Source organism: Orbaceae bacterium BiB (genome assembly GCA_036251205.1).
Taxonomy (GTDB): Bacteria; Pseudomonadota; Gammaproteobacteria; order Enterobacterales; family Orbaceae; genus Orbus; species Orbus mooreae.
In genome coordinates this window covers 57,672-173,014 of sequence record CP133958.1, presented here as the reverse complement: position 1 = coordinate 173,014, position 115,343 = coordinate 57,672, and the positions used below count along the sequence as shown (strand labels likewise).

Sequence of the window (115,343 nt, the reverse complement as noted above, 5' to 3'; positions counted from 1 at the left end):
CATAAGTGCTACATGGGGCACAGCAACTATGAATTAAAACTTTAGGTTTAGTGGGTTCTAATAGCCATGATTCAATCATTTTTTGCAAAATAGAGTCATAATTAATTTTATTATTAGGATTAAGATTTTCTAAAAATTTACTCGCATTAATTAACATTGGGGACCACAACTTTAGACGTTATTACAAAAACAATAGTTATTTATTGACTGTTCTTTTTACAGCGAATGACAACACTTAGCTGTAAGTGAGCTAGCATATCACATTCATCTTATCGATTATATAAAATCACACAGCTATTATGAGGAAATGGAACAATAAAAAACCGCCCAGTATGAAGAGACCCCCAATAGTTGGACAACCAATTACAGGGGGTCTTTTTATGTCAAAATACAGTCGAGATTTAAAAATTATCATTGCTAATGAATTCTTAGCAGGAGAATCGTCCGAAACACTTTCAAAAAGGTATGCTATTTCTTCTCGCCAAATAAGGTATTGGTCGCAGGTAGTGGCGATTCATGGTGATAAATCCTTTCAATCAACAGCCCATTTACGTCACGCACAAGCCAGATTACAGGCCCTAAAATTAATGTGGACAAATGATTGGTCTCTCGGGCACACCAGTGCTATGCTTAATTTAGCCTCTCCTGGGCTTTTATTCGTTTGGCTTGATAGATATCGTGAAAAAGGATTCAGCGGGCTTGAGTATCAATCTAGAGGAAAACCATCCATGAAACCATCACGTATTGTATCGACTCATTGTAATGATGAAAAAACAGTTGAAGAATTAAAAGAAGAGATAGCTTATTTACAAGCGGAAAACGCTGTTCTAAAAAAGTGGGAGGAGCTAAGACAAACGAAACGACAACAAACAAAGAAAAAACGTTAGTTGTTTTAGCGCTTAAATCTCAATATCCCTTAAAACATTTGCTGTCAGTAATACAGCTAGCAAAAAGTGTATTTTATTATCATGTTAATAGGCTGAAAAAGCCATCGCCTTATGAGAAGGAATTAAAGCGTATTGAAGCGATTTACCATGAACATAAAGGGCGTTATGGTTATCGCCGAATTCATTTATCTTTAATCAATGAGGGGAGCAGGCTCAATCATAAAACGGTACAGCGATTAATGAGGGAGCTTAATCTTAAATCAACAGTAAGACCCAAAAAATATCGCTCTTATCGTGTCGAGATGGGTAAAACGGCACCCAATCGTCTTAAGAGAAAATTTAAAGTGTCAAAACCGAATAAAAAATGGGTAACCGATGTCACTGAATTTAAAGTCAATGAACAGAAAATTTATCTATCGCCCATTATTGATTTATACAACCAAGAGGTGATTGCTTATAGTGTGGCTAAGAATGCACGTTTGACTTTAGTCACCGATATGCTTAAAAAAGGGATATCACGATTAAAAAACAAACAAAACCCCTTGCTACATAGTGACCAGGGCTGGCAATATAGAAATCCTATTTATCAGAAGCAACTTGCTGATAATGGTATAAAGCAAGGTATGTCAAGAAAAGGGAATTGCTTAGATAATGCTGTTGCTGAAAACTTTTTTGGACTATTAAAATCAGAAATGTATCATGGGCAACATTTTAAAGATGCGGATGAATTGATTGAAAAAATAGAAGAATATATAGAATACTACAACACGAAACGGATTAAAGTTAAATTAAAAGGCCTGACTCCGGTAGCATACCGAAACCAAGCCTTACGAGCTACTTAACTAAAGTGTCCAACTTTATGGGGTCACTTCAATTAAGCGGTTATATAATGTTAAGAATAGATAAATTATGGTTTTGGATTTATCACTTTAATGCTTTTAACATCAATCTCAATCGAGTTCCAATCTTTATCAACTTTACCTGCGATCTCAACCAAATCTGTTGGTGATACCACTTGTCCTCTCCAACGTTTGTGATCTATTTCAACTTGAATTTCGCCGGTACTATCTTTAAAAATATAATCTTCTTTACCAACTTGTTTAATAATATTGCCTTTTAATAGTACAAAAGAGTCATCAGTTAGCTGTTTTACTTGTTCAACCGTTGTTGCTGAAATTAAACCACCATTAAATCCGCCCATGGTATGGGTCATACTGTTTTCCATTGGTTGTTCCATGAAGCCACCACGATTATCATGTTTAGCTAAAGCAGCCCCAGAAACACCTAATGTTGCAATTAGAACGAGTGGAATTAATTTTTTCATCTCTATATCCTCTTTTAATTGAATTTAATATCTCACTTTTACGAGATTCATTAAACCAAATAAATATTAAGAAAATATTAATTTTTATCTTAATAAAATTTTTATATTATTTAAAAAAGAAGAGTTAATATAAATTACATAATCAGGTAATTTTAGGTAAAAAAAAAGCCTTTGTTATAAACAAAGGCTCTATGCTAACCTTATTAATCAACCAAATTTTGTAATTCTAATTGAATTTTGCGGTTTTTCTTTTTAGTAAGAAAATAATATTTTTTCATATTACACAACTATAACATTATTAGCGGCAGGTCCTTTCGCACCTTCACCTACAGTAAATTCGACCTTTTGGCTCTCATGTAAAGTTTTAAATCCATCACCAACTAATGATGAGAAATGAACAAATAGATCTTTACTTCCATCATCAGGTGTAATAAATCCAAAACCTTTACTTTCATTAAACCATTTTACTAAACCAGTTTTCTTTGACATTTAAATATATCCTTTAATAATTACAATAATACCAACAATGTTGGTTGATTTACACACTACCATTACGTCACATCATTAATATTAAGAGAATAGATTTAAAACAAGAAAGGAATTATTTTTGACTAAAAACTTGGTATTTTATATGTTGCTCTATGCAGGCTGTCTGCGTGAAGCTATTAGCTCATATTTTAACATTTAAAGCAAGCTTTATTTTAATCGACACGATTGAGAATGTATTTTCTGATAATTCTCTATTTCATGTTTGATTTAATAATCAAGATAAACTTATCTATAGAATCACATTCTATTTACATTTATTAAACACAATAATCAGGTTATTTAATAAGTTATTACAGTTTCTTTTCAGACAAAATTAATAAAAAGATAGATAATAGGACTCAATGATTATTCATTGTTTTCCTATTCCTTATCATCCTTTGCGAACTATTTATTAGTTCGCTTTTTTTATGTGAAAAATTAGCTGGCCGTCGTAGTGTGTGGATTAAATTGAGATAAAATATCGAGCCACTGCGTATCAAGTGGAGCTTGGATAACAAGACGCGCTTGTGAAATAGGATGCTCAAATGCTAATTCACTAGCATGTAACATGAGACGTTTGATATCAAAGTATTGGCTAAAAGCTCGATTTTGATGTAAATCACCATGCTTGCTGTCACCTAAAATAGGGTGAAAAATATGTTTCATATGGCGACGAAGTTGATGCTTACGCCCAGTATGGGGCTTTAGTTCAATAAAACTATAACGAGCTGTGCTATGTTTACCTACTGCGATAGGAAGTTCAATAGTGCTAATTGGAGCATAATCAGTTATAGCACTTTGTGCTGGGCGATTTTTATCGGCAAATTTATCAGCAATCTTATCTAACTCTTCAACTAGCGGATAATCGATATGACCAGATTGAGTAATAAATCCGCGCACTATGGCATGATATGTTTTTTGTGGCTGGCGAGAAGCAAATTGCTGAGCAAGTAAATTAGCAATTTCAGCTGATAACGCAAATAATAGTACTCCGGAAGTTGGTCTATCGAGTCGATGGACAGGAAAAACATGTTGACCTATCTGATCACGCAACGTTTGCATAACGACAACTTTTTCATGACGATCAAGCCAGCTACGATGAACAAGCCAACCTGATGGCTTATTTATCGCAACCAAATACTGATCATGATATAAAATATCAAACATATAATTATAAGAAGAGTCGGGTTAATTCAGTCGCAATACTAGGTGAATTATTATCGCCAATAACATGGTCAGCTTGGGCTTTAATCTCATCATCAGCATTTCCCATAGCAATCCCTAATCCAGCTTTAGTTAACATACTAATATCATTATAACTATCACCAAACGCAACAATATCGCTTAACGCAACGCCTTCACGTTTTGCCCAATTAGCAAGCCCATTACCTTTACTATTACCTTTTAAGGCCACATCAGCACGGTTAGACCATGACCATTCGCATTCAAATTGACCTTGTTCCTCAATCGCTTTAGAGAAAGCTTGCAGTGCAGGAATATCATGAGAGCTAGTTGCAAATTTAAAAATTTCGGCAGAATTATCAATAATATCGATAAAATTATCTACTTTTAAGATTTCGGGTTGTAATGTAACAGGCAAACTATCAACCCATTTAAATAATCCCTGTAAATGATCATCTAAAACTTCATAAGTCATGTGGCTATTGTTATAAAGTAAAGTATGAATATTATATTCATTCACTAAACTTAAAATAGTTTTAGCTTGCTGTTTTGATAACGAATTGTGATCATAATAACACTGCTTAGTAAAATCATATAGATACGTTCCATTACAGCAAATTGTTGCAGTATCTAATTGTAATTGATGATAATACGGATAAATAATACTATGATGACGACCCGTTACTAAAATGACTTTAATCCCTTTTTGTTTTAGTTGTTGAATCACATTTACCGTTTCAGGTAGTATCATGCGATTATTATTTAATAACGTCCCATCCATATCAAAGGCAACAGCTTTATAAGTCATAATATCCTCGTCATATTCATAAAATATTAATAATTTTGTTAAAGATCGATTTTTTGACGGCCTAAAAATGAGTGAGATAGCGTTGTACCATCAACCATTTCCAGTTCACCACCAATAGGTACGCCATGCGCAATACGCGTCGCAACGATACCAATGTCACTACACATTTGAGCAATATAATTAGCTGTCGCCTCCCCTTCAATCGTTGGGTTAGTGGCTAAAATCACTTCAGAAATCGGCTCTTTTTGTAATCGAATATTTAATTTATCCAAACCGATATCATTCGGCCCAATACCATCTAATGGGGAGAGATGACCTAATAAAACAAAATAACGACCACTATATTGCCCGGTTTGTTCGATCGCAACAATATCAGATGGTGTTTCAACAATGCACAATTGTCCACTTTGTTGACGTCTAGCATTCGCACAAATAGAACATACTTCTTGTTCAGTAAAGGTTCGACAATCTTGACAATGACCAATATTGATCATCGCTTCATGTAGTACATGGGCAAGTTCAACGCCACCTTTACGATTGCGTTGTAAAAGATGAAATGCCATACGCTGAGCACTTTTTGGTCCTACACCAGGTAAACATCGTAAGTTATCAATTAAGGATTGTAATAAAGGACTAATTTGCATCTAACTACCAAGATTTAAGTTCGTTTAACATAGAGTGAATACGCATTAATCTGCGTTAAAATTTTGAGCTAACATAATACTGCTTTTTTAAATTGTTGTACAAAATATTATGCCAAATAACGTCTTAATGTGAATTTAGTCAAAAAGTAGAGCAAAACATAGCAGATGATAAACCACACTAAAAGTATCACGATACTATTAAATGCCAAGAAAAGTGGCATAATAAAAAATAGAACAAGCATAACGAGAAAGCTAAATAGAACAACCGTAATTCCACTTGCTGTTAATAAACCAGAAATCGGTAACCAATTGCGAGTTCTAATAAATTTTTGACTGGTATAATATAAAAAAATGTAATTCAATCCTAATGAGACAAAGGAAAAAATAAAAATCGTAACATAATAGTCACTAATCATCACTTTAACTTCATCAATCGATGATAAAAGATTAAAACAAAAGTTCCACACAAGACCATTGATAACACAACAAAAAACAGAGGAGAATATAATCGCATAGAACTTACGACGATCTTGCTCGCTCGTCTGACTACTGAGCTGCTGTGCACCCATTAACTGTTGTTGATAAGTCTGAGTAAGGCTATCAATAAGTGGTGTTGCAAAAAATCGCCGACTAAACTTCATTACACAATATAAAATTAAGCCAATGCAGATAAATAACCAAAGATTAGTAGCAATTTTTATCCATGAATACACCATAGCATAAGAATCTAATACATTGCTGTTATTATATTGATGATAAATATAAGTAAATTGACGTAAAAATAATAAGGTCGATAGCTGGAGTAATAAATACTCAATAACTAAATAAATAATCACAAAAATAACCGCTAATGCCATGACCCTTAGCTTATTTTTACGAATATAAAAATAGATTTTATTTTGATAAAAAAAGATATTACTTAAAATAAAAATAAAGAAAAATGATGTTAGATCATTTAACGCAGTTAGACAAATATGATAAAAATCAAAAAAATCTTCTGTATATGCTAGCCTCAATAATACTATTTGGGCTAGCAATAGTACCACATAAAAACTTATCGAAAATAAGCTGGGTAAGCGATAAAGCATAAATCGCTTAAAATGGCATTTTAAAACCTGGTGGTAATTGCATTCCACCAGTTACCTGTGACATTTTCTCTTTCTGCGCTTCATCTAAACGACGGCTCGCATCATTATAAGCTGCAGCAATTAAATCTTCTAACATCTCTTTATCATCATCGGTTAATAGTGATGGATCAATCTCAACACGTCGACAATTATGTGCACCATTTACAGTAATTTTCACCATGCCTGCACCTGATTCACCAGTTACTTCCATTTGGGCGATCTCTTCTTGCACTTTTTGCATACGCGTTTGCATTTGCTGTGCTTGTTTCATCAAATTACCCAGACCACCTTTACCACCAGAAAACATGATTAATTCCTCTTAAAATAGTTACTACGCTAACTTCTTAAATACTAAAATCAGCATTATACAGGACGAATACTATTTTCATCAATTCTAGCTTCAAAAAATTGGCAAATCATTGCAATTTTACTATCTTCCTGAATTAATTGTTTAGCTTCCGCTAATTTCATTTGATAAATATTTTCTCTAACTTCTAAAGGCGTTAAATGCGTTGTATCATCATCAATCACGGCTGTTAATGTCACTTCATATCCGCGAGACGCAGATAAAATAGTCGCTAATCGTTTAATATTATTATCATTGCGCCCTAAATGTGCTAATGCAGAACGCAAATGTAATACTAATTTTGTTTGATCAACTTGCTCTAAATAAGAGTTTACTGCAATTTGTTTAATTAACGGCGGCATTGTGAGCATTTCGATTTCAGCACTCCAAGGGTCAATTTTAACGGCTTCATCAATCAGCTTTTTATTTAACTCGGCTGTTTTTTCGTGTTCAAATGCCTGTTTAACATCTTTAGCATTAAGCTTAGAATCGGTACTCGGTGTAAAATGTTCACTAAATTGCCACTGATAAGTTTCAGCTGTTTCATCAACTGAAATCGTTTCATCTTTACTCTCTTTTTCAGTAACAGCTCTTTGAACTATTTGCTGCTGTAGTGATGATTCAGGTTGAGAGCGGCGTTCAACCTGTTCAGACTTTTTTACTGATTTTTCGCTCTCAATAACTTGCTGTCTTGCAGCTAAAATACTTTTAGTCACATCAGAAACATGATTATCAACATCTGATGTTATCGATTGTTGAGCTACTTTGTCAGTTACAACGGCAGTATTTGGTGGTAAAACAGGAGCACTAGACTCTCGCTCTGTCGGAATAGGACAACTTTGCTCGGCTTTTTTATTATTAGCCAAAGTCATCGATTTAACATCCGTTTGTTTGCTCGTGGTTTGCAATGATTTAGGGATAAAGGCAAGTGCCCGTAAAAAACTCATCTCAACACCAATTTTTTTATCTGGTGCATACATAAGTTCTTTCCTACCCATTAGTAGAATCTGATAAAAGAGTTGAATATCATTAGGTGAAACATGCTGAGCTAAATAACGCATACGCTCTTCATAATCACTGTAATCACCAATCGCACTAGGTACAATTTGTAATAATGATATTTGATGTAATAACGTTGATGTTTCGGTTAATAAATTATCCCAGTCAACACCTTGTTTAGCCGCCAATTGAATTTGTTGCATTAACCCATTACCATCACCTTGATATAAAGCTTCAATCAACTCAAATGGCAGATTTTTATCGAGAGTACCAAGCATCACACTCACCGAAGCTGTATCAATTTGTCCATTGCCCAATGCAATTGATTGATCGGTTAAACTTAATGCATCACGCATACTACCATTGGCAGCTTTTGCCAGTAATTGCACAGCCTTATCTTCGGCGTTAATGAGCTCGGCACTTAATACTTTAATCAGTTGTTGCTTAATCAAATCCGTATCAAGCACACTCAGATGCAGATGTAAGCAACGTGATAAAATCGTGATTGGTAATTTTTGCGGATCAGTTGTAGCAAGAAGAAACTTCACATGCTCAGGTGGCTCTTCTAACGTCTTCAATAAGGCATTAAAACTGCTACGAGACAACATATGAACTTCATCAATCAAGTAAACTTTAAAGCGACCTTTAGTGGGTAGATATTGCACGTTATCAAGAATTTCACGTGTATCTTCAACTTTAGTACGTGACGCGGCATCAATCTCCAGTAAATCGATAAAACGTCCCTGTTCGATATCTTTACAATTATCACATTCGCCACAAGGATCGGCCGTAATGCCTTTTTCACAATTCAGTCCTTTAGCCAATAACCGAGCAATTGATGTTTTACCAACACCTCGAGTACCAGAAAAAAGATAAGCATGATGAACCCGTCCCAAAGAAAGGGCATTGGCTAATACGGTTAACACATGTTGTTGACCAACAACATCCGTAAACGATTTTGGACGCCATTTTCTAGCTAATACTTGATAACTCATAATATAACGATCACCATACGTTTTAGAACTACATGCTTTTTAGTATAACATAAAATTATGGGGAATTTAGTGCCCCATTTTTCTTAATTATTGAGAAAATAAAAATAGTTGCGACAATTTATTTCTGTAAGAAAATAATCTCACTGCCCGATAATGGCATCTTTAAAATATGTGATTTTATTTTACCCCAAACTTGCATTTCACAGGCCTTACAATTGAATTTAAGTGTTAACTCTTCATTATTGTGAATTAACTTCATCGGAGTTACTTTGGTTCTTACACCTTGTATCCCCTTAGCCTGTTTTGGACACAAATTAAACGCAAAACGTAAGCAGTGCTTAGTTATCATTAATGGGGCATTATCCTTCACTTGATGAGCTTCATAAGCGCTTTCAATTAATTCAACACCATGACGTTGGTAGAATTCTCTTGCCTTATGATTATATACATTAGCCAAGAAAGTAAGCTGAGTTTCAGGATAAACAGGTAACGGTTCAACCATTGCTTTACGAGATCGACGAGGATAAGACGCCAAACGTTGTTTAGTTAATTTATCAATAGTATCGCGTCTTAATTGATTTAACTGGCTACTAGGAATAAAACAGATCGTTGATAAATCTAGATTAACAGATTTTGCGTAATAAATACTTTGCCCAAGTTTAGCCAGATTATCCGTTAAATTTTTAGCGGCTTTATCTGCTTGCTGCGCAGCATCGAAATTACCCGCTAGTGTCACAACGGCATCAATCCCCTCCTCACTTTTCGCAATTAATGTAATGTCATCCGGATGATCAGTTAAAGTCAAATCAACACCAATACGACGTTTACTAGACTCTTTTAATAAACTTTGTTGCCAATGATGATCTAAATTACGATTGACCGTAACAGGTAACTTAATCGTTAATAAGGAAGGCGGTAACTCGTTAGGAAAGATACGATAACTATCAGCAGAGAGTTTTTCAACTTTATCTGCACGGAAACCAACAATTTCGCGTTTAACTAATACATTTAAGCCATCACCATTCACTAATGGCTGTTTAGTTTTGATTTCTAGAGATTGGTTAGCAACTTTCGTGATCTCACCGATTTGCAAACCAATAAATTTAGGTGAATCAAAAGCACCAATATTATCTTTTCGCCCATGAACAAAATAATCTGTTGCACCACGGTGAAAAGTACGATTAGGATCAGGAACAAAAAAACATTCTGTTGTTCCACTAGAAGCGCGTTGTAAATCAGGGCGTTGTGTTAAAATGTCATCGAGTTTTTTACGATAAAATGCAGTAATATTTTTAACATAACTCAAATCTTTGTAACGACCCTCAATTTTAAACGAGCGAACGCCAGCATTGATTAACTCATTCAAATTCGCAGATTGATTATTATCTTTCATGGATAATAAGTGCTTATCATAAGCAACAACACGACCTTGGTCATCTTTTAGTGTATAAGGTAAACGACAAGCTTGTGAACAATCACCACGGTTCGCACTACGTCCTGTTTGCGCATGAGAGATATAACATAATCCAGAAAAAGCAACACATAACGCGCCATGTACAAAATATTCAATATTAGCGTCCGTTTGTTGACTAATCGCGCTAATCTCGGGTAAATCAAGTTCCCTTGCAAGAACAATTTGTGAAAATCCTACATCAGATAAAAATTTGGCTTTTTCTGGGGTACGAATATCCATCTGTGTACTGGCATGTAAGTCAATTGGCGGAATATCAAGCGCTAAAATACCCATATCTTGCACAATCAACGCATCAACACCAACGTTATAATACTGATGTATTAACTCTCTTGCTGGTTCTAATTCATTATCATGCAAAATTGTATTTAACGTTACAAACACTTTCGCATAATATTGATGGGCAAATTCGACTAATTTGGCAATATCATTTAACGCATTACCGGCATGATGTCTAGCACCAAAGCTAGGGCCGCCAATATATACAGCATCAGCGCCATGCAAAATAGCTTGTTGAGCAATTTCAAGATTTTTGGCTGGACTAAGTAATTCAAGTTGATTATGTAATTGGATCATAGAATATTCGCTGAAAAAGAGACTGACGGATTATACCTGTATTTTAAACAGAATTGAATGCTCAAAAATATCGTTTAAACATTGTACCAATGAAACGATTATATAGACTGATAAATATCACTATTATCATTTCAATGTTATATTTCTACACTACTATGTTATAAAGGAGCCTTTATATGTCTACCACTACCATTTATCATAATCCTAAATGTTCTAAAAGTAGAGAAACACTAGCATTATTACAATCACATCATGTTGAACCTAACGTAGTTTTGTATTTAGAACATCCGCCAACCGTGAGCACAATCAAGCAACTACTGAACCAACTCGGATTTACCTCAGCCAGACAACTCATGCGTACAAAAGAGGATCTTTATAAAGAGTTAAACTTAGACGATGAAACACTAACAGAAGAGGCTCTTATTAACGCGATGCATCAACATCCAGAATTGATTGAACGGCCAATCGTTATCGTTAAAAACCGTGCAAAAATAGGACGACCACCAGAAAATGTATTAACTTTAATTGAGTAATCATCAGTTATGATCAGCTAAAATAAGAAAACGGCTTCACATAAAAATACAGCATGAAGCCTTTTTTAAGCAGGATCGTACTTAACACTTCAATTCAAGAACTACTTTTACACTAGATTAATACTACACAGCAATATTTTAACGAAGATTTGCTAATTAATAAGTGAATAGTAACAAAATAGAATAATAAAAAGGGACGTTTCCATCCCTCTATTTTTTAAGATTCTTTGATTAAAAAACAGCAATGAATCTGTTTATTACGTTTAAAATCTAACGAAATAGTTTGTTGCGTTATATCTTTCGCTGACAGTCCTAATTCACGTAATCCATCATAATCGAGCTTAAAGCCACGCCGATTATTAGAAAACATAATTACCCCGTTTGGACGTAATAAGCGCTTTAGATTCTTCATTAACTCAAGATGATCACGTTGTACATCAAATGTATCGCTCATCCTTTTTGAATTAGAAAATGTCGGAGGATCGATAAAAATAACATCAAATTGTTCATCACTCTCACGTAAATAAAATAGGCAATCAGCTTGAATTAATCGATGTTTTTTACCAACTAAACCATTTTGTTTAAAATTACGTTCAGCCCACTCCAAATATGTTCTAGACATATCAACGGTAGTAGTTGTTCTTGCGCCACCAAGGCCTGCGTAAACTGTTGCACTACCAGTGTAAGAAAAGAGGTTTAAAAAGTCTTTATTTTGGCACATTTCACCAATCATTTTACGTGCAATGCGGTGATCTAAAAACAATCCTGTATCCAAATAATCAGTCAAATTAACCCAAAACTGCGCGTTATACTCTTTAACTAAAAAATAGTCCTGCTTTTGTGCCAATGTTTGGTACTGTTTTTTACCTTTTTGTCGCTCACGCATTTTAAAAATTAATTGATTAGCATTAAGCCCTAATACTGACATTGTGGCATTGATAATATCATATAAGCGCTGTTTCGCTTTTTGTAGATCAACTGTTTTGGGTGGAGCATACTCTTGGACAATAACTTTATCTTTATAGCGATCAATGGCTACATTATATTCGGGTAAATCAGCATCATATAAACGATAGCATTCTATCCCCTCCTGTTTTGCCCATTTTACTAATTTCTGCTCATTTTTACGCAAACGATTAGCAAAATCTTCAGCGGGGATCGTATTAGCAATCGTTTGGTTCTGCTCACGCTTAGCTATTGAGTAATTTTTTTGTACACAATCAAGTGGACCATTTTTAGCTTGAAACTGTCGCTCTGCTCGCATTTGCAAACAATCAAGTAACTGAGGAGCCGCACTAAATAATGATAAATGCCAACCACCAAAATAGGTTTTAATTCGTTGACCTAACGCAGTATGTAAAGCAATTAAAGCGGGTTCACTTTCCAGTCTTTCACCATATGGCGGATTACTAACAATTACCCCACAACCGTCGACAATAGGATTTGTTAAATGAGTCACATCTTGTAGCGTAAAATTAATCCAATCACCAACACCTGCACTATTGGCATTATGCTGTGCTTTCTGAATGACACTAGGATCATTATCGTAACCATAAAATAGTGTTGTCGCCGTCTTGATAATTTTTTCATTAGCTTCAGCAACGACACTATTCCATAGAGCTGAATTAAATCCTAACCAAGATATAAAACCCCAATGTTTCCGTTTTAGCCCAGGAGCAATATTGGCCGCCATCATTGCCGCTTCGATTAATAATGTTCCAGAACCACACATTGGATCAATTAACGGTTGGCCAATTTGCCAAGATGAGCGTAATACAATCGCTGCGGCTAAGTTTTCTTTAAGTGGCGCTTCACCCGTTTTATCACGATAACCACGTTGGTGCAGACTTTCGCCAGTCAAATCTAAGGAAATAATGACACGATTTTTATTTAAAAAGACATTAATACGAATATCGGGATTATCTTTGGTCACATTCGGGCGTTCTGACATTTTTCGACTAAAACAGTCAACAATCGCATCTTTAACTTTTAAAGCACCGTATTGGCTGTTACGAATAAACTCATTAGCGCCAGTAAAATTGATCATAAATGTGGCATCAACATTAAAAATCGTTGGCCAATTAATATTAAGTGTACAACTATAAAGATCTAAATCACTATAAATATCAAATTCAGCGAGCGGTAAAAAAATACGAGAAGCAAGTCTGGACCAAAGTAATGAGCGATATAAAGTAGGTTCATCAGCGTCAAAATAGACACCACCTTGTGCAACTTGACAAGACGTCGCACCAATATCAGATAACTCTTTTTTTAATAATTCTTCAAGCCCTCTTGGGCTACTAGCAAATAGTCGGTTCATTAATAATCTACAATTCAATCTATCATTCAATAAAGTTGCTGCTAATTATATACAGAATTATCAATATCGCCTAATGATTAGCTGGGTTATTTAAATAACTATCACAACGCTATTGAGTCATCAATCCACCATGAAATATGAATAGCGTAATTAGTAAAACCAATAACTCCACTCATACTATTAAATTTATTTTATTGATTAGCAATCCAGCAATTTTATAAAAAAATAGATAATACAATGAATTATCTATTATTATGGATAGATTCATTTCGTGCTTATTACATATAATAGTCTTGAAGATAGTATTAAATTTTGCTATCTTAAACGGCAGTTATTTTTCACATTTAACACAAAAAAGAAGGTAATTGTTATGACAATCAAAGTAGGTATTAATGGTTTTGGCCGTATTGGTCGTATTGTTTTCCGTGCTGCTCAAAAACGTTCTGACATCGAAATCGTGGCAATCAATGATTTACTAGACGTTGATTATATGGCTTACATGTTAAAATATGACTCAACTCATGGTCGTTTTGACGGTACTGTAGAAGTTAAAGATGGTAAATTAATCGTTAATGGTAAAACAATCCGCGTTACTGCTGAAAGAGATCCTGCTAACCTTAAATGGAACGAAGTAGGTGTTGATGTTGTTGCTGAAGCAACTGGCTTATTCCTTGATGATGCAACAGCTCGTAAACATATCCAAGCTGGCGCTAAAAAAGTTGTATTAACTGGTCCTTCAAAAGATAGCACACCTATGTTTGTAATGGGTGTTAATGATAAAGAGTATGCAGGCCAAGATATCGTTTCTAACGCATCTTGTACTACTAACTGTTTAGCGCCTTTAGCTAAAGTTATCAACGATAACTTCGGTATTGTTGAAGGTTTAATGACTACAGTTCATGCAACTACTGCAACTCAAAAAACTGTTGATGGTCCATCTCATAAAGATTGGCGTGGTGGTCGTGGTGCTGCTCAAAACATCATCCCTTCATCAACAGGTGCAGCTAAAGCTGTTGGTAAAGTTATCCCAGCATTAAACGGTAAATTAACTGGTATGTCTTTCCGTGTTCCAACTCCAGACGTTTCTGTTGTTGACTTAACTGCTCGTTTAGCAAAACCTGCTAAATACGAAGATATCTGTAAAGCAATCAAAGCAGCTTCTGAAGGCCCAATGAAAGGCGTTCTAGGTTATACTGAAGATGATGTTGTTTCTACTGATTTCTTAGGTGAAGTTTGTACTTCAGTATTTGATGCTAAAGCTGGTATCCAATTAAGTGATACATTTGTTAAATTAGTTGCTTGGTATGATAACGAAGTTGGTTACTCTAACAAAGTACTTGATTTAATTGCTTGTGTATCTAAAAAATAAGTAATTTAATATCATTAAAAAGCGGCTTTTAAGGCCGCTTTTTTTATGGTTTGATTATTCTCTGATAAACTCTATTAATGGCCCACTAGATATTAACTTAGATTAGAAAAAAGCCTAATCCCACTTGCTAAGCTAGCGGCTTGTAGTCGTTTTTGTGCAGTTATAATATTATCCCGCCATTTATCGTCCTGCGCCCACATCTCAATAACAACCGGTGCTTGATAAGCCATTTTCTTTAATACTGCAAAAATAGCTGCAAAATCTACCTCACCTTCACCAATAACTAAATCACGAAATTGCCCTGCATAATTAGGTTTTACCCGATAAGTATCCTTTAAATGAATCTGAACAATGTGATCACGACTTAAGGCTAATTCAGTACACACATCATAATTCCAGCCATTTATATTACCAACATCAGGATAAGCCATAAAATAAGGTGAAGATATTTCACGCTTGAGTATTTCAAATTTACTCAGTGAATTAAGATAGTTTGTATCCATAATTTCAACAGCGAGCATTACGCCAAATTTTTCTGCTTGTTTCGCACACCACTGCATTCCTTGGATAAAACGCAAATGAGTTTGTTCATCAGCGGGTTCGTAATAGACATCATAACCCGCAAGTTGAATCACCCTAACACCTAATTTATAAGCTAATAGAATCGCTTTGGTCATAATGACTTTAGCTTGTTCAATGATTTCGGGATCATGTGAGCCAAAAGGGAATCGACGATGAGCACTTAAACACATCGAGTGTAATGGGATGTTATGCTGCTCACTCATTCGACGAAGTGCATAAATCTCGTCGTTCTTCCAGTCTAAACGATCCCGTTTTTCAGGTGTTTCATCAATTGAAATCTCTAAAAAATCAAAACCAAGTTTTTTTGCCGTTAATAATTTATCTTGCCAGGAAAACTCAATCGGTAATGCTTTTTCATACAGCCCAACACGTAAAGAAACGTTTTCTTGATGCATAATAAGAAACCTAATTATGAGTTAAAAGAATTAAAGCCAGTTAACACTGACTTTAAATTAAGAAATTACCAATATTTTGCAATCTGTTCTCGTAAAGCTTGAGCAGTTGACTGGCCTTTTTCACCGACTAATGCTCGACCAGCAATAAAAGCTTTTGTTTTGATCCCTGCAAATAAATGAATATCTTCAGGAACAATGCCACCTGTAATCGATAATTCTAAGCCAAGATCGGAGAGTTGACGCATTTTAACTAAGTCATCTTCAGCCCATCCCACACCGGCTAACTCAGCATCACGAGAGCGGTGATAGATAGCTTGTTTGATACCTAGTTTTCGCCACGCTTTAGCATCATCAAGGGTCCAGTGTCCATATAGTTCAATCTGTATTTCACCACCAAATTCATCAGCAACCTTTTTACATGCTTCAATAGTTGCAATATGAGCTGCAGCTGATACAGTCAGCCAATTAGCACCCGCTGAAAAAGCCATTTTAGCTAGAATTGCGCCACCATCGGTCGTTTTTAAATCACAAACTAAAGTATGTTTTGGATAAAGATCTCTTAATGTTTTAACTCCAGCTATTCCGGCACCAAAAGCTAGAATAGTTCCAACTTCAATAATATCGACATAACCAGCCACATTTTTTGCGACATCTAATGCGCCTTTTAATTCAGTTTGATCTAATGCAATTTGTAATTTAGGTTTTGACATTGATTATCTCCTTAAAATTATTTTTGACCATAATAAGCATTTTCACCATGTTTACGGAAATAGTGCTTATCAGATAATTCTTGTTGAATTTTAATAGTGGGATTTAACTGCCTTGTCATAATGGCCATAGCAGCAATTTCTTCGAGTACAACAGCATTATGTACCGCATCAAAACCATTTTTCCCCCATACAAAAGGAGCATGACCAGATACGATGATGCCAGGTGTTGCTTGCGGATCAATATGTCGCTTATGAAATGTTTCAATAATCACAAGACCCGTATTTTTTTCATAATCGTGAAGAATTTCCTCATCAGTTAACATACGTGAACAGGGAATATCACCATAAAAATAATCAGCATGCGTTGTTCCTAACGCAGGAATATCCATAGCGGCTTGCGCCCAAATTGTCGCCTGACGAGAATGGGTATGAACGATACCGCCAATGTTAGTAAACGCTTTATAGAGTTCAATATGTGTTGCTGTATCACTTGATGGATTCAAATGACCATCAACAATTTTGCCATCTAAATCAACAATCACAATATCGTCTGCCGTCATCTTACTGTATTCAACACCAGAAGGTTTAATTGCAATTACGCCTGCGGTACGATCAATTTCAGAAACATTTCCCCAAGTGAAAGTAACCAAACCATATTTAGGTAAAGCTAAATTAGCATCTAATACCCGTTGTTTCAGTTTTTGGTACATAGCTCCCTCCGAGATCACTTTATAGCGTTATCAATAACTTGATAAACATCATGTTCAGTACGGCATAATCTTAATGGAGCTAAATTGACACCAGTTTCACAGGCCTCATCTTCTAAGATCTGAATAACTTCCATCAATCCCGCCATATGTTCATCAGAAGTACTACCCGCTAATGTCACTAAAACATCAACAGGCTCTGGTTCATCATCAAAAAAGACGGGAGTTTTTAGAGTGACAAGGGAAAAAGCTGTACGATTAACGCCATCTTCAGGCCTTGCATGAGGCATCGCAAAATTAGGTGCGATGATGATATAAGGGCCCATTGTTTTGATACATTTGATAATGGCATCATAGTAACTAGGCTCAACCGCACCAGATGCTACTAACATATCAGTACCAAGCTTTATTGCTGAACACCAATCTGCCGCTTCTGCTTGTAATTTTATCGATTTATTTTCTATTAAGGATTGTTTAAGTGCCATAGTATTTCCTTACTTAATATATTAAAAATCATTAATGAATTTAATCAGGTACCTTATTGATTAATTCGATAAGTTCGTTACCAAACGTTGTTGGATTAAGCATATTTGTCACACCTAATGCATACTGCCCTTCACCAACAATAATTTCGTGTATTAAATGTTTAGAACAGACAATAATGTCGATATTTGGTAGCTTTGACTTATAATCAGTGACGGCACAAGAGTCCATAATATTCTTGATACCTTTATTATCTAAGTAACTGGCAATTTTCATTTTCATCATCATTGATGAGCCCTGTCCACTACCACAAACAGCTAGAATACGTACTGGACGACGATCTTCTGTTAAGCTTTGTGCCTGTTGTAAATTTTTAGCAACAATAGGATTACTATCTTCATCAGGTAAATTACGTGGATTAGTATCTGACTGCAATTTGGCTGCAGCTTCCTCGGCACGTAATGTTTTTGCGGCAAAGAACATATAAACTATCGCAAGTGCAATTAAGACATAGATAAAAAGATGAGAAATAGATAAGCCTTGTAAGATTGGTGGAAATAGAATTGCCCAGTCAGCCATTCCCATCCATGCATCAATTGGTGTTCCATGTTGTAGGAATATATTCAATGCCCAAGCTGAACCAAGAACCTCAATAATCCCCATCACAAAACAGATTTTCATTACCGCTTTCCAACCACCAAAATGATTGGCAAATACCCCAATAGTTGCATTGGAAAAAAACATCGGTACAAAACCAGGAATAATCATGATTGGAAATTTGAAAATTAATAGCCCTGCAATTGCAACAAATTGCCCTAATGCTCCCCACATAAATCCGAAGACAACAGCATTAGGTGAAAACGCATAAATCGCAGCACAATCAATTGCTAATACGGCATTTGGAATCAGCTTTTCTGAAATACCTTTAAAAGCTTCAGAAAGCTCAGCGACAAACATCCTTACACCAACAATAATAATTTGAATAGCGACAGCAAACTTCAAACCTGTTTCGAAAATATATAAGCTCCAGTGAGTATTCTCACCTGCCATTGTTTGAACATTATCAATACCAAAAGAGAGTAAAATAATCCCAAAGAAAATGGTCATAATAATTGCTGTCGCAGCAATACTATCATTGAAAATATGTAACCATTTCGGCAGTTTCAGTGAATCAACTGAATCCTCTTTATTACCTAATTTAGGTGCTACCTTATAAGCAATCCAAGAAGCAAGCTGTTGTTGGTGCCCAATAGAAAACCCAGCCCCACCAGTCACTGCCTGTGTTGGTTTATACATCATATTACAGAAAATACCCCAATATAATGCAATAATAATGGCTGAGTAGATAATGGTTTCCCACATACTAAAACCAAATAGAAAATAGAACAGGGCTATTAATCCGACTTGTTGGAACATGATATGTCCGGTCAACATAATAGTTCTAATACCCGTAATACGCCGAAAAATAACTAATAAAATATTGAACAGTAATCCAAGCAAGACAGCATATCCAACCCAAGAATAACTATCTTTCATCGCGTTCTCAACAGCAACCATCGAGGCGTAAGTATCAATAATTGATCCGTTAATCCCGTGATACTCTGATAACTTAGCAATAACCGGTTTAAAGGTTGAAACAAGTACACCAGAACCGACTTGTAATAACATAAAACCGACAATCGTTTTAATCGTACCTTTTAAAACAGTCGTTAGATCTTTTCTCAACAAACAATAACCGAGTAAGGTGACAATCCCTAAAAGAAACGGCGGTTTATTTAGCAGTTGTATAAAAAAATTACTTTCCATAATGCCCCTCAATTGCTTTCACATCGTTGATGTTTATTTTTATCTAGCTCGTACTCACGCAATCAGCATACATTAATCATAAAAAATCACTCAATGATTATTTTTGATTTATTTGAAGTGGATCACCTTTCAACTTATTATTATCTATTTTTTTGATACAGATCAATTTTTTCATTTAAAATCAATAAATTATAAAAATATTTCTATTTATCAAACTATTAATAAAAATAGATCAATATCTGATTGACAATAAAAAAAATGAAAATTAAAATCATAAAAAATCAAAAAATGATTACTTATGACTTTATAATAATGGGTGCGGAAATGAACGAAATAACGAGACATAATGAAATTATATCGTTAGTTAATAATAAAGGTATGCTTAAAGTATCTGATTTGGTTGAACTTTTTTCTATATCTCCGGCTACGGCAAGACGTGATATTACGAAACTCGATCAAGATGGTAAAGTAAAAAAAGTTCGCAATGGTATTGTTAGAATTGAAGAGAAAAAAACGATTTGGGCCCCATTAGATATAACAAATACAGATAACTATCATGAGAAAGCTCGAATCGCGCTACGTGCTGCCAAAATATGTAATGATGATGAAAGTGTCGTCATTAACTGTGGTTCAACGGCATTTTTACTTGGACGTGAACTATGTGGTAAAAATTTATCGATAATTACCAACTATTTCCCATTAGCTTGCTATCTCATTGAAAATGATCATGAAAATGTGATTATTATGGGTGGACTCTACAATAAAACACAAAATATTATTCTTAACCCAATATTAGATATGACTAATAGTTATGCGGGTAAATGGATGTTTACCAGTGGAAAAGCATTAACGGAAGCAGGACTTTATAAAAAAGAAATTCTGACTGCCGTATCAGAACAACAAATTTTAGAAAAAATAGAGAAGTTGGTCGTTGTTGTCGATAGCTCAAAAATTGTTAGTAAAGTGAATGCCGGTATGCTGTTTTGCCCTACCACCAAGATCGATATATTGATCACCGGTAAACAGGCAAATAAAGAAGTCATTAACGCAATTAAAAATCAGGGTGTTGAAGTTATTCTAGTTTAATCATCAAATAAAAAGGATGCGATCATGAGTAAAGTAAATGAAATAACCAGAGAATCTTGGATCTTAAGTACATTTCCTGAATGGGGAACCTGGCTAAATGAAGAAATTGAAGCCACAGAAGTAAAGCCAAATACATTTAGTATGTGGTGGCTTGGTTGTACTGGAATTTGGTTAAAATCAGCAGGAAACACCAATATATCTGTCGATTTCTGGTGCGGTACTGGTAAAAAAACGCATGCAAATCCATTGATGAATAAGCAACATCAAATGATGAGAATGGGTGGAGTACGTGAATTACAACCAAATTTAAGAACCAGCCCATTCGTCCTAGATCCGTTCGCGATAAAAGAAGTTGATGCAATTATGGCAACTCATGATCATGCTGATCATATTGATGTTAATGTTGCTGCAGCTGTTATGCAAAACTGTAGTGACAAGGTTAAGTTTATTGGTCCAAAAGCGTGTGTAAATCTTTGGATGAAATGGGGAGTACCAAAAGAGCGCTGCATAATTGCTAAAGTAGGTGATATTATTGAAGTTGGTGACATTACAATCAAAGTACTTGATTCATTTGATCGTACTTCTTTAGTTACACTACCAGCGGGTGTTTCATCAACAGATAAAGCAATCTTAGATGGGATGGATGATCGTGCAGTTAACTATTTATTTGAAACGACTGGCGGATCACTTTATCACTCTGGCGACTCTCATTATTCCAACTATTATGCAAAACATGGTAATGATCATAAAATTGATGTGGCGTTACTCTCTTATGGTGAAAATCCACGTGGTGTAACAGATAAAATGACCTCAGCAGACATTTTGCGTGCAGCTGAATCACTTAATACACAAGTAGTCATTCCTTTCCATCATGATATCTGGGCTAATTTCCAAAGTGATCCAAGAGAGATAGAAGTTCTATGGAATATGAAAAAAGATCGTCTTCAATATCAATTTGCACCATTCTTCTGGCAAGTGGGCGGTAAATATACTTACCCAACTGATAAAGGTCGTATGCACTATCAACACTTTAGAGGATTTAGAGATATCTTTACTGATGAACCCGAGTTACCATATCGCTCATTTTTATAATCAATTTAATTACGATAAAAGCCCTAAAAATGGGCTTTTTATCGTTCAAAATCATTAAATTATTTCTCACATTCAATAAATATAAATGAATCCTAGCCATTATTAATGGATAATCATGAACTGTTTTTGATTGCCCCTTGAAATTCATTTTTTTACTCCTATATATGTAAACATAATTTAATTTATTTAATAAGACATTAAAAAGGGGCTAATCAATGAGTCAACAAGGAACTGAAACTCGTGGATTTCAATCAGAAGTTAAACAATTACTTCACTTAATGATTCACTCTCTTTATTCAAATAAAGAGATCTTTTTAAGAGAACTCATTTCAAACGCATCTGATGCGGCAGATAAATTACGTTTTAAAGCATTAGAAAATCCAGATCTTTATGCTGGTGATGCAGAGCTAGGCGTAAAAATTTGGATTGATAAAGATGCAGGAACATTAACCATTGCCGATAATGGTATTGGTATGACCCGTGAAGAAGCGATTGAAAATCTTGGTACAATTGCAAAATCAGGTACTAAAGCGTTTCTAGAATCAATTGGTAGCGATCAAGCGAAAGATAGTCAATTAATTGGGCAATTTGGTGTCGGTTTTTACTCTTCATTTATTGTTGCTGATAAAGTAACAGTAAAAACCAGATCCGCAACAGCTAAAGCGGATGAAGCTGTCGTCTGGGAATCCGCCGGTGAAGGTGAATACACCATTTCTGATTATACGAAAGAGACTCGTGGTACAGAAATTACTCTTCATTTAAAAGAAGAAGATAAAGAGTTTTTAGATGACTGGCGAGTACGCTCTATTATCAGTAAATATGCCGATCATATTTCATTACCAGTTGAATTACAAACAACGGATGAAGAGACAAAAGAAACAAAATGGGAAAAAATCAATAAAGCTCAAGCATTATGGACACGTAGCCGTAATGAAATTACTGATGAAGAGTATAAAGAGTTTTATAAACATTTATCGCACGACTTTGCCGATCCGTTAAGTTGGAGCCATAACCGCGTAGAAGGTAAACAAGAGTATACTAGCTTGCTATATATTCCATCAAAAGCGCCTTGGGATATGTGGAATCGTGATCATAAACATGGTTTAAAACTGTATGTACAGCGCGTCTTTATTATGGATGATGCTGAGCAATTTATGCCTAATTATCTTCGTTTTGTTAAAGGTTTGATTGATTCTAATGATCTACCATTAAATGTTTCTCGTGAAATTTTACAAGATAGCAAAGTAACACAAAATTTACGTAATGCTTGTACAAAACGTGTATTACAGATGCTAGAAAAACTCGCGAAAGATGATAGTGAACAATACTTACAGTTCTGGAATGAGTTTGGTTTAGTGTTAAAAGAAGGTACCGGTGAAGATTTTACTAATAAAGATACAATTAGTAAATTATTACGTTTTGCTTCAACACATAGCGATAGCGATGCACAAACGGTTTCATTAGATGATTACCTTAGCCGTATGCAAGAAGGCCAAGAGAAGATCTATTACATTACAGCCGATAGCTATAATGCAGCCAAAAATAGCCCTCATTTAGAGCTTTTCCGTAAAAAAGGCATTGAGGTTCTATTATTGTCAGATCGTATTGATGAGTGGATGATGAGTAACTTAACTGAATTTGAAGGTAAATCTTTCCAATCAGTTAGTAAATCGGATGAATCAATTGAAAAATTAGCTGACCAAGAAACTGAAGAGCAAAAACAGGCAGAGAAAGAGCTAGAACCGTTCATTGAACGCGTTAAAACAGTGCTTGGAGATAAAGTTAAAGAGGTTAAATTAACACATCGTCTAACAGATACGCCAGCAATAGTAACAACTGCTGCCGATGAGATGACAACTCAGATGGCAAAATTATTTGCAGCAGCTGGACAAAAAGTACCTGATGTGAAATATACTTTTGAACTTAATCCGGACCATCAGTTAGTAAAACAAGCTGCTGATACACAAGATGAAGCGAATTTTAAAGATTGGATTGAACTATTACTTGATCAGGCATTACTTGCTGAAAAAGGTTCATTAAATGATCCAAGCCAATTTATTTTACGAATGAATAAATTGTTAATTAAGTAATTATAAAAAAATACGGCATACCCTATGCCGTATTTAACTATTTACGACAAAGATCCCCCACCACATATCACAATATTTTGACCTGTTATTGACATGGCATAGTCTGACAATAAAAACTCAACAGTTCCAGCTATCTCAATCGGTTGGATAAAACGTCCCATTGGTGGAACTTTTGGAGGGGTCATTTTACGAGCTGGATTTAAAAGCATAGGTGTTTCTGTTGCACCAGGAGAAATAATATTAACCGTGATATGACGTGGTAGTAATTCTATCGCCCATGAACGAGATAAGCCAATCAATGCTGATTTTGATGCGGCATACTGACTACGATTAGCTGCACCATTTGCAGTACGACTACCAATTAAAATAATTCTCCCTTTATCTTTCATACTTGGCACTAATGTATTGACGATTTGTATCGGGGCAAGAACATGTAATCGCCACATCAATTCGCCATCTTTAGGTTGTAAAGTAGCAATAGGATCAGTTTTCATCATCCCTGCAGCACAAATAATGGCGTCAAACCCTGATAATCCGGTTAACTCATGACGAAAATCGTCTTGAGATAAATCAATAGCAATAAAGGTCAGGTTATCATGTTCTAAATCAGGTCTATTACGGCTTAATGCGGTAACCATCCACCCCAGTTTAAGCAGATGTTTTACAATAGATAACCCTATCCCAGAACTTGCTCCACTGACTAACGCCTTTTTGACCTGCAGCTTATGCTCCATTATAATTTCCCTTATACCTGATTAACCATCACTCACATTAAAATGATAATGCTCTAACATTCTGTTATGTTAAATCATATTCATAGGTACTTTAAAAACAGCTTTACGTACCATCCTCGGTTCATCAACCATACATAATGCTTGATGAGGTTCGCCAGGATAAAATGTTACAAAATCGCCGGCTTTCAGATGAATACTATTGGTTAAAATAGGTGATTCTAAAATGAATAAATCGGGCTTTTTTTCAAAAGCAGGTTCAGTTATAACATCCGTTAAACTATAACGGATAATCTCTTCTCCTTGTAAAATCAATTGAATATCTAAAAACTGTTTATGAAATTCGGTATGACGAGTATCAATAGGCGCAGTTTGTGAGTTTCCAATATTGTAAAACCACTTTTCCTGATCAACCTGATAATAGCCATCTGCTAGATGTTGCAAATTAGTTAACTCCATTTCTGGTCTTGATAAAATGTTATATAGTGATTCAGGTAAAGTAGCTAATTTTAATATATTAATATTGCCTGCAATCATATCTACCTCCAATTTATATTGATTATTTAAATACTACTTCATCACTACTGTAGGTAGCTAAAAAATAGAGATTTGTAGGGCTTCGCCCTACTATCTATAGAGTAATAATCCGAAGATATTTCTCTTAATATCAACATTTATTATGTATTTGATTAGGACTGTTTGACCCAATCTTCATCAACATAGACATATTTAATTGCCATCCTAAAATAGGTGTAAGCAATATGTAACTTACCATCTAACCCCTGTTTAATACTCGGGTAGGAAAACTCTCGGTTAAGCTGATCTTTAGAGTTATTAGACATACAATAGCCATCACCCTCATCTAGATTACGAATAAACGGCCATGTTTTGCCATTATCCGTTGAAATAGCCAGTGACATTGGTGCACGGGGTGCTCCCCAAAAAGCATTTCGTTGCCCCACAAGAATTTCAGCTTCTTTTTTATTAGCACTACTCTCATCTTCTATTTCATCATAAAGCGAGATCCGACGCTCTTTTGCATCTTTAGCACTGGAGTTATTAAATACCAATGCGATATGACCATTATCAAGAACTGTCGCTTGAATTGAGGAGTTATTATTCGGTAACGTTGTTGCGGTAGGTTCACTCCATGTATATCCACCATCAATAGATCGGCTCTCATAAATATAATCAGCCCAACGACTACGAAACACAGCATATAAACTATCATCTTTTAACATAACAATATTCATATGGACGCAACCAACACTATTTGGTACATCTATATTTTGCCACGTTTTACCTTTATCTTTAGAGATCATCACCCCACTGGTATCATAACTACCAACCCATTTTTCACCTGGTTTGGCAATACAATAAAAAACAGGTAACAACCAATCACCATTTGGCATAACTGTTATTGGCTGGCGAATAAAGATACCTTTTGTTGGATCTTCCAATAACGTTTTAATCGGCCCCCATGTTTCACCAAAATCTTTAGACTGCCGATAACGCACAATCGCAGTATCTTGATTACCTGAGATTTGAGCAGTATAAAGAATCCACAACACATTATCAGGATCTAAGAAAAACAGTGGGTTTTGTTCTGAGCGAGTCGAATCATCAGATAATTTAACCGCAGCAGTCCAGGTATTACTGCCTTTTTTCAATCTTGAATAATATGCGGAAATATCAGCAATTCCTTCTTGTGTCCCACCAAACCAGGTACACAGTAAATCACCATCTGGTAGCTGTAATAAATTTGCAGCATGATTTTGTACGCAGCCTGTCGGTAAATAAGCATCAATACGAGCATGGTCATGGATATTATTCGTCAATTTTCCATTACAATCTAATTTAATATCTGTCATTTCACTGTCTCCTGATTAAGCTTCGGCTTTTGGTTTGTTTTTGATAAATGGACTGATAAATACTCGATCTAACACCATAATCAATGCCGGCGAAACGAGTGCAATATACATATTGTTAATACCTAATGGATCACCTAAATAGAACCAGAGTGATGTAATAAATGCCGCACCAACCAGTGCCATATTAGCTGCACGAGTACTATTTAAAAATGGCAGATAAAATGCAATCATCGCGACAATAGTAATTGATAGACGAATAGCACGAGTAAAGAAAGATAATTTCAATACTTCCGGGAAAACTAATACCAATAATAGTGGTGCAAATCCTACAATGACTGAGATCACTTTTGTTGCCTTAAACTCTTTTTCTGGTGTTGGTTTGCAATAAGGAACATAAAAATCTTTCACAATCAGCGAGGCAATAGCCAGAGCTACAGTACTGACACTAATAAAGATTGAAGCAACTAAAGATGTGGTAATAACTCCAGCCATAAAAGGATTCATATCCTGAATAAATACTGGTAAAGCATAAAGGCTAGGAATATCAGGATGGAGAAATTTAGCACATACACCAATAATCGCAATCGCTATGGCTATCGGCATACAGAAGAAGAATGCATACCAACATGCGCGTTTTGCTGATTTGGCATCTTTTGTTGAAGAGATCGCTTGGATAACAAATTGTGTACAAAAAATTGAACCGATTGTTCCAATTAACCAGGCAAAAATAGTACTTGCACCAATTGAACCATCCCACGTCCAATAATGAGGTGGCATACTTTCAATCATTGGTGTAAAACCACCTGTCAAATAAAGCGCTGTTCCTAAAATAAATAATACACCAAAGTATTTTACTGAGCTATGAATAATCGTGACATAGGCTACGCCCTTAAGTCCACCAAATGTAAAATAGAAGGTACTTACAATCGCAGTAATAAATGCAGCAACAGGTAATGAAACTTGTAAAACAGTAGAGATTGCGGCAGCGCCACTAATATAGTTACCCACATTAACCAAAATTAATGCATAGATCATAATTAATGAGATCAGATTTTTAGTCGAATTACCGTATTTTTGTGCGATCGCTGCAGAAATAGTAATTTCACCAGTATTGTAGATCTTTTTAACTAAAATAAATCCAAATAAAGGAAAACCAATTGCTGCTCCAATCACCGACCATGAGGCGGCAATACCATTATCAAATGCGGACTGTGCGGTACCAATTGTTGATTTAGCACCAATATATTCCGTCATTAATAAAATTCCGACAACAATTGCCGGGACGGCTCTTGAGCCCTCCATAAAATCACTATTATTTTTACTTCTTAAAAAATAGGTCATTGCCGATGTTAAAAGGATATATATCACGACAATACTCACAATAATTATCGTATCAATAGTACCAAAATAATGCATATTGTTTTACCTTTTTTATTTTTAATGGAATTAAACTATAGCTTGCTAACAATATCTTTAATTGCTGCAATATCTTTATTGGAAAATTCAATCGGATAGCGACTTACACCAACCTCTTCTCCCATGATGGTTAATGCTTTTTTGACTGCGGCAGGAGAGAATACGGTGGTATACAAATTTTTACGCAAATCGCCAACAGCATCTTGGGCGGCTTTAGATTGTTCAAGATTGCCAGCCTTAAAATTTTTCCAGATAGCATTAATTTTAGCGGGTGCTACATTAGCAAGCCCAGAAATGGATCCGATGCATCCGTCAATAAACCCCTGATAAATCAAAGAATCAGGCCCAGTTAACACATCAAAATCATCCATTTTATTGGCTACATCAAGGAATCCTTTTAGACTTTCATAACTACCTGCACTATCCTTAATACCTAAAATATTGGGATGCTCACCTAATTTAGCGGCAGTTTCAGGCAGGATAGTATTACCGGTTCTTGCGGGAATGTTATACAAAAACACCGGTACCGTTAGCGCATCAGCAATTTTGGTGTAGTGAACAATCAGTTCTTCTTGTTTTAAAGGAATAAAATAAGGAGCAATCACTGAAACGGCATCAACACCTAATTTTTGAATCTCTTTTCCTAATTTTATCGTTTCTCGTGTTGAGATCTCACCAATATGCGCCATCACTGGTGCTTTGCCAGCAACTTCATCAACACAAGTTTCGGTTACAGCAAGCTTCTCTTTAGTATTTAAAACAAAAAACTCCCCATTGGTACCATTACAAAAAATGCTATTGCCATTGCTAAGCTGACGCTGAACCTGTTTCCGCATTCGTTTAGGACAAAAATCACCATTATCATCAAATGTTGTAACAATCGCGGTTAATACCCCCTCAATTTTCTTACTCATTATTAAAACCCCTCTACTATTTTGTTAAAATGGCTAGCTATAAAAGTGATTGATACATTGCTAATACATCGTCTTTACTGACTTTTTTAGGAACATTATTCATTAAACGTTTTACCTCTAAAGCTCCCTCAACAAGGTATGGTAAATCTTTCGGATCGATATTTAGTTCTTGAAGTTTAGATGGCAGCTCTAATCGTTGAACTAATTGTTTAAAATACTCAACTAAAGCGTAGGACTTTTCTTCCGCCGTTAGTGTTAACACGGCATCAGGAAGCAAGTCATAGGCCTGTGCAAATTTATCCACAACAGCATCTCTAATAAAAGCCATACAAGGTACTAATAAAATAGCGTTGGCAATACCGTGCGGAATATGATATTTACCACCTAAAGGATAAGACATTGCATGAACTAAATGAGTACCGGCATGTGCAATCGCGGCACCACCATAATAAGATGCCCAAAGCATAGTAAGTTTGGCTTCAATATCACTCTTATCTCGAGTTGATCTTTCTAGAGAATTAAATAATTTCTGCATACCAATTAATGCGTAATTATCACCAACAGGATTCGAAATGGTTGCCGTAAAGCATTCAATTAAATGACATAACGCATCAATTCCCGTTGATGCTGCAATATGTTTTGGCATTGAAGTCGTTAACTCTGGTACTAAGCAGACATAATCAGGTAACATAACAGGTGAAATAATACCTTGTTTGGTCTCTTTTTCTGGAATGGCTAAGATTGCATTTGGCGTAGCTTCCGATCCGGTTCCGGCAGTTGTCGGAATAAGTAATGATGTACAACGTTTAGTCGGTTTATCACCATTTAATAACTGTTCTAAGGTAATATCAGCCTCTTTAACACATAAAACAGAAACTAATTTAGCTACATCTAAAACACTACCACCACCAATACCAATCACTAAGTCGGCATTAGATATCTTCATTTTTGTTAATAAAGCCGTGACATCATGATGGCTTGGCTCTGGAGGAATATCATCAATCAGGGTAAATACGGGTGCTATATCTTGAATATTTTTAATCAATTTGCTGACGTCAGCTAAATTAATAATATTTTTATCTGTTAAAAATAATACATGATGTCTATTTTTAACTAATGAATTGATTTCGTTTAACATTCCCTTACCACTTAGAATAGTACTATTAATATGCATAATATTCAGCCTTATTACTGTATTAATGATTTTGAACAAATAAAATCAATTTGACTTAAAACACTCACAAATAGTATTTTATTTTTCAAAAAAGTGCTATTATGAATATATAAAAACATGATTAAGATCACAAAAACAATAAAATGAATAATTTTAATCATAAAAAATAGATTTTATGTAGCATTAAGGTATAATTGCTACTATAAATTGATTTTTTTCAATCAAGAGGAGTGTGAGATAGTATGTCTAGGTATAACTATTCTCGTTTATTTATTATTGCTGACGACTTTACTGGCGCGAATGATACAGGCGTACAACTGACCAAAAAAGGAGCCCATGTTGATGTCTATTTTGATTGGAATAGTGATTACACCACCAGTCAGTCCGATGCCATTGTAATCAATACTGATAGTCGCGCATTAACAAAAGAAAAAGCTCAAGCGAGAATTAAAACCCTTGTCGCCAAAAATCCCCGTGATGTCATGATATATAAAAAAATTGATTCAACGCTAAGGGGAAATATTGGTTATGAAATAGCCACACTACTGCAGGAAACTGATTATCAAATTGCACTAATTATCCCGGCATTCCCTGATATGGCAAGAAAGGTGATGAATGGCGTTTGTTATGTTAATGGCGTTGAACTCACTAAAACAGAGTTTGCCTCTGATCCGAAAACACCGATCTATTCATCTAAAATAATCGATTGTCTGGCACAACAAACTGATTTAAAAAGTACTGAAATCGGCACTGACATCATAAAAAATAATAAATTATCTGATGAAATTGACAGTAATATAAAACAAGGTATTAAACTTTTTATTATTGATACCGAAACAAATGAAGATTTATCACGTATTGCGACACAAATAGGCCAACTAAAACATAAAGCATTATTAGTCGGTTCTGCGGGGCTAATGAATTATTTGCCCACAAACTCTATTTCAACATCATCAAGCACCCTTTCTCCAGACAATAAAAAACAGCTGTTAGTTATTGCCGGTTCAATGAGTCAGATCACACAAAAACAGATCGAACATGCATTAACATTTACCAAACTATGGCAGGTGATTGATATTGATATAGATGATTTATTCCCTCAATTTACTGACGAGAAACTTTATCACTATTATCAACAAATTGAACAAGGGCTTTTGCAACAAAAAAACAGTATTGTTAGAACATGTAAAAACGATGAGCAACGTCATCAGGTTGAGTTTTATTGTCAAAAGTATCATCTGACTCGTAAAGAGCTTGGCGAATATATTTGTCAGTGCTTAGGTAAAATAGTTCAACATACCTCAGTTAAAAATCTATTTTTAACGGGTGGTGATGTAGCAATTGCTATCGCCAAATCTCTTGGCGCGACAGGATTTCATATTGTAGGTGAAGTTACACCGGGAGTACCTTATGGCAGACTCATCGGTAAAATACAGAAAAATTATCAAATATTCACTAAAGCTGGCGGTTTTGGTGAACAAAATATTTTCACTAAATCATTAGAATTTATATAAAAGGAGACTGATTGTGTCAAAAATTGTAGCTATTACTATGGGAGATCCTGCCGGAATCGGTCCTGAAATTATTGCTAAATCATTACAATCTGAAATTATCAAAGATATACCCGCGATTGTGATAGGCTCTGCCGATTTACTAAAAAAACAATTAAGTATGAAGCTATTTGATAATGTGCACATTAATGTCATTAATAAAGTAGCAGAAGCTAAATTTACACCTGGGGTTATGAATGTGATTGATGTACCACTCGCAGATATTAATACATTAAAACCAGGTCAAATCCAATCTCAAGCAGGAGATTTAGCTTATCATTGTATACATAAAGCTACCGAGCTTGCGTTAAACAAAGAAGTCGGTAGTATTGCAACAGCCCCACTGAATAAAGAAGCACTGCATGCTGCTGGTCATATGTATCCTGGTCATACAGAATTATTAGCAAAACTGACCAATAGCAAGGATGTGGCAATGGTACTCTATACTGAAAATCTTAAAGTGATACATGTTACAACTCATGTATCATTACGAAATTTCTTAGATAACTTAAATACTCAACGTATTGAAACTGTTATCCAAATTGCTCATGATTTTTTGAAGAAAGTCGGTTACGACAATCCAAGAATTGCCGTTGCTGGTGTAAATCCTCACGCGGGAGAACACGGTTTATTTGGAGATGAAGAGATTAAATTTGTTACACCTGCAATTAAAAATATGCAGGAAAAAGCAATCCAAGTCATCGGTCCCTGCGCACCTGATACGGTATTTTTACAAGCTCATCAAGGTAAATTTGATATGGTTGTCGCAATGTATCATGATCAAGGTCATATTCCACTCAAATTATTAGGCTTTTATGATGGGGTCAATATCGCAGCCGGATTACCGTTTATCCGAACCTCGGCAGATCATGGTACCGCTTTTGATATTGCTTGGAAAGGTATTGCTAAACCCGATAGTATGATAGAATCCATTCGATTAGCGGCAATGCTTACAAAATAAATAAGATTGTTAAGGCGCAAATTGCGCCTTATGCAACAATCACGTATGATTGATAGTAAATAGATACGATAGTGATAAGAAGGTAAACTGTGGCAAAATTAAGTCGATTAGATCAAATTATGGATTATCTAAAAAATCATAATTTAGTTACCGTTGAAGAGTTAGTTTCGGCAATAGAAGCATCCCCAGCAACGGTTAGACGTGATTTAATTAAACTCGATGAACAAGGAGTCATTAGCCGAACTCATGGCGGTGTAACGATTAATCGTTTTATTCCAGCACAACCCACCACCAATGAGAAGATTCATAAAAATGCCACTGAAAAACAGTTGATTGCAGATTATGCCGCACAGATGATTAAAGCTGGTGATTCGATTGCCCTTGATGCTGGTACAACAACTTTTGAAATTGCCAAACGTATCACTCAAATGCCTGTTCGAGTAATTACATCAGATTTACATATCGCGCTATTTTTATGTGAGTTTAAACAAATTGAAGTGACGATTATTGGTGGTAAAATCGATGATAGTAGCCAATCGTGTATTGGAGAACATGGTCGTTCACTATTACGTCAAATTAACCCGGATATTGCTTTTATTAGCTGTAACTCGTGGAGTGTCAACAAAGGCGTAACCACACCAACTGAGGATAAAGCATTAATTAAAGCCAGTTTTGCAGAAAAAGCCGATAAGGTTGTTTTGGTTGCTGACAGTAGTAAATATGACTCTTATTCTCTATATACTGCGGTTTTGCTTAATCAATTTACCGATATAATTACTGACTATCATTTAGATAGTAAAGCCAAAACCTTACTACAAAACCAATCTCTAAAGTTGCACTTAGTTAAATAAATAGTGCTAAATAAATAACCCTCAATCGTAAAAATTAATATGATTAATATAAAAAAACCGAATCAGTTTTGATTCGGTTTTTTAGCTATAAACTAAGTGTTACTCTTAAAAAGATGCTGGTTTTCTTGATCTACGTTTTGGTGCTGCATCTTTATCACCATCTTTAGATGGAGCACGGCTACGACGTTTTGGTGGTTGTTCACCAAAAGAGTCTTCTCTTTTACGTGAAGAACGTCTTGGGCTAGAACTTGTTTTCTCACCATCAACAACTAAACGCATATTCATTGGCACATTCATGACACGAACTTTTTCAAAATGTTTCAATAAATCTTTTGGCATATCTTTTGGTAACTCAACTGTTGAATATTTTTCGTAAAGTTTGATATTACCAATATATCGGCTACTAATATCACCTTCATTAGCAATTGCACCAACAATATTACGAACATCGATACCATTCTCTTTACCTACTTCAATACGATAAAGATCCATATCACCAACATCACGACGTTCTCTACGTTTTGGTGATTCACGATTATCACCTTTTAGACGACGATCACCACGTTCTGCTCTTTCACGATCTTCACGCGCAGGTTTAAATACTGGATCCGGTGGTAAAACTAAAGGACGTTCACCTTGTGCAAGTTTTAATAATGCAGCAGCTAAGGTTTCCATATCAGTATCATCAGTTTTCAATAACTGAGGTAAAAGACTTCGGTAAGTATCTAAATCATTTGATTCGATCTCTTTAGCAACTTTATCAGAGAATTTAGATAAACGACGCGTTTCAAGTAAATCTTTACTTGGTAATTGTACTTCAGGAATTGCTTTTTTAATTGTCTGTTCAATATTTTTTAATAAACGGCGCTCACGGCTATCTACAAATAAAATTGCACGACCAGCACGACCTGCTCGACCTGTACGGCCAATACGGTGTACATAAGACTCTGAATCCATAGTAATGTCGTAATTGACAACTAAACTAATACGTTCAACGTCTAATCCACGTGCAGCAACATCAGTTGCAATTAAAATATCTAAACGACCATTACGTAAACGATCTAATGTTTGCTCACGTAATTGTTGAGTCATATCACCATTTAATGCCGCACTATTATAGCCGTGTTGTTCTAGTACATCAGCCACTTCTAATGTTGCCGTTTTGGTTCTAACAAAGATAATTGCAGCATCAAAATCTTCTGCTTCTAAAAAGCGGACTAATGCTTCATTCTTACGTAATCCTCGTACTAACCAATAGCTTTGGTCAATATCTGGTGCTGTTTGATTAGTCGATTTGATTTGAATCTCTTGTGGATTATGCATAAATCGTTTAGTAATGCGACGAATCGGAGCAGGCATCGTTGCTGAGAATAACGCGGTCTGATGTTCTTCTGGAATCGCAGCCATAATACTTTCAACATCATCAATAAAGCCCATGCGAAGCATTTCGTCAGCTTCATCAAGAACTAAACCTTTAAGATTAGATAGATCAAGAGTTTTACGATTTAAATGATCGAGTAGACGACCCGGCGTACCCACTACAATTTGTGGCCCTTGTTTTAATGCACGTAATTGCACATCATAACGTTGACCACCATAAAGAGCTAAAACTTTAACACCTTTCATATATTTCGCATATTCACTACATGCTTCAGCAACTTGAATTGCTAATTCTCGTGTTGGTGCTAATACTAATACTTGTGGTGCTTTTAAATTAGCATCCAATTTCATTAGAAAAGGAATTGAAAATGCAGCAGTTTTACCACTACCAGTTTGTGCCATACCAAGCACATCATTACCTTCTAATAATAAAGGAATACATTCACTTTGAATTGGAGATGGTTTTGCAAAACCAAGATCATTTAATGCGTTAAGGATTTCCTCAGATAAACCAAGGTCAATAAAAGAGATTTCTTTTGTCATGTAAACTCGCTTATAACTGCTAAAATGCAGTCGTTAAAATCATTTATAAAGCCAGCTTACCTAATGAATATTACAACCCACCCAAAAATAACAAAACATATAATACTACTTTTAAATGATTAATTTAACCATTCAAAACTAACCATTATATGGTTACATAAAGAACGCTGCTATAACTACTTATATTCACATCTAAACTGGCATGACCCAATGCAGCTTATTTTGTATTAAGCTGATTGATTTCGAAAAGTGCCTGCTGATGTTCTAAATAATTATAGACATTGTTTGCTAATGCATACTTAAATAACATTTCGGCACGTTTATTGTCACCTTTACTTTGATAGAATTTACCTAAGTAAAAGTAAGTTTCACAAAGACGCTGAGCTAACTTTAAGTTAGTATCAACTCCTTGCTGTAAGTTAATCATCAAGCGATCTTCACTAATTTTACCTAAGTAAAATGCAATAATACCGCTTCCCCAAATGGATTTATCTTCCATACTATTATAACGCTCAAGTAATTGTTCTCGAGCTTTATTTTTATCTATTTTTTCTTCAATCAAATATAACCAAAGAATTCGAATCGGTTCATTTGGCGCATAATGATAAAATTTTAAAGCATCTTCAAGAGACAACTCATATTTATCATTACGATATAAGGCAATTGCCCGATTGATATAAATAAACTCATAATCAGGTGCAATCTCTAATCCAGTATTAAAAGCCATAAATGCTGAATCATAATCACCTTCTTGCATAGCATAAATTCCAAGATAGTTATAAACATCTGGAATCTCAGCATTAAATGCAAGTAATTGAGAGAAATCACTCTGAGCAAAAGCTCTAAATCCTAATGAATCATATAGTGCACCTCGTTGAAAATAGAGTTGCATTCTAGTTCTTTCATCAATATCTTTGCTATAGAGCTCTTGACTAATTTGAGCTAAGTGAACCTCATCATCAAGAGAGACTTGGTTTGGAACTGCTAATAATGGCTGTTTAACACTACAACCAGAAATATAACTTGATAAAATTATGGTAAGACCTAGTAACCATATTGATTTCAAGTTGATTTTTTTCATTATCAGTCTCTAATTACTTTTGAGGTTAAAATGTGCTAATCAATTAGATTAGCACGTATTTTTACAATCTACTCTTCAGTCGTTGTTGCTGCTTCAGCTGCTGGTGCTGAAGTATTGACTGCATCTTTCATACTTAAACGAATGCGTCCTTGACGATCAATTTCAAGTACTTTAACCTGAACTTCTTGTCCCATAGTCAATACGTCAGTCACTTTCTCAACTCGGTGATCTGCGATTTGTGAAACATGCACTAAGCCTTCTTTACCACCAATAATTGATACGAATGCACCAAAATCTACAATTCGAACCACTTTACCGGTATAGATTTGACCCACTTCAACTTCAGCAGTTAAATCATTAATACGTTTAATAGCAGCTTGTGCTTTATCACCATCAGATGCAGCAATTTTAACAGTACCATCATCTTCAATCTCAATGGTTGTTCCAGTCTCTTCTGTTAATGCTCGAATAGTCGCACCGCCCTTACCGATGATATCACGAATTTTTTCTGGATTAATTTTCATCGTATAGATACGAGGAGCATATTCAGAAATCTCATTACGTGGGCAATTAATTGCTTGTTCCATTACACCAAGAATATGTAAACGAGCACCTTTTGCTTGATTTAAAGCAACTTGCATAATCTCTTTAGTGATACCTTCGATCTTGATATCCATCTGTAATGCACTTACACCTTCACGAGTTCCAGCAACTTTAAAGTCCATATCACCAAGATGATCTTCATCACCTAAAATATCAGATAAAACGACAAAATCATCACCTTCTTTGACCAGTCCCATAGCGATACCAGCAACAGATGATTTAATTGGTACACCCGCATCCATTAGAGCTAAAGAGGCACCACATACAGAAGCCATTGATGATGAACCATTAGATTCTGTTATTTCAGATACAATACGGACGGTATATGGGAATTCATTACCTTTAGGCATAACAGCCGCAACACCACGTTTAGCCAAGCGACCATGACCAATTTCACGACGTTTTGGTGAACCAACCATTCCTGTTTCACCAACAGAGTATGGAGGGAAATTATAATGGAATAAAAACTTATCAGTTTTTTCACCAGTTAACTCATCAATGATTTGCGCATCGCGTTCTGTTCCTAATGTTGCAGTAACTAAAGCTTGCGTTTCACCACGAGTAAATAGAGCACTACCATGTGTTCTAGGAAGAACATTAGTTCGAATATCTAATGCTCTGATCATATCTTTTTCACGACCATCAATACGTGGTTCGCCAGAAATAACACGTTTACGAACAGTTTGGCTCTCAATTTCAGTAATAATATTTAACACTTCATTATCATCAATTTCTTCATTTTGAGCTTTTAATTGAGCTAATGCCTCTTCTTTAATAGCATTAATTTGAGCATAACGAGCTTGTTTTTCAGTAATGCGATACGCTTCACCAATACGATCTTTAACTAACGCTGAAACCGCATCATGTAGTACTTCATTTTTAGCTGGAGCAACCCAATCCCATTTAGCTCGACCAGCCTTTGCAACAAACTCATTGATATTATTAATAACAACTTGTTGTGCATCATGACCAAATACAACAGCAGCAAGCATTTGTTCTTCAGTTAAAAGATCAGCTTCAGATTCAACCATTAATACTGCACTATTTGTACCTGCAACGACTAAATCTAAACGGCTACTTGGTAGTTCAGTAACTAGTGGATTTAACACAAACTCACCATCAATGAAACCAACACGAGCAGCACCGATTGGGCCATGGAACGGTACACCAGATAAAGATAAAGCAGCAGATGCACCAATCATTGCAACTAAATCAGGACTAACTTGTGGGTTGATAGAAACCACAGTTGCAATGATTTGAATTTCATTAACAAAACCTTCAGGAAATAACGGTCGTAATGGACGGTCAATTAAACGAGCAATTAAAGTTTCGCCTTCACTAGGACGCCCTTCTCGTTTAAAGAAACCACCAGGGATTCGACCAGCAGCATAAGTACGCTCTTGGTAATTAACCGTTAATGGGAAAAAGTCCTGACCTTCTTTAACTTTTTGATTAGCAACAACAGTAACAAATACGGCAGTATCATCAATATTAACCATTACAGCAGCTGTTGCTTGACGAGCCATAATACCGGTTTCTAAAGTAACGGTATGACGACCATATTGAAATTTTTGAGTGATAGGATTAAACAATGTGATGTCCTCTTAAATTAAAAAATAAATAGACCATTTTCATTGTTACGACTAATGACAAATTTATCAAATACGCCCTTTTAAGTGGTAGTGTCAAGCTACGGTGAAAAAAGATAAGGACTTATCAATAAAGCTCTCATTAGCCGTACGAAACATGAAACGATGATCTTTATGCACAACTTGACAATTATACATGAAAATAGGCGATTGTCATACTAATTCACAATCGATAAAAATAAAGGCGCAAAGCGCCTTTAAAATGAACTAACTGATATTAACGTTCTTTTAGAGACGTAAATTTGACGGGCTCACTAATATTTTTATATGCAGGTCGAATAATGCGTCTATCATCAAAGTTTAACTCTTCAATACGATGAGCACACCAACCAACAATTCGAGACATAGCAAATAATGGTGTATATACTTCTCTCGGTAAACCGATCATGTCATAGACAAAACCTGAATAGAAGTCAACATTAGCACAAACTTGTTTTTTGGTTTTTGCATTTTTTCTATGGGTTATGGCATAAACGGCTCTTTCTTCCAATAGTTGCATAAATTCAAACTCGGCTTCCCGACCTTTCTCTTTTGCTAACTCTTTCGCCATCTCTTTTAATAACACGGCTCGAGGATCAGATACAGTATAAACAGCATGGCCAATACCATAAATAAGACCTTTTTCGTCATAAACCTCTTTATTGAGCATTCTAACAAAATAATCATCGATCTCTTTGGCATCAGTCCAATCTGTAATCACCTCTTTTAAGTGATTAATCATTTTACCGACTTGTAAGTTTGCACCACCATGTAATGGTCCCTTTAAAGAACCAATACCCGCTGCAATAGATGAGTAAGTATCCGTACCCGTAGAGCTAGTTACTCGAACTGTAAATGTTGAGTTATTACCACCACCGTGTTCCGCATGAATAATCATGGCTAAATCAAGAACTCGAACATCTAAGTCAGTATATCCTTTAGAACCTTTTATCATATATAAAAAGTTTTCTGCAATTGAAATATCATCATTAGGATGGCGTATATGTAAAGATTGACCTTTGGCACTATGCCGTAAAATATTATAAGCATATGCAATGATTGCAGGGAATTTTGCAATTAAATCAATTGATTGCCTCATTAAATTATCGCGAGATGTATCATCGGGTTCAGGATCATAGGTATACATTTCTAATACTGTCCGGGCTAAAATATTCATAATATCTTGCCCTTCTAACTCAATAATAGCGATTTTAGTCTGTTTCTCTAACGCCATGGATTCACAAAGCATACGAGAAAATTGGGTTAACTCTTCTTTATCAGGTAAATTTCCCGATAATAATAAATAGATCACCTCTTCAAAACCAGTACGTTTCTCTTTTTGTGCACTGTGAACCAAATCATCAATATCAATACCACGATACAACAGTTTACCTGGAATAGGTTTTAAACTACCATTATCTAAACGTTCGTAACCAACAACATCACCAATATTCGTTAAGCCAACTAAAACACCAGTATGGTCAGAATTACGTAAACCGCGTTTAACATTAAATTTCTCAAATAGTTCGGTATCTATCTTACTAGTTAATTTGACTGTTTCAGACAATTTATAAATCATAAACTGATCTTTCATAAACATCTCCATTTTATACTCTCAACTAATATCATTAGTGAGAAAAATAAAAGGATAAAGAAAACTTTATCCTAATAATGACCATTAAATTTATAAATGACTAATTATTGCTTGAGTAAATTGACTCGTTTTGAGCTCATGACCATTAGACATAAAACGTGCAAGATCAACAGTTGCTTCACCCTTTTGAAATAGCGTTTCTAATGCATCAGTGATTAATTTACCGACTTCAAACCATCCTAAATAATCAAACATCATAACCCCAGATAATAGCAGAGAAGATGGATTTGCCATATCTTGCCCAGCAATATCAGGAGCAGTGCCATGTGTTGCTTCAAAAATAGCATGACCAGTTAAGTAGTTAATATTAGCACCGGGTGCAATACCAATTCCACCAACCATTGCAGCAAGTTGATCTGAAACATAATCACCATTTAAATTAAGTGTCGCAATTACAGAATACTCTTCTGGTTTAAGTAGTGTATTTTGTAAAAAAGCATCACAAATAACATCTTTAATAATAATTTTCCCAGCCGCTTTTGCTGAATTAAGTGCCTCTTTTGCAACTAAAACACCTTGTTCTTTCTTGAGTTTATCAAACTGTTGCATAGTAAAAACATTAGAAGCAAATTCGCGCTCAGCAAGTTCATAACCCCATTGTTTAAAACCACCTTCAGTAAACTTCATGATGTTACCTTTATGGACTAAAGTCACAGAAGGTAAACGATGAACAATTGCATATTCAATTGCAGCTCGTATTAATCGTTCTGAACCTTCAATTGATACTGGTTTTACGCCAAAAGATGAGGTTTCCGGGAATCTAACTTTTTTCACGCCCATTTCTTGCGCTATAAATTGATAGAATTTTTTTGCTTCAGGTGTGCCTTGTTGCCATTCAATTCCAGCATAGATATCTTCCGTATTTTCACGGAAAATCGTCATATTAACTTTTTCTGGCGCTTTAATCGGTGATTCAACGCCTTTAAACCATCTTACTGGACGTAAACAAACATACAGATCCAACTCTTGTCTTAATGCAACATTAAGAGAGCGAATTCCGCCACCGACTGGCGTAGTTAACGGACCTTTAATACCAATTAAGTAATCTTTAAATGCATTCATTGTTTCATCAGGCAACCAAGAACTATTGATATTAAATGATTTTTCACCAGCAAGGACTTCTTTCCATTCAACTTTTCGTGAACCTTGATAAGCTTTTTCAACGGCATGATCAAAAATGGCTTTAGCTGACTGCCAAATTTCAGGACCAACGCCATCCCCTTCAATAAAAGGAATGATTGGATTACTAGGTACATTAAGCTTGCCATTAACAATAGTAATTTTATTACTCATATTAAATCCTTTTATTTCTGGTTAAAGTCTGATTTTAATTTATTTAAAGCACTACCGGCCTTAAACCAAGCAATTTGGGCTTCATTATAGGTATGAGAGACAGGAAAAGCTTCCACATTACCATCTTGATGATGTAGCACCATCGTTAAATTTTTCCCAGGCATAAACTCAGTTAGGCCTAAAATACTAATTTTGTCATCTTCCTGTACTTTATCGTAATCTTCTTTATTCACAAAGGTTAATGCAAGCATTCCCTGTTTCTTTAAATTCGTTTCATGAATACGGGCAAATGATTTAACAATAATCGCCTTTACATTTAAAAAACGTGGTTCCATTGCAGCATGTTCTCGGGATGAGCCTTCACCATAATTTTCTTCAGCAACAACGACTGAACCAATCCCTTGTGCTTTATATTTACGTGCTAGCGCAGGAACTTCAACATAACGGTGAGTTTGCGGATCCAAAACAGAATTAGTTTTTTCATTAAATGCATTAACTGCACCAATCAACATATTGTCAGAGATATTATCTAAATGTCCTCGATATTTTAACCATTTACCAGCCATTGAAATATGGTCAGTAGTACATTTACCCGCGACTTTAATTAATAATGGTTGTTCAATAATATCCTGACCATTCCAAGGCGAAAATGGTGCTAATTGTTGTAAACGATTTGAATTTAGCGCAATATTAACCGTAACATGACTACCGTCTTTTATCGGAGCAACATAACCTGCATCATCCACGGCAAAGCCTCGTTTAGGTAACTCTTCCCCTTTTGGTTCAGGAAGTTTAACTTGCTCACCTTGCGCATTGGTTAGTGTATCGGTCAGTGGATTGAATGTTAATGTTCCTGCTACCGATAATGCAGAAACAATCTCAGGAGAACAAACAAAAGCATATGTATTTGGATTACCATCATTACGTTTAGCAAAATTACGATTGAATGAGGTAACAATAGAATTTCGATGCTCATCAGCAACCTCATCACGTCGCCACTGTCCAATACAAGGGCCACACGCGTTAGCCATAATCACAGCACCAGCTTGAGTAAATTTATCCAATATTCCATCTCGCTGAGCAGTAAATTTGACCTGTTCTGAGCCTGGATTAATAATCAATTTGGCTTTAACTGTTAAACCTAGTTTATTAGCACTATCAATAATAGAAGCAGCTCTAGTCATATCTTCATAAGAAGAGTTAGTACAAGAGCCGATTAAACCAACTTCCATATTATTTGGATAATTATGTTCTTTAACTGCTTTCGCTAATTGAGAAATAGGATAAGCTAAATCTGGAGTAAATGGACCATTAACATAAGGTTCTAATTCGGATAAATTAATTTCAATCACTTGATCATAATAGTGTTTTGGATTAATTAATACTTCATCATCTGGGTTAAAGCAGTCAGCAAGTTTAGACGCAAGGCTAACGATTTCTTGACGACCGGTTATTGCTAAATAGTCAGCTGATTTTTGATCGTATGGAAATATTGATGTTGTTGCCCCTACTTCAGCCCCCATATTACAGATAGTTGCTTTACCTGTTGCCGATAAAGATTGAGTCCCCTCACCAAAATATTCGATAATTGAGTTAGTCCCACCTTTTACCGTCAAAATTCCAGCTAATTTCAAAATCACATCTTTTGCAGATGACCAACCCGATAATTTTCCTGTCAATTTTACCCCAATCAAACGAGGCATTTTTAATTCCCACGACATACCGGCCATAACATCAACTGCATCAGCACCACCAACACCAATGGCGATCATTGATAACCCACCTGCATTTGGAGTATGGGAATCAGTACCAATCATCATTCCACCAGGAAAAGCATAATTTTCTAATACGACTTGATGAATAATACCAGCATCTGGCTTCCAAAAACCAATACCATATTTATTCGAAACATCACGCAAAAATTGATACACTTCCTGATTGGTATTTTCGGCAATAATCAGATCATCATAAGCATTTTTATACGCTTGAATTAAGTGATCACAGTGAACTGATGATGGTACCGCGACGCGTTCACGTCCTGAATTCATTAATTGTAATAATGCCATTTGTGCCGTTGCATCTTGCATAGCGACACGATCTGGGGCAAAGTTAACATAATCTACACCACGTTTATAATCTTTTAATGTCTCATCTTGGGCTAAGTGGGCATAAAGGATTTTCTCCGATAGGGTTAAAGGACGACCAATAACCTGTCGAATATGGTTAATTTTATCTTGATAACGACTATAGATATGTTGAATCAATTCAAAATCAAAAATCATAATAAATCCTCATTGCTCATTATTTTTTATGTGATCTGCTACGGAGTTATATCTATCCTATCAAGATAATGAATAATTATTCAAGAAAAATAATTAAATATGCAGCAAAAATATTAATAATATTATTTACCAATAGATTATCCTCACTATAGATATTGTCAATATGGGAAGATGCTGAATTTTGATTAAAAAAACTAATTTAAGAATGACTTTTATAATTAATTAAACATGATATTTAAGTTAAATAACTCAGAATTGATATAAGAAACATATTAAATTATAAAATAGTCAAAATAATTACATAATTACCCGAATATAAATATTATTATTGATTTAATGTATACCTGATAATGGCATGTCTTTTACAAACATTATATTTTTTGAGGCTCGCTCGCAAAGTAATTTGAGCACTAAAGCAATAACAGTCAAATAGATAATATAAGCACCATAAGTTGCTAACATATCAACAAGCGTTTGTCCTTTAAGTGCGAAATCACGGTAAAAACGGTATTGCCATACTAAAGGGAAAGCATAACTTAGATAATAAGCCCAAATAGGTAAAAACCCAACTGCCATTGTTGCACCACCACAAATAAAGCCCGGCGGTACTAGAAAGACCATTTTACCTGCGCCCTGACCTGGATTTTGAGTTGTCCAAGAAAGAAGTAGCGCTAACCACCCAAAGGCTAATCCAGTCATAAATAGACTTGGTACATAAGCAAAATAATTACCATCAAACTTTAATTGTCCAAAAAAAACAAATATAGCCGTTATAAAGGTAATTGCCGAAGTATAGAAAAAGGTATAAGGTATAATTCGGCTCATTAATGCCAAACAGCCTCTTTCTAATGTGATTTGCCAAACACCCGTCACTTTTAATCGTCCGATAATCATTAATGTAGTTAAGCCATAAGTTAATGATGAAAAGAAATAGACAAAATAAATGCTCGTTGAAATAGTTGATGAGCTAGTTGGATTAAATAGACTCCTTGATGTCAGTTTCATTGGTGATAAAACAGCTTCTGTCTCTTCATTACCCAGTCCTAGTGTAGCAACGCGATTAACGCTAATTTCGGCACCGAGTTCAGGGACTATTTCATGCAATGTCTGAATAACTTTAGCATTTTGCGCTTCATTACTATAATCGGCAAAATAGCCAAGATTTATCGAATTATCGCCCTTTTTTAAGCTTTTCTCTAAACCTTTAGGAATATATAAAACACCGATATTACGATCATGAGAAACCAGTACAGTTGGATCAACAGGGCTACGTATTACTTCACTGATTGCAATATAAGGTGACGTATTAATCTTACTAATAAGCTCGGTTGAATAATGAGAACCATCTAAGTCAATAACAGATACTTTCCCTTCAAAAACGATGCCATGTCTAAAAATAAGAGAGAATATTAGCGCAACAACAGCTGCAACCATAATGGCCGCTTTATGATAAGGTACAAAATGTCCAGACATCATTGCTTGCAATTCTTCTATCATAGAGTTAATGATATTTTGCATTATCAACCTCAATAGTCATACCTGTATGTAATTTTTCCATCTTATTAATATAAATTCTAATTTGATAAGAGGTTAAATCGGCTTGTCCTCGCTCTCGAGTTAATCGTAAGTCTGCAAAAGAAGGCGCCATGGTTGCAAAACGAACCGTCCCATTAACATTACGATCAATAGCTGGTACATAGGCAATTACCGCTGTTTTTGGTAAATAATCATTGACCATATTTTCATTTACATAGATGTCAACGTATTGACGCTCAGTTTCCAATAATACCGCAGGGGCGCCAGTTGGTACTAATTCACCCACCTCATACATTAGCTTTAATATTTTACCATCCTCTGGTGCAACTAAAGTTAGACGTTGATAATTGAGTTCAAGTTGTTTCAAATCGGCGTTAGATTGCGCTAATTGAGCTTGTAGTTGAGCAAGTACATTTTTGCGATTGATAATTTTATCGCGTAATTGGCTAATGGATTGTAGCTGCATATCTTGTGCATTTTTTGACTTAACCAATTTCTCGCGTTGTTCAGCGCTACTACCAATTGTTTTAGCCGCTAGCTGGCTTTCTAACTGAATTATCGCCATATTAGCGATGATGAGATCATTTTGGGCAGTATCAAATGCCGATTTAGAGATACTATCTGTTTTACTTAATTTTAATGCACGATTAAATTCAGTTTGTGCAAGTTCTTTAGTCGCCTTAGCCGCATCTAATTTAGCTTGTAACTCTTCAATTGCTCGCCATGTTGATAGTTCAGTCAGATTAGTTTCATTAATATCAATATTAATAGATAACTCTTCAGCACGAATGGCAGCTTCCCGAGCATCAATCATCGCTTTGTTTTTTTCAATAGCGATAGCTGTATCCCTATCATCAAGTACCATTAAAATATCACCTTTTTTGACCCATTGGGACTCTTCTACTTTACGTTCAACAAGTTTCCCACCTACATTTTGAAAAGCCACATTGACTTGATCGGCTGTTAATACCCCTGATTTGATATATTTAGCAACTGAAACCGCATCATTTCTTGAACCAAAATAGATTAAGCTCGAGCCAATAAGCAGTAATCCCAGAAATGTTAGCGGTATAGAAACAATTTTTTTCATAATTAAATTTAATTCCTTTTTATTTAGCCGGCTAAATATTTAGTTAAAATATGGCTAATGATTATAATTGGATAATTAGTCTAACTTTCAGCTCGAAGCAGTTTGCGCAACATAGTGATTAAAGATTCACGTTCCTGTTCATTTAGTACAGCAGAAAACGTCTTTACTGATTTGAAATGTTCTGGTAGCGATTGCTTAATAAGCTCTAAACCGACTGATGTCAGTGTGATTAGGCGAGAACGACCATCATCATTATTAATAGACATAGAAATGAGTGGTTCCGGTGCCGCTAACATACGTTTGACCATAATAGAAACAGTTGCTGGAGTGACACCAATACGTAATGCTAAATCACTCGCGGTTGTTGCCCCTTCACCATAAAGAGACATCAAAAGAGCAAATTTGCCTTCTGATATACCATGATTTTCAGTTAGTTGTTTATAAATACTGGCACGAATTAAATCTGCCGTAGTAATTAAATTTAAAACAAGATCAATACCAGAAACGTCAGTATCTAAATTTCCTTGTTTTTGTACACGAGATAATGCATCTCTCGTTGGTAATATTCTTGCTTTATAATCCATCATTACACCAAAATTTAATTAGTCGGCTAAGTATAAATGAAGAAAAATTGAATTTCAAGCAAGATGCACCAACTTTTTATGGTTAATACTCTTTGACATTACTCATTTTTTATGGACATTGGCTGTAATAAAAGAGGATATAAATAGATTAAATCGAGTTACCTTATTAATCTATTTATATACTAAGCAACAGGATTTAAAGTGTGATGCAGCCTATTGATTGGGCTTTTTTTACATCTCCAGTTTCGGATATTGCAAGTTTTTTATTTTCATCTAAATTAGTGAAAACAGTGATAATATCAGTATCTTTACCTTGCTCGAGAATAAAATCAACATTCATTTCAGCAAGACGCGTATTGTGATCGACACTTTGACCTTCTTCGACAAAGATATTAAAACCGTCACCTTTTAAAGCAACCGTGTCAATTCCCATATGAACTAGACCTTCAACACCTTCATCAGTAACAAAAGTAATAGCATGTTTAGTTGGGAAAATACTCATCACCTTTCCTTTAATCGGTGAATTAATGCTGACTCTACCACTAACAGGCGTAACGGCAAATCCATCGCCCATAATTTTATCAGCAAATACAGTATCATTAACTTTTTCTATCGATTTTAATATGCCATCACATACCGAAAAAAGCGCTACTTGTTTTTGCTTTCTCTTAAATAAGCCAAACATCTATCTCTCCTTAATCAATGAATCTATGCATAATTCGAGTCATTTAACAATTATGCAATAATCTAAAAATCTATTTTAAAATTTATTAATACCCAACTAAATTGGTTTTCATCTTATCACCAATATCATATATATTTGAAGTTAAAATTTTAAAAATATCCTTATTTAAATGTATCCTCGGCCAAAAAATTCATACAAACTCGCACCGATTTTAATATGATTGAACTGATATCTACTCAGTCGAGTAGCGATTGCGGGCTAATGAGTAAAACGTTTATTAATATTTGTATAGGGCTCAATGTTAAAGAGTCAAAGACAGAAGCAATAATAAAAACATGTAGAATAGAAATATATCATAATTGACTATATTTTATATGGAGGCGAATAATACGGGTAGCTCTATATTAGGTTAACTACCCGTTTATTTACAACGAACTAAAGTGAAAGCATTAATTATGTCTAACTAATCGATAACGCAGATCACTTCTAATTGCTTCTATAGACCAAATCCAAAATGCAGTACCAATAAATTCAGAGATTAAAGCTTCAGGACCTGCAAGCCATAACCAACCAGATAAACCTAATAAAGGTACAACTAATCCATGTGCAAAAACAGAGACACCGACACCAAAAATAACACCATGCAACATTTTAGCTTTTACTAAATATTCACATACTACACAGTAGATTATAGCTATTGCGATAGAAAAAAGAATATGTACTCCATTACCACCCCAGTTAATCGTAGTACCTAACCAATGATAATCCATAGTACTAACATTGAATCCTAATTTTTCTAATAATACCATCGGTGGTGGCATTGTTTCAGGTGTTCTTGGCGGAATTAATGTTTCAAAACCCGATTTAACTAATGCTGAAAAAATACCTGCTATGATTCCAACATAAATCATCGTCCATAAGTGACGATCTTTTTTATTTGATAATTCAAATAAATTTATCATTCAAATTTACCCCATGTCTTAGCTTAATTGATGTATATCTTTTCTTAATTTTTATTTACAATATAAGAAAGTTTAAACAAGGATACATCAAATAAATAGAAATAAATTATATATTAAACTCCCTTATCACTATATGAACAAAATAGCGTAAACCTTTTCACAATATTTAAGAATAACGCCAATTAATAGTTAATTATTCGGACTAAAAATAGACTAATTTGTATTTTATATATCAGATATATACAGCAAATTAGATTTACTTTAGCAATATCTATCTAAATGAGTTTCTATCTATATTCTAAATAAAATTACGATGATAACAATATCATGTTGTGATGGTATATATACCGTGATGATTATTAATTGAGAGAGTAAAAATCATAAAAAAACCAGCACTAAGCTGGTTTTTTTTCAATACATAAAAACTATTTCTTTTTCGCTTTTGCATTTGGTAAATCAGTAATTGATCCTTCAAACACTTCTGCAGCTAGACCAATAGATTCGTAAAGTGTTGGGTGAGCATGAATTGTTAATGCCATATCTTCAGCATCACAGTTCATTTCAACTGCTAAGCCGATTTCACCTAGCAATTCACCACCATTAACACCCACAACAGCACCACCTAATAAACGGTTGTCTGTTTTATCAAAAATCAATTTAGTCATACCTTCTGAACAATCAGATGCAATTGCACGACCAGATGCAGCCCATGGGAAGATAGCTACTTCATAGCTAATACCTTTGGCTTTGGCTTCTTTTTCAGTTAAACCAACCCAAGCAACTTCTGGTTCAGTGTAAGCAATAGAAGGAATTGTTTTTGGATCAAAGAAGTGATTTTTACCAGCAATAACTTCAGCTGCCACATGCCCTTCATGCACACCTTTATGGGCAAGCATTGGTTGACCAACAATATCACCAATCGCATAGATATGTGGTACATTGGTACGCATCTGTTTATCAACTTCAATAAAGCCACGATCAGTTACATTTACCCCTGCTTTTTCAGCAGCAATTAGTTTACCGTTTGGTGTTCGACCAATTGCAACTAATACAGCATCATATGGGTGTGTTTCAACCGTACCGTCTTTTTTCTCCATTGAAACATAGATAGCATCAGTTTTTGCTTCAACTTTAGTTACTTTAGTTTCAAGCATTAAAGTGAATTTTTTCTCGATCTGTTTAGTAAAGACTTTAATAATATCTTTATCCGCAGCCGGAATCACTTGATCAAGCATTTCAACAACATCAACTTTTGAACCTAACGCATGATATACCGTTCCCATTTCAAGACCGATAATACCACCGCCCATTAATAAAAAGCGTTTAGGAATAGTGGTTAATGCTAATGCATCAGTGGAGTCCCAAATACGTGGATCTTCATGGGGAATAAATGGTAATTGAATTGGTCTTGAACCTGCAGCAATAATCGCATTCTCAAAATTAATGATCGTTTCACCTTCAGCGGTATTCACTAATAGTGAATGGCTACCACTAAATTTAGCTTCACCTTGTACGACATTAACTTTACGCATTTTTGCCATACCACCTAAACCGCCCGTTAATTGGCTGATAACTTTCTCTTTCCAGCCACGAACTTTGTCTAGGTCTAATTTTGGTGTACCAAATTCAATACCATGTGCAGTTAATGATTTTGCTTCATCAATAACTTTAGCTACATGAAGTAATGCTTTAGAAGGAATACATCCCACATTTAAACATACGCCACCTAAGGTTGAGTAACGCTCAACTAGCGTTACATCAAGGCCTAAATCTGCTGCGCGGAACGCTGCTGAATAACCAGCAGGCCCTGCACCTAAAACAACGACTTGAGTTTTAATTTCTTTGCTCATTTTCGCTCTCCTATTACATCACTAAACGACGTAAGTCGGATAATACTTTAACGATATGGCTTAAGAAACGAGCACCATCAGCACCATCGATCACGCGGTGATCAAATGATAATGATAGTGGTAACATTAAGCGCGGTGTGAACTCTTTACCATTCCAAACAGGCTTCATTGATGAACGAGATACACCTAAAATACCCACTTCTGGCGCATTAACAATTGGTGTAAACGAAGTCGTACCAATACCACCTAAACTTGAAATTGTGAAACAACCGCCTTGCATATCGCTACCCGTCAATTTACCATCACGCGCTTTCTTAGAGATAGCAGCTAACTCATTTGATAACTCAACAATACCTTTTTTGTTCACATCTTTAAATACAGGAACAACCAAACCATTTGGTGTATCAACCGCAACACCAATATTGATGTATTTTTTGATAATCAATGTTTGTACATCTTCAGAAAGAGAGCTATTAAAACGTGGATAAGCTTCTAACGCACTTGCTACCGCTTTCATGATAAACACTAATGGTGTAATTTTCAGATCTTGTTTACGTTTTTCTGCTTCCATATTTTGTTGCTTACGGAATGCTTCAAGATCAGAAATATCAGCTTCATCAAACTCAGTTACATGAGGAATCATTACCCAGTTACGATGCAAATTAGCACCAGAAACTTTCTGAATTTTGGTTAATGGTAACTCTTCAATAGCACCAAATTTACTGAAGTCAACTTTTGGCCAAGGCAATAAACCAGGTAATGCACCACCAGTTGAACCCGTTTCAACTTGTTTAACTGCGTTTTTAACGTAAGTTTGAATATCTTCACGTAAAATACGTTTTTTCGGACCAGTAGCAGAAACTTTTGCTAAATTAACGCCAAATTCACGCGCTAAACGACGTACTGACGGAGTTGCATGTGCATACGCATCATTTTCAACAAAGCCATTCGCGGAACCAGCGGCAGCTGGAGTTGTAGACGCCGGAGCAGCTGGTTTTTGTGCAACAGGTGCTGGAGCTGGAGCAGAAGGTGCCGCTGTACTACCAGCTGTTTCAAACTCCATAATTTTAGAACCAGTTTTCACTTTATCGCCAACATTGACAACAATTGCTTTTACTTTACCTGCAACTGATGCAGGGACTTCCATTGAAGCCTTATCACCTTCAACAGTAATTAAAGAATCATCAATCGCAACAGTATCACCAACTTTGACTAAAATTTCAGTGACTTCAACTTCATCACCACCGATGTCTGGTACATTAACATCAACAACTTGGCTTGCTCCAGTGCTTGCAGCTGCCGGAGCTGGTGCTGCAGCTTTTGGCGCTTCAGCCGCTGGCGCTGATGCAGCGCCCTCTCCGTCAAATACCATAACAGAAACACCAGTCGTTACTTTATCTCCTACTTTAACTGTGATTGATTTAACAATCCCAGCTTGTGGCGCAGGAATTTCCATTGAAGCTTTATCACCTTCTACAGTCATGATTGGCTGATCAACTTCAACTTTATCACCAACATTGACAAGAATCTCAGTGACTTCAACTTCATCACCACCAATATCTGGTAATTTAATTTCAATACTCATTGTTATCACCTCTTATGCAATACGTGGATTAGCTTTATTTGCGTCGATATCGAATTTTTTAATTGCTTCTTCAACAATTGATTTCTCAATATCACCACGTGCTGCTAATTCACTTAACGCTGCAACGACAACATAACGTGCATCAACTTCAAAATGATGACGTAAATTAGCACGGCTATCACTACGACCAAATCCATCAGTACCTAAGACTTTGTATGATTCTGCTGGTACATAAGCACGGACTTGTTCTGCAAATAGTTTCATATAATCAGTTGAAACGATCGCAGGCGCTTTATTCATTACTTGTGCAATATAAGGAACTTTCGCTTTTTCAGTTGGGTGTAACATATTATAACGTTCACAATCTTGACCTTCTCGAGCAAGTTCAGTAAATGATGTTACGCTATATACATCAGAGCTAATACCATACTCGTCAGCTAGAATTGCAGCAGCTTCACGTACATGACGTAAAATTGAACCAGAACCAAGTAACTGAACAGATAATTTACCTTTTTTCGCAGCAACAGTATCAAGTTTATAAATACCACGACGGATACCATCTTCAGCATCTTTCGGCATAGCGGGTTGTTCATAGTTTTCATTTAACGTTGTGATGTAGTAGTAAACATTTTCCTGATCACCATACATACGACGTAAACCATCTTGCATAATCACGGCAACTTCATAAGCATAAGCCGGGTCATAAGAGATACAGTTAGGAATAGTTAACGCTTGAATATGGCTGTGACCATCTTCATGTTGTAAACCTTCACCATTTAATGTTGTACGACCAGAAGTACCACCGATTAAGAAACCACGAGCTTGTTGATCGCCTGCAGCCCATAATAAGTCACCGATACGTTGGAAACCAAACATTGAGTAGTAGATATAAAATGGAATCATTGGACAGTCATTTGTGCTATATGACGTTGCAGCAGCAAGCCATGACGCACCAGCACCCATTTCATTAATCCCTTCTTGTAGGATTTGACCTTTTTCATCTTCACGGTAGTAAGCCACTTGTTCCCTATCTTGTGGTGTATACTGTTGACCATGTGGATTATAAATACCGATTTGACGGAATAGACCTTCCATACCAAATGTACGTGCTTCATCAGCTAAGATTGGTACTAAACGTGGTGCAAGATCTTTATCTTTTAACATAATATTAAGCGCACGAACAAATGCAATTGTTGTTGAAATTTCTTTATTTTGCGCTTCAAGTAGTGAACTAAATTCACTTAATGCAGGAATAGAAACTGAACCAGTAAAATTAGGTAAACGTGATGGAACATAACCTTTTAACGCCTGACGACGTTCATGAAGATATTTATATTCAGGTGTATGCTCTTCAAATTTAATGTATGGTAGTTTTTCAATTGCTTCATCAGTAACTGGAATATTGAAGAAATCACGAACGTGACGAACACCATCCATATTCATTTTCTTCACTTGGTGAGCAATGTTTTTACCTTCAGCAGCATCACCCATACCATAACCTTTGATTGTATGAGCAAGAATAACTGTTGGACGACCTTTAGTTTCTTTAGCACGTTGGAATGCTGCAAACATTTTCGCAGGATCTTGACCACCACGATTAAGACGGAAAATCTCATCGTCAGACATATCTTTAACAAGTTCAGCCGTTTCTGGATACTTACCAAAGAAGTGTTCACGAACATAAGCACCATCTTTAGATTTGAATGTTTGATAGTCACCATCAAGTGTTTCATTCATTAAACGAATTAATTTACCCGATTTGTCTTTTTGTAGCAGTTTATCCCAACGGTCGCCCCAGATAACTTTAATAACACTCCAACCAGCACCAGCAAAAATACCTTCAAGTTCATTGATAATTTTACCATTACCCGTTACTGGGCCATCAAGACGTTGTAAGTTACAGTTAATAACAAACGTTAAGTTATCAAGTTTTTCACGTGTCGCAACAGTGATTGCACCTTTAGATTCTGGCTCATCCATCTCACCATCACCAAGGAATGCGTATACACGTTGTTCAGTAGTGTCTTTAAGACCACGGTGATTAAGATATTTTAAGAAACGAGCTTGGTAAATTGCACTGATTGGACCAAGTCCCATTGATACTGTTGGGAATTGCCAAAATTCAGGCATTAATTTAGGGTGTGGGTAAGAAGATAGACCTTTACCATGTACTTCTTGTCTGAAATTATCAAGCTGTTCTTCAGTTAAACGACCTTCGATAAATGCACGAGAATAAACACCAGGAGAAATATGACCTTGGAAATAAACTAAATCACCACCATCTTTTTCATTACGGGCGCGGAAGAAATGGTTAAAACAAACTTCATAGAACGTTGCTGCAGACTGGAATGAAGCCATATGTCCGCCTAAATCCAAATCCTTTTTAGATGCACGTAGCACCATCATCATTGCATTCCAACGAACGATAGAACGAATACGTCGTTCAAGTTCCCAATCACCAGGGTAAGCAGGCTCATCTTCAACAGGAATAGTATTGATGTAGTTACTCGTTGAAGAACCGAACAATAATGGAACGCCACCTTGTCGAGCTTGTTTTACGATTTGTTCGATAATATATTGAGCTCGCTCTGTACCTTCTTCTCTAATTACTGACTCAATACTTTTTAGCCAGTCCTGAGTTTCAATGGGATCAATATCATTCATTTGCATGTCAGACATATTTAAACCTCTGTTTTTTGTTATAAAAAATGCAGACTTTTACTTTCGCTCTGCATTACGAACTTTATGGTGTGTAAGTCTGCCACTTACCAAACTAAAGGTAAAGATAAACCTGCTATAGAAAAGAATGTTAATTCCTATTAAATTAATCAACTATTCCAATAAAAATCAATAAATGAAATTATCTAATTGATTATATTTAACTTTTTTTGATTATATAACATCTTAATTTTATTTTAAAAACAGCGGCATTAAGGATGCCTTGTCAATATCTATCAGTATTTGCTATATTTAGGAATATTGCCATTTGTCTTGATAAAGCAAACTGAAGCGTAAACTTCTATTTTATTAGTCACCAAACGTATCATCAAAAGATCATTAGCCTATGGAACAACCAATTATAAAGAATTTAGGTTTACAGCCTTATTTAGCGATTTATGAGCTAATGCATCAGTTTACCCAAACTCGTAATATTGATACACCTGATGAAATTTGGTTTGTACAACACCCTGCTGTTTTTACCCAAGGCAAAGTAGGTAAACCAGAGCACCTTTTACACCATACATCAATCCCTGTGATACAGACAGATCGTGGTGGGCAAATTACCTATCATGCCCCCGGTCAGCAAATTATGTATATTTTAATTGATCTTCGGCGCTTAAAATTAACTGCTAGAAATATCGTCAGCTGTTTAGAAAATAGTGTGGTAAAAACATTAGCCAACTATAACATCATTGCTAACGCAAAAATTGACGCGCCTGGTGTTTATGTCGATGACAAAAAGATCTGTTCTTTAGGATTACACATTAATAAAGGTTGTACATTACATGGGCTAGCACTAAATGTTGATATGGACCTAAGCCCATTTAATACAATTAACCCATGTGGTTATCATGGATTACAAATGACACAAATAAAAGATTATGTCATGGAGATTAATGATGATGACATCCGTAAATTACTCGCTCAATATTTTATTGAGCAGTTACCACTTAACCTATAACGGTAAGATAGAACGTATACTATGACAAATACCAACATGACAAGTAGCAGCCCAAAGAGTTCAAAATATCGCGATGCTGATAAAACCCGTTTAATTCCCTCTATTACTATTGAAGAGACTGGGTTATTAAAAAAACCAGATTGGATGAAAATTAAACTGCCTGCACAAACAGCCAATATTCAACATATAAAAAGTACGATGCGTAAACATGGACTCCACTCAGTTTGCGAAGAAGCATCTTGTCCTAATCTTGCGGAATGTTTTAATCATGGTACAGCCACTTTTATGATTTTAGGTGATATCTGTACTCGTCGCTGTCCATTTTGTGATGTTGCACACGGGCGACCACTTCCACCTGATCATCAAGAGCCTTTAAAATTAGCACAAACCATTGCTGAAATGCGCTTACGCTATGTTGTAATAACATCGGTTGATCGTGATGATTTAAAAGATGGTGGTGCAAGTCATTTTGCTGATTGCACTAGAGAAATTCGCGCATTAAGTCCAAATATTAAAGTGGAGACGCTAACACCGGATTTTCGTGGCTGTATTAATGAAGCTGTCGCAATACTAAATAATAATCCACCAGATGTTTTTAATCATAACTTAGAAAATATTCCGCGTTTATATAAAAAAATTCGCCCAGGTGCTAGTTATGAAGGTTCTTTAAGTTTGCTTGCAAAATTTAAAGAACTCAATCCGAATGTGCCAACAAAATCAGGATTAATGGTCGGATTAGGAGAAACCAATCAAGAACTCATTCAAGTGCTTAAAGATTTACGCACACATGGTGTTACGATGCTAACTTTAGGTCAATATCTACAACCGAGTAAATTTCACCTACCCGTTGAACGATATGTATCACCTGAAGAGTTTAATGAATTGAAACAGATTGCTTTAGATATGGGCTTTACTCATGCCGCCTGCGGACCATTTGTACGATCGTCATATCATGCAGATTTACAAGCTCAAGGTAAAGAAGTACGGTAGCGATAAGCTTTTATTAACAGTCGCTAAGGATAAGGCATATCTTATCTTTAGTGACTGAATTAGCGAGTAAAGTTTAATAAAACCCACCATAATTTCGTTATATTCTTGCTGTAAGGTATTAATCTAGTATAAAAATCAACCTACTATCCAATATTGAAAATGAGTCATTATAAACGTTTTATTGTGCAATAATTTCAATTAAGTTTTAAATTCAAAAACTGTAAAAAACAAGTTCTTGAACAATTAACTAACGACCCGTTTAGCTTGCCAATAATGAGCTTTCCAATAAGAGTCATGAAGACTCGCAAACTCAACGCCGCGTGATGTTGAAACATGTAAAAATTGACCATTTTTATAATAGATTCCAACATGTAAGCCATTTTCGCCTTGTCCAGTTTTAAAGAATATCAGATCACCGGCTTGCAACTTAGAAACTTTTTTGCCTATTTTTACTTGTTCCACTGTAGCACGAGGAATTGGCATATTTATTTTTTGATCATAAAAATTATTTACAAAAGCTGAACAGTCAATTCCTTTTACTGAATAGCCGCCATATCGATAAGGAGTACCACGCCATTGTTGATATTGTTGTTCAATATTTTTTACCATTAAAAAGTCAGATTTTGTATCGATGTATTGCAAAGAAGCTTGCGAACTACATGAACATAATATGATCATTGTGCACATAACAGCGAAACAAGTAACTATTTTATTCCAGCTCATTAGCAACATTTTCTAATACCTCTTGACGTTGTTGATCCTGTTTTTTATTTTTCTGACTATTTAATGATGACCAATTTGGATGAGCTCTTGCTATTTGCAATGGTTTAGGTAGCTTACCTTTTTTCCATGTTGCTTCATCTAATTTAGTTAAAATAATCGGTAATGCATTGGCATGGCCACGTAAATTCAAATTTGTTTTTAACTGTAATAACCGTAATGACAAAAAGCAGATAATTGTATCATCAATTGTCATTTTATTATAGCCTGATAATTTTTGCATAATACGCGAACCATAATGTTTCGCTGTTTGTGTTAAACCACCGATTGTTGCACCAATTAAAGCGGCAGATCCTAACGTAATACCGCCAACGGCTAAATCTACACCAGCACCGATTGCAGCACCAGAAAATACGCCTTTGCCTAAATGAATACCAATTAATTTTAATGCTTCTTTATTAAAGAGATCGCTATCAAAACGTCCTTCTGTAAGCGAAATATTTTCACTACTCTCTTGTTGTATAGAAAAATGATATAACGATAAAAGTTCATTGATCGCTTGTTGTTCCCTGCCCCTAACCTTATCTTGCATTAGTTTAACCATTTGAGGCATGTTATCTTTTACAGTTTCATTATAGGCCGTAACATCAACAAGTGCTTCGGCAATAATCAGCTTAGCACGCTGATCTCGTTCGATACGTTGTTGTACAATTCGCTCTTGCCACAGTGCTAAAATATTTTTTGCAGGTTCAATCAGTAGCGATAAACTTTGATAAAGACGATACTCACCTTCAATAGATGGGAAAATAGCATCAAATCTTACAATTGCATGAATGCCGATTCTAGCAAGTAACATCTTCCAATCAGCTTCATAAGGCGATGAGGAACTAGTATAATTAAATAAAGCCAATATGGGTTTATCACCATCAGCTAATATGGCCAGTTCGTCATGATATTTATCTAAAATTGGCTCTCTGACATCAATAACATAAAGTGCTGCATCACTTTTCAATAATTGACGTATCACTTTCGCTTCTTGTTCAAATTGATGTTCAGCTTCAGGGCTCGCTAAAAAAAGATTTAGCTTATCAACGCCATCAAGCTTAGCATTATCACGACTTAAATCATTAATATAGTCATATAGCGCAATACTATCTTCTAAACCTGGCGTGTCATAAAAGATAATTTTTTTTTGCTCAGCTAATGAAAACGTAATCGCTTCAACATGCCTCGTCGTACCAGGTTTATTCGATATAGTACCAAATTGGCTATCTTGTGTAAGAGTTCGAAGCAATGATGTTTTACCTACATTCGCATGACCCACAATAGCTAAATTAAGTTCACTAAGCATGATTATTTTCCACTAATATCCAATCAGGATTAGCTGATTCAATACCCAGTTTAGACATACACTCTTGCCAATTATCTAATTGACGACCTTGATTAATAAACCATAGTTTAGATTGGGCTGATTTATTAATCAATGATTGAATAACATTAAGCATACCGCGATCCGGAGCACGATCCGTATCAATCGCAATTAATAGTTTTTCAGCGGGATGTTGCTGTAAAAATTCGAGAATCGCTTTACGCTGTTCATTACTATTCAAAAAACCTAAAAATTCAACATTGGTTGGCGGTAACCAATTCGGTTCAATATCAATAGCAATTAATAGTTGCTTACTACCCACTATATTACGCGTTAATGGATTTGTTTGGTTTAATGTATGGTAAGAATGTTCCTGATCTAAAATGGCTTTTTCAGCTAATGGCTGTAGATCATTAACTAATTGTTGATATTCTCTATATTGCGTATTTAATGTCAGATTTTGACATCCCGTCGACCATTTTAACCAACAAAAAATAAATAGTATCGCCCGAACAGCAACACCATAAATAATAAATATACCCAGTAACCAAATAGCCCAAGCAGAACGAATTTCAGAATCGGTTAGAGCTTGTGCACTGACGCGGATTATTTCGGAATCAGGTAAAGAAAAACCGAGTACCGAGGGAAGCCAGCCTAGAAAATGAGTAATAGCAATAACCGAATCGGTACTCAGTAATGTTGTTTGCCATTCAAAACTGTAGCTTTTAGTCGATAATAAAATGACCAATATCACTAACGCTGAAAATAAAATGACAGTCCATAGTAAATTAACAATTAAACCAACTAACCAACGAGTTTGCTTAGAAAATAGGGTAATAAATGCGGGTAGAACCTGACTGATTGTCTTTTTTTGAGATAATTTTTTTGCCAACCAAAGCCAAATATGAATAAACAGGCTACCGCTCTCATTTGGAATGAAAATACAAGAGATAATCCATAAACATAATGTAACAAAGTGCACCCCAAGCAAACATAATAGTGCCCAATATAAATTGACAGGATTATTTGCCAAAGCACTAAATGCAAGTCCAACACCTACAAATAGAGCAAAAATGAATAAAATAACTATCGATAATTTAGCTGAACTTAACCAGTTGGTTTGCGCTTGTACTAAACCATGCTGCTCAGCAATAACTTCAGCGCGTTTGATTATTCGATCAGATAATGCCCCCGGTTCGCTTCTTGCAATGCGATTCGCATCCTCATCTCGAAATCGCCCACTCTCTTTTTCAATTAAACGAACTGTTTCAGTTAACCATAGTGATTTTAAGTATTGATTCATCGCATCTCTTTTTCTTTATAATAAAATACGCAGAATAAAAGTTATATTTATTGTATTGACCTATTGTATCGACATAACAGACACAATAATACCCTCTTTTTAAAGAGATAGACTAAAAAAGGGCCATACCAGCCCTTTATTACAACATTTTTAAATAAGATTATTGGGTAATTTCACCAATTTTATTTAATAATGTAGAAATACGCTCTTGCCATACAGTTTGTTCCTGTTTTAGCAATTCATTTTCATTACGTAATTTAGTCACTTCTTCTGACTCATCATTAATTAAAGTTTCTAAATCCTGATTTTTTTGTTGTAAAAGACTAATCTCTTGTTGTAACAATTGAATAGTATTAACAGTTTGTTGAATTTTGCTTTCTAATTGGTTTAGTATTTCTAAAGACATATTGATCCTCAATAGCAATTATTTGTGTATAATGATACCTATTATAACTAATTCAAACGAAATCCACACTCAATTAAATGTAATTATTGGAGAAAAATATGCGTAAAACTCTTGTTATGGGAAATTGGAAGCTAAATGGTAGTAAAGCAATGGCTTTAGATTTAGTGACTGGTTTATCTAATCAACTTGCTGGCGTTAGTGGTTGTGACGTAGCTATCGCTCCCCCAGTTGTCTATTTAGACTATGTACAAAAGCTATTAGCAAATTCAAATATCATTTTAGGCGCACAAAATGTCGATACACACCTTTCTGGTGCTTATACTGGCGATATTTCTGCAGAAATGTTAAAAGAAGTCGGTGCAACACACGTTATTATTGGTCACTCAGAACGTCGTACTTATCATAAAGAGAGTGATAAATTTATCGCAGAAAAATTTGCAGTCCTAAAAGAGAATAATTTAGTTCCAGTTTTATGTATTGGTGAAACAGAAGCTGAAAACGAAGCGGGTCAAACTGAAGCTGTTTGTGCAAAACAAATTAATGCTGTAATTGATTTATTAGGTGTACAAGCTTTTAATAATGCAGTAATTGCTTATGAACCAATCTGGGCAATCGGTACAGGTAAATCAGCGACTCCAGCACAAGCACAAGCTGTACATAAATTTATTCGTGATCATATTGCTAAACTTGATGCTAATGTAGCGAAACAAGTTGTGATTCAATATGGTGGTTCGGTAAATGATAAAAATGCTGCTGAATTATTTGCTCAACCAGATATTGATGGTGCATTAGTAGGTGGAGCATCGTTAAAAGCAGATGCTTTTGCTGCTATTGTGAAAGCAGCGGCTCACGCTAAAAAATAGAAATACGACGTAAAAAAAATGACTTACTATATTACAAATATAGTAAGTCATAAAAAGAAAAATAAATTCAGAACTCGTTATTAAGCTTTTTTATTTCTATACCGAGTTGGCCAAATTTTTTCAACGGGAACGTTTAAATATTCAGAGATAATATTTTCATATTTAGGGCAATGACGATATAGCGCATTCCTTAATGTATCAGCCTGCAAACCACTTTTACGGGATAGTTCACGTAAGCTTCCACCTCTAATTTTAATTTCGCCTACCACTCTTGATGGTAGCCAGTCTTGATCTTGTACTCTCATTGATGAGATCCTCTTGTATAGATATAGTTAAGATTATCGGAAAAATACTGTATAATGAAATAATAATACGGTATAATGTACACAAGAATACCACACAAAAAAAACGAATTCAAACAAAAAAGTACACAATTTCACAAAAAAACTTATAAATATACTTATATCAGCTTAAAAATAAGTAAATATGAAGGTAACAATGACAGAACTTGAAAAACAAAAGCTGCTGGAAAATACTGGAATTTCTGAATTTAAAAATAGATTATCGTTAGCACAAGAAGGGATGTCTGGTAATTCCTTCGCTAAAAAGGTCGGAATGTCAGAAGCTGTTATCAGAGACTATCTCTCAGGAAAAACATACCCATCATTAAATCGTTTAGCCATAATAGCAGAAAAATGTGATCTACCCATAGAATGGCTTGCAACTGGAAAAGGAGGATGTCGACTATTAAAAAATAATGCGACACCAAATATTATTGATATTCCCCCACATCCATCGGTTTTATCCTACAACAATGAAAAGTCAAACCAAAAGACCAACACAACCTTCCCTTTTGATTTAAGCTATATTAAACATCATAATTTTAATATTACTGATCTCTATACCTATAGAGCAAAAGGAGATTCAATGTCGCCAACAATATCAGCTGGTGATATGTTAATTTTGAATACAGCAAGTACATTACCCTTTGACGGCTATATTTACGCGGTTGAATATGGTGATACACCAAGCATCAAACGTATTCAAAATAGTGGCAAACAGTTTTTGTTGTTATCTGATAATGAAAAATACCCAGTAATAACCATTGATAAATTAAATATTGATGTCAATTTTAATATTATCGGACAAGTTATCTGTATTTTGAAAGATCTTTCATAATTTTTTTTAAATAATCATTTAGTAATAAAATTAACAAATGATTATTTATTTTTTCTATCGTAAAAAATTATTGCTCTGTTATCATTTGTGATAGAATTGCCTATCATTCTTTCGATTTAATACCTTTTAATTATGCTAGTAAACGAGACTAATCACTCTAAAAATGTAAATCCCAAAGTTATTGTTGGTATGTCAGGTGGCGTTGACTCATCTGTATCGGCCTATTTATTGCAGCAACAAGGATATGATGTTATTGGCTTATTTATGAAAAATTGGGAAGAGGACGATAATGAGGAGTACTGCTCAGCAGCTTCTGATTTAGCTGATGCCCAAGCTGTATGTGATAAGCTTGGTATAAAATTACTGACTATCAATTTTGCTGCTGAATACTGGGACAATGTATTTGAGCATTTTTTATCAGAATATAAAGCGGGAAGAACACCTAATCCGGATATTTTGTGCAATAAAGAAATTAAATTTAAAGCATTTCTAGATTATGCAGCAGAAGATTTAGGTGCTGACTATATTGCAACAGGTCACTATGTTCGCAAAAGAGAACATAATGGTTGCGTTGAATTACTAAGAGGTCTTGATAATAATAAAGATCAAAGTTATTTTCTCTATACATTAAGCGAACAACAGATCAGTAAAAGTCTTTTCCCTGTCGGTGAATTAGAAAAACCGAAAGTTAGAGAAATAGCTCAACAATTGGGTCTCGTTACCGCCGCTAAAAAAGATTCAACAGGGATCTGCTTTATCGGTGAACGTAAATTTAGTGACTTCTTAGCGCGTTATTTACCGGCTCAATCTGGTATTATCAGAACTGTTGATGGTGATATCATCGGTGAACATCAAGGACTAATGTATCATACGTTAGGACAACGAAAAGGTCTTGGGATTGGTGGTTTAAAAAATGCTGACGAGACACCGTGGTATGTCGTTGATAAAAATATTGAAAAAAATGAACTAATTGTTGCGCAAGGTCACGAGCACCCTGCCCTATTCTCTGGAGGATTAATCGCCAGTCAACTTCATTGGGTCAACAGAATACCACTCACTCAAACTATAAAATGTAGTGTAAAAACACGATATCGCCAACAAGATATCCCTTGTACCGTCACTCCAATCAATGATGATAGGATTGAGGTTACTTTCGACTATCCTGTTGCGGCTGTGACACCAGGTCAATCAGCTGTTTTTTATCTAGATGAAGTTTGTCTTGGTGGCGGGATCATTGAGGAAAGAACTCATCGTCAATTTGATGAACACGTATCGACTAGCAAAGAGAGTTAATATGAGTAATAAGTATCACCATATCGCTATTGCATTGAGTGGCATCTGCCAAAGTGCAATGTTGGTTCCCAAATTAGCGAATAGCGGACAATGTAGTACATATTTATATGATATTTCATTAAATAGTATTTTTGACACCGATCCAGTATCAACTATCGATGTATTTGGTGGAGTTGATAATATCAAAGAAGGGTTAACTTTTTTAACTAACGCATTTAATCATAATCAACAAGAAAAAATTGAAATTATGCGTTATGTATTTGGTGCTATCAATGTGACCAGTAAGCTCATTAAAAATGATGATGCTTTAACTAAAATTTCACAGCGTTTAACTCGAATTAAGTCTCTCTATGATTATGAGCATGATCACGCAATAGTTGAAAATCATCGAGATGAGATCTCTTACTCTTTAGCGGGTATCTACTCTGATATTATTAGTCCATTAACGACCAAAATTAGAGTAAATGGTAAAGTAGAATGTTTACAAAATACTTTAGTACAAGCCAAAGTGAGATCAGCACTATTCGCTAGTGTGAGGGCTGCTATTTTATGGTACCAAGTTGGCGGCAATCGTCTACAACTTATTTTAATGCGTAAGAATATTGCAAAAGCAGCTAAAGAGATTTTACAGCAGAACCAGTAATTATTGATGATATTGACTCATCTATATCAGAAGAGAAATCACTAAAAATACGGAGTAACACGATGGAATTATCAGCACTTACCGCATTATCGCCAATTGATGGTCGCTATGGTGATAAAACAAAAGAACTGAGACCTATATTTAGTGAGTATGGGTTATTAAAATATCGGGTACAAGTTGAAATAAAATGGCTACAAAAGTTAGCTAATTGTAAACAGATTACCGAAGTTGCTGAATTTTCAAAAGAGGATCTGCAATTTTTGGATAATATTATACTCAATTTTAGTGAACAAGATGCCCTTCGCATTAAAGAAATTGAAAAAACAACGAATCATGATGTTAAAGCTGTTGAATACTTTTTAAAAGAAAAAATGGCGGGACATCCATCTTTAGGCGTTGTGACAGAATTTATCCATTTTGCTTGTACTTCTGAAGATATTAATAATTTATCCTATTCATTAATGCTAAAAACAGCACGAGAAACAGTGATTGTTCCTTACTGGAATAAATTAATTAATGAACTAAAAACTAAAGCGAAACTCTACCAACATATTCCATTACTTTCGCGAACCCATGGACAACCAGCGACACCGTCAACTATTGGTAAAGAGTTTGCTAATGTTGTTTATCGTTTAGAACGTCAATTAAAACAACTACAAGCGGTTGAAATCCTTGGTAAAATCAATGGTGCAACAGGCAACTATAATGCTCATATTGTTGCTTATCCAGAGGTCGATTGGCATACTTTTAGCCAAGAGTTTGTTACTTCATTAGAACTCACTTGGAACCCTTATACAACACAGATCGAACCACATGATTATATTGCTGAATTTTTCGATTGTGTAGCGCGATTTAATACCATTGTTATCGATCTTGATCGTGATATTTGGGGCTATATTGCACTCAACCATTTTAAACAACGAACTGTAACTGGAGAAATCGGATCTTCTACAATGCCACACAAAGTTAATCCTATTGATTTTGAGAACTCTGAAGGTAATTTAGGCTTAGCTAATGCGGTTATGTTACATCTAGCAAGTAAACTACCTATCTCACGTTGGCAACGCGATTTAACTGATTCGACTGTTTTACGCAATTTAGGTGTCGGCTTAGGCTATGCAATCATTGCGTATCAAGCAACACTCAAAGGATTAAATAAGTTAGAAGTTAATGAGCAACATTTACGAGATGAACTTGATCATAACTGGGAAGTATTAGCAGAACCGATTCAAACTGTTATGCGTCGTTATGGTATCGAAAAGCCATATGAAAAACTAAAAGAATTAACACGAGGCAAACGTGTTGATAGTCAAGGTATGCAACAGTTTATTGATAGTTTAGAATTACCTGAACACGAAAAAACGCGTTTAAAACAATTAACACCAGCTAACTATATAGGCTATGCTGTTGATTTTGTTAATAAAATATGATTTTAAGGATGTGCTGTGCAAGTTAAAACAATTAAGATAGCCACACGGAAAAGCCCTTTGGCATTATGGCAAGCCAATTATGTCAAATCCCAATTGCTATCACATCACCCTGATCTACAAGTTGAGCTGATCCCTATTGTTACGCAAGGTGATATATTACTTGATAGTCCTTTATCAAAAATTGGTGGTAAGGGGCTGTTTGTAAAACAGTTGGAAATTGCTATTCTTAATGGTGATGCCGATATTGCAGTACATTCAATTAAAGATATTCCTGCTGAATTTCCACAAGGGCTAGAGCTAACCACGATTTGTGAACGAGATGAAGTCCGTGATGCTTTTGTCTCTAATAAATATCATGATCTTAGTGCTCTACCCGCTAATGCCGTTGTAGGAACGTCAAGCTTAAGAAGACAAAGTCAATTAAAAGCTCACTATCCACACCTAGTGATTAAAGACTTACGGGGTAATGTCGGATCTCGCTTAGAAAAATTAGATAGTGGCCAATATGATGCGATTATTTTAGCCGCAGTTGGTTTAAAACGATTAGGTCTTCATGACCGAATCAAGCTATATATCCCGGTTGATCTAATCATGCCAGCTGTTGGTCAAGGTGCTGTAGGTATTGAAAGTCGTCAAAATGATAGTGCCGTACATCAATTATTAGCGCCCCTTGATGATCAAAATACACGTTTTAAAGTATCTGCAGAACGTGCAATGAACAATTATCTACAAGGTGGTTGCCAAGTCCCTATTGCTTGTTACTCCATCTTAACACAAGATACGCTAGAGCTCAGTGGATTGGTTGGAAGTTTAGATGGTAAAACGATTATTACAGCAAAAGTATCAGGTAACAAACAGCAATCAGTTGATCTCGGGATAAAGCTGGCAAAAGAATTAATCAAGCTCGGAGCAGATCAAATCTTAAACCAGATTTAGTCATTAACATATTATTCGCAAGGACTATGTTATGATTATAGTAACCAGACCCTCTCCTTATGGAGAGGAGTTAGTACAATTATGTCATCAAGCTAATTTAGCTGCTATCCATCTGCCTTTTTTTAACATTACAAAAGGCGATGATTTAGATCAGCTACAACAACAGCTTAATCTACTAAAAAAAGATGATATTGTTATTATTGTATCGCCACAAGTTATCTTGATGCTGAAACACTATAATATGGTGACTCAGTTTCCAGACTTTGTACGCTATTTTGCAGTTGGGAAACAGACGGCACAACAATTTCAAATATTCACTAATCACATAGTAGACTATCCAAAAACTGATGAAAATAGTGAGGGTTTAATCCGTTATTTTCAATCAATAAAACTACCACTTAAGCAACATAATGTGTTGATCTTATCTGGAGATATTAGTCGCAGCGTAATCCACAATGAATTAAAAAGCCAAGGAGCCTTGGTTAAAAATATTTATTGTTATCGTCGCAATACGACAGTCTATCCATCAACAATTTTAGAACATAGCCAATCTGACTTTTTTGTTATTACCAGTATAGAACATTTACGACAATTAGAGCAGTATTGTAATAGCGAACACAAACAACATGCTCGTTTAATTGTGAGTAGTGAAAGAATATTGAATGAAGCTAAAAAAAGTGGTTGGCAATATATTTATTTAGCAAGCAATGCAAATAATCAAAATTTATTTAAAACAATTGTAAGTCTATGTCATAATGCAGCAATAACTTAAAACGGGTTGGATAATTTACTCATCATGTTGCATAAAAATATAATTCCAGCAAGTACACGATACTTTGGTGCGAATGCCACCTCATCAAATATTAGTGTCACAGAGCCGATGGTCAATAGTAACTTATTGACTGAGCAACAACCTGTTTTACCGAATACCAATGCTAATGGTAATATTGGACAACCTCAACAAGTGAAACAAGATATGAAAAAAAATAACGAATCTACTACACGAGTCGAAGAACCTAAAAAAGATAAAGTAAAGGAACCTAAGCTACAACAAAATAAGGTACCAATATCAAAATTATCGATCATCGCTATTGGCTTAACGATTTGTTTAGGTGGTTTTTTATATTTTCATAGTCATCAACAAGCTGAGCGACAACAAGCAACAATAACACAGTTACAGACTGAAATTAGTTCGTTAAAAGGGACATTACAACAATCAATTACCGACGAAATCAAAGCCAATGTACAAGAAACGGTAAATACACAAAATGCCCAATTAAACGCTTTAGAACAACAAGTAAAAAAACAACTCAACACGCAATCACAGGCACAGCAACAATTTATCAATAAAATTGATGATTCTATTAAAGTTTCAGAACAAAATTTAGCTAATTTTAGTGAACGTCTATCCGCTATGTCGACTACTGATAATAAAGTATGGCTAATATCTCAAGCAAACTACTTAGTTAATCTCGCGGCTCGAAAAATATGGAACGACCAAGATTATACAACAGCGAGATTACTACTAAAAATGGCGGATACTAGTCTTGCTCAAGCAAACGATCCAAGCTTATTACCAGCAAGACAAGCAATAAACAAAGATATGTCTTCATTAGCTGCAATTAGTTTTACTGATTTTGATGGTATTGTAATGACACTGCTGGAACTCGTCGACTCGGTGACAGAATTACCGCTTGTTGACCATTATCAAGATATTGATTTAGCTATGATGAATCACGATGACTCGATTGCTGAGTCAACAAATACAAATATTACCTCATTTAATGATAATGTTAGTGAGCAGGCAACACCATCAACTGAAATATCAACTTCGATATCAGACTGGCATGAGAACCTGACAAAGGGAGTGACTTCTTTCTTTGCTAAATTTATCCAAGTCGAAAAATATGACACCTTTGGTGAATGTATTGCAAGTGCAGATAATAATCCAGATTTATTAAAAAAATGCCAAACTTATACAGCAGTTATTATGCCAGAACAATCACTCTATTTACGTGAGAATATTAAACTAAGATTGCTTATCGCTGCACAAGCAGTACCGAGACATCAAGAGTTCATCTACCAACGAGCATTAGATGATGTCTCTGTTTGGGTTAATGCTTATTTTGATGGTAATTCAGCAAGCGTGAAAGTCTTTTTAAACCAATTAGAAGAGTTACAGAAACAGTCGATCAGTAATCAAAATGTTCCTGAACAGTTAAAAAGCTTAGATGAACTGAGTAAGCTGATGCAAACTCGTGTTCGAGCCATGCTAACGGAGTAGGAGCCAATAATGTTACGAATATTAATTATTTTCTTAGTTCTCGTTGCTGGTATGGTTGTTGGGCCAATCCTCGCTAACCATCAAGGCATTGTCATGTTTCAAACTTCCGGCTATCGCATCACAATGAGTTTGACCACCTTTATACTAGCTGAAGCTTGTTTACTATTATTACTTTTCATTATTTATTGGCTATTGAAAAAAATATTCTATTCAAAAACTGCATTTGGTAGTTGGTTACGTGCAAAATCGCCAAAAAAAGCACTAAAACGTATAGAGCAAGCACAACTATTAATGCTTGAAGGCGATTATAACAAGGCATCTAAGCTACTCTCTAAAAGTGCAAAAATTGCATCAAATAGTACTCTGACTTATTTACAAGCGGCACAAGCAGAAGTTAATGCGAATCAATTTGATAAAGCACGAGAACATCTTGATAAAGCAGCAACGCTCTGTCAGGAAAACGAGAAATTTGCATTTAAACTAGTCCAGTTACGTTTACATATAAAAAGTAAACAGTATGAACTTGCTAAACAAGCTGTCGAAGACTTACTAGAAGAAAAGCCTCGCAATCCAGAAGTTTTACGTTTAGCTGATGAACTATACTATGAGATAAAAGATTATCAATCTATTATTGAAATCTTACCCGCCATGTATAAATCCGAGGCTTTTAATGAGATGCAATTGGATCAGTTTAAAAATGTTGCATACATTGGACGAATTAAACAGTTGGCAGACACTAAAGGTATTGAACAGATGCTAAATTGGTGGAAAGAGCAACCTAAAGTTATCCGCAATACACCTATTTATCAAGATACAGTTGCAGTTTATCGTGATAATTTATTGAAAAGATAACTAACCTAACGGTATTTGATATGATAAAAAAACCACCTTATTAGGTGGTTTTTCACTTTTATGAGTAGATTATTACAATATCCCTTGCCCTAGCATCGCATCAGCAACTTTTACAAACCCAGCAATATTAGCACCATCAACATAATTGACAACCTTACCACCATGATCACCATACTTCACACAAGATGAGTGGATAGCAAGCATAATATGATGCAATTCACGATCGACTTCCTCGGCAGTCCATGACATTCTTGCTGAATTTTGTGCCATTTCAAGACCTGAAGTTGCAACACCACCAGCATTAGCGGCTTTACCAGGAGCAAAAAGTACATTTGCATTAATAAATGCTTCCGTTGCTTCAATCGTTGTTGGCATATTAGCTCCTTCACCAATAGCAATAACGCCATTTTTAATTAATGTTTTTGCATCTTCAATTGCTAATTCATTTTGAGTCGCACATGGTAAAGCTACATCAACTTTAATACCCCATGGTTTTTGTCCTTTATGAAAAGCAAGATTAAACTCTTTAGCATATTGTTCAACTCGACCATACTCAACATTTTTAATAGCCATTAAACGAGCTAATTTTTCAGGAGTAAAGCCAGCATCATCAACAACTGTACCTGCTGAATCAGAAACAGTAATCACTTTGGCACCAAGTTGCATACATTTTTCAATCGCGTATTGCGCAACATTTCCCGATCCAGAAACAGCGACTCTTAAACCGTCAAAGCTTTTACCCTGTTTTTCTAACATCGCTGCAACAAAATAGACTAATCCATATCCAGTTGCTTCAGGTCTGATAAGACTACCACCAAACGATAGCCCTTTACCAGTAAAGACACAAGAAGCATTATTAGTCAGTTTTTTCATCATACCTGCCATAAAACCAACTTCTCGGCCACCAACACCAATATCACCCGCTGGCACATCAGTATCGGGACCGATATGACGATATAATTCAGTTACAAGCGCCTGACAAAAACGCATCACTTCACCATGACTTTTACCTTTAGGATCAAAATCACTACCACCTTTACCACCACCCATCGGTAATGTTGTTAAGGAGTTTTTAAAAGTTTGTTCAAAACCAAGGAATTTAAGAATAGAAAGATTTACTGACGGATGAAAACGCATTCCACCTTTAAAAGGACCGATTGCTGAATTAAATTGTACACGCCAAGCTCTATTCACTTGAACTTGTCCTTTATCATCAACCCAAGTGACACGGAATTGAATAACACGTTCAGGCTCCGTAATTCTTTCTAATAAGCCTTGCTGCGTATACTGTGGATTTTTTTCTAAAAATGGCCATAAAGAAGTTAATACTTCACGAACAGCTTGCAAAAATTCGGGTTGATTTGGATCGCGTTTTTGCAAAGTACTAATAAACTGATCTACAGATGAATAGTGACTCATAATTTATCCTTACTATTTTGATTTATTTGAACTGAATTTGTGCAAAATATAGCACTAAAATGAGTCACACAATATCAGAAATTTTAATAATAACGTCATCATTAGTAAAAATAATTACAAGATTATTGTCATAAGTGTTTCTTTGCCTATTATTTCTTAATTATTCGTTTTTACTGAGCAATCACTTGCCCAATCATTGTGCAATGCAACAAAATACCGTTTAAATAAAAAAATAGCGCGTCAAAGCCATTGCAATAATACCGATAACAACAATCCACATTAAATTTTTAGTTATAATTGCGGCTAATATTGTTGGTATGGATGCAAAAAAATACTCATAATTTATCGCTGGTAACTGCCCTTCTCGAGCAATTAATAAATTTTGAACAAACAAAGCGGTTAAAATACATAATGGTACATAAGATAAAAAGCGTAAAACAACATCAGGTATATGTATTTTACGAACTAAGATAAAAGGAATCACCCTTGGTAACCAAGTAACAATACCGCATCCCAAAATAACCAATAAACTATATTGTGTTATACCCATTTTTCTATCAAAACTCCGAATAAACAACCGAATAGTGTCGCAATTAATAGTGCCAATTCTGCTGAAATAAATTTCATTAGAAAGATTAATAAAACAGCAACCGTCAGCATAACCAAAATCATATTCTTTTTCGTTTTATGACTATCGCTAATCAGTTGTAAATAAAGTAAACCAATAAACATGGCGACAAGCGCATAATCTAAACCAAATTGCCTTGGATCTGGCAACCAATTACCAATAACGGCACCAATAAAACAGGATAAAATCCACACTAAATAAGCAGTTAAATTAAGCCCATGCATCCACTGTGAATTAACTGGCACTTTTTTACTGATAGATGTCATCACTACAGCAAAAGTTTCATCGGTTAATAAACTACCAATACCAATGTTATTTAATAATGAAAATTTTTTAAAATAAGGGGCGGTTGCCATACTCATTAAGAAATGACGAGAATTCACTAAAAAGACAGTAAATATAATCGCCGAGACAGGTGCACTAATCAACATCAAACCCGCAATAATAAATTGTGCGGCTCCAGCATACACAATCAAAGCCAGTAACGTCACCTCTAAAACACTTAAATTAGCTGCTTTAGCAATAACACCTGCCGCAATTCCTATGCCGATATATCCTAATAAAGTTGGAATACAATCAATGACACCATTTTTAAAAGTTAAACTCATAACCTAATTAGCAATTAATAATTATATTGACACTATCATAACCAATTATTAAAGCGAAAGCGATCAATTGCTAGAGTATATATCACTGAATATATTGTCCGAAAACTAATTTAAAATCAGCACAAATTAAATATCAATCAAATATTATTGGGATTATGATAGAGCGATATATTTGTTAGATATCACTTGCATAAAGGAGCGATGATGAAACTACGTAAAATTATGATCATTGGTGTAGGTAATGTAGGCTCAACGACGGCTTATACCTTAGTTAACCGTGGTTTTTGTGAAGAGATTGCGTTAGTTGATCTCAATAAAGAGCTAGTATATGGTCATCAACAAGATCTACTTGATGCGGCGGCCTATCGACAAAACATGATCAAAATAAATGTTCGAGAAGCCACAGATTGTGCAGATATTGATATTGCGATTATTACAGTTACAGCCGGAATTGCACAAAAAAGTCGTGCTGAAGAGCTAGCTGGAACATCTAAAATTGTTTCAACAATCATTCCGGGAATGATGAAAAACGGTTTTAAAGGTATTTTTTTGATCGCGACCAATCCTTGTGATGCAATCACGTATCAAGTATGGAAACTATCTGGGCTGCCTCGTAATCGAGTAATTGGTACCGGTGTTTGGCTTGATACCGTCAGACTACGTCGAATACTAGGTGAAGAGATGGATATTGGCCCACAAAGTATTGATGCCTTTATTGTTGGTGAACATGGTGACTCACAATTTCCTGTTTGGTCACACTCTTCAGTTTATGGAATCAATTTGAATCAACTAGAAAAAAAGAGAATTGATTTCAATGCGCTAGGCGATAAAGCACGTAAAATGGGGTTTGAAATAGCGACCCGTAAAGGTTGTACTGAATATGGTATTAGTAGCACTATCGCCGAAATTTGTCAGCATATTTTGACCAATAGCCATCGAGCACTCGCTCTATCCTGTATTTTAGATGGTGAATACGGTTATAAAGATGTTGCGATTGGTGTACCAGCAATTTTAGATCAGCATGGTATCAAAAAAGTAATTCAATTAGATTTTGATGATAAAGAAAAACAGTTATTTGATAATAGTATCAATATTGTTAAAGGATATATCAAGGAGCTACCATAAACTAGTTTACTCTAAATACGCTTGTTAATATTACAAGCGTATTTTTTTACGAGTATAATAACAACTGTTATAGTGAATAAACTACCGAAAAATTCAAATATTCAAGTAATTAGTGTCAAATTGTTCTATAATGAAAATCAGCATATTTATTTTATAGATTCATCAGGGATTAATTTCATGTCATTTGATTCTCTTGGCCTCAACACCGAGATATTACGCGCAGTTCAAGAACAAAACTACACCACACCGACACCCATTCAACAGCAAGCCATTCCGATTATTTTATCTGGAAAAGATCTAATTGCTAGCGCCCAAACAGGTACTGGAAAAACAGCCGGATTTGTACTCCCTATTTTACAAAAACTGGCGGAATCACAAAGTAAAGTGACCAACCCTACCGCTAAAGGGAAAAGACCAATTTATGCATTAATTTTAGCACCGACACGCGAGTTAGCAGCACAAATTGGTGATAATATTCGTGATTATAGCCGTTATCTAGCTATTCGCTCATTAGTGGTCTTTGGTGGTGTAAGTATTAATCCACAAATGATGAAATTAAGAGGCGGTGTCGACATTTTAGTCGCAACGCCTGGACGATTATTAGATTTATTACAAAAAAATACCGTAGAGTTATCTACCGTCAAAGTATTGGTACTTGATGAAGCTGATCGTATGTTAGATATGGGATTTATTCATGATATAAAACGAGTTATTAATAAATTACCCAAAAAACGCCAAAATTTACTATTCTCAGCAACGTTTTCTGATGAAATAAAACAACTATCACAGTCGATTTTACAATCACCAGAATCTGTTTCAGTAGCAAAAGAAAATAGTTCGTCGGAACAAATCACTCAATATATTCATCGTGTTGATAAAAGTCGTAAACGTGAACTCATTTCTTATTTAATTGGTAAAAATCAATGGCAACAGGTATTAATTTTTACGAGAACTAAATATGGTGCTAATCATCTCGCTGAACAGCTAACTAAAGATGGTATTAAAGCCTCAGCTATTCATGGTAATAAAAGTCAAGGAGCCAGAACAAAAGCGCTCGCTGACTTTAAAAATGGTCAAATTCGAGTACTAGTTGCAACCGATATTGCCGCCAGAGGGTTAGATATTGAGTTGTTACCTTATGTCGTTAATTACGACTTACCTCATGTAGCAGAAGACTATGTTCATCGAATTGGCCGAACTGGGCGAGCTCAAAATAAGGGACAAGCCGTTTCATTAGTATGTATCGATGATTTGCCACAACTGAAGGCAATTGAAAAACTATTAGGAATGAGTATTCCTGAAATAAAAACAGATGGATTTGCCGTTAATCCGAATATTAAAGCATCACCACCTCCAGCTAAAAAAATATCCCAACGATCGGGTAAAAAAGTGGTAAAATAACTAAATATTACAACCCATTTTGAAAAAGGATATAACTATGACTAATCGTAGTCGACGTTTGAAAAAGAAATTACATATTGAAGAATTTAAAGAGTTAGGATTCACTGTTAGTTGGTCATTCAATGAAGGAAGTGACGAGAAAGTTCTCGATACCACTGTTGATCAATTTATTCGTGAAGTGATTGTGCCAAATGGCTTAGCTTATGAAGGTAGTGGTTACTTAAACTGGCAGGGTCTAGTTTGTACTCAAAAATTAGGTAACTGTACTGAAGAACACCGTAAAATTGTTGCTGATTGGTTAAATGCTCATGGCTTAAAAGATGTTAAAACTGGTCCACTTATTGATATTTGGTGGGATGATTTAGTATTTTAATCATTAAGTCATACTGACAATAGTGAAGCAAGATAATAATAAAATTACCTTGTTTCACTAATCTGATTAAATAAGTGTTTAATCTTTATTGAACTGTACATGATGTCTGAATGTTAAAATTAAGTTTGTTAATATCGAATCCTATCTCTTTTGCTTTCTCAACATAAGCTGTCTTTAATTCATCACTAATACAAGGTGTTCTTGCTAAAATCCAAAGATACTCTTTGTTAGATCCGGCTATCAGTGCAACTTGATAATCTTTATCAAGCTTTACGACATTATAACCACCATAAAATGGACCGAAAAAAGAGACTTTCAATGCAGCAACGTCCGTTACTCCAAGAAAATAGGCTCTACCGATACTCTCTTGCCACACTTGTTTTTCATTATCAAAGCCACGATTCACAACTTTAATACCGTTATCATCACGTAGAGAGTAATTGGCACTAACATTGACCATATTTTTCTCAAACTTATTATCTAACCGTGCTATTTCATACCACTTACCAAGATACCTAGCGGCATCAAAATGATTAACGGGAGTAATATCATCAGGCACTTTTATTTGACAGGCTGAGATAAGTAATGAGATGAAAGTAAGAAAAATTACTCTTATTTTTGACATGATTTTATCCACTAAGATATCACTAAACACAAATTATGACTCATTAAATCATGATAATAAAACAGGTATCACCATACTATAAAATCATGCAATCGTATTTATTCATCAAGTAATTTACAAGAATAGAGAACTCAATCGACTAATTTATTAAGCTGTAAGATTAACCATGAATACAAAAATCATGATTAATCGCCTTGCACAATAAAATTAATTTTTATCACAACGTAATACACCGCCGTTAGCAATTTGTTCAGTCGATATTTCATGCATAATAATTTGTACCGCTTCTGGTTTACAGTTAAGTGTTTCGACAATAGCCTGAGTTACTCGTTTAGCCATTTCACGTTTCTGTTCAACCGTTCTGCCTTCTAAAAAATCAATCACAACATTAGGCATAATATTCTCCTCACTTCTGATTATTGATTTTAGTGATTTGCTCATCTGTTAATGCAATATCACTATTATGACAAACATTAATACTAGATTTGATAATATCATGAGCAATCATTTTCGCCTCATCAAGCGAATGCATTTGATATGAACCACATTGATACTCATTTAGTTCAGGGATCTCATTTTGCGATTTTACTGCCAAGATATCATTCATCGAAGCAAGCCAACTTTCAGCTACTCGCTGTTCAGTGGGCTGCCCAATTAAACTCATATAAAAACCAGTACGACAGCCCATAGGCGAAATATCAATAATTTCTACATCTGCTGCATTTAAATGATCACGCATAAAGCCAGCAAATAGATGTTCTAAAGTATGAATACCTTTTTCAGGTAATTTACTTTGATTTGGTACAGTAAAACGTAAATCAAAAACAGTAATCGTATCACCCTTTGGCGTCTGCATAATTTTAGCTACACGTACAAATGGTGCCTTCATTTTAGTATGATCAACTTTAAAACTATCTAATAGCGGCATAAATAGGCTCCCTTAACTAATACCAGCTTGAGCAAAATAGCTTTGCATGGTTTGTTCATCAATGATTTCTATATTCAGTTCTTGTGCTTTAGTTAACTTTGAACCAGCAGCTTCCCCAGCAATAACAAGATCAGTATTTTTTGATACACTACCCGTAATTTTAGCACCCAGTTGTTTAAGTTTATCTTTAGCTTCATCTCGGCTCATTGTTGATAATGACCCGGTTAAAACAATCGTCTTGTCTTTAAAGAAACTATCGTTAACAACAGCTGGTTTTTGATTTTCTTGCCAGTGAATACCAATTTTTTCGCTAATTAGTTCATCAATAACATAATTGTTATGCTCTTCTTTAAAAAAGTTAAAGATGCTTAGCGCAATCACTTCACCAATTTCGGTGACATTTTGTAACTGTTCTACTGAACTTGCCCGAATAGCCTCTAACGATCCTAATTCATTAGCTAAATTTTCTGCGGTGACCTCCCCAACGTGAGGAATACCTAACGCATAAATAAATCGTCCTAATGTTGTCTCTTTGCTTGCTTGCAGAGCATTAAGTAAATTAGTCGCTAATTTTTCACCCACTTTATCCAATGAACATAATTTAGGCAAGCTTAAAGAATATAGATCAACAGGATTTTTTATATAATCTCGGTCAACAAGCTGTTCAATAATACGATCACCAAGACCATTAATATCAAAAGCACGACGGGACACAAAATGCTTTAACGCTTCTTTACGCTGAGCGGCACACACTAATCCACCAGAACATCGTGAAATAGCCTCACCTTCATCACGAACAATAATAGAACCACAAACTGGACAATGTGTTGGAAAACAAATCTCTTTAGTATCAGCGGGCCGTTGTTCTAATATCACAGACACTACTTTAGGGATAACATCCCCTGCTCTACGTATTGATACAAAATCACCTTCACGAATACCTAAGCGTTCAATTTCATCACTATTATGCAGCGTTGCATTACTGACAATCACCCCCGCTACTTGTACAGGCTCGAGTCTTGCCACTGGGGTTATCGCACCTGTTCTACCGACTTGAAAATCAACTTTTTTAAGTTGGGTAATTTGTTCTTGTGCGGGAAATTTAAAAGCCGTTGCCCAGCGAGGCGCTCTAGCGACAAAACCTAATTGCTGCTGCAACTCAATAGAATTGACTTTAATTACTACCCCATCAATATCAAAGCCTAATGACATTCTGAGTTGCTCAATATTATTAAAATATTCCATAACCGCACTACAGCCACGATTAAGTTTTACTTTATCACTAACAGGAAGCCCCCATTTTTTAAACTGCATTAAACGTTCATAATGGGTATCGGGTAAGGATTCACCTTCAAATATACCTAATCCATAACAGTAAAAGGCCAGTGGTCTTTTCGCGGTAACTTTAGGATCTAATTGCCTTAATGAACCAGCAGCTGCATTACGTGGATTTGCAAACGGTTTTTCATTGCGTTTTTCAGCATCTCTGTTTAATTTTTCAAAGCCCTGATGAGTCATAAAAACCTCACCTCGAACTTCTAAACGAGCCGGAATATTATCCCCAGTAAGCTTGAGCGGTATCGCTCGAATGGTTTTAACATTTTCGGTAATATCCTCACCAACATTACCATCACCACGTGTTGCTGCTTGTATAAAATTACCGTTTTGATATAACAGACTCACTGCTAAACCATCAAGTTTTAATTCGCAACAATACTCAATATCCTGAGTCGATACATTACTTCGTTCACGAATACGTTTATCAAACGCCACAAAGCTCTCTTCATCAAAAACATTATCTAATGATAACATCGGCATTTCATGTTTGATGGTTTTAAATTGACTTAATGCCACGCCACCCACACGTTGGGTGGGTGATTCAGCAGTAATTAGCGAAGGATTTTGCTGCTCTAGAACTCGAAGTTGTGCCATCAATCGATCATATTCAGCATCAGGAACTGTCGGATCATCCATGACATAGTACTGATATTCATATTGTCTAATAATTTGTCGTAGATGTTCTATTTGATCATTGATACTCATCGAATCTTGTTTTGTATTCATTTAACACTCATTACTTATGGTTTACACATCGAAAATAGCCTTATTATTGCGTAATATTCTTGATGCGAGTTTTATAACTATCAATTTTTTGCGGGGTAAGCATATGATGTTCGTCATCTAGCACAACGCCATTAACATCATCAGCTATTCGCTGAGCTGACTGTAACATCAATTTGAAATTTTGCGTAGTATTGCCATATGAAGGAACCATCATAAATATAGAAATACCTTGTGTCATAAATTCATGCATTGTTTCAGGATCTAATGTACCTGGTTTAACCATATTCGCTAAACTAAACAATACTGGGCCATTACCAGCAGGATCAAGGTGCCGATGAAAAATTTGCATTTCACCAAATTGAAAACCAGACTGAATGATACTACTTAGTAGTAAATCACCACGAATCTTTTCATCATTCAAACCAACAACATGTAAAACCAATACATCTGTTTTAGCTGATTGAGTACGTTCTTGAGGAGCCGGTTCGGTTTGTTTAATAACAGAAGAATGTTCATCAATTTTAATTGACTGCTCGAAATCTACTTTATCCTGAGTTAAGTTGGTAACCTGAGGCTGAATAGTCGGCTCATCGTCAACAAATAGATCTTGTTGAACGGGTTTGCTGATTTTAGCCGTTGATGATTCCACTTCTAATGGTTCATTACTTATTTTAGGTTCAATTTCATCGCTATCATTTTTGACGCTAACAACTCTAACTTCACCAACACCATCTAAAAAACCATCATCTTGTGTATCTCGGCTTACAGAAGTTTTCACTTTGTTACGATTAGCCGGTTCAAAAATAGTTGATCGTTCTTTTTTATTGATCCAAAATCCGTGAATCAACAATGCGATGATCACTAAAGAAGCAATAATAATCAACACAATACGTAAATTATCCATAAAACTTATCTCTGTATTAATTTTATTTGACTATATTACTGTATTTAAATATCAATACTCAAGTAACTTAAAACCGTATTTTCTATTTTATAAATAGAATAAACTTACTTAAAACCAATACAACACAATAAAATAAACACAAAACACGACTTTGATCTAACATATCATAAAAACACATTACTATAGAATGATTTATTTTTAGTACTCTGTGCTATCGTTATAATTGTCACTTACATTTCATGCTAAATTTCTGTAAAATCCCAAAAATCTAATAATAATATTTATTATATTTTAATGATATATAAGTATTCATGAGCGTTATTGATTTTACCGAGGCTATCTTTATATGAAATTGAAACAAAAACTATTTCCCTTTACTTTGGCATTAGCATTAGGAAGCAGCTTAATTTTAACAGGTTGTGATAATAATAAATCAGCAGATGTATTAACCAAATTACCGACTACCAGTGTTACCGTTTTTGAAACCCAACCATTAGATTATACAATTAAGGTTTCATTACCTGGTCGAGTGATCGCGTCACAAATTGCAGAGATCAGACCTCAAGTTGGCGGTATTATCCTGAAAAGAGAGTTTGAAGAAAGCAGTAATGTTACTGAAGGTCAATCACTTTATCAAATCGATCCAGCAATCTATCAAGCAAATTATGATAGTGCTTTAGCAAGTGTAGCGAGTGCAGAAGCTAGTGCAAAAATAGCACAACTAACAGTAAACCGTTATAAAGATTTATTAAAAACTAAGTCAATTAGCCAACAAGACTATGATAAAGCAGTAGCGGATGGGCAACAAGCTGACGCGGCAGTATTAGTTGCTAAAGCTAATTTAAATACAGCTAAAGTTAATCTAGATTATACTAAAGTATACTCACCTATTGATGGCTATATTGGTAAATCAAATGTGACTGAAGGTGCACTTGTTGCTGCTGGCCAATCAACAGCAATGGCTATTGTACAAAAAATTGATCCAATTTATGTCGATATGACTCAAGCTGCGTCTATATTTGAGAAAAATGAAAAAGAGCGTAATGTGATTTATACACCAGATGAAAAAGTAGAAATCTTTTTTAATGATGGCAGTAAATACCCAAGTCTTGGACGTATCATTTTCTCTGATAAAAATGTTAATGAAACAACAGGTACTGTCACACTACGTGCGCAATTCTCAAATCCAACTTCACAAATTTTACCAGGAATGTTCCTTAAACCACTACTGACATTAGGTAACATTAAAAATGCCATTTTAGTGCCACAAAAAGGAATTACCAGTGATGCAGCAGGTAACTATACAGCAATCGTTGCTATTCCAGTTCCAGAAGACAAAGAACTTGAATACATAAAATCAGCATTAATTGTTCGTACCCCAAATCAAACTGAATCTGAAGTTAAAGCAGCTAATGAAAAAGCGGAACAAGATGCACTTGCCATCATCAAAGAACGTAAAGCAAGTGATAACGCAGATAAATCATTTTATTACTTTGAAAAACGTAATAACGTAAAAGTGTATTCAGGTATTTCTGGATATTGGATCGTGACTGGCGGCATTAATGCAGGTGAAAAAGTCGTTGTTACTGGTCTACTTAATTTGTCAGGTAAACAGAACTTAAATTCTCCAGAAGGAAGAACATTTGCAAATATTGTTGCAGCACCTCAGTTGTTATCTCAGCAACAACTTGATCAAATGATTGAAAATAATGTTAAGTAAGAATTGGAGTTCTTAAATAATGGCTAAGTTTTTTATAGATCGCCCTGTCTTCGCTTGGGTAATTGCAATACTTATGATGCTAGGAGGGCTGCTTGGTATCAAGTTACTTGCAGTTGAACAGTATCCAGATATTGCTCCACCATCAGTGACAGTAACCGCATCTTACCCTGGTGCCGATGCTGAAACAATTAATAATACTGTTACACAATTAATAGAACAGAACCTAACTGGTATCGATAACTTAATTTATATGACATCAACCAGTAGTTCTCAAGGTATTGTACAAACAACATTAACATTTTCGCCGGGTACAGACCCTGACTTTGCTCAGGTTCAAGTATTAAATAAGGTGGAAAGTGTTAAAGCTCGTTTACCTGAAAGTGTTCAAAAAAATGGTGTTTCGGTAGCCAAAAATAATACTAACTTTTTAAAAGTTGTTGCGTTTTATTCAACAAACCCAGAAAGAACTCAGACCGATATTGCTGACTTTATCTATTCGACAGTACAAGATCCAATCCGTCGTGTACAAGGTGTTGGTGATACCACGCTATTTGGTTCTGAATATGCGATGCGTATTTGGCTTGATCCAAATAAAATGACTTATTTTAAACTTGCAACGGAAGATGTTACAGCAGCAATCCAAGCACAAAATGCTCAGGTAACGGCTGGTCAATTAGGATCTTTACCTGTAACAAAAGGTCAAGAGCTTAACGCAACGATCACTGCGCAATCTCGTTTAAAAACAGTTGAACAATTTAAAAATATTTTAGTTCGTGTGAATACGGATGGTTCAAAAGTCCTATTAAGTGACATTGCAGATGTTGAATTAGGTTCAGCCGATTACAACTTCTTATCTCGCTTTAATGGTCAACCTTCTGCTGGTTTAGCGGTATACTTAGCGACAGGAGCTAACCAATTAGATACATCTACATCTATCGATGAAAAATTAGTTGAACTATCAGCTATCTTCCCAGATGATATTCAATACAAATTCCCTTACGATACAACACCATTCGTAAAATTATCAATTGAAAACGTTGTTGATACGCTAATTGAAGCGATTGTATTGGTTGTTATCGTAATGTTTGTTTTCTTACAAAATTTAAGATCAACATTAATTCCAACTATTACAGTGCCAGTTGTGTTACTCGGTACATTCGCGGTTTTATATATTTTAGGTTTTACAATCAATACATTATCAATGTTCGCCTTAGTTCTCGCAATCGGTCTATTGGTTGATGATGCGATTGTTGTTATTGAAAACGTTGAGCGTATTATGCATGATGAGGGATTATCGCCTTATGATGCAACCGTTAAATCGATGCAAGAGATTACACCTGCATTAGTAGGTATTGCTGCGGTACTATCAGCGGTATTCGTACCAATGGCATTCTATGGTGGTGCTGCGGGGGGAATTTATAAACAGTTCTCTATCACAATTGTAACCTCAATGGTACTTTCAGTAATCATGGCGATTGTATTAACGCCTGCACTATGTGTACAAATATTGAAATCACCATCAAAATTTAAAACCCAAAAAGCATCTATCGCAGACCGTCTTGCTAAAATCCCGCCGTTTTCATGGATTAGTTGGTTGTTAGAGAAATTCTTTATTGGCTTTAACTTCGTTTTTAGTAAAAGTCTCCATTTATATGAAAGAGGCGTAATTAAAGTTATTAAATATCCTTTAATCAGTTTTATGAGCTACGTTTTAATGATTATCGTGATGTGCTTTGGCTTTAATAAACTCCCTACCGCGTTTTTACCTAGTGAAGACCAAGGGGTAATCATCATTATGACTGAATTACCACCAGCTTCAACATTAAGTGAAACACAAGCGGTATTAGATAAAGCAAGAAACTATTTTACTACTCAGCAAAAAGATTCTGTTGATGAGGTATTTACCGTTGCAGGATTTAGTATTGCAGGTCGTGGACAAAATATGGGTCTTGGTTTTGTTAAGTTAAAAGACTGGTCGATTCGAACTAATAAAGATCAATCTGTAGAAGCGATTGTAAACAGTGCTAACCGTTATCTTTCAACAATTACTGAAGCTCGTAGCTTTGCGGTAAATATTCCTGCGGTTCCTGCATTAGGTATGGCAAATGGTTTCTCATACATTTTAAAAGATAGTGGTTCATTAGGTCATGATCAACTCATGGCAGCATTCTACCAAATCTTAGGCGCAGCAATGCAAAATCCTGAGCTAACCCAAGTAAGACCATCGGGTATGTTAGATGTTCCACAATATAAAATTAATGTAGATTTTGAGACTGCTCAGGCATTAGGTACATCAATTAGCTCGATTAATACTGTATTGTCAACAAGCCTTGGTTCGTCATATATTGATGACTTTGTCTATAACAACCGAGTTAAAAAAGTCTATGTTCAAGGGGCTGCGCCTTACCGTATGTTACCTGGTGACTTTAGCTTCTGGCATGTCAAAAATAGCAATGGGGAAATGGTACCTTATGACTCATTTGCTAATACAACTAAAACCTATGGATCACCATCACTAATGCGTTATGATGGAGTTGCGGCAATGGGTATTAGTGGTTCAGCTATTGCGGGACAAAGTTCTGGTCAAGCAATGCTAGTTATGGAGCAATTGTCAAAAAGTTTACCAAAAGGGTTCACTTATGACTGGACGGGTATTTCATACCAAGAAAGACAGACTGGTTCTCAAACCACTACACTTTATATTATTTCACTTATCGTAGTATTCCTTGTGTTAGCTGCGTTATATGAAAGCTGGACAGTACCAATTTCAATCATCTTTATCATTCCAGTAGGTATTGTAGGTACAGTCTATGCAACAATGTTTAGGGGGCTTGATAATGATATCTACTTCATTGTGGCCTTATTGACAACCATGGGGCTGGCAGCAAAAAATGCGATATTGATTGTTGAATTTGCTAAAGAAGCACTAGAAAGAGAAGGTAAATCGTTAGTCGATGCAACATTAGAAGCTTGTCGTTTACGTTTACGTCCGATTTTAATGACCTCTTTTGCCTTTATCCTTGGGGTACTACCTCTTGCGATTAGTTCCGGTGCAGGCTCTGCTAGCCAGAATGCGGTAGGTACAGGTGTTATTGGTGGGATGTTAACTGCAACGTTCTTAGCAATATTCTATGTGCCACTATTCTTTGTGTTTGTAACTAAATTATTTACCAAACATAAAAATAAAGCCGTTACACATACAAAACCTAAAAATGCATAAAATAGGTAAAATAATAAAAAAGCGCTAATTAGCGCTTTTTTTATGTTATGTTATCTATGTTCCAATAAAATAATCACGACTTTTATAACTTTATTTTGATCATAAAGGAGAAGTGAACGATGCCTTATCTAGCTAATTCTGATCGCTATAATCTAATGAAATATCGATATTGTGGATATAGTGGATTGCAACTACCAATGTTATCTTTAGGCCTTTGGCATAACTTTGGTCACTCATATAGTACATTAAATAACCAACAAGCTATTTTACGTAAAGCCTTTGATTTAGGTATTACTCATTTTGATCTTGCTAATAATTATGGTCCACCACCGGGAGCTGCTGAAGAGAACTTTGGCATGTTACTACAAAAAGATTTTAAACCCTATCGAGATGAGCTGATTATTTCAACTAAAGCTGGTTATGATATGTGGCCAGGGCCTTATGGCAAAGGAAGCTCTAAAAAATATTTATTATCGAGTTTAGATCAAAGCCTAAAGCGGATGAAACTTGATTATGTTGATATTTTTTACTCACACCGCTTTGATCCAAATACGCCTTTAGAAGAGACCGCAATCGCCTTAGCCACCGCAGTAAATAGCGGTAAGGCACTATATGCTGGTATCTCATCTTATTCAGCCAAACGAACACAACAAATGGCCGAGTTATTAAAATCATTAAAAGTACCTTTATTAATTCATCAGCCCTCTTATAACATGCTAAATCGTTGGGTTGAACCTGAATTATTAAATACCTTACAAGAGCAAGGAACGGGCTGTATTGCTTTTACTCCGCTCGCCCAAGGACTATTAACGAACAAATACCTTAAAGGTGTACCGACTGATTCTCGATTAGCGAAAGAACAAGGTGGCTCATTTAAAGCCGAAATGTTGAGTGAGAAAAATCTTGCAAGTATTAATTTGCTCAATGATTTAGCGCAAAAACGTGGACAGACCTTAGCTCAAATGGCACTAAGCTGGTTATTAAAAGATACTCGTGTTACGAGTGTACTTATTGGTGCAAGTCGACCAGAGCAACTTGAGGAAAACTGCCAAGCCGTTAATAACACAACATTTACTCAAGAAGAGTTAAACTATATTGATAGCCATATTCAAGATGGTGGACTTAACTTACCAGGGTGGCAAACCTCACTAGAACAATAAAAATTCCCCCACTTATTGCTAAATACAGTAAGTGGGTGTGTCTCATTATGATTCAGATTTCGCTCTCGCTAATTGTGCTTTAATCATTGCTAATCGGCTTTTTCCCTGTTCCAAACGTTGCTCTGAAGTTTGCTGTTTTTGGCTACTCCAGTTAAGATCATCTTGAGGTAATTCTAATAAAAAGCGGCTTGGTTCCAAGTAACTGACATCACCATACTGTTTACGCTCAGTGCTATATGAAAAAGTTAAAGTTTGCTGAGCTCGTGTAATTCCCACATAAGCAAGTCGGCGCTCCTCTTCAATATTATCCTCATCAATACTCACTTGGTGTGGTAATAATCCTTCCGCCATTCCAACTAAATAAACATGAGGGAACTCAAGGCCTTTCGATGCATGCAATGTCATTAACTGAACTTCATCTTGCTCTTCTTCACTTTCATTACGCTCTAACATATCTCGTAATGTAAAACGCATAACGGCTTGCTCAAGAGTCGTTGATTCATCAATATCATCCCCTTTGAGCATCACATCAAGCCAGCCTATAAGTTGTTCAACATTCTTCATTCTCATCTGCGCAGCAACTGGTGATGGCGAGGTTTCATATAACCAACTCTCATAATCAATACCATGCAGTAACTCATGTACAGCTGACATCGGATCTTGTTCAATGCTTTCCGATAGAGGACTAAACCAATGCACAAAGCTCTGTAACGCTTCAAGTCTTTTAGGTGGTAATATTTCGGTAATATCAGGATCAAATGCCGCCTTAAATAAACTCAACGATTTTTGCTCCGCTAACTGTCCTAACTTCTGTAATGTGACGGGGCCAATTTCCCGTTTAGGCGTATTAATCACCCGAATAAATGCATTATCATCATCTAAGTTAATTAATAATCGCAAATAGGCCATGATATCTTTAATTTCAATACGCGAAAAAAATGATGTTCCACCAGAAATTTTATAAGGAACTCGATTTTGCATTAATACTTTTTCTAATAGTCGTGATTGGTGATTTCCCCGATATAAAATAGCATAATCACCATATCGACTCCCGTTAGTAAAGCGGTGACCAATTAAGTCATTGACGACCTTTTCGGCTTCATCTTCTTCATTATTTGCAGAAATAACATTGAGTGGTTCACCATAACCCAATTCTGAATGAAGTGTTTTACTAAAAATATGTGGGTTATTTTCAATTAAAATATTAGCCGCTTTTAAAATACGACCAGAAGAGCGGTAATTTTGCTCAAGTTTAATAACATTCAAGCTAGGATAATCTTGGCTTAGTAAGATTAAATTTTGTGGTCTGGCTCCTCGCCATGAATAGATCGACTGATCATCATCCCCTACTACCGTAAATTTAGCTCTTTGCCCAACAAGGAGTTTTATTAACTCATACTGACTGGTGTTGGTATCTTGATATTCATCGACCAATAAGTAACGCACGCGATTTTGCCACTTTTCGCGAACCTCTTCATTACTTTTTAATAATAGCGTTGGTAGAAGAATCAAATCATCAAAATCTAAAATACCACATGCTTTTTGCTGCTGTTCATAGAGCTGATAACAATGAGCAAATAGCTGCTCTTTTTTACCTTGAGCTCTAGCCATCGCAATAGTTGCATCAATTAAATCATTTTTCCAGTTAGAAATCATACTACGTAACTGGTTAATTAAATCTTTATCACCATCAAACCACTGTTCGGTGAGCTCTTTAAGTAAAGCAAACTGATCTTGGTCATCAAACAACGAGAAATTACTCTTGATACCAATATGTTTATACTCTTTACGGATAATATCGAGCCCTAAAGTATGAAAGGTCGATATTTTTAGACCACGAGTCTCTTTTTTACCTAGACTATGAGCGATACGCTCTTTCATCTCGCGAGCCGCTTTATTAGTAAAAGTAACGGCAACAATATGTCTTGGCTGGTACTCTTTGACCTGAATCAAATAAGCAATTTTATTAATAATAACGCGAGTTTTGCCTGAACCCGCTCCTGCTAACACGAGACAAGGGCCAGATACATACTCAACTGCTTGTTGTTGACTTTGATTTAAACGCACAACGCAAACTCACTAAAATGACATGCAGCCTAGTATACTAAAACTTGTCTTAAAAACCTATTACTCAGCGCAGTAACAAGTTTCGTTAAAATATTGCTGTAGACTATCATTTTAGTGAAAAAACCATACTTTCTAATCAGTATGGTTTTATCTATATTGATCTAAATCGCACCTACTGTATAGGTTCGTCGACTACTTTTACGGCCTAAAGCTTCAAGATTAGTTTGTAGCGGTGGGAATGGTAATTTAAGATTATGTTTACGATATTCAGCAATAATTAATTGTTGAATATCGCTACGAATCGGCATGCGGAAAGACATTTCGGAAGCAAAGACACGCAGTTCGTATAATTGAATACCTTCTTGAATATCGACCAAAAATGCTTGTGGTTCAGGATCATCTAATACATGTTCACATTGATGGGCTACGCGTTTTAGTATATCAATAATCAACGTGCTGTCTGCATCAATAGTTGCAGGTACCGTTAATACAATTCGCGTAATTGGATCAGACAAAGACCAGTTAACTAGCTGCTCAGTAATAAATGCTTTATTTGGCATCACAATCTCTTTGCGATCCCAATCTACAATAGTAGTAGCCCGAGTATTAATCTTCGTAATTGTTCCTGTCAGATCACGAATAGTCACTGTATCACCAATACGTACTGGTTTTTCAAATAGCATGATCAAACCTGATATGAAATTGGCAAAAATCTCTTGTAAACCGAAACCTAACCCGACACCGAGTGCAGCAATTAGCCATTGGATTTTACTCCAATCAATCCCGACAAATGAGAAGGCACTTATACAACCAATCATCAATATTAGATATTTACTAATTGTTGATATAGCATAGCCCGTTCCTGGCGTGAGATCTAAATGCTGTAAAATCCCCAGTTCTAATAAAGCCGGTAAATTTTTAACCAGTTGTACAGTAATCATCATAACCAGAACAGCAATAAATACAGAACTTAGAGTAATATATTGTTCAACTTCAACACCATTAATAACTGATTTAGAGCCCCACAATTTAATATTTTCCATAAAAGCAAAAGCTGAATGAAGCTCTGACCACAATAAAATCATACTAATAAGTGCAACCATCACAATAATCGAACGAACCAAATGCAATGATTGAGCACTAATGGTATCAAGATCAATGACCGGCTCATCAATATTATCAGTAGGATTATTACTTACCGAAGAGGGTGAACTGTTGTTTGTCTCTTCAGCCGTTTTACGTTGAGCGAGTCGTTCTAACCGCTTCTGTTTAGCCCGTTCAAATTCAATACGCCTCTTTTGGATCCACATCCAGCGACGAATCATAAAATAAACGACTAAGAGTAAAAACCAAATAATAACCGAAGCTTCTAACCGCCCAAGTAATGCTTGTGCTGTTGATAAATAGCCAAGGCAGGCAGCCATAATAGCCACCCAAGGAGCACTAAGTAAGATGATCCATAAGATACGACTAAATAGATTATCCCCTGAGCCTTTCTTATCAATATACAGAGGTACACCCGCTCGATGAATTGAGTTAGTCATAAAGACCAATGCAAAACAGAGCAGAATAAAGCCAAATCGACCAATTGTTGCAGCAAATTGTCGATTATTATATTGATCAAAGCTCATTACGATCGTTACAAGTGGAATAACAACCCATACCGACAATTGATAATATTTCATTGCAGAACGAACACGATTTTCAGGCCAACCGAAATGAGTAGTAAAGAGTCCATTCGACGAGGCAAATTGTGCACTGATAATAAAGACCCATAAGATAGGTGCAGCAGCATTAATTCCATAACCTAATGCAACTGCAACAGGGTAATCCCAATCGGCCTGTAAAGAGTAACCGATAATTCCCCATAAAATAGGGATCGGTAAAGCCATCAATAAAGAGTAAACCACCACCCTGAGCGTAATGGAAAAACTATCTTGATTAACCTTACCAACTCGATTGGCTGCTTTTTCTAAATAGTGATTATACTTACTTTTACCTTTGTAGTAGGCAAACACTAAGGCTAGAGCAAAAATAAATAAAAATAATGTTTGTGGCGTTTGAATAATTTCAGTCACAGCATGATATAACTGCGATAATGTATCAATAGAAAAGACAAATAAGCCAATATCTTTAACTAGCTGCATCGGTGTCGAGGTATTAATTGGGTTAACATCGGCAACCCAGAAAAAATAGCGATGCGCCGCATCATTAACATTATCAATAGCTGTAATTAACTGTTTATTGGAAATTTTAAGTTTAGTTAGCTCTAAAATAACGGAATCACAACCAGAGATTAAGGTTTTAAGCAATTCAGCTTGTTCCCGAATTAAACGTCTATATTTAATCACTTCAGCACTACTTAATGCTGAATTATTTAAATCAGGATAGTCATCAAGGTTGTTAAGTTGATTGGTATAGCCCAACTGTAACACTTTCGTATCCGCAATACTCGCATCTAAAGGTTGTGACTTCGGTTTTTCAGGTAAACGTAATAACTGTTGGCGTAGCGTCTCACCCAGGGCAGTTGAAAAACTTAACCACTCTCCCTGCTCATCGAGGGTGGCTAAGGTATTTTGTACATGAGAAATCTGTGATGAGATCGTATTTTGTTCATCATTAATCAGTGATATCTGCGCTTTTTGACCTGCTAAGGTATCTCTGAGTTCACTATTTTGCGAAGATAATTGATTAACGATCAATGATAAATCATTGTCATTTTCAATGGTGATAGCGGACTGTTCAGCGTAAGCAAATATTGAAAAAAAACAGATAAAACTTAAAAAAATTATACGAATTTGTTTACGCCAACACATCAATTCTAAATCCTTTCAGCCATCTTTTGTCCAACGCGAGCAACATGCCCTTCTTTTAAACTATCAATAAATTCAATGCTATTAGCACCAAACAGAGTGATAACCGTTGATCCAAGTTTAAAACATCCCATATCTTCGCCCTTTTCAAGTTGCACATCACCTTGATAGGTCCAACGTTTCATTACACCATCACGAGGAGGAGTAATAACCCCTTCCCATTTAGTTTCGATACTACCCACAATGGTCGCACCAACTAAAATTTGTGCGACTGGACCAATATCAGTTTCAAATAGGCAGATCACACGTTCGTTACGGGCAAAAATATTAGGAATATTTTCGGTTGTCGCTTTATTAACTGAAAAAAGTGCACCTGGCACATAGATCATCTCTTTCAAGGTTCCGTTAAACGGTGTATGAAAGCGATGATAATTACTTGGTGCTAAATACGTGGTAACGTAAGAACCATTTTTGAAAAATTGAATCATTTCTGGGTGGCAAGCAACCAGTGATTCCAAACTATAGATATGACCTTTTGCTTGTAATAACACATTGTCTTTGATAGTACCAAATTGGCTAATTACGCCATCGGCAGGCATAACAATACTATTATCTGACTCATCAATAGGTCTTGCATCTTCTTGTAATTCTCGGGCGAAAAAATCATTAAATGTTTTATACTCTTCCGCTTTTTGATATTTAGCTTCAGTCAGATCAATTTTATATAACTTGCAAAAGCCTTTAATCATGGCGGTAGTTAGAAAGCCAAGTTGTTTACTTGCCAAATAACCAAACATTACTGTTAATAGCTGTTTAGGAAGAAGATACTGAATCATTGCTTTAATCTGGTTTAACATTCGTTAGACTCTCTTTTACTATTAATGGTTAATATAAATATCATTATTCATCATCAAAATAATCAGCTGAATTAGCATAATTATCAAATCGGGACCACTGTCCCTGGAATTTCAAGCGTACTTTACCAATTGGACCATTACGCTGCTTACCTAATATTATTTCGGCAATACCTTTTTGCTCCGATCCTTCATTATAAACTTCATCACGATAAATAAACATAATCACGTCAGCATCTTGCTCAATAGAGCCCGATTCACGTAAGTCAGAGTTAACAGGCCTTTTATCAGCGCGCTGTTCAAGACTTCGGTTTAACTGTGATAATGCCACAACAGGAACTTGCAACTCTTTAGCAAGTGCTTTAAGTGAGCGTGAAATTTCGGCGATCTCTAATGTTCGGTTCTCGCTCATATTCGGAACTCGCATCAATTGTAGGTAATCGACCATAATCATGCTTATCCCACCATGCTCGCGATAGATTCGTCTTGCACGTGAACGTAACTCCATCGGAGTTAACCCTGAAGAGTCATCAATATACATGTTTTTCTTTTCTAGTAAAATGCCCATAGTACTAGAAATTCTTGCCCAATCATCATCATCTAATTGACCCGTTCTGATTTTAGTCTGATCAACACGGGATAACGATGCTAACATACGCATCATAATCTGTTCAGCAGGCATCTCTAGACTGAAAATGAGTACCGGTTTCTCTTGCATCATAGCGGCATTTTCGCATAAATTCATCGCAAAAGTCGTTTTACCCATTGATGGTCGTGCTGCAACAATAATTAAATCTGAACGCTGTAAACCTGCAGTTTTCTTATCTAAATCAACAAAACCGGTTGAAACACCTGTCACACCATCATGTGGTTTTTGGAATAACTCTTCAATTTTTGCTACCGTATCTTCAAGTACTGAAGTCACGCTTTTCGGACCAACGCCTTGCTTCGCACGATTTTCAGCAATTTGGAAGATTTTAGTTTCAGCTAAATCAAGAATATCTTCACTACTACGCCCTTCTGTAGCATAACAGTTATCAGCAATTTCATTAGATGAGCTAATTAATTCTCGTAATATTGCTTGCTGACGAATAATATCAGTATAAGCAACGACATTGATAGCACTTGGCGTATTTTTAGAAAGTTCAGCTAAATAGGCGAAACCACCGACATCACTTAACACATCTTTGCTTTCTAAACTTTCTGATAGCGTGATAAGATCAATTGGTACACCTTTAGTCACCAAATTGACCATTTCAGCAAAAATAATTTGATGATGGCGAGAATAAAAATCGCGATCAGTAATGGTTTCAGAAACGCGATCCCAGCGCTGATTATCAATCATTAAACTACCAAGCACAGCCTGTTCTGCTTCAATAGAATGTGGAGGCACCTTTAAGCTTTGTACCATTCTATCTTGCTTATCTTGTCTATTAGGTTTATTCGGTCTATTAGCCATTTTTAATTCACATTAACTTTTCTACAATTCTATCACTTTTATCATTCAGTTGCATTAAACGTCGCACTGAAGTAACGTTTAGTAAATACTCGCGCTATACCGCATATAATGATCAGTTGTAATACCCCTATCAATAATAGCAATAACAAGATTAAATTATAATTAAAATAGTAATAAGGCACCTCTTTTATAATCAATATTATTATGACTGATACAATACAATTAACAATAACTGCCGCTATCATTACAAAAATAACACTTTTAATAATCTTAGCGATTTGCAATGTGCTAAAAGCATAATTAAACGATTTTTTGATTGCGAAGGTAAGCGTAAACACTAAGATAATTAATGAAAATAAGTTAATTACAGCCATATTATAGTTTTGATAAGGAATTGTGTTCTGTAAAATCGGCAACAATATTGGTATTAAAAATAGTGTAAGAATCGACATAAACAGCAATAAAAATAATATTAAATGTATTCTTACACTACCATACTGCTGTAATGCTTGTGATTTAACATCATGATCAAATAAATTTTTTAATATTACGATACTCCCATAAGCAACAATAGCGGTTATAAAATACTTACATACAGCAATAACTAGTTGAAAGCTCGCAGTGATAATCGGATCATAGTACTGCTCAATATAACTATAAAACTGAATAAATAGTGGGAGAGCAAAAAAATTAAAGAGTAAAACAAACCCATTAATAATAATTGCAACCAATATCACGAGTAATATATTTTTAACCGTCATTATATTGATCGCATAACGATATAAAGCAAATACTGCAAGTACTATCAGCAATAATAACTTGGGTAACTCGACGAAAAATAGCCCAATAGTAATAGCAAACATTTCAAAAAAACCAGCGATAGTACCATGAGATCTTAATAAAATGAGACTAAACATAATTGATAAGCTAATGACAAAGCTAGCCATCGTTAAAATTAATGGTAATTTAAAAAAAGGATGATTATTCATATTATCTCTTTTCAGTTTCATATTATGGTTTGAGCTAATGTTTTTATTATTATATTCGTTTTACATCTATTACTATCATACTAATGACTATTCTTTGTTAGAGAGACTATATTGACCAAAATATTGTCTCGTCACTAAACGCATCACAACACAGGTCACGATAATTTGTACAGCAAATACCAATATAAAAACGTATAGCTCAAGCTGATGACGAGAATAATAAAAATTAGATAAAATAAATAGGAGAATAAAGGATAAAACAAAACTGATTATAAAACAGCTCACTACAGAAAATAAATAGCTAACAATGACGCATTTAATCAGCTTTGCGACTTCGATCCGTTGAAATTGTGCTGTAAATGAACGTCTTAAAATAAAATAGAGAATCAATACTGAAAGAGTAACAATAATGCTCATCATTACATAATCTTCTATACGACCGATACTTCTCGAAAGAAAGATTAAAAGGAAAAGTAGTTGATAAATCACTGCGCCAATAAATAGCAATAATAAGATAAACAATACAAGATGAATCTGCGCTAACTGTTGATGATGATAAACTGAATTAAAATTAGTGTCCGATAAATCAAACTTATTACGTAATATAGCCACAAGGTAATAAAACGCGCCCCCAATAAGAATATAAATAATAATGGAAGATAATGCGCCATAAAGGCTAGTATAAAAATTATGACTCACATAATAAAAATCACCAAAAATAAATTTAGGAATAATATTAATTATCACTAAATAAAATAGATAGGTAACGGCATATAATAATAATGCAATAATCAGAAGTAATAGGCTATTTTTAAGCGTGCCTAATAGAATTCGATAACGATAAAAAATAATCGAGCTGATCAAAAGAACAAATAATAATTCAGGCAAAATATTATTAAAAAATAGATCAAGAATCAAAGGAATAGTACTCAACTCTGTCAATGTTGCCCTATTCATGATGAAAAGAACCAATAGACTAATTGAACCGTAAAAAAAGAGACTAATAACGGTAACTTAAAAAAAGAGATTAGGTTCATCATTTTCCCATTAAAATTTTTATTATCTTAAATACCTATTTACGGTATCGTCATATCCAAAGATTCATGCTGATCCATTTTTTTAGTAAAATAACATCGACAAACTGAACGCATAATCATACAAGTAAACAATAGCTGTAACCCGCCACCAACCAACATCACTAATCCCATCTTAATGTCGCTACCTCGATGGCTACCAAAGATAATAATAACAAAGCAAAATATCATTACAAAAATAATGAGTATATTAACTATTACTGATCGTACAAAAGATAGCATCACACTCTTAATAACGAGTGAAATTGGTAGATTTTTAAATTGGGCACTAAAACTTTTATAAATTGAGAAATAAAAAACAAACGCGAAAATAATCATCGTGATTAGATAAATTATCAAATAGATATAGCGGTTCTTGATAGAAATAGACGCGGATAAATGAAAGAAGTAGATTTCCCCAAAAAAATATAAAGGTAAACATAAATAATATAATGAACAGTTTTACAGAAATGTTAGCACTATTTTGACAATTAATATCCGTGGAGTTTACATCACGATCAAATGCATTTTTTTAACAGTAAAATACCGTAATAACAGATCAATCCGATAATCAAACAAATCGTTAACTCTGTAATTATATTAGTGAAAAAAATGAATATCGTATCACTAAAATAAGGGATGATTTGATAAAAATAGTGACTCATTGACTTATACAAATAACCCAGTATGGCTGAGAATAAAAACATATAATACCAAACAATAACCACACTACCCACACAGCTAATTATCGTTAAATAAATAATATTTTTAACAGTAACTTGATTAATATTGCAACGATATAATGTAAGTGATGCAACAAAAAAGATTAATAAAATTTTTGGTATATCATAAATTAATAAGGTATAGATAAGAGTAACCATATAATCACCAAAGTGCTGGTATCCTTGGTGGTTAATGGTCTGCAAAATCATCGGAATAATGCTACTAATAAACCAAAATATGGCTGTGAAAATAGCTGGTAACTTAAAAAAAGACAAATTATTCATATGTATTCCTATTAGGTCATATTATTTAATTATTATTCTTATTTTATTAAATACGTTTAATAAATTGTCTTAGTTTAAATCTCAATATAATCAGTGAAGCAAAATAGGCTAATGCGCCGGCGGTAACAAGTAACAATAATCGGCCTATTCTTGATAACATACTACCACTAGACCAATCGGGTAACAGTTCACTACCTACCATAAGAACAATAGACATAACCACAACCGCAATCACAATTTTTACAATAAAGCTCAACCAGCCTGGTTTAGGGATAAATAACTGTTTTTTACGTAACTGCCAAAATAGTAATCCAGCATTAAAACATGCCGCAATACTAATGGATAAAGCTAATCCAGCATGTTTAAGATGGGTAATGAACGCAAGATTCATAAGCTGAGTTAAAATCAGTGTAACAATTGCAATTTTGACTGGCGTTTTAATATCTTGCCTTGAATAAAAACCGGGAGCTAATACCTTAATTAAAATCAATCCGAGTAGACCAACCGAATAAGCAACTAGTGCCTGTCGAGTCATCTCACTATCTAAAGCCGTAAATTTACCATATTCAAATAGCGTTGAAATTAAAGGTTTCGCGATCACCCCTAACGCGACGGCACTCGGTAACGCCAGTAAAAAACAGAGTCGCAGTCCCCAATCTAGCAAATCGGAATACTGTTTGAAATCCCCTTTCGAGAAACTTTTAGATAATGAAGGGAGTAAAATTGTCCCTAAAGCAACGCCTAAAACTCCCGAAGGAAACTCCATCAATCGGTCAGCATAATACATCCAAGATACCGAGCCAGTGACTAGGAATGAGGCAAAAATGGTATTAATAATTAATGAAATTTGTGCAACTGAAACCCCTAAAATCGCTGGCCCCATTAATTTTAAAACTCGCCAGACGCCACTATCACGCAAGTTAAGTCTTGGTAACACTAACATGCCGATTTGTTTAAGATACGGTAATTGATAAAGTAACTGTAAAACACCACCGACAACGACACCGACTGCAAGAGATAATACAGGTGGATTAAAGTATGGTGAGGTAAATAGTGTAAAGCCGATCATACTTAAATTTAAAAATGTCGGTACAAATGCCGGCACTGAAAAACGATTCCAAGTATTCAGTACAGCCCCGGCAAGTGATGATAACGAGATCAGAAAAATGTACGGGAAAGTAATTTTTAGCATTAGGGATGCTAATTCAAATTTTTCAACTGGCTCAGTAAATCCTGGGGCGGTAATAAAAATAATAATGGGTGCGGCAAGCACACCGATTGCAGTAACAATGGCTAAAACGAGTGTTAATAATCCAGCGACATAAGCGACAAATGTACGAGCAGCCTCATCGCCCTGTTGGCTTTTATATTCGGCAAGAATTGGCACAAAAGCTTGCGAAAAAGCCCCTTCAGCAAAAATACGTCTTAATAAATTCGGGAGCTTGAAAGCAACAAAAAAAGCATCCGTTGCCATACCTGCACCAAAATAACGAGCAACTATCGCATCACGAATAAAACCCAATACTCGTGACACCATAGTCATTGAGCTTACGGCAGCTAATGACTTAAGTAAATTCATTATTTTTTAATCCAGCGATCAAGATCTTTAGGAATATAACTATCGATATGTTGTAATAATATCTCAGGATCATCGGAAACAATCAAAGTATTATAAAAACTTTCACGTATAAATCCCTCTTGCACTGCATGTTGCAAAAAGGCTTGCATTGGTTGCCAAAAGTGATTGACATCGTATAGTGCGACAGGCTTTTCGTGATAACCGATTTGCGCACCGGTCCAAACTTCAAAAATTTCTTCCAACGTACCAGAACCGCCAGGCATAGCAATAAAAGCATCGGCAAGATCAGCCATTCTCGCTTTACGAATATGCATATCAGCAACCACTTCAAGCTTGGTAATACCATGATGTGCAGTTTCAGCCTTAACCAGTCTTTCAGGGATAATCCCGATAACTTCGCCACCATGTTCTAATACAGCATTAGCAATAATGCCCATTAGTCCTTTGTTACCACCGCCATAAATGAGATTTCGCCCTTGTTTAGCAATCAGCTCACCAAGTTTTTGGGCATATAATTGGTAAGCGACATTATTGCCATTACTAGCACCACAAAATATACAGATATTCTTTTTCATAATAAAACAAAACTAGCTCAAAATCGTATGTTGGCCAATTTTATCATAATTACCAAAATTGAGTGATTATTTATTAAAGTGATTATAAGCTGAGCAATTAAATACTTTTTTAGCTTTTGTTGTTGACAGTCCAGCAAGAGATCGTTAATATCCTCGCCCATGTGTTCCTCCATAGTTCAGTCGGTAGAACGGCGGACTGTTAATCCGTATGTCACAGGTTCAAGTCCTGTTGGGGGAGCCAACTAATTTATAAAAGCCTGCTTTAATAGCAGGTTTTTTTATGTCAAAAATTTGCCTAGCTATTTTTATACTAGATTAATAGTTTACAGCAAAAATATAACGAAGAATCCACTCTATTTCCCCTTATCAGCAACTGTAATTTCAGGCATATGCGCAAAATGCATAATAGTATACAAAATTGATATTTTCTTATTTAACCATAATCGTTTTTAATTATCACATAAAATAATTATGGTTATTAGTAAGGAAATTATATGCAACTTATTACTCCCCATGCTAGTCAAACATTAACCCCACTGATGATTGCTGACAATGAGTTAATAGAACAACAACAATATGCAACAACACTTCCGTTTATCACATTAAGTTCTCGAGAAGTGGGCGATTTAGTCATGTTGGGCATTGGTGGATTTACGCCATTGTATGGTTTTATGCGTGAACAAGATTGGCACAGTGTTTGCGATAATATGCATTTATCTAATGGTGTTTTCTGGCCAATTCCAATTACAGTATCAGTCAGCGAGCAGCAAGCTAATTTATTATCATTAGGTGATGATGTTGCTTTAAAAACGCCAGAGGGTAATTTAATCGGTATTTTAGCGATTGATAGTATTTATCGGCCAAATAAACAGTGGGAAGCGGAACAGGTATTTGGTACAACCGATGTCTCACATCATGGTGTTGCTGTGCTTATGGCACAACCGCCGGTTAATCTCGGCGGTAAAGTCATCGTATTTAATGATGATGGTTTTAAAAAACGATTTGGTCAATATGCTTTAACCCCCAAAGAGACTCGTGACCTATTTACACAATTTGGATGGCAAAAGATTGCCGCTTTTCAGACCCGTAATCCAATGCACCGCTCTCACGAATATCTTGTTAAAACAGTTCTTGAACTATTTGATGGGGTCTTAATCCATTCACTATTTGGTCATCTAAAAGCGGGAGATGTACCAGCCGATATTCGTTTAAAAGCGATCAGCACATTAATTGAGAATTATTTTGTCAAAAACAGTGTTATTCACTCTGGCTATCCATTAGATATGCGCTATGCCGGCCCCAAAGAGGCTTTATTGCATGCACTATTTAGACAAAATTATGGTTGTAGCCATTTAATTATTGGTCGAGATCATGCCGGCGTTGGTGATTTTTATTCGCCTTTTGCCGCACAACAGATTTTTACCAAACTACACAAACATGATTTAAAAATTCAACCGATTAATATTGATTGGACATTTTATTGCCAAAAATGTGGTGGTATGGCATCAAATAAAACCTGTCCTCACGATAGTAGCTACCGATTATTAATTTCAGGAACAGAAGTAAGACGACGTTTACAAGCCAGAGAAGCATTACCCGTAACCTTCAGTCGACCGGAAGTCGTTGAGGAGTTATACCATTGGGTCAATTAATGCGGTGAATATGAATAATTTTGATCATCAAGACTAACCATAAAATAGGGACTAAAAATGACTGACTTAACTGTAATCAATCAGACACTACAAAATAAATCACCGTTGGAGATTATTGAATGGGCCCTCAATCCCAATGATCATCAACATAAAAAAAGTATTATTAGTACCCACTTTGGTCCTTATGAAGCGGTATTATTGCATCTGACGAGTCAAGTAAAACCCGATATTGATGTAGTCTGGGTTGATAACGGTTATGCGACTAATGATACTTATCGTGTTGCCAATAAAATCATTGATCAGCTAAAACTTAATATACATATTTTTGTCCCACAACGTACTCAAGCTTATTTAAATGTTCGCTACAATGGCTTACCTGAACTCGATACCCCAGAACATGATGAATTTACAAAAATTCTTAAACTAGAGCCCTTTAATCGAGCTCTTGCTACATTGAAACCGACAATCTGGCTAACAGCCCTACGCAAAGAACAATCCGCATTACGACAAGGTCTAGATATTGTTAACGTTGCCGGCAATAATTTACTCAAAGTTGCGCCCCTTTTAGAGTGGACAACACAAGATATGCAAGACTACATCAAAAAACACAATCTCCCCAATGAACTTAATTATTTTGATCCAACCAAAGGATTACAAGGGCGAGAGTGCGGTTTGCATAAAGTGAATTTTTGAAAAGAAGTTCAGCTCGCATAAATAACGCTAGCGATTGATCGTGTTAATAAAAAATGAATTAAGCAAGGTATTATTATGAGCAAGTATATATCACCATTTAATCCTGATGAACTCGATAAAATTATCGATAATGCCTCAAAACAACAATTAGCTTGGCTTTCTGGCTATTTATGGGGGCTAGCTAATAATGATACTTTAGCGCTAGAAACACCACAGCAGCAATTATCACCTATTGTTAGTAAAACCATTGACCCTGCTAATAATCAAACTATAACTATTTTATCAGCATCACAAACAGGCAATGCTAGACGCATTGCTCAACAACTTAATCATGAGTTAAATAGTTTAGGATTAAGCGCAACCCATGTCCACGCAGCAGATTATAAATTTAAAAAAATTGATCAAGAAAATATTCTGATTATTATCACATCGACTCAAGGTGAAGGAGAACCACCCGAAGAGGCATTTACTTTTTATAAATGGTTATCAGGTAAAAAAGTCCCCGCTCTCAACAATCTGCATTATGCGGTACTAGGTTTAGGTGACACGTCTTACACTCATTTTTGCCAAGCCGGTAAATATTTTGATCAGCGTTTAGCTGAGCTTGGTGCAACTCGTTTATTAGAACGAGTAGATGCGGATACTGATTACCAAGCGATTAGTCATCAGTGGCTAAAATCAGTCGTCGATAAGCTGAAAAATAATCTTACACCATCAGTATCTCATCAGCATAATATGAGTACTGCTAGTATCACACCAAATTATTCACGAAATCAGCCCTTTTTAGCTGCCATAAATATCAATCAGAAAATTACCGGACGCCGTTCTGATCGTGATATTCGACATATTGAACTTGATTTAACGGGTTCGGGGATAACATATCAAGCTGGTGATGCATTAGGTATTTGGTTTGAAAATGATAGCGAATTAGTGGATGAGCTACTAGCGACAACCCAATTAGCGGCAGATACACAAGTCGACGTTGATGGTGAGTTATTGCCGTTACAACAAGCATTACTAAGTAGACGAGAACTAACGCAAAATACGCCGTTCATCGCAGAAAAATATGCTAATTTAATTAACGATAGGCACCTATTAACACTTATCCAAGATAAATTGGCACTACGCGATTTTTGTCAAGCTACCCCGCTGGTTGATATGCTAAATCGCTATCAAGGAAACTTTTCGGCGCAAGCATTTATCAACATTTTACGACCATTAAATCCGCGTTTTTATTCGATTGCTAGTGCCCAAGATGAAGTCGGAGATGAGGCTCATTTGACTGTAAATATTGTGCAATATTGGGTTGATGGTAAACAACGAACAGGTGGAGCCTCAGGTTTTTTAGCAAGACAAACCACCGAATCGAGTCAAGTAAATATATTTATAGAATCTAATGATAATTTCCGATTACCAAATGATAACGCTATACCCATTATTATGATTGCAGCAGGAACTGGCATTGCACCCTTTCGCGCCTTTATTCAACAACGAGCAAGTGAATCTGCTAGTGGAAAAAACTGGCTATTTTTTGGTAACCCTCATTTTACTGAAGACTTTTTATATCAACTAGAGTGGCAAAATTATCTAAAAGAGGGTCAACTGTCACGAATTGATCTCGCTTGGTCAAGAGATCAAGCCGACAAAATTTATGTACAAGATAAGTTAATAGCACAAAGTCACGACCTTTGGTTATGGCTACAAGAAGGCGCTTACATTTATGTCTGTGGTGATGCAAATCATATGGCAAATGCAGTTCATTTAGCATTGCTAAATATTATTATGCAACAAGGAAATTATGATGAAGAGCAAGCTAATGAATATTTGGATGAGCTAAGAAGTAATAAGCGTTATCAACGCGATATCTACTAACAAGATTAACCAATGGGTATAAAATATGAGCAATGATAAAATTAAATTACCAAATACACACAATCAGATACATAAAGGCCATTTGACGCCACCTAAAAATGACGTTTCGCATCTTCCACCGTCAGATGCTGAGCGCTTTAAACGTGAAAGTAACTTTTTACGTGGCACTATTACACAAGATTTAGATAATAACATTACCGGTGGATTTAATAGTGATAATTCACAACTAATCCGTTTACACGGCATGTATCAACAAGATGATCGTGATATTCGAGCAGAACGTATAGAGCAAAAACTTGAACCCTTAATTCACATGATGTTACGTTGTCGTTTACCTGGTGGTATTATTACCCCCAAACAGTGGCTAGCCATTGATCAATTTGCTAGCGAAGAGACTTTTTACGGCAGTATCCGTTTAACCACCAGACAAACGTTTCAATTTCATGGTATTTTTAAACGAGATCTTAAATCTGCCCACCAGTTATTAAATAGTGTTGGGTTAGATTCAATAGCAACAGCGGGAGATGTCAACCGCAATGTACTATGTACCAGTAATCCCATTGAGTCAGAAGTTCATCAACAAGCTTACCAATGGGCGAGTAAAATATCAGAACATCTATTACCTAAGACCCGAGCTTATATCGAAATTTGGTTAGATGGTAAAAAGCTCGAGACCAAAGATGAAGAACCCATTTTAAGTAGCCAATATTTACCTCGAAAATTTAAAACGGCAGTCGTTATTCCACCACTTAATGATGTTGATGTACACGCTAACGACTTAAGCTTTGTCGCGATCGCCGAACACGGAAAATTGATTGGCTTTAACGTTTTGGTAGGCGGTGGATTAGCAATGACTCATGGAGACAAAACAACCTATCCACGTAAAGCTGATGATTTTGGTTTTATCCCGGTATCAGCCACCCTGCTCTTTGCTGAAGCGGTTGTTACAACACAACGAGATTGGGGAAATCGTAGCAATCGTAAAAATGCTAAAACTAAATATACTTTAGAACGGGTTGGGGTAGAAAACTTTAAACGTGAAGTAGAACTACGTGCTGGTATATCCTTTTTACCGAGTAAACCCTATACTTTTAATCAACGCGGTGATCAATTTGGTTGGTTAAAAGGTGTTGATAATCAATGGCATTTAACACTCTTTATTGAAAATGGACGATTACTTGATTATCCGCAAAAACAGTTAAAAACGGGCATGGTGGAAATAGCTAAAATTCACCAAGGTGATTTTCGTTTAACAGCTAATCAAAATCTCATTATTGCTAATGTACCGGCTTCACAAAAAACAACAATAGAAAATCTTGCTATAACATATGGTTTAATCGATAAAAATATCACTTCACAACGAAAAAATTCGATGGCTTGTGTCTCATTTCCTACTTGCCCATTAGCAATGGCTGAAGCTGAACGCTTCTTACCTGGCTTTATCACGACCTTCGAGCAAATTTTAACTAAGTATCAATTAAGTGATGAATATATTATTTTACGTGTTACTGGTTGTCCAAATGGATGTGGTAGAGCAATGCTTGCTGAAATAGGATTAGTCGGTAAAGCACCAGGGCGATATAACCTCTATTTGGGCGGAGATCGAATGGGTACGCGAATTCCAAGACTATACAGAGAAAATATCACCGTAGAAGAGATTATTCAGACATTGGAACCATTGATTGAAAATTGGTCTTTATCACGTAATCACGATGAAGGGTTCGGTGATTTTATGATTCGTAGTAAAGTGGTTGAACCCGTTATAAATTCAGCTAGCGATTTTTATCGTTAATTCACTTCATGCTCTTATATCGATAACTCATATCATTATGACTTTATCGTATTTGCCTTTTAGTGTGATGATTTTATAATCGATCATATAACCTTTTATTGAATAAGGGTAATTACTTTATGAATTTACAACAGTTAAGAATTATTCGAGAAGCTGCTCGCTGTAATTATAACTTGACTGAGGTAGCCAATACGCTCTATACCTCTCAGTCGGGTGTCAGTCGCCATATCAAAGAGCTGGAGGATGAGCTCAATATTGAGCTATTTATTCGTCAAGGTAAACGACTTATTAATATGACGGAACCAGGCCATGAACTCGTGATTATTGCTGAACGGATATTAGATGAAATCAGTAACATTCGGCGTCTCTCGACCGTTTTTTCGAATAAAGAAGAGGGAGCCTTGGTTATTGCAACAACACATTCACAATCCCGTTATATTTTACCGAAAATTATTAAGTCATTTCATGAATTTTTTCCACAAGTACTGATGACGATTAACCAAGGATCTGCCAACGAAATTACTGATATGGTACTTTCCGGTGAAGCCGATATCGCTATTTATAACCAAAAAAATAGCCATACTGCGATTGTCAATTATCCATTCTATCGTTGGCATTACACAATTATTGTTCCTAAAAATCACCCTCTTACTAAAGAAAAAATGATCACCTTAGAGATGCTCAACCGTTTTCCTATCATCACGTATCGTCCGGGTATATTTGCTAGAGAGAGTATCGATGATGCTTTTGCGGCCCATGGATTAACAGCAAATATTACACTAAATGTACAAGAGTCAGATATTATAAAAAGTTATGTCGAATTAGGTCTTGGAGTCGGTATTTTGGTTAATAAAATGTTTGATAGCGAGCATGATACAAACCTTGTACAGATTGATGCAGAGCATCTTTTTTCATCACACCTGACTTGGATTGGAGTCAAACGTTATCAATTACATCGTAACTATATTTGGCGCTTTATTCAGTTATGTAATACCGAGTTATCATTAGATGAAATCAAAGCGAGAGCACTAGCTAGTGAAGATAAATTAAATATTATTGATTACCAAATTTAATTCATACAGTTAGTGCTAATAACGTATTTAAATCATAAACTCAAATAGCTGTTCTTGAACAAATACATTCACCAATAATGGCTGTAAATAGACGATATCGCCAATCATAAATTGATTCGCTTCATACTGTTGGTTATTGATTGAAACATCGATATTTTTCGGTTGATGAGCCAATTTTATCTCCATAAAAATATGTGGGCCTGCGGTATGTATACGCACAATTCTCCCCTCCATACTATTTTGTTCGACTGACTTTGAAACATTGAGTTCATGCGGTCTAACATAAGCAATAACTTGTTGATCTGGCCATTGTCCCTGTGTCGACATCGGTTGTACAAAATTACCTATATGTAAACGGTTATTGGTAATATGACCATGTAGTTGATTAACGTCATCTAAAAAATGTGCCACAAACGCAGTTTTAGGCTGTTTATAAACCTGTTTAGGGGTACCTATTTGTTCAATTTTGCCATTATTCATTAAGATAATTTTATCAGCAACTTCAAGCGCTTCTTCTTGATCATGAGTCACAAAAACCGTGGTTACGTTAATATCATGATGAAAATCTCTTAACCAACGACGTAACTCTTTGCGAACTTTTGCATCTAATGCACTAAATGGTTCATCAAGTAATAAAACCTGAGGTTTAGTTGCCAATGCCCTTGCTAAAGCGATCCTTTGCCGCTGTCCACCAGAAAGTTGATTAGGGTAACGATGAGCATAATTATCAAGTTGAACTAATGTTAGCAGCTCCTTAACACGCTGATTAATCGATCCACTATCAATACCCAATAATTTTGCCTTCATTTTTAAGCCAAAAGCAATATTATTGGCAACAGTCATATGATTAAACAGTGCATAGTTCTGAAATAAAAAACCGATATCACGCTGTTTAGCAATCAATGTTGTAACATCACGGGAACCAAAATAAATCTTGCCACTTGTTGCTGACTCTAAGCCCGCAATAATTCGTAATAAAGTGGTTTTACCGCAGCCAGAGGGTCCTAACAATGCAACTAACTCTCCCCTTTCTATCGAAAAATTAATATTATGTAAGGCTTGAAACTGACCGAACTGTTTATTAATATCTTGTATAAAGATCCCCATGCTGATCTCCTTGCTTTATTAAATGTCAGTTAGCACTTTCGCTAAACGATGTTCTATCCATTGTCTTAGCAATAATAAAGCTAATGACATCATTAATAATAAAATTGCCACGCTGAAAGCAGCGACAATATTATATTCGTTATAAAGAATTTCAATTTGTAGAGGCAGAGTATTGGTATAGCCACGAATATGACCTGAAACAACTGATACCGCGCCAAACTCTCCCAGGGCTCTAGCGGTACAAAGAATCACACCATGCATCAACGCCCAACGTATATTTGGCAAAGTAACATACCAAAATATTTGCCAGCCGTTTGCCCCTAACACACTCGCTGCTTCTTCATCAGTAGTACCTTGTTGCTCCATTATTGGAATTAATTCTCTGGCAACAAAAGGGACAGAAACAAAAATAGTCGCTAAGATAATCCCGGGCACCGCATAAATAATTTGTATATCCCAGCGTTGTAAATAAGGATATAGCCAACTCTGTGCACCAAACAACAATACATAGATCAAACCGGCAATAATGGGGGAAATAGAAAATGGCAAATCAATTAAAGTGACTAATAATTGCTTACCGCTAAATTGGTATTTAGTAATAACCCATGCAGCTGTGACACCAAAAATAATATTCAATGGCACGGCAATTCCTGCTGCAATCAGAGTTAACTTTAACGCTGAAAGCGTATCAGGTTCACAAATAACTCGCCAAAATTCAGCTATACCATGAGCTAATCCTTGAGATAGTACTACCCATAAAGGTAAAATGAGTAGCAGACAAAATAATATCATCACTAAAAAAATCAAAATCATCTGGGATAGTACTAATTTATCTTGCTGTCTTTTATTTAACATATTGATTATCCAATTTTTTATGATGTTTTATTGAGCTTACGTTGAATCATATTCATAATAAACAACAAAATAAAAGCGATAATTAGCATACAAATACCAATAGCAGATGCACTGTCATAAGCATATTGATCAAGTTTTGATACAATTAATAATGGTAAAATCTCTGTCTTAAAAGGAATATTACCGGCAATAAAAACAACTGATCCATACTCACCAATAGCTCTGGCAAAGGCTAACGTAAATCCAGTTAGCCAAGCAGGTAAAATGGCCGGAAAAATAACATAAATAAAAATTTGTATTGGCGTTGCCCCAAGGATACTAGCCGCTTCCTCCTGTTCTTTCGGTAAATCTTCAAGTACCGGTTGTAAAGTTCGTACAACAAACGGAAGCGTAACAAATAGTAATGCTAGCGTAATACCAATTGGTGTATACGCAATTTTAATAGTAAAAAGCTGACCGATAGGTCCATTTTTGGCATAAATCGCTGTTAATGCAATCCCTGCGACCGCTGTTGGTAAAGCAAATGGCATATCGATACAGCTATCAATCACCCTTCGACCCCAAAAGCGATAACGCACCAGCACCCATGCAAACAGTAATCCAATAAAACTATTAAATAATGCACTCGTAAACGCGGTGGTTAACGATAACAATAATGCACTCAAAAATTGCCGACTAGTAACTAATTTCACCCATTCAGATAGCGATAATTGTGTCGAATAGATAAATAAGCAAAATAAAGGGATCAAGATGATGATACTGATATAAGTTAAGGTAAACCCGAATGTAAGACCAAACCCGGGAATTACTCTAAATGTTGCAGTTTTCAATGATGATAATGACATACTATACCTCTATTTTAATCAAAACTTTATCTTGTTACTATGTTGCAACTAAATAGCTAATTGTTAATTTCAGCAAAAATAGTGTCGAAGATTGTCCCATCATTAAAAAATTTTCGTTGAATCGTTGACCACCCACCAAAATACTCATCGACAGTAACAAGTTTTAATTCAGGAAACTGAGTAGCATATTGTGACAAAATAATAGGATTAGTCGGGCGATAATAATTTTTAGCAATGATATGCTGAGCCTTATCACTATAGAGATAATGTAAATAGGCTTCAGCTTGTTTTCGTGTACCTTTTTTGTCGACAACAGAATCAACAACTGCAACGGGCGGCTCAGCTAGAATTGATATGGATGGAATAATAATCTCAAGTTTATCATCACCTTGCTCAATAAGCGCTAAATGAGCTTCATTTTCCCATGTCAGTAAAACATCACCTAGCTCCCGTTGTACAAAACTAATTGTAGCGCCTCTTGCTCCTGTATCTAATACCGGAGCATGACGATAAATATCAGTGACAAATTGTAGCGCTTTATCATCACTACCATAGAGCTCTTTTGCATAAACCCAAGCTGCTAAAAAATTCCAACGAGCCCCCCCTGATGTTTTTGGATTAGGTGTAATGACTTCAACCCCTTCTTTAATTAAATCATTCCAATCATGGATATTTTGGGGATTACCTTTACGAACTAAAAATACAATTGTTGATGTATAGGGTGTGCTGTTATTAGGGAGTTTAGTCTGCCAATTTTCATCAAGAATCGATTGGTAACGATTTAGTGCATCAATATCGCCAGCTAATGCTAATGTCACTACATCAGCTTGTAAACCATCAATCACTGAACGCGCCTGTTTACCAGAGCCTCCGTGAGAATTTTTTATCGTTAGCTTTTCACCGCTCTGTTCCTGCCAATATTGAATAAAAGCTGCGTTATAATCCTTATATAGTTCACGAGTTGGATCATAAGAAACATTAAGTAACTCGGTGCTCCAAGCGCTATTAATAATTAATCCCATCAACACTATCACTATAATATTTTTGAGTGATATCAATTGTTTAATCCAGTATCTTAATAATCGCGCCATTTTTAACTCCAAACAGTTAAATTAGTTAGTATGGTTTGATTACAACAAAGAATAGCCAGATACGGAAACAATTATTTTGCATTTGGATAGAACAAAAATAGATATAAAGGGTGAGAACTTAGACGAGATTTTTAGATATAAAAAAAGCAAGGAAATCGCCTTGCTTTTTATTTATGAACAACAGGCTAAATTACGCTGTTGCTGCTAACTCAGATTTAGTTTCTGGTTTTTTAATGACTGCATAAATAGTTCCTGCAACAACAGAACCAACTACAATCGATAATAAATAACCTAATACTGGTTTAATTGCGCCAGGGATTGCGAGTACGAATAATCCCCCATGAGGTGCCATTAATTGAGAACCAAACGCTAATGCCATACCACCGGTAATCGCACCACCAATAATACAGCTTGGTAATACGCGTAACGGATCACGTGCAGCGAATGGGATCGCACCTTCTGAAATAAAACATAAACCAAGTACAAATGCTGCTTTACCACTTTCTTGCTCAGCTTTACTAAATTTACGACGCGCAATTAGAGTTGCAAAACTCATCGCTAAAGGCGGTACCATCCCCCCAGCCATAACAGCTGCCATAGGTGCATATTGTTGAGCACTAAGTAAACCGACACCAAAAGCATAAGCCACTTTATTGATTGGACCACCCATGTCAGTACACATCATTCCGCCAAGTATTGCCCCTAGGATAATCGCATTAGTTGTTTGCATGCCACTTAACCATGTTTCTAATGCCGTCATAATGTAAGCAATTGGTTGACCTAATATAAAGATCATCGCCAAGCCAACCACTAAGCTAGATAATAACGGTAAAATTAGAATAGGTTTTAATGCTTCAAGACTTTGTGGTAGTCGGATAAACTTAGTCAACCACAATGTTAAATATCCCGCTAAATAACCAGCAACAATACCACCTAAGAATCCAGCACCAATTGATGTTGCAAGCATACCACCAATTAATCCTGGGACTAAGCCTGGTCGATCAGCAATAGAGAATGAAATATAGCCAGCAAGTACTGGTACCATTAGAGCTAATGCTGTTCCACCACCAATTTGACCTAAGGCTTTAGCAAGATCACCTGACTGCCCAATCCCACCGACAGCGAATGATAATGCAACAATTAAGCCGCCCGCAACAACCATTGGTAACATGTAAGAAACACCTGTTAATAGATGTTTATAAGCATTTTTCTTCTCTTTAGTTGCTGTAGATGGTGTAGCAGAAGATGTTGGCTGATAAATTGAAGCTTCACTAAATGCTTTATCAAACTCTTGTGCTGTTTTTTTCAATGCAGGACCTGTTTTGGTCTTATACATTAACTTACCAGCAAATTTACTTAAATCAACATCGATATCACAAGCAACGATAACGATATCTGCCGCCGCAACTTCTTCTGGCGTTAACTCGTTACCCACACCAACAGAACCACGAGTTTCAACTTTACACCACCAACCTCGTTTTTTAGCTTCTTCTTCAATCGCTTCAGCTGCCATAAAGGTATGAGCTACGCCTGTTGGACATGCGGTTACAGCAACAATACGTTTAGTACCATTACTTGCAGGTGCAGTCGTTGCTGCTTGAGCTGATTGTTTATAAATCTCACCTTGGCTCTGTGCATTTAATAGAATCTGTTTTGGGTTAGCAAATAAGCTATCTAAATCTGTTACGCTATAAACTTTTTTACCAACAATAGCATTATCTGTTGTTGTGCCTTGACCAATTAAAATAGAGACATCGGCAAGATCTGCTTTATCTACAATAGAAATATTTTCTTCTTTAGCCGCTAATACAAGCTCTGCTTTTGCTAAACGACCATTTACCGGACCAATTTGATTAGCATTGACAATATATATCTTCATATTTTCTCCTATCCGACCATCACATCTATCTTTTCAAGAATAGCATTAAGTTTTTCTTTATCAGGAACGCCGACGCCAGCCTGCCCAACAGATAAGGCTGCTACAGCGGATGCAAATACTAATGTATCTTTAATTGAGTAGTTTGATTGTAAACCATGCACTAATCCTGCAACCATTGAGTCACCAGCACCAACGGTACTAACAACTTCACATTTTGGTGGTTTTGCTAACCATGCTTCATTTTTTGTCACCCATAGTGCGCCTTTGCTACCTAATGAAACAATAACATTTTCAACGCCTTGGTTAACTAAATCCATTGCAGCCTTTTTAATATCAGCAATACTAGGTAAAGCACGACCCACAAGCATTTCTAGCTCTTTATCATTTGGTTTAATTAACCAAGGATTTGCTTTTAAACCTGCAACTAACGCATTTCGACTGCTATCAAAAATGATTTTTGGACAGATATTTTTAACTTGTTTAATCCAATTGGTGAAATCATCTAATGCAACACCTTCTGGTAAGCTACCGCTGATAACAACCATATCAAAATCTTTTAACCAGCTGAGAGAATCTTTGACAAATTTAGCCCAGTCATCAGTTGTAACTGAAAAACCAGAAAAATTAAGATCAGTCACTTGACTATTTTGTTCCGTCAATTTGACATTGATTCGAGTTCGCCCTGGTACTGTTAGAAACTTATCAACAATACCTAACTGTGAAAAAAGTGCACTAAAACCATCTCGGTTAGCATCACCTAAGAAGCCACCTACGGTTAACTCATCACCTAAATCACGTAGTACCTTAGCAACGTTAATCCCTTTACCTGCGGCTAATAGCCCCGTCGTTTTAACTAAATTAACGTCACCGAGTTCAATTTCAGGACAGAAACCAACTAAATCATAAGCTGGATTTAAAGTAAATGTCGCAATTTTACTGACCATTATTCAGCGCCCTCACCTAAACCATCTTTAATCGCTTGACCAATAGCGTCTAGAGCTTGCTGAGCATCGGCACCAGTTGCAACAAATTGTAAACGACAACCTTTTTTAGCGCCTAAAGCAACAATTTTCATTAAACTTGTTGCACTAACAGCAACACCTGTACCATCAAGGTTAGCAACAGTAATACTACTATTGAATTGTTTTACCGTTTTAACTAAAACGCTCGCTGGTCGTGTATGTAAACCATGTGGATTAACGACGGTAAACTCTTGTGTCAACGCGTTAGTATCTGCTGCTTCAGTAGTATTCGTGGCAGTCTGCTCGGTGACATTTTCAGGTTGTGAACAACTTTCTGAATTATCGCCAAGGAAAAATGCCTTGATTTGATTCTTATCTGCTGTATGTAGCTGATTGAGTTGTTGATGATATGCGGCGGTAGCTAAACGATCAATTAAATCATTTAATTCGTTAGTTTTTGCCGACATCGTAATTAAGACATTAACACTTTTGTCGTCTTCCTTGATATCGCTATTGGTACGACTAATTGCTACTGCATTTTTAAGGTTACCTTCAACACAATCATTTAGCCATACGCCTTGACCTAAGTAAGTCGGTTTTTGTTCTAAAGATTGCGCTATAAAATTAACATTAACGGCACCAAAACGTTTTAATCTTGAAGCATTTAATGCTTGTAATGTTGCAATATTATCTGCAGGGATATCAAGTAATAGTAGTTCATCAGAAACAATATCAGCATTTTCACTATCGCTACTTTGTCCTGTTAATAGTGACATGACATCATCTTTGGTCTTGATTTTTTTGATACGATCTTCCACATCTTCATCGCCAAGAACATGTGTTAATTGGCGTAATAGTGTTAAATGCTCATCTGAGCTAGCTGCTATACCAATAGCTATATAGGTTTTTTCACCATCATCGCCCCAAGCAACACCTTGTGGAAAACAGAAAACTTGCACACCCGTTTTACGGACTAAATGGCGAGTTTTTGTTGTACCATGAGGAATAGCGATACCGCTGCCTAAGTAAGTAGCAGCTTGAGATTCTCGCTCTAGCATTCCGTCAACATATCCCTCTTGCACAAACTCACGCTGAGTTAATACTTGAGCAATTTTCTTTATCGCTTCTTGTTTATTTTCAGCTTGTTGATCAAGATAAATATCATCTTTTGTTAGCTGTAGCATAAATACCTCTTGTTAAGATTCCGAAACATATTAAAAATATAGCTTTAATGATAGCACATTATCTGTTGAATCGTTTCAGCTATGATGCAAATAATTAGCTTAATTAGCAAATTTTTTTTTCAATTAATGGTAATAATGAGATAAATATCACATATTGAGATTAAAATATTTTTTTACCACACATCTGATTCAAAGAACCGCGGTAATTAATATTTCGTTTAACTTCAGTGTATCCTGGTTGATAACTTTTTCTATCATTCAGTATCGTCAACAATGTATCGATAGTGATTTCTGCAATGTATTGATGATTTTGTGCAAGACTAATCACTTTGCAAGGTAAAAAGTCTAGTAATTCATTATCACCAAATGTGGCGATGACCATCTCGTTAGGTAAAGAGCCGTTGATATTTAAAATGGCATTAATGACACCTTGCAATAATGAAAAGGATGTAACAAATAACGCTAAAGGAATCGGATTACTCTCTAGCCATTGGCTAAATAATTTAAATCCAGCATCACGAGTATAATCTTTTGCATAAAGATAAGTGATACTGTTATCTGTACCTTTAATCGCTTCGTTAAATCCCTGTTCCCTAAACTGACTAGTTTGCATATTTGATAATGCACCGATATAGACAATATCTTGCTTAGCAAATTTAATAAACTCTTGCGTTAATATTTTTGAATCTAGCATATCTGCGCCAAGAATACTCCTAAATTTAGTACTGGTTAGTGGTCGGTCTAATGCCAACAACGGAATACCACTGTTATCCCAACTATCATAAAAAGAGTGATCGGAAATAAATGATGAAGAGAGAATTATTGCATCAGCATGTCGCTGCTTAAGGTGGAAAATACACTGTTTTTCGATTTCAGGATCATCCTCTGAACAAGAGATCAATAACTGATATCCCGCTTGTCTAGCTTTATGTTCTAAATGATTAGCAATACAGGTATAACTAATATTTTCTAAATCAGGAATAATCAAGCCAATTGAATAAGTTTTACCCGCTCGAAGGCCTGCAGCAACAGCATTAGGTTGATAATTATATTCGCTAACAACCTTCATTACTTTTGCAATAGTCTTATCGCTGACCCGATATTGTTTTGCCTTACCATTTATCACGTAGCTAGCAGTTGTTCTAGAAACACCGGCTAGTTTGGCAATTTGTTCTAATTTCATTGATATTATTCTATAGAAAAGTTAATGGAAGGTGAATGTATCATAAAATGAAGATTAAAAGAAAGTAACCGACTTAAATCACAAAACAATTTTTCGAGGTATATCGTCATTTTTATGACGTCGTAATTATAAATTTACGGGATTTTTTATAGCGGTTTTATTGATATAAAAGAGTTAATCTAACCATTGTCGCAGAGGACATTAATAACAATCTCAGTCAGAAACGAATAATTCATTTAACTCGTTTCTGATATTGATATTCTTCTCATGAATGATCTACAGCAAGGTAACGATCTAGCATCTTACACATAATAGAAGTAATCTGCTCGC

Annotated in this window: 97 protein-coding genes, 1 tRNA gene and 1 pseudogene (2 of these 99 cut by a window edge); 33 read left to right on the top strand and 66 right to left on the bottom strand. The window is 35.5% G+C overall.

The features are described from left to right. Window positions 1-157, bottom strand: the 5' portion of a protein-coding gene (locus tag RHO11_00745; GenBank protein ID WVD61688.1) for an epoxyqueuosine reductase QueH. 551 nt of this gene lie to the left of the window's left edge; 157 of the gene's 708 nt are visible here — the first part of the coding sequence; it begins with the start codon at window positions 155-157; its stop codon lies off the left edge, out of view. A 223-nt stretch (window positions 158-380) separates the two neighbouring features. Here RHO11_00745 and RHO11_00740 point away from each other — a divergent pair, with 223 nt between their 5' ends. Together RHO11_00740 and RHO11_00735 are read left to right on the top strand one after the other, a co-directional pair. Further along, window positions 381-887 carry a helix-turn-helix domain-containing protein gene (locus RHO11_00740; GenBank protein WVD61687.1) on the top strand — a complete coding sequence of 169 codons (507 nt, stop codon included), beginning with the start codon at window positions 381-383 and terminating at the stop codon, window positions 885-887. Then, window positions 836-1,729 (top strand): IS3 family transposase, encoded by an 894-nt coding sequence (locus RHO11_00735; GenBank protein ID WVD61686.1) that lies wholly within the window; start codon window positions 836-838, stop codon window positions 1,727-1,729. The genes RHO11_00740 and RHO11_00735 overlap by 52 nt, the downstream gene beginning before the upstream one ends. Window positions 1,730-1,794: 65 nt before the next feature. On the opposite strand, the gene RHO11_00730 is transcribed toward RHO11_00735, so the two are convergent. The 9 genes from RHO11_00730 to RHO11_00690 form a co-directional block, all read right to left on the bottom strand. Beyond that, window positions 1,795-2,211, bottom strand: coding sequence for a YgiW/YdeI family stress tolerance OB fold protein (locus RHO11_00730; protein WVD61685.1), 417 nt, complete (start codon window positions 2,209-2,211; stop codon window positions 1,795-1,797). A gap of 279 nt (window positions 2,212-2,490) precedes the next feature. Further along, window positions 2,491-2,700, bottom strand: a complete 210-nt coding sequence (locus RHO11_00725) for a cold-shock protein (protein WVD61684.1) — start codon at window positions 2,698-2,700, stop codon at window positions 2,491-2,493. A 477-nt stretch (window positions 2,701-3,177) separates the two neighbouring features. Beyond that, complete coding sequence (truC, locus tag RHO11_00720; protein WVD61683.1) at window positions 3,178-3,906, bottom strand: tRNA pseudouridine(65) synthase TruC; 729 nt, start codon at window positions 3,904-3,906, stop codon at window positions 3,178-3,180. A 4-nt stretch (window positions 3,907-3,910) separates the two neighbouring features. Beyond that, window positions 3,911-4,729 (bottom strand): pyridoxal phosphatase, encoded by an 819-nt coding sequence (locus RHO11_00715; protein WVD61682.1) that lies wholly within the window; start codon window positions 4,727-4,729, stop codon window positions 3,911-3,913. Window positions 4,730-4,767: 38 nt separating this feature from the next. Then, a complete protein-coding gene (recR, locus tag RHO11_00710) occupies window positions 4,768-5,373 on the bottom strand; it encodes a recombination mediator RecR (GenBank protein ID WVD61681.1) in 606 nt (201 codons plus the stop codon). Between the two features lie 107 nt (window positions 5,374-5,480). Next, window positions 5,481-6,230, bottom strand: coding sequence for a hypothetical protein (locus RHO11_00705; protein ID WVD61680.1), 750 nt, complete (start codon window positions 6,228-6,230; stop codon window positions 5,481-5,483). Between the two features lie 238 nt (window positions 6,231-6,468). Beyond that, window positions 6,469-6,807 (bottom strand): YbaB/EbfC family nucleoid-associated protein, encoded by a 339-nt coding sequence (locus tag RHO11_00700; GenBank protein WVD61679.1) that lies wholly within the window; start codon window positions 6,805-6,807, stop codon window positions 6,469-6,471. Window positions 6,808-6,863: 56 nt separating this feature from the next. Next, window positions 6,864-8,840, bottom strand: coding sequence for a DNA polymerase III subunit gamma/tau (gene dnaX, locus RHO11_00695; GenBank protein WVD61678.1), 1,977 nt, complete (start codon window positions 8,838-8,840; stop codon window positions 6,864-6,866). Between the two features lie 118 nt (window positions 8,841-8,958). Further along, complete coding sequence (locus tag RHO11_00690; protein ID WVD61677.1) at window positions 8,959-10,887, bottom strand: U32 family peptidase; 1,929 nt, start codon at window positions 10,885-10,887, stop codon at window positions 8,959-8,961. A gap of 176 nt (window positions 10,888-11,063) precedes the next feature. Here RHO11_00690 and arsC point away from each other — a divergent pair, with 176 nt between their 5' ends. Then, entirely contained in the window at window positions 11,064-11,420 is a 357-nt protein-coding gene (arsC, locus tag RHO11_00685; protein ID WVD61676.1) for an arsenate reductase (glutaredoxin), read from the top strand. A 217-nt stretch (window positions 11,421-11,637) separates the two neighbouring features. On the opposite strand, the gene rlmKL is transcribed toward arsC, so the two are convergent. After that, window positions 11,638-13,740, bottom strand: coding sequence for a bifunctional 23S rRNA (guanine(2069)-N(7))-methyltransferase RlmK/23S rRNA (guanine(2445)-N(2))-methyltransferase RlmL (gene rlmKL, locus RHO11_00680; GenBank protein ID WVD61675.1), 2,103 nt, complete (start codon window positions 13,738-13,740; stop codon window positions 11,638-11,640). A gap of 370 nt (window positions 13,741-14,110) precedes the next feature. Here rlmKL and gapA point away from each other — a divergent pair, with 370 nt between their 5' ends. Beyond that, on the top strand, window positions 14,111-15,109 hold the full coding sequence (gene gapA / locus RHO11_00675; protein ID WVD61674.1) for a glyceraldehyde-3-phosphate dehydrogenase: 999 nt from the start codon (window positions 14,111-14,113) through the stop codon (window positions 15,107-15,109). Window positions 15,110-15,201: 92 nt separating this feature from the next. On the opposite strand, the gene RHO11_00670 is transcribed toward gapA, so the two are convergent. From RHO11_00670 to RHO11_00650, 5 genes are all read right to left on the bottom strand, one after another. Then, window positions 15,202-16,086: an L-ribulose-5-phosphate 3-epimerase gene (locus tag RHO11_00670; protein ID WVD61673.1), complete on the bottom strand. Its 885-nt coding sequence runs from the start codon at window positions 16,084-16,086 to the stop codon at window positions 15,202-15,204. A 65-nt stretch (window positions 16,087-16,151) separates the two neighbouring features. Then, the gene (locus tag RHO11_00665) at window positions 16,152-16,796 is read right to left on the bottom strand and encodes a 3-keto-L-gulonate-6-phosphate decarboxylase UlaD (GenBank protein WVD61672.1); all 645 of its coding nucleotides are present in this window, start codon (window positions 16,794-16,796) and stop codon (window positions 16,152-16,154) included. Window positions 16,797-16,813: 17 nt separating this feature from the next. Continuing rightward, window positions 16,814-17,506 (bottom strand): L-ribulose-5-phosphate 4-epimerase, encoded by a 693-nt coding sequence (locus RHO11_00660; protein ID WVD61671.1) that lies wholly within the window; start codon window positions 17,504-17,506, stop codon window positions 16,814-16,816. A gap of 14 nt (window positions 17,507-17,520) precedes the next feature. Next, window positions 17,521-17,988, bottom strand: a complete 468-nt coding sequence (locus RHO11_00655; protein WVD61670.1) for a PTS sugar transporter subunit IIA — start codon at window positions 17,986-17,988, stop codon at window positions 17,521-17,523. A 40-nt stretch (window positions 17,989-18,028) separates the two neighbouring features. Continuing rightward, the gene (locus tag RHO11_00650; protein WVD61669.1) at window positions 18,029-19,792 is read right to left on the bottom strand and encodes a PTS ascorbate-specific subunit IIBC; all 1,764 of its coding nucleotides are present in this window, start codon (window positions 19,790-19,792) and stop codon (window positions 18,029-18,031) included. A gap of 324 nt (window positions 19,793-20,116) precedes the next feature. Here RHO11_00650 and ulaR point away from each other — a divergent pair, with 324 nt between their 5' ends. The 3 genes from ulaR (at window position 20,117) to htpG (ending at window position 24,060) form a co-directional block, all read left to right on the top strand. Beyond that, window positions 20,117-20,878, top strand: coding sequence for an HTH-type transcriptional regulator UlaR (gene ulaR / locus RHO11_00645; protein ID WVD61668.1), 762 nt, complete (start codon window positions 20,117-20,119; stop codon window positions 20,876-20,878). Between the two features lie 24 nt (window positions 20,879-20,902). Then, the gene (gene ulaG / locus RHO11_00640; GenBank protein WVD61667.1) at window positions 20,903-21,970 is read left to right on the top strand and encodes an L-ascorbate 6-phosphate lactonase; all 1,068 of its coding nucleotides are present in this window, start codon (window positions 20,903-20,905) and stop codon (window positions 21,968-21,970) included. 215 nt (window positions 21,971-22,185) lie between these two features. Next, on the top strand, window positions 22,186-24,060 hold the full coding sequence (gene htpG / locus RHO11_00635; GenBank protein ID WVD61666.1) for a molecular chaperone HtpG: 1,875 nt from the start codon (window positions 22,186-22,188) through the stop codon (window positions 24,058-24,060). Between the two features lie 41 nt (window positions 24,061-24,101). Here the strand turns inward: htpG and RHO11_00630 are convergent, their stop codons facing one another. The 6 genes from RHO11_00630 to RHO11_00605 all read right to left on the bottom strand — a co-directional run bounded on the left by RHO11_00630 (window position 24,102) and on the right by RHO11_00605 (window position 30,166). Further along, entirely contained in the window at window positions 24,102-24,794 is a 693-nt protein-coding gene (locus RHO11_00630) for an SDR family oxidoreductase (protein ID WVD61665.1), read from the bottom strand. 69 nt (window positions 24,795-24,863) lie between these two features. Beyond that, window positions 24,864-25,328 carry a YhcH/YjgK/YiaL family protein gene (locus RHO11_00625; protein WVD61664.1) on the bottom strand — a complete coding sequence of 155 codons (465 nt, stop codon included), beginning with the start codon at window positions 25,326-25,328 and terminating at the stop codon, window positions 24,864-24,866. A gap of 152 nt (window positions 25,329-25,480) precedes the next feature. Next, complete coding sequence (locus RHO11_00620) at window positions 25,481-26,662, bottom strand: exo-alpha-sialidase (GenBank protein WVD61663.1); 1,182 nt, start codon at window positions 26,660-26,662, stop codon at window positions 25,481-25,483. Window positions 26,663-26,677: 15 nt separating this feature from the next. After that, entirely contained in the window at window positions 26,678-28,078 is a 1,401-nt protein-coding gene (locus RHO11_00615) for a sodium:solute symporter family protein (protein ID WVD61662.1), read from the bottom strand. A 35-nt stretch (window positions 28,079-28,113) separates the two neighbouring features. Continuing rightward, window positions 28,114-28,992 (bottom strand): dihydrodipicolinate synthase family protein, encoded by an 879-nt coding sequence (locus RHO11_00610; protein WVD61661.1) that lies wholly within the window; start codon window positions 28,990-28,992, stop codon window positions 28,114-28,116. A gap of 37 nt (window positions 28,993-29,029) precedes the next feature. Continuing rightward, window positions 29,030-30,166 carry an iron-containing alcohol dehydrogenase gene (locus RHO11_00605; GenBank protein WVD61660.1) on the bottom strand — a complete coding sequence of 379 codons (1,137 nt, stop codon included), beginning with the start codon at window positions 30,164-30,166 and terminating at the stop codon, window positions 29,030-29,032. A 242-nt stretch (window positions 30,167-30,408) separates the two neighbouring features. On the opposite strand from RHO11_00605, the gene RHO11_00600 reads away from it, so the two are divergent. The 3 genes from RHO11_00600 to RHO11_00590 all read left to right on the top strand — a co-directional run bounded on the left by RHO11_00600 (window position 30,409) and on the right by RHO11_00590 (window position 33,528). Next, window positions 30,409-31,680 (top strand): four-carbon acid sugar kinase family protein, encoded by a 1,272-nt coding sequence (locus RHO11_00600; GenBank protein ID WVD61659.1) that lies wholly within the window; start codon window positions 30,409-30,411, stop codon window positions 31,678-31,680. A 13-nt stretch (window positions 31,681-31,693) separates the two neighbouring features. Continuing rightward, entirely contained in the window at window positions 31,694-32,677 is a 984-nt protein-coding gene (gene pdxA / locus RHO11_00595; protein ID WVD61658.1) for a 4-hydroxythreonine-4-phosphate dehydrogenase PdxA, read from the top strand. An 89-nt stretch (window positions 32,678-32,766) separates the two neighbouring features. Beyond that, window positions 32,767-33,528: a DeoR/GlpR family DNA-binding transcription regulator gene (locus RHO11_00590; GenBank protein WVD61657.1), complete on the top strand. Its 762-nt coding sequence runs from the start codon at window positions 32,767-32,769 to the stop codon at window positions 33,526-33,528. A gap of 105 nt (window positions 33,529-33,633) precedes the next feature. Here the strand turns inward: RHO11_00590 and RHO11_00585 are convergent, their stop codons facing one another. The 14 genes and pseudogenes from RHO11_00585 to aceE all read right to left on the bottom strand — a co-directional run bounded on the left by RHO11_00585 (window position 33,634) and on the right by aceE (window position 54,963). Further along, complete coding sequence (locus tag RHO11_00585) at window positions 33,634-35,451, bottom strand: DEAD/DEAH family ATP-dependent RNA helicase (protein ID WVD61656.1); 1,818 nt, start codon at window positions 35,449-35,451, stop codon at window positions 33,634-33,636. 217 nt (window positions 35,452-35,668) lie between these two features. Beyond that, a complete protein-coding gene (nlpI, locus tag RHO11_00580) occupies window positions 35,669-36,532 on the bottom strand; it encodes a lipoprotein NlpI (protein WVD61655.1) in 864 nt (287 codons plus the stop codon). A 68-nt stretch (window positions 36,533-36,600) separates the two neighbouring features. Further along, window positions 36,601-38,733 carry a polyribonucleotide nucleotidyltransferase gene (pnp, locus tag RHO11_00575; GenBank protein ID WVD62914.1) on the bottom strand — a complete coding sequence of 711 codons (2,133 nt, stop codon included), beginning with the start codon at window positions 38,731-38,733 and terminating at the stop codon, window positions 36,601-36,603. Between the two features lie 268 nt (window positions 38,734-39,001). Beyond that, window positions 39,002-40,357 (bottom strand): citrate/2-methylcitrate synthase, encoded by a 1,356-nt coding sequence (locus tag RHO11_00570; protein WVD61654.1) that lies wholly within the window; start codon window positions 40,355-40,357, stop codon window positions 39,002-39,004. 90 nt (window positions 40,358-40,447) lie between these two features. Further along, the gene (icd, locus tag RHO11_00565; protein ID WVD61653.1) at window positions 40,448-41,710 is read right to left on the bottom strand and encodes an NADP-dependent isocitrate dehydrogenase; all 1,263 of its coding nucleotides are present in this window, start codon (window positions 41,708-41,710) and stop codon (window positions 40,448-40,450) included. Window positions 41,711-41,721: 11 nt separating this feature from the next. Beyond that, window positions 41,722-43,992: an aconitate hydratase gene (locus RHO11_00560; protein ID WVD61652.1), complete on the bottom strand. Its 2,271-nt coding sequence runs from the start codon at window positions 43,990-43,992 to the stop codon at window positions 41,722-41,724. 333 nt (window positions 43,993-44,325) lie between these two features. After that, window positions 44,326-45,510 carry an ABC transporter permease gene (locus RHO11_00555; protein WVD61651.1) on the bottom strand — a complete coding sequence of 395 codons (1,185 nt, stop codon included), beginning with the start codon at window positions 45,508-45,510 and terminating at the stop codon, window positions 44,326-44,328. Next, window positions 45,494-46,618, bottom strand: a complete 1,125-nt coding sequence (locus tag RHO11_00550; GenBank protein WVD61650.1) for a biotin/lipoyl-binding protein — start codon at window positions 46,616-46,618, stop codon at window positions 45,494-45,496. The genes RHO11_00555 and RHO11_00550 overlap by 17 nt, the downstream gene beginning before the upstream one ends. An 80-nt stretch (window positions 46,619-46,698) precedes the next feature. Further along, on the bottom strand, window positions 46,699-47,205 hold the full coding sequence (locus tag RHO11_00545) for a MarR family winged helix-turn-helix transcriptional regulator (GenBank protein ID WVD61649.1): 507 nt from the start codon (window positions 47,203-47,205) through the stop codon (window positions 46,699-46,701). Between the two features lie 193 nt (window positions 47,206-47,398). Beyond that, complete coding sequence (locus RHO11_00540) at window positions 47,399-47,887, bottom strand: PTS glucose transporter subunit IIA (GenBank protein WVD61648.1); 489 nt, start codon at window positions 47,885-47,887, stop codon at window positions 47,399-47,401. 449 nt (window positions 47,888-48,336) lie between these two features. Further along, on the bottom strand, window positions 48,337-48,849 hold the full coding sequence (locus RHO11_00535; GenBank protein ID WVD61647.1) for a DUF1440 domain-containing protein: 513 nt from the start codon (window positions 48,847-48,849) through the stop codon (window positions 48,337-48,339). A 425-nt stretch (window positions 48,850-49,274) separates the two neighbouring features. Continuing rightward, window positions 49,275-50,699 carry a dihydrolipoyl dehydrogenase gene (gene lpdA, locus RHO11_00530; GenBank protein ID WVD61646.1) on the bottom strand — a complete coding sequence of 475 codons (1,425 nt, stop codon included), beginning with the start codon at window positions 50,697-50,699 and terminating at the stop codon, window positions 49,275-49,277. A 13-nt stretch (window positions 50,700-50,712) separates the two neighbouring features. Beyond that, a pseudogene (aceF, locus tag RHO11_00525) lies at window positions 50,713-52,281 on the bottom strand (pyruvate dehydrogenase complex dihydrolipoyllysine-residue acetyltransferase). Window positions 52,282-52,296: 15 nt separating this feature from the next. Further along, window positions 52,297-54,963 (bottom strand): pyruvate dehydrogenase (acetyl-transferring), homodimeric type, encoded by a 2,667-nt coding sequence (gene aceE / locus RHO11_00520; GenBank protein WVD61645.1) that lies wholly within the window; start codon window positions 54,961-54,963, stop codon window positions 52,297-52,299. Window positions 54,964-55,348: 385 nt separating this feature from the next. Here aceE and lipB point away from each other — a divergent pair, with 385 nt between their 5' ends. Then, complete coding sequence (lipB, locus tag RHO11_00515) at window positions 55,349-55,966, top strand: lipoyl(octanoyl) transferase LipB (protein WVD61644.1); 618 nt, start codon at window positions 55,349-55,351, stop codon at window positions 55,964-55,966. A 36-nt stretch (window positions 55,967-56,002) separates the two neighbouring features. Next, window positions 56,003-56,956 (top strand): lipoyl synthase, encoded by a 954-nt coding sequence (gene lipA / locus RHO11_00510; GenBank protein ID WVD62913.1) that lies wholly within the window; start codon window positions 56,003-56,005, stop codon window positions 56,954-56,956. Between the two features lie 243 nt (window positions 56,957-57,199). Here the strand turns inward: lipA and RHO11_00505 are convergent, their stop codons facing one another. From RHO11_00505 to zapB, 4 genes are all read right to left on the bottom strand, one after another. After that, entirely contained in the window at window positions 57,200-57,565 is a 366-nt protein-coding gene (locus tag RHO11_00505) for an NlpC/P60 family protein (GenBank protein ID WVD61643.1), read from the bottom strand. A 100-nt stretch (window positions 57,566-57,665) separates the two neighbouring features. Then, a complete protein-coding gene (locus tag RHO11_00500; GenBank protein ID WVD61642.1) occupies window positions 57,666-59,027 on the bottom strand; it encodes a GTPase/DUF3482 domain-containing protein in 1,362 nt (453 codons plus the stop codon). Then, complete coding sequence (locus RHO11_00495) at window positions 59,020-60,348, bottom strand: DUF2868 domain-containing protein (protein ID WVD61641.1); 1,329 nt, start codon at window positions 60,346-60,348, stop codon at window positions 59,020-59,022. Before RHO11_00495 ends, RHO11_00500 begins: the two co-directional genes overlap by 8 nt. A gap of 160 nt (window positions 60,349-60,508) precedes the next feature. After that, window positions 60,509-60,754 carry a cell division protein ZapB gene (gene zapB / locus RHO11_00490; GenBank protein ID WVD61640.1) on the bottom strand — a complete coding sequence of 82 codons (246 nt, stop codon included), beginning with the start codon at window positions 60,752-60,754 and terminating at the stop codon, window positions 60,509-60,511. Between the two features lie 98 nt (window positions 60,755-60,852). Between zapB and tpiA the strand changes: the two genes are divergently transcribed. Beyond that, complete coding sequence (gene tpiA / locus RHO11_00485; protein ID WVD61639.1) at window positions 60,853-61,617, top strand: triose-phosphate isomerase; 765 nt, start codon at window positions 60,853-60,855, stop codon at window positions 61,615-61,617. A gap of 80 nt (window positions 61,618-61,697) precedes the next feature. Here tpiA and RHO11_00480 read toward each other — a convergent pair whose 3' ends face one another. Then, window positions 61,698-61,922, bottom strand: a complete 225-nt coding sequence (locus RHO11_00480; GenBank protein ID WVD61638.1) for a helix-turn-helix domain-containing protein — start codon at window positions 61,920-61,922, stop codon at window positions 61,698-61,700. Window positions 61,923-62,115: 193 nt separating this feature from the next. Between RHO11_00480 and RHO11_00475 the strand changes: the two genes are divergently transcribed. The 8 genes from RHO11_00475 to RHO11_00440 all read left to right on the top strand — a co-directional run bounded on the left by RHO11_00475 (window position 62,116) and on the right by RHO11_00440 (window position 70,234). Beyond that, window positions 62,116-62,796 (top strand): XRE family transcriptional regulator, encoded by a 681-nt coding sequence (locus RHO11_00475; GenBank protein ID WVD61637.1) that lies wholly within the window; start codon window positions 62,116-62,118, stop codon window positions 62,794-62,796. A gap of 132 nt (window positions 62,797-62,928) precedes the next feature. After that, window positions 62,929-64,089: a tRNA 2-thiouridine(34) synthase MnmA gene (mnmA, locus tag RHO11_00470; protein WVD61636.1), complete on the top strand. Its 1,161-nt coding sequence runs from the start codon at window positions 62,929-62,931 to the stop codon at window positions 64,087-64,089. A gap of 1 nt (window position 64,090) precedes the next feature. Next, complete coding sequence (gene hflD, locus RHO11_00465; GenBank protein ID WVD61635.1) at window positions 64,091-64,732, top strand: high frequency lysogenization protein HflD; 642 nt, start codon at window positions 64,091-64,093, stop codon at window positions 64,730-64,732. Window positions 64,733-64,794: 62 nt separating this feature from the next. Beyond that, a complete protein-coding gene (gene purB / locus RHO11_00460) occupies window positions 64,795-66,162 on the top strand; it encodes an adenylosuccinate lyase (GenBank protein ID WVD61634.1) in 1,368 nt (455 codons plus the stop codon). A gap of 15 nt (window positions 66,163-66,177) precedes the next feature. Continuing rightward, complete coding sequence (gene hemC / locus RHO11_00455; protein WVD61633.1) at window positions 66,178-67,098, top strand: hydroxymethylbilane synthase; 921 nt, start codon at window positions 66,178-66,180, stop codon at window positions 67,096-67,098. Window positions 67,099-67,129: 31 nt separating this feature from the next. Continuing rightward, a complete protein-coding gene (locus tag RHO11_00450; protein ID WVD61632.1) occupies window positions 67,130-67,870 on the top strand; it encodes a uroporphyrinogen-III synthase in 741 nt (246 codons plus the stop codon). A gap of 24 nt (window positions 67,871-67,894) precedes the next feature. Then, on the top strand, window positions 67,895-69,382 hold the full coding sequence (locus RHO11_00445) for a uroporphyrinogen-III C-methyltransferase (protein WVD61631.1): 1,488 nt from the start codon (window positions 67,895-67,897) through the stop codon (window positions 69,380-69,382). 9 nt (window positions 69,383-69,391) lie between these two features. Further along, window positions 69,392-70,234, top strand: coding sequence for a heme biosynthesis HemY N-terminal domain-containing protein (locus RHO11_00440; protein ID WVD61630.1), 843 nt, complete (start codon window positions 69,392-69,394; stop codon window positions 70,232-70,234). Window positions 70,235-70,306: 72 nt separating this feature from the next. Here the strand turns inward: RHO11_00440 and gdhA are convergent, their stop codons facing one another. The 3 genes from gdhA to RHO11_00425 form a co-directional block, all read right to left on the bottom strand. Further along, window positions 70,307-71,653, bottom strand: coding sequence for an NADP-specific glutamate dehydrogenase (gene gdhA, locus RHO11_00435; GenBank protein WVD61629.1), 1,347 nt, complete (start codon window positions 71,651-71,653; stop codon window positions 70,307-70,309). Window positions 71,654-71,873: 220 nt separating this feature from the next. Next, entirely contained in the window at window positions 71,874-72,203 is a 330-nt protein-coding gene (locus tag RHO11_00430; protein WVD61628.1) for an AzlD domain-containing protein, read from the bottom strand. Then, a complete protein-coding gene (locus RHO11_00425) occupies window positions 72,194-72,889 on the bottom strand; it encodes an AzlC family ABC transporter permease (GenBank protein WVD61627.1) in 696 nt (231 codons plus the stop codon). The genes RHO11_00430 and RHO11_00425 overlap by 10 nt, the downstream gene beginning before the upstream one ends. A gap of 201 nt (window positions 72,890-73,090) precedes the next feature. Here RHO11_00425 and RHO11_00420 point away from each other — a divergent pair, with 201 nt between their 5' ends. From RHO11_00420 to RHO11_00410, 3 genes are all read left to right on the top strand, one after another. Then, a complete protein-coding gene (locus RHO11_00420) occupies window positions 73,091-74,014 on the top strand; it encodes an L-lactate dehydrogenase (protein WVD61626.1) in 924 nt (307 codons plus the stop codon). 177 nt (window positions 74,015-74,191) lie between these two features. Beyond that, a complete protein-coding gene (locus RHO11_00415; protein WVD61625.1) occupies window positions 74,192-75,415 on the top strand; it encodes a DEAD/DEAH box helicase in 1,224 nt (407 codons plus the stop codon). A 37-nt stretch (window positions 75,416-75,452) separates the two neighbouring features. Further along, complete coding sequence (locus tag RHO11_00410; protein ID WVD61624.1) at window positions 75,453-75,788, top strand: YggL family protein; 336 nt, start codon at window positions 75,453-75,455, stop codon at window positions 75,786-75,788. Window positions 75,789-75,873: 85 nt separating this feature from the next. Here the strand turns inward: RHO11_00410 and RHO11_00405 are convergent, their stop codons facing one another. The 5 genes from RHO11_00405 to zipA all read right to left on the bottom strand — a co-directional run bounded on the left by RHO11_00405 (window position 75,874) and on the right by zipA (window position 80,309). Next, window positions 75,874-76,413, bottom strand: coding sequence for a lipocalin family protein (locus RHO11_00405; protein ID WVD61623.1), 540 nt, complete (start codon window positions 76,411-76,413; stop codon window positions 75,874-75,876). A gap of 207 nt (window positions 76,414-76,620) precedes the next feature. Further along, a complete protein-coding gene (locus RHO11_00400) occupies window positions 76,621-76,809 on the bottom strand; it encodes a 2-hydroxymuconate tautomerase (protein WVD61622.1) in 189 nt (62 codons plus the stop codon). Between the two features lie 10 nt (window positions 76,810-76,819). After that, the gene (luxS, locus tag RHO11_00395; GenBank protein WVD61621.1) at window positions 76,820-77,341 is read right to left on the bottom strand and encodes an S-ribosylhomocysteine lyase; all 522 of its coding nucleotides are present in this window, start codon (window positions 77,339-77,341) and stop codon (window positions 76,820-76,822) included. Between the two features lie 12 nt (window positions 77,342-77,353). Next, entirely contained in the window at window positions 77,354-79,405 is a 2,052-nt protein-coding gene (ligA, locus tag RHO11_00390; protein WVD61620.1) for an NAD-dependent DNA ligase LigA, read from the bottom strand. Between the two features lie 43 nt (window positions 79,406-79,448). Next, complete coding sequence (gene zipA, locus RHO11_00385; protein WVD61619.1) at window positions 79,449-80,309, bottom strand: cell division protein ZipA; 861 nt, start codon at window positions 80,307-80,309, stop codon at window positions 79,449-79,451. A gap of 346 nt (window positions 80,310-80,655) precedes the next feature. On the opposite strand from zipA, the gene RHO11_00380 reads away from it, so the two are divergent. From RHO11_00380 to mgrA, 3 genes are all read left to right on the top strand, one after another. Further along, the gene (locus RHO11_00380; protein ID WVD61618.1) at window positions 80,656-82,029 is read left to right on the top strand and encodes an efflux RND transporter periplasmic adaptor subunit; all 1,374 of its coding nucleotides are present in this window, start codon (window positions 80,656-80,658) and stop codon (window positions 82,027-82,029) included. A 19-nt stretch (window positions 82,030-82,048) separates the two neighbouring features. Beyond that, the gene (locus RHO11_00375; protein ID WVD61617.1) at window positions 82,049-85,249 is read left to right on the top strand and encodes an efflux RND transporter permease subunit; all 3,201 of its coding nucleotides are present in this window, start codon (window positions 82,049-82,051) and stop codon (window positions 85,247-85,249) included. Window positions 85,250-85,368: 119 nt separating this feature from the next. Continuing rightward, on the top strand, window positions 85,369-86,409 hold the full coding sequence (mgrA, locus tag RHO11_00370; GenBank protein WVD61616.1) for an L-glyceraldehyde 3-phosphate reductase: 1,041 nt from the start codon (window positions 85,369-85,371) through the stop codon (window positions 86,407-86,409). 45 nt (window positions 86,410-86,454) lie between these two features. On the opposite strand, the gene rep is transcribed toward mgrA, so the two are convergent. The 8 genes from rep to RHO11_00330 all read right to left on the bottom strand — a co-directional run bounded on the left by rep (window position 86,455) and on the right by RHO11_00330 (window position 98,825). Further along, window positions 86,455-88,476: a DNA helicase Rep gene (gene rep / locus RHO11_00365; GenBank protein WVD61615.1), complete on the bottom strand. Its 2,022-nt coding sequence runs from the start codon at window positions 88,474-88,476 to the stop codon at window positions 86,455-86,457. A gap of 161 nt (window positions 88,477-88,637) precedes the next feature. After that, complete coding sequence (gene mscM / locus RHO11_00360; GenBank protein WVD62912.1) at window positions 88,638-91,292, bottom strand: miniconductance mechanosensitive channel MscM; 2,655 nt, start codon at window positions 91,290-91,292, stop codon at window positions 88,638-88,640. Window positions 91,293-91,297: 5 nt separating this feature from the next. Next, on the bottom strand, window positions 91,298-92,146 hold the full coding sequence (gene asd / locus RHO11_00355) for an archaetidylserine decarboxylase (GenBank protein WVD61614.1): 849 nt from the start codon (window positions 92,144-92,146) through the stop codon (window positions 91,298-91,300). A gap of 43 nt (window positions 92,147-92,189) precedes the next feature. Beyond that, complete coding sequence (gene dnaB, locus RHO11_00350) at window positions 92,190-93,602, bottom strand: replicative DNA helicase (protein ID WVD61613.1); 1,413 nt, start codon at window positions 93,600-93,602, stop codon at window positions 92,190-92,192. Between the two features lie 41 nt (window positions 93,603-93,643). Continuing rightward, window positions 93,644-94,591, bottom strand: a complete 948-nt coding sequence (locus RHO11_00345) for a hypothetical protein (GenBank protein ID WVD61612.1) — start codon at window positions 94,589-94,591, stop codon at window positions 93,644-93,646. Window positions 94,592-94,678: 87 nt separating this feature from the next. Further along, entirely contained in the window at window positions 94,679-95,548 is an 870-nt protein-coding gene (locus tag RHO11_00340; GenBank protein WVD61611.1) for a hypothetical protein, read from the bottom strand. A gap of 1,169 nt (window positions 95,549-96,717) precedes the next feature. Next, a complete protein-coding gene (murJ, locus tag RHO11_00335; protein WVD61610.1) occupies window positions 96,718-98,250 on the bottom strand; it encodes a murein biosynthesis integral membrane protein MurJ in 1,533 nt (510 codons plus the stop codon). After that, complete coding sequence (locus tag RHO11_00330; GenBank protein ID WVD61609.1) at window positions 98,250-98,825, bottom strand: TIGR00730 family Rossman fold protein; 576 nt, start codon at window positions 98,823-98,825, stop codon at window positions 98,250-98,252. The genes murJ and RHO11_00330 overlap by 1 nt, the downstream gene beginning before the upstream one ends. Before the next feature lie 165 nt (window positions 98,826-98,990). Between RHO11_00330 and RHO11_00325 the strand changes: the two genes are divergently transcribed. The 6 genes from RHO11_00325 (at window position 98,991) to RHO11_00300 (ending at window position 105,907) form a co-directional block, all read left to right on the top strand. After that, window positions 98,991-99,066: transfer RNA gene (locus tag RHO11_00325), tRNA-Asn, on the top strand. Between the two features lie 253 nt (window positions 99,067-99,319). Then, entirely contained in the window at window positions 99,320-100,477 is a 1,158-nt protein-coding gene (gene sat, locus RHO11_00320) for a sulfate adenylyltransferase (protein WVD61608.1), read from the top strand. 57 nt (window positions 100,478-100,534) lie between these two features. Further along, a complete protein-coding gene (locus tag RHO11_00315) occupies window positions 100,535-101,170 on the top strand; it encodes a phosphoadenosine phosphosulfate reductase family protein (GenBank protein ID WVD61607.1) in 636 nt (211 codons plus the stop codon). Window positions 101,171-101,245: 75 nt separating this feature from the next. Then, window positions 101,246-103,042 (top strand): assimilatory sulfite reductase (NADPH) flavoprotein subunit, encoded by a 1,797-nt coding sequence (locus RHO11_00310; GenBank protein ID WVD61606.1) that lies wholly within the window; start codon window positions 101,246-101,248, stop codon window positions 103,040-103,042. Window positions 103,043-103,067: 25 nt separating this feature from the next. Beyond that, on the top strand, window positions 103,068-104,834 hold the full coding sequence (cysI, locus tag RHO11_00305; protein WVD61605.1) for an assimilatory sulfite reductase (NADPH) hemoprotein subunit: 1,767 nt from the start codon (window positions 103,068-103,070) through the stop codon (window positions 104,832-104,834). A gap of 119 nt (window positions 104,835-104,953) precedes the next feature. Continuing rightward, entirely contained in the window at window positions 104,954-105,907 is a 954-nt protein-coding gene (locus tag RHO11_00300; protein WVD61604.1) for a LysR substrate-binding domain-containing protein, read from the top strand. 27 nt (window positions 105,908-105,934) lie between these two features. Here RHO11_00300 and RHO11_00295 read toward each other — a convergent pair whose 3' ends face one another. From RHO11_00295 to RHO11_00255, 9 genes are all read right to left on the bottom strand, one after another. Then, entirely contained in the window at window positions 105,935-107,014 is a 1,080-nt protein-coding gene (locus tag RHO11_00295) for a sulfate ABC transporter ATP-binding protein (GenBank protein ID WVD61603.1), read from the bottom strand. Between the two features lie 18 nt (window positions 107,015-107,032). Next, window positions 107,033-107,869: a sulfate ABC transporter permease subunit CysW gene (cysW, locus tag RHO11_00290; GenBank protein ID WVD61602.1), complete on the bottom strand. Its 837-nt coding sequence runs from the start codon at window positions 107,867-107,869 to the stop codon at window positions 107,033-107,035. A gap of 17 nt (window positions 107,870-107,886) precedes the next feature. Further along, a complete protein-coding gene (cysT, locus tag RHO11_00285; GenBank protein ID WVD61601.1) occupies window positions 107,887-108,714 on the bottom strand; it encodes a sulfate ABC transporter permease subunit CysT in 828 nt (275 codons plus the stop codon). A gap of 56 nt (window positions 108,715-108,770) precedes the next feature. After that, window positions 108,771-109,805 carry a sulfate ABC transporter substrate-binding protein gene (locus RHO11_00280; protein ID WVD61600.1) on the bottom strand — a complete coding sequence of 345 codons (1,035 nt, stop codon included), beginning with the start codon at window positions 109,803-109,805 and terminating at the stop codon, window positions 108,771-108,773. A gap of 190 nt (window positions 109,806-109,995) precedes the next feature. Beyond that, on the bottom strand, window positions 109,996-111,684 hold the full coding sequence (gene fruA, locus RHO11_00275) for a PTS fructose transporter subunit IIBC (GenBank protein ID WVD61599.1): 1,689 nt from the start codon (window positions 111,682-111,684) through the stop codon (window positions 109,996-109,998). Between the two features lie 8 nt (window positions 111,685-111,692). After that, a complete protein-coding gene (gene fruK, locus RHO11_00270) occupies window positions 111,693-112,628 on the bottom strand; it encodes a 1-phosphofructokinase (protein ID WVD61598.1) in 936 nt (311 codons plus the stop codon). Further along, window positions 112,628-113,830 (bottom strand): fused PTS fructose transporter subunit IIA/HPr protein, encoded by a 1,203-nt coding sequence (fruB, locus tag RHO11_00265; protein ID WVD61597.1) that lies wholly within the window; start codon window positions 113,828-113,830, stop codon window positions 112,628-112,630. Before fruB ends, fruK begins: the two co-directional genes overlap by 1 nt. A 160-nt stretch (window positions 113,831-113,990) precedes the next feature. Further along, window positions 113,991-115,013, bottom strand: a complete 1,023-nt coding sequence (gene cra / locus RHO11_00260; protein ID WVD61596.1) for a catabolite repressor/activator — start codon at window positions 115,011-115,013, stop codon at window positions 113,991-113,993. 265 nt (window positions 115,014-115,278) lie between these two features. After that, on the bottom strand, window positions 115,279-115,343 hold the end of the coding sequence (locus RHO11_00255; GenBank protein ID WVD61595.1) for a hypothetical protein. 433 nt of this gene lie beyond the right edge of the window; 65 of the gene's 498 nt are visible here — the last part of the coding sequence; the start codon falls outside the window, past its right edge; it ends in the stop codon at window positions 115,279-115,281.

Excerpts from the sequence above, each read along its gene's own strand:
- RHO11_00570 (WVD61654.1), bottom strand. The coding sequence starts at position 40,357 with ATGAAAGATCAGTTTATGATTTATAAATTGTCTGAAACAGTCAAATTA.
- mnmA (WVD61636.1), top strand. The coding sequence starts at position 62,929 with ATGCTAGTAAACGAGACTAATCACTCTAAAAATGTAAATCCCAAAGTT.
- RHO11_00445 (WVD61631.1), top strand. The coding sequence starts at position 67,895 with ATGTTGCATAAAAATATAATTCCAGCAAGTACACGATACTTTGGTGCG.
- tpiA (WVD61639.1), top strand. The coding sequence starts at position 60,853 with ATGCGTAAAACTCTTGTTATGGGAAATTGGAAGCTAAATGGTAGTAAA.
- RHO11_00555 (WVD61651.1), bottom strand. The coding sequence starts at position 45,510 with ATGCAAAATATCATTAACTCTATGATAGAAGAATTGCAAGCAATGATG.
- cysW (WVD61602.1), bottom strand. The coding sequence starts at position 107,869 with ATGTTAAATAAAAGACAGCAAGATAAATTAGTACTATCCCAGATGATT.
- zipA (WVD61619.1), bottom strand. The coding sequence starts at position 80,309 with ATGGATAATTTACGTATTGTGTTGATTATTATTGCTTCTTTAGTGATC.
- RHO11_00700 (WVD61679.1), bottom strand. The coding sequence starts at position 6,807 with ATGTTTTCTGGTGGTAAAGGTGGTCTGGGTAATTTGATGAAACAAGCA.
- ulaR (WVD61668.1), top strand. The coding sequence starts at position 20,117 with ATGAACGAAATAACGAGACATAATGAAATTATATCGTTAGTTAATAAT.
- lpdA (WVD61646.1), bottom strand. The coding sequence starts at position 50,699 with ATGAGCAAAGAAATTAAAACTCAAGTCGTTGTTTTAGGTGCAGGGCCT.
- RHO11_00660 (WVD61671.1), bottom strand. The coding sequence starts at position 17,506 with ATGTACCAAAAACTGAAACAACGGGTATTAGATGCTAATTTAGCTTTA.
- RHO11_00740 (WVD61687.1), top strand. The coding sequence starts at position 381 with ATGTCAAAATACAGTCGAGATTTAAAAATTATCATTGCTAATGAATTC.
- RHO11_00440 (WVD61630.1), top strand. The coding sequence starts at position 69,392 with ATGTTACGAATATTAATTATTTTCTTAGTTCTCGTTGCTGGTATGGTT.
- RHO11_00725 (WVD61684.1), bottom strand. The coding sequence starts at position 2,700 with ATGTCAAAGAAAACTGGTTTAGTAAAATGGTTTAATGAAAGTAAAGGT.
- cysI (WVD61605.1), top strand. The coding sequence starts at position 103,068 with ATGAGCAATGATAAAATTAAATTACCAAATACACACAATCAGATACAT.
- arsC (WVD61676.1), top strand. The coding sequence starts at position 11,064 with ATGTCTACCACTACCATTTATCATAATCCTAAATGTTCTAAAAGTAGA.
- lipB (WVD61644.1), top strand. The coding sequence starts at position 55,349 with ATGGAACAACCAATTATAAAGAATTTAGGTTTACAGCCTTATTTAGCG.
- RHO11_00450 (WVD61632.1), top strand. The coding sequence starts at position 67,130 with ATGATTATAGTAACCAGACCCTCTCCTTATGGAGAGGAGTTAGTACAA.
- RHO11_00405 (WVD61623.1), bottom strand. The coding sequence starts at position 76,413 with ATGTCAAAAATAAGAGTAATTTTTCTTACTTTCATCTCATTACTTATC.
- RHO11_00715 (WVD61682.1), bottom strand. The coding sequence starts at position 4,729 with ATGACTTATAAAGCTGTTGCCTTTGATATGGATGGGACGTTATTAAAT.
- RHO11_00330 (WVD61609.1), bottom strand. The coding sequence starts at position 98,825 with ATGAAAAAGAATATCTGTATATTTTGTGGTGCTAGTAATGGCAATAAT.
- RHO11_00535 (WVD61647.1), bottom strand. The coding sequence starts at position 48,849 with ATGATAAATTTATTTGAATTATCAAATAAAAAAGATCGTCACTTATGG.
- dnaB (WVD61613.1), bottom strand. The coding sequence starts at position 93,602 with ATGGCTAATAGACCGAATAAACCTAATAGACAAGATAAGCAAGATAGA.
- gapA (WVD61674.1), top strand. The coding sequence starts at position 14,111 with ATGACAATCAAAGTAGGTATTAATGGTTTTGGCCGTATTGGTCGTATT.
- RHO11_00480 (WVD61638.1), bottom strand. The coding sequence starts at position 61,922 with ATGAGAGTACAAGATCAAGACTGGCTACCATCAAGAGTGGTAGGCGAA.
- RHO11_00500 (WVD61642.1), bottom strand. The coding sequence starts at position 59,027 with ATGCTTAGTGAACTTAATTTAGCTATTGTGGGTCATGCGAATGTAGGT.
- fruK (WVD61598.1), bottom strand. The coding sequence starts at position 112,628 with ATGGTCAGTAAAATTGCGACATTTACTTTAAATCCAGCTTATGATTTA.
- purB (WVD61634.1), top strand. The coding sequence starts at position 64,795 with ATGGAATTATCAGCACTTACCGCATTATCGCCAATTGATGGTCGCTAT.
- hflD (WVD61635.1), top strand. The coding sequence starts at position 64,091 with ATGAGTAATAAGTATCACCATATCGCTATTGCATTGAGTGGCATCTGC.
- RHO11_00295 (WVD61603.1), bottom strand. The coding sequence starts at position 107,014 with ATGGGGATCTTTATACAAGATATTAATAAACAGTTCGGTCAGTTTCAA.
- RHO11_00630 (WVD61665.1), bottom strand. The coding sequence starts at position 24,794 with ATGGAGCATAAGCTGCAGGTCAAAAAGGCGTTAGTCAGTGGAGCAAGT.
- RHO11_00655 (WVD61670.1), bottom strand. The coding sequence starts at position 17,988 with ATGGCACTTAAACAATCCTTAATAGAAAATAAATCGATAAAATTACAA.
- truC (WVD61683.1), bottom strand. The coding sequence starts at position 3,906 with ATGTTTGATATTTTATATCATGATCAGTATTTGGTTGCGATAAATAAG.
- RHO11_00380 (WVD61618.1), top strand. The coding sequence starts at position 80,656 with ATGAAATTGAAACAAAAACTATTTCCCTTTACTTTGGCATTAGCATTA.
- RHO11_00560 (WVD61652.1), bottom strand. The coding sequence starts at position 43,992 with ATGATTTTTGATTTTGAATTGATTCAACATATCTATAGTCGTTATCAA.
- gdhA (WVD61629.1), bottom strand. The coding sequence starts at position 71,653 with ATGAGTCACTATTCATCTGTAGATCAGTTTATTAGTACTTTGCAAAAA.
- RHO11_00495 (WVD61641.1), bottom strand. The coding sequence starts at position 60,348 with ATGAATCAATACTTAAAATCACTATGGTTAACTGAAACAGTTCGTTTA.
- RHO11_00620 (WVD61663.1), bottom strand. The coding sequence starts at position 26,662 with ATGACAGATATTAAATTAGATTGTAATGGAAAATTGACGAATAATATC.
- RHO11_00650 (WVD61669.1), bottom strand. The coding sequence starts at position 19,792 with ATGGAAAGTAATTTTTTTATACAACTGCTAAATAAACCGCCGTTTCTT.
- RHO11_00345 (WVD61612.1), bottom strand. The coding sequence starts at position 94,591 with ATGAATAATCATCCTTTTTTTAAATTACCATTAATTTTAACGATGGCT.
- fruA (WVD61599.1), bottom strand. The coding sequence starts at position 111,684 with ATGAAGATATATATTGTCAATGCTAATCAAATTGGTCCGGTAAATGGT.
- asd (WVD61614.1), bottom strand. The coding sequence starts at position 92,146 with ATGTTAAACCAGATTAAAGCAATGATTCAGTATCTTCTTCCTAAACAG.
- icd (WVD61653.1), bottom strand. The coding sequence starts at position 41,710 with ATGAGTAATAAAATTACTATTGTTAATGGCAAGCTTAATGTACCTAGT.
- mscM (WVD62912.1), bottom strand. The coding sequence starts at position 91,292 with ATGTGTTGGCGTAAACAAATTCGTATAATTTTTTTAAGTTTTATCTGT.
- RHO11_00545 (WVD61649.1), bottom strand. The coding sequence starts at position 47,205 with ATGATGGATTATAAAGCAAGAATATTACCAACGAGAGATGCATTATCT.
- nlpI (WVD61655.1), bottom strand. The coding sequence starts at position 36,532 with ATGAAAAAAATCAACTTGAAATCAATATGGTTACTAGGTCTTACCATA.
- RHO11_00610 (WVD61661.1), bottom strand. The coding sequence starts at position 28,992 with ATGAGTAAGAAAATTGAGGGGGTATTAACCGCGATTGTTACAACATTT.
- lipA (WVD62913.1), top strand. The coding sequence starts at position 56,003 with ATGACAAGTAGCAGCCCAAAGAGTTCAAAATATCGCGATGCTGATAAA.
- aceE (WVD61645.1), bottom strand. The coding sequence starts at position 54,963 with ATGTCTGACATGCAAATGAATGATATTGATCCCATTGAAACTCAGGAC.
- RHO11_00505 (WVD61643.1), bottom strand. The coding sequence starts at position 57,565 with ATGGTAAAAAATATTGAACAACAATATCAACAATGGCGTGGTACTCCT.
- luxS (WVD61621.1), bottom strand. The coding sequence starts at position 77,341 with ATGCCGCTATTAGATAGTTTTAAAGTTGATCATACTAAAATGAAGGCA.
- murJ (WVD61610.1), bottom strand. The coding sequence starts at position 98,250 with ATGAATTTACTTAAGTCATTAGCTGCCGTAAGCTCAATGACTATGGTG.
- mgrA (WVD61616.1), top strand. The coding sequence starts at position 85,369 with ATGCCTTATCTAGCTAATTCTGATCGCTATAATCTAATGAAATATCGA.
- RHO11_00705 (WVD61680.1), bottom strand. The coding sequence starts at position 6,230 with ATGGCATTAGCGGTTATTTTTGTGATTATTTATTTAGTTATTGAGTAT.
- ulaG (WVD61667.1), top strand. The coding sequence starts at position 20,903 with ATGAGTAAAGTAAATGAAATAACCAGAGAATCTTGGATCTTAAGTACA.
- RHO11_00400 (WVD61622.1), bottom strand. The coding sequence starts at position 76,809 with ATGCCTAATGTTGTGATTGATTTTTTAGAAGGCAGAACGGTTGAACAG.
- RHO11_00415 (WVD61625.1), top strand. The coding sequence starts at position 74,192 with ATGTCATTTGATTCTCTTGGCCTCAACACCGAGATATTACGCGCAGTT.
- RHO11_00670 (WVD61673.1), bottom strand. The coding sequence starts at position 16,086 with ATGCATCAAGAAAACGTTTCTTTACGTGTTGGGCTGTATGAAAAAGCA.
- htpG (WVD61666.1), top strand. The coding sequence starts at position 22,186 with ATGAGTCAACAAGGAACTGAAACTCGTGGATTTCAATCAGAAGTTAAA.
- RHO11_00605 (WVD61660.1), bottom strand. The coding sequence starts at position 30,166 with ATGCATATTAATAGTACTATTCTAAGTGGTAAGGGAATGTTAAACGAA.
- RHO11_00730 (WVD61685.1), bottom strand. The coding sequence starts at position 2,211 with ATGAAAAAATTAATTCCACTCGTTCTAATTGCAACATTAGGTGTTTCT.
- RHO11_00625 (WVD61664.1), bottom strand. The coding sequence starts at position 25,328 with ATGATTGCAGGCAATATTAATATATTAAAATTAGCTACTTTACCTGAA.
- ligA (WVD61620.1), bottom strand. The coding sequence starts at position 79,405 with ATGAATACAAAACAAGATTCGATGAGTATCAATGATCAAATAGAACAT.
- RHO11_00310 (WVD61606.1), top strand. The coding sequence starts at position 101,246 with ATGAGCAAGTATATATCACCATTTAATCCTGATGAACTCGATAAAATT.
- RHO11_00615 (WVD61662.1), bottom strand. The coding sequence starts at position 28,078 with ATGCATTATTTTGGTACTATTGATACGATAATTATTGTGAGTATTGTC.
- RHO11_00315 (WVD61607.1), top strand. The coding sequence starts at position 100,535 with ATGACTGACTTAACTGTAATCAATCAGACACTACAAAATAAATCACCG.
- sat (WVD61608.1), top strand. The coding sequence starts at position 99,320 with ATGCAACTTATTACTCCCCATGCTAGTCAAACATTAACCCCACTGATG.
- fruB (WVD61597.1), bottom strand. The coding sequence starts at position 113,830 with ATGCTACAGCTAACAAAAGATGATATTTATCTTGATCAACAAGCTGAA.
- zapB (WVD61640.1), bottom strand. The coding sequence starts at position 60,754 with ATGTCTTTAGAAATACTAAACCAATTAGAAAGCAAAATTCAACAAACT.
- recR (WVD61681.1), bottom strand. The coding sequence starts at position 5,373 with ATGCAAATTAGTCCTTTATTACAATCCTTAATTGATAACTTACGATGT.
- RHO11_00375 (WVD61617.1), top strand. The coding sequence starts at position 82,049 with ATGGCTAAGTTTTTTATAGATCGCCCTGTCTTCGCTTGGGTAATTGCA.
- dnaX (WVD61678.1), bottom strand. The coding sequence starts at position 8,840 with ATGAGTTATCAAGTATTAGCTAGAAAATGGCGTCCAAAATCGTTTACG.
- RHO11_00540 (WVD61648.1), bottom strand. The coding sequence starts at position 47,887 with ATGTTTGGCTTATTTAAGAGAAAGCAAAAACAAGTAGCGCTTTTTTCG.
- cysT (WVD61601.1), bottom strand. The coding sequence starts at position 108,714 with ATGTCATTATCATCATTGAAAACTGCAACATTTAGAGTAATTCCCGGG.
- RHO11_00550 (WVD61650.1), bottom strand. The coding sequence starts at position 46,618 with ATGAAAAAAATTGTTTCTATACCGCTAACATTTCTGGGATTACTGCTT.
- RHO11_00475 (WVD61637.1), top strand. The coding sequence starts at position 62,116 with ATGACAGAACTTGAAAAACAAAAGCTGCTGGAAAATACTGGAATTTCT.
- RHO11_00665 (WVD61672.1), bottom strand. The coding sequence starts at position 16,796 with ATGTCAAAACCTAAATTACAAATTGCATTAGATCAAACTGAATTAAAA.
- rlmKL (WVD61675.1), bottom strand. The coding sequence starts at position 13,740 with ATGAACCGACTATTTGCTAGTAGCCCAAGAGGGCTTGAAGAATTATTA.
- RHO11_00300 (WVD61604.1), top strand. The coding sequence starts at position 104,954 with ATGAATTTACAACAGTTAAGAATTATTCGAGAAGCTGCTCGCTGTAAT.
- RHO11_00420 (WVD61626.1), top strand. The coding sequence starts at position 73,091 with ATGATGAAACTACGTAAAATTATGATCATTGGTGTAGGTAATGTAGGC.
- RHO11_00430 (WVD61628.1), bottom strand. The coding sequence starts at position 72,203 with ATGGGTATAACACAATATAGTTTATTGGTTATTTTGGGATGCGGTATT.
- RHO11_00690 (WVD61677.1), bottom strand. The coding sequence starts at position 10,887 with ATGATCCAATTACATAATCAACTTGAATTACTTAGTCCAGCCAAAAAT.
- RHO11_00585 (WVD61656.1), bottom strand. The coding sequence starts at position 35,451 with ATGACAAAAGAAATCTCTTTTATTGACCTTGGTTTATCTGAGGAAATC.
- cra (WVD61596.1), bottom strand. The coding sequence starts at position 115,013 with ATGAAATTAGAACAAATTGCCAAACTAGCCGGTGTTTCTAGAACAACT.
- RHO11_00600 (WVD61659.1), top strand. The coding sequence starts at position 30,409 with ATGTCTAGGTATAACTATTCTCGTTTATTTATTATTGCTGACGACTTT.
- RHO11_00280 (WVD61600.1), bottom strand. The coding sequence starts at position 109,805 with ATGGCGCGATTATTAAGATACTGGATTAAACAATTGATATCACTCAAA.
- RHO11_00410 (WVD61624.1), top strand. The coding sequence starts at position 75,453 with ATGACTAATCGTAGTCGACGTTTGAAAAAGAAATTACATATTGAAGAA.
- RHO11_00425 (WVD61627.1), bottom strand. The coding sequence starts at position 72,889 with ATGAGTTTAACTTTTAAAAATGGTGTCATTGATTGTATTCCAACTTTA.
- RHO11_00340 (WVD61611.1), bottom strand. The coding sequence starts at position 95,548 with ATGAATAGGGCAACATTGACAGAGTTGAGTACTATTCCTTTGATTCTT.